This window comes from Streptomyces sp. NPDC005435, assembly GCF_040703155.1.
Taxonomy (GTDB): Bacteria; Actinomycetota; Actinomycetes; order Streptomycetales; family Streptomycetaceae; genus Streptomyces.
On the sequence record NZ_JBEXEQ010000019.1, the window covers coordinates 1 to 112,336 of the forward strand.

Here is a 112,336-nt window from a genome sequence, read left to right on the forward strand (position 1 = left end):
GGAGTCGATGCGGAGCATCGGCGACCGACGACAACGCGGCGAGGTGCGGTGCCAGGCGTCGCGAGCCCGGCCTGATCGACGAGACACCCCCTAGGGGCCCGGGGTCACGTCCACAGCACGGCGATGAAGATGTTCGCCGTGGTCAGCGCGCCGACCAGCGCGAAGGAGCCCTTGTCGACCTTCTCCTCCTCGCGCTTCACGTAGACCAGGCCGAGGATCACGATCAGCAGGGCCAGCTTGATGCCGATCTTGATGGAGTTGACGTGGTGGCCCTGCGCCTCGTTGAGGCCGACCAGGACCACGCCGGTGACCAGCATGGTGAACGCGCCGTGCAGCATGCCCGGGACGAAGCGGGCGGTGCCCCGGCCCATCGCCTTCATCTGGGTGAGGAAACCGCCGAGCAGCGCGGCGATGCCGATGATGTGCAGGCCGACGAAGAGATGGATGAGTACGTCCATGCTCCGGAGCCTAGCGGGGATGTGCCGTAGCACCTCTCCCGCCCCATGTGTCCGCAATGCGCTCATCGGTCACCAGGCCGCGCGAAGGTGACGTCTCCGCTTCGGCGTACCGGTCGTAATTGATCCCGATCCCGCCCGTCACGGACAATTCCGTACACCCGTTACCAAGCTGTCACACACCCGCCTAGCGTCCTCCCCCAGGTGACCGGCTCCCCACGCCGCCCGGACCAGGGGCGGCAGCCGGACACCACCGCCGAGGAACGTCCGGCGGCGGCCCGTCTCCCCTGTGCGGGCGGCCGTCGGACACCGGCCGCACGAGTCGTACGGGTCCTCGGCCGTACGAGTCCAGGAAGGGACGTGACGGTCCAGGTGGCAACGCACCGGAGGCCCCGACATCGCTCGCTGGGCGGCAACACCGCCCGCACGGCCGCGACCCTCGCCCTCGCGGGGGCGGCGACCGCGACAGCCTTCGAGGGAGTCGGCCACGCCGAGCCCCAGCCCACCCCGGCGCAGGTCAGGACCAGAGTGGACACGCTGTACCGGGAGGCGGAGAGCGCCACCGAGAAGTACAACGGCGCCAAGGAGAAGGCGGACGCGGCGCAGCGGCGGCTGAACACGCTGCACGACGAGACCGCCCGCAGGCAGGACCGGCTGAACACCGCCCGCGACGCCCTCGGCACCTACGCGGCCGCGCAGTACCGCGACGGCACCATCGCCCCGACCTGGCAGCTCGCCCTCTCCGGCGACCCCGACCGCTATCTGGACGGCGCCGCCCTCGCCGAGCGCGTCGGCGACCAGCAGGCCGGCGCCGTCTCCCGGGTACGGGCCCAGCTGCGCGAGATCGAGCAGCTGCGCGGCGCCGCCCGCGTCGAGCTGAAGTCGCTGCGCGCCCGCCAGGCGGAGCTGAAGCGGCAGAAGAAGACCGTCACCACGAAACTGCACGAGGCCCAGCGGCTCCTGAACCGGCTCACCCCCAAGGAACGCAAGAAGGTCACCGGCACCGCACCCGCCCACGCCGGCCGCACCGGCCACACCGCCAAGACCGCCCGGCCCGTCCGCGCGCACGCACCCGGCAACGGCACCGCCGGAAGCGGCACGGCGAAGGCGACCGGCACCCCGGCCGCCTCCAGCTCCCGCGCCGCCGCGGCCGTCGCCTACGCCTACCGCAAGCTCGGCAGCCCCTACGTCTGGGGCGCCACCGGCCCCAACGCCTTCGACTGCTCGGGCCTGGTCCAGGCCGCCTACCGCTCCGCGGGCATCTCCCTGCCCCGCACCACCTACGCCCAGATCAACGCCGGACGGCGTGTCTCTCGCTCCCAGCTCCGCCCGGGTGACCTGGTGTTCTTCTACTCCGGCGTCAGCCATGTGGGGCTCTACATCGGCAACGGCAAGATGATCCACGCCCCGAACCCCTCGGCCCCGGTCCGCGTCGCGCCGATCAGCCAGATGCCGTTCGCGGGGGCGACGCGGGTCGCGTGAGGCCACCGCCGCGCGCCCGGGACAGCCCGAGGCCCGCCGCGGCCGTCGTGACCGCGCTCAGTACGGCGGTCACGGCGAAGCCGTACCCGATGCCCGCCCGGTCGGTGAGCTGCGCGGCCACCACCATCACGACGATCGTGGCGGCCAGTCCCCCGCCGTTGGCCACGCCGAACGCCCGGCCCGCCCGGTCCGGTCCCACCTCCGCCATCAGCAGGTTGCGCGAGGCGATCCGCGCCTGCCCGAAGACGAACGCGCCGGCCGGCACCAGGAGCATCACCCCCACCACACCGAACCGGGGCTGGAGCACGAACAGCACCGAGCACAGCAGGAACCCGGTCACCGCCGTCCCCAGGTCCCCGAGCCGCCGGCCCGACACCTTGTACGCGGCCGTGGCCAGCAGGAACCCGAGGCTGCCGAGCGCGTCGACGAGCCCGAACGTGCCCGCGCCCAGGTGCAGGTCCCCCAGGACGAACTTGGGCAGCAGTGCGTTGAACACCGTGACCACGACGCTGCCCTGTGCGAACAGCACGATCAGCCGGCCCATCGGCAGCGGGGCGGAACCCGTGCGGCCGGGGAGGGCGAGCGGTGTGTCCCCGGCCCGCGCATGGGCGCGGCCGCCGGTGCCGTCGCCGTTTCCTGCGGCCGGGAAGGCGTCCCTCTCCTGCCCCTGCCCCCGCCGCCCGACCGCGGCCACGCACACCGCCGACACGGCGAACGTCCCGGCGTTGACCAGCAGCAACGGAACCGCCCCCACCGCCTGGACGGCGAGCCCCCCGACCGTCGCGGAGAGCAGCATCCCCGCCTGCGTCGCCATCTCGTAGTGGGCGTTGAAGTGGCGCAGCCGCTCCGGGGGGATGCGCTCCTTGATCAGGGCGCTGCTGACCGGGAAGAACAGCGCGGCCAGCACGGCCAGGGCCAGGTTCGCCAGATAGACCGGCGCCCCGGCGTCGTCACCGGGGGCGAGCCACAGCCACAGGGGGAGCGCCAGCGCGGTGACCGTGCTCGCGAGGTCACTGAGAATCCACAGCGCGCGCCGGTCGACGCGGTCGGCCAGCCGCCCGAAGAACGGTGAGAGCACCGCCTGCGGGACCGCGACGGCGATGAACAGCCACCCCACCGACATCATCGTGTGTTCGGCCCTGATCACCAGCAGCGCGCCGGAGATCAGCTGGACGTTGTTCCCGAGCGAGGTGACGAAGGCGGCCGACACCAGGAGCCGTCCGGTGCGCCGCGCATGACTTTCCGTGATCATGCGCTCATTGAAGGGGGCTTCACTGCCACCTCGTGTCAGTGGAGTCGGCGAACATGGCGAACGTGGCCATGACAGCGAGCCGTCTGCTCTCCCTCGTCCTGCTCCTGCAGAACCGCGGCCGTATGACGGCCCGGCAGCTCGCCGCCGAGCTGGAGGTCTCGGTCCGCACGGTCTACCGGGACGTGGACGCCCTGTCCGCCGCGGGCGTCCCGGTCTACGGCGAGCCCGGCCACGCGGGCGGGTTCTCGCTGGTCGAGGGCTATCGCACCCGGCTGACCGGGCTGCACGGAGCCGAGGCGGACGCCCTCGCCCTGGCCGGTCTGCCCGGCCCCGCCGCCGAACTGGGCCTCGGCGCCGAGCTCGCGGCGGCCCAGCTGAAGCTCGACGCGGCCCTGCCGCCGGTGCTGCGCGAGCGGGCGGCACGGGTGCGCGAGCGGTTCCACCTGGACACCTCGCGCTGGTACCGCGAGGCCGAAGCGGTCCCCCGGCTCACCGCCGTCGCCGAGGCCGTGTGGAACCGGCGGACGCTGCGGGTGCTCTACCGCCGCTGGGCCGCGCCCCAGGAGGTGGAGCGCGAACTGTGCCCGCTCGGCATCGTGCTGAAGGCCGGGATCTGGTACGTGGTGGCGCAGTCGCCGGGCGGGGCGGGGAGTTCCCCGGGGCAGTCGGGGAGTTCTCCGGGCCGGGCGGGGGACGAGGTCAGGGGCGGCGCCGTCCGCACCTACCGGGTGTCCCAGATCCTGCGGCTGGCCGACGCGGGCGGCGCCCCCTTCGAACGGCCCACCGGCTTCGACCTGGCCGAGTACTGGCGCGCCTGGATCGCCGGCTTCGACGAGCACCGTTTCCGGGGCCGGGCGGTGCTCCGCCTGTCGGCGCAGGCGTGGCGGCGCTTCCCGGAACAGGTGGACACCGTGGTCCTGGACTCCGCCGAGGCCCATGCGGGGCAGCCCGACCCGCAGGGCCGCGTGCGTACGGTCATCCCGATCGAGTCCGTCGAGCACGCCACCGGCGAGGTGCTGCGGCTCGGACCGGGCATCGAAGTCCTCGCACCCCCGGAGCTGCGGCACGCGGTGGCCGACGCCGCCCGCGCGCTGCTGCGGCTCCACGAGGCACCGGACCCGGCCTGACGGTCCGGTGAGCCCGGCGGGTCCGGCGAGCCCGACGGGTCCGGTACGAGTCAGGGTCCCGTCGGGGTCGCCCCCTGCGGGTCGGGTCAGACCAGCCGGCGCGCCGTCGCCCAGCGGGTCAGCTCGTGGCGGTTGGAGAGCTGAAGCTTGCGCAGGACCGCCGAGACATGGGACTCGACCGTCTTCACCGAGATGTACAGCTGCTTGGCGATCTCCTTGTAGGCGTACCCCCGGGCGATCAGGCGCAGCACCTCCCGCTCCCGCTGGGTGAGGCGGTCCATGTCCTCGTCGACCGGCGGGGCATCGGTGGACGCGAAGGCGTCCAGGACGAACCCGGCCAGGCGCGGGGAGAAGACCGCGTCGCCCTCCTGCACCCGGAAGATCGAGTCGATGAGGTCGCTGCCGGTGATGGTCTTGGTGACATAGCCCCGGGCACCGCCCCGGATGACCCCGATGACGTCCTCCGCCGCGTCCGACACGGACAGCGCGAGGAACCGCACCGGCCGCTCGGGGTCCGCCATCATCGAGGCGCTGCGGCGCAGCACCTCCACCCCGCCGCCGCCGGGCAGATGAACGTCCAGCAGCACCACCTCCGGCCGCGTCGCGGTGATCACCGTGACCGCCTGGTCGACGTCCGCGGCCTCGCCGACCACCTCGACCCCGGTCCGCTCGGTCCGCCCGATCTCCGCCTGGACACCCGTGCGGAACATCCGGTGGTCGTCCACGAGCACCACCCGCACCCGGCGGCCGGCCGCACCGCCCTCCGCGTCGCCGCCGGCACCGGCCACCTCCGCCGCCCCCGTCGTGCCGTTCGCCTCGGTCGCGTCGCTCATGCCGTCTTCTCCGCCCTCTCCATCTCCAGCTCGACCTCGGTGCCGCCGCCCGGCACCGACCGCAGCCGGGCCGTGCCGCCGTTGCGCTCCATACGGCCGATGATCGATTCTCTGACGCCCATGCGGTCCGCGGGTATCGAGTCGAGGTCGAAACCGGGACCGCGGTCGCGGACGGACACGAACACCGTCCTCCCCTCGACCTCCGCGTACACCTGCACGGGACCGCCGTCGCCACCGTACTTGGCGGCGTTCACCATCGCCTCGCGCGCGGCCTGCATCTGCGCTCCCGTCCTGTCGTCCAGCGGGCAGTCGCCCACCACGACCACCTCTATGGGCACACCGTGCTTGTCCTCGACCTCGGCGGCGCTGCGCCGGACCGCCTCCGCGACCGTGTCCGGCTCGTCGGCCTCGTCCTTGCCGGTGCCCCCGGGTTTGTACAGCCAGGTGCGCAGGTCGCGCTCCTGGGCGCGGGCCAGGCGGCGCACCTCGCCCGCGTTGTCGGCGTTGCGCTGGATCAGGGTCAGGGTGTGCAGCACGGAGTCGTGGACGTGGGCGGCGACCTCGGCGCGCTCCTGGGCCCGGATGCGCATCAGGCGCTCCGCGGAGAGGTCCTGGGTGACCCGGACGAGATAGGGGCCGGCGAGCAGCGTGATGCCGACGAGGACGGCGAGCGCGGCCTGGAACACCGCGCCGAGGTGGGCGGCCGAGCCCTGCATGACGAAGATGGCGGACACCCCGGCCGTGACCAGCAGCACGCCCACACCCGCGCGGAGCAGGGTGAGGGTGCGCCGTCGGCTGCCGACCTCGACCCAGCGGGCCCGGCGGGCGTTGTCCGCCTGCCGCCAGACCAGGGCGACACCGGCCGCCACCAGGACGGTCGGCAGGAGATACGCCTTCGCCGTGCTGGTCACGTTGACGCTGCCGACGAAGACCATCGACACGATGACCATGAGCAGCAGGGCGACCATCTGCCCCTTGTCCGGCTTGCGCGCCACGAGTCTGCGGCGGCCGTCCGGGGAGGTCTCGGTGCCGACGAGCGAGGTCGGCCGGTGGTCGCCCACGCCCCCGACACCGAGCGGCACGAAGAACCAGAACGCGGCGTACAGCAGCGCGCCCAGACCGTTGGCCATGAACAGGCCGACGAAGGCGAGCCGCACCCACACCACGGGCAGCCCGAGGTGCCCGGCGAGGCCCCGCGCCACTCCGCCGAGCCAGCGGCCGTCACCGCTGCGGTAGAGCTTGCGCGGCGGCCGCGGGTCTTCGAGGGGCGGTGCTGCGGCTTCCGGCATGCCATTGATGGTCACACGGCCGTGGCGGCGGGTCATCAGGGTCGGCCCCCGAGACTCCCCTGATCTTCGCCAGGGGTGTCCCCGATGCCGGTCCCCCGGCCCCGGCCGGCGGCGGAGCCCCCGATTCGAACATGCCCCCGGTTCCGTCTCAGGGCCGATTTCAGGGTTCGGCCAGGGTTGATCCGACTGCCGGGCGGGCGGCCGAGCCGTCACGATGGACGCATGACGGATCACGAGCACGCAGCGACGGGTCCGGGACCTGGCTCCGGGCCGCGCCCGGGCTCGGGAACCGGTACGACGGACACGACCGGCGGGGCCGGTGCGAAGGGCGCTCCCGGCACCTCGGGCGCGGCCGGAGCATCGGACACGACCGCCACCCCCGGCGCTCCCGGCACTCCCGGGGCGGACGGAGCGCCTCCCGCCGACACGGCCTCCCACCCCCTCCGGCGCGACCGCAGACACAAGATGATCGCGGGCGTGTGCGCGGGGCTGGGCCGGCAGACGGACATGGACCCGGTGATCTACCGCATCACCCTGGCGGTGCTGGCCGCGACCGGCGGCATCGGCCTGATCTTCTACGGCTTCGCCTGGCTCCTCGTGCCACAGGACGACGAGGAGGAGAACGAGGTCCGCAAGCTGCTCACCGGCCGGGTGGACGGCCAGGCGCTGGCCGCCGTGCTGTTCGCCCTGGTCGGCTGCGGGGTGGTCCTGACCACGCTGAGGAACGCCGGGGCACTGACCTTCGCGGTGGTCCTCTCCCTGCTCCTCGCCGGTGCCGGGTACTGGTCCCGCCACCGGGCCACCCCGGCCCCCGAACCCTCCCCCAGCTCCCCCAGCGCGCGTCCGCGCTCCAGCCCCATAGCCGCCCAGGCCGCCGCCGACGCCCCGCCGGAGGCACAGGCGCCGCCGGTCGTGATGCACTTCCCCTCCTGGTGGCGCGACCCGATAGTCAAGGACGGCACCCATGTCGGCGGCACCGGCTATCTGTGGGGGCCCGGCGACACCCAGCCGCCGGACGTGACCTCGGTCCTCGACGTGCGCGTGGCCGCCCCCTGGCCGCACGGCACCGCCACGCCCCCCGCAGGCCCCGGCACCGGAACGGCCCCCCGCCCCCCGAGACCGCGCGGGCCCCGTCGGATCGGCGGCTGGGTCTTCCTGCTGGCCCTGCTGACGGGCGGCCTCGTCGCCGGACTGACCTGGCACACCCGGCAGCCGGGCACGTGCCTCCAGCTCGGTCTGGCCAGTGCGCTCGCGGTGCTAGGCCTGGGCATGGCCCTCGGCTCGTTCCTCGGGCGCACGGGAGCCGGTACGACGTTCCTGGCGATCCTCACGGCGGCCCTGCTCGCCGGAGTCGCGGCCCTCCCGGCGGATGTCACCACCCAGTGGAGACAGACCTCCTGGCAGCCGGCCACCGCGACGGACGTCCGCCCCTCGTACGACCTCGGGACCGGGGCGGCCACCCTCGACCTGAGCGCGGTGCACCCCGGCAAGGGGCAGACCGTCACCACGCACGCCGAGGTGGGCGCGGGGCGGCTCAGGGTGATCATCCCGGCGGGCGCGACCGCAGAGCTCCGCATCGACCTCGGCGTGGGCGACATCCGGTTGCCCGGCGACAACGGAAAGGACATCGACGTGCAGCCGGACAGGCACACGCGGCTGACGCTGGCCCCGGCCACGAACGCGAAGAACACCGGAACCCTGACGGTCGGCCTCGAAGTGGGCGTAGGACAGGTGGTGATCACCCGTGCCACGCCGTGAATTCCAACCGGGCCGCCTCCTCGCCGGCCTCGCCTTCGCCACCGTGGCCGCCCTCTACCTCGGAGACGCCCAGAACCTCTGGCACATCCCCTGGTTCACCGCCCTCCCGGTGACCACGGGCGCCCTGTTCCTGGCCGGCATCGCGAACGCGGTGGCCCGAGCGATACGCAGACAGCGTGGAACGACGGAGGACGGCTAGGCCCTCTCTCCGGGATCTTCCGGGGCGCGGGGCGCGGGGCGCGAGGCGCGGGGCACCGAGCACCGAGCACCGAGCACCGAGCACCGGCAAGATCCAAAAGAGAGGACCCGGGGGCCTCAGCCGACCTCGTCGAGGACGGCCACCAGCGCGGCGCGCAGCTCTTCGTCCTCGCGGATCATCGTGTCCGCGAACCCGGAGACGACCAGGCGGCGGTCCCCGGTGGCGAGCGCGGTCAGCCGGCGATGCTGCTCCGGCGTCAGGGTGGCGGCGAGCGCCCGCAGGGCGTCGCAGGCGCCCTTGAGGTCGGCGCGGGTCTCGGCCGAGTGGAGTGCCGCCTCGGCGAGCCGGGTGCGGTCGAGGCCGGCCGGATCGGCGACGGCGAGCAGTCCGAGGACGGCCGAGGGCGCCTGGGCCGGGTCGTCGAGGAGAGCGTGGAGCCGGGTGGTCAGCGGGCGGCCGGCCAGGCCGAGCACGGCGATCTCGCGGGCGGCGCGGGTGGTCGTCCAGCGGAACCACCGCTCTCCCCCGCAGCGGTCGAACACCGAGGCAAGCACCGGGACGACCTCGGCCGCGTCACCGGCGATCCGCCACAGGGCAAACGCCAGGGCGAGGTCGGTGTCCACCTCCGGAGTGGTGTCGCGGTCGATGGTGCGGCCGAGCACGGTCCGCAGGACCGGGAGGATGCGGGCGGCCTCCGGGCCGAGGCCGGCCAGGGCGCGGGCGCCCTCGACGCCCTCGCGCCCACCGGTGGCGAGTGCCGCCTCGGCGGCGGCGAGCAGCGGCCCGGTCTCGCCGGTCAGCTCGTGCAGTGCCCGCGCCACGGACAGCTTCCCGGCGTCGGCCCGCAGGACGGTGGCCGCCTGCTCGCGCTGCTGCGGCCCGAGGCCGGCGGCGACGGCGGTGATCGCGGTGGCGGCGTACTGGAACCGGGGCAGGACGGCGCACAGTTCGGGCAGTGCCCCGGCGGCCTGTGGGCCCCACTGCCGCAGCAGATGGACCAGTTGGGCGGTGTCGTTGTGGTCCTCGGTCGTCGTGCAGCCGCAGTCCTCGCGGCCCTCGGGGCGCTCCCGCGCCTTGGCGGCCAGGCGGGCACGGACCGCGGCGAACAGTTCGGGATCGAACGGGAAGGGGGTGTCGGCCGGGGCGTGGGACCCCGCGGCGTGCCGCATGGCGCGCGGGCGCCGGCCGAAGGACCGGGCCAGCAGCGGGGCGGCGGTCCGCGGCGCCACCAGGACGAGCGCGGCGAGGGCCTGGTCGGCCGCCTCGTCGTCCGGCCCCGCGGCGAGCCCGGCGAGGACGGGTGCGGCCTCGGCGGCCGCCGGGCCGAGCTTGCCCAGCAACTGGGTGGCCGCCCGGTCGGCGGCGAGCGGGGCCATCGCGGGGATCAGCCGCCGCGGGGCGCCGCGGGACACGGTGCAGGCGTGGTCGGCCGCCCACAGGGCCTCGGCCCGTACCTCGGGGCGCTCGTCACGCAGCGCGGTGTCGAGCAGCGCGAGGGCGCTCTCGCGGTCGGCGTCGGTGTCCCGCTCCAGCAGGGTCCCGACGATGGCGCGCAGTGGCTCGCGGTGCTCGTCCGCGTAGCCGGACCTGCCCGTCTCGCGCGCGGGCAGGAGGCCGAGGACGGCGTCGTGGTGCGCGGCGAGCCACGGCTCCCCGGCGTCCAGCGCGGCGAACACGGCGGCCAGGCGCAGCGGCGCGGGTGTGTCCGGGCCGAGCAGGGAGCGGGCCTCGGCGAGGGCGCCCGCGCGGTCCAGCCGGCCGTACGCGGTGAGGAGTTCGGCCCGGACGACGGGCTCGGTCTCGGCGGCCAGGCGGGCCCGGACGGCGGGCAGGGCGGTGCGGGTGTCCCGGGTGTGACCGGCCGTCCAGCAGGCCGCCTGCCGGACGGCGGCGTCCTCGTCGGCCAGCAGCGGTATGAGCAGCGGCAGCTGGGCGGTGACGGCGGCCCGGACGGCGCCCGGCTCGACGCCGTGTTCGTCCTCGCTCTCGGCGAGACAGCCGAGCAGCCGGAGCGCGTCGACGGTCTGCCGGCCGGAGGCGGCGATCCGGGCGAGATACGGGGCGGCGTCGACGCTGGCCGCGTACACGGTGCCCTGGTGCACGATCGAGCCGTACAGCTCGTCCAGTGCCTCCTCGGCGTCCTCACCGCCCTCGGCGAAGGCGCGCAACAGTCCGGGCAGGTCCTCGGCGGGGCCGTAGGCGTGGTGGACGGTGGTCCAGGGGTGGGCGTCGAGCCCGGCGAGGGCGGTGGAGAGCTCCATGGCCGTGATCTTCGCAGGGACCTCCGACAACAGGGCCGAGCACGTCGGCGCCCGGCGAACCGCCCACCGTGCCCGGTCAGCCTCGCCGAAGCCCCGGAGGAGCCCGGCAGAAGCCCCGGAGGAGCCCCGGGATCACACGGCCGCCGCTTCGGCCCTACCGGTACCCGCCCATGCCCCGCCTCCGCCGCCCCTGCCACACCGCGTCCAGCGACAGATAGGGGGTGCCCGCCAGGATCAGCGGCAGCCAGGCCATCAGGTAGGGGAGGTCGTTGCCGTAGTAGTACGGCGTCGAGCCCCAGCTCACGGTCAGCCAGAGGCTGAGGGAGATCAGGGCGCCGCCGAGGGCGGCCAGGCGGCCGAAGAGGCCGAGGAGGATGCCGATGCCGACGGCGAGTTCGCCGAAGGCGATGGCGTAGCCGAAGCCGACGGGGTTGTGCAGGGCCAGGTCGATCAGGGCCGGGACGCCGGCGGAGTCGCGGGCCGAGCGCATCGTGTCGCCGACGGAGCCCGCGCCGCCGGACTTCAGGAAGGCGTTGTCGGTGAGCTTGTCCAGCCCGGCGTAGAGGAAGGTGACGCCGAGGAAGACGCGGAGTGGGAGGAGGGAGTAGCGGGTGGCGGTCTCCCGCAGGGTGTGTCCGCCGTCCAGTCGGGAGGTGTGCGTTTCCATACGCATACCGTGAGTCATCACTGCCAGCCGCCTCTCGCTCGCCGTGCCGGACCCCTCAACAGGACGATACGTATGACGAACGGGGCCGGTTCAATCCTCCCCCGGCGGTTTTTCCGGTTTTCGGGGGGCACCGGCACACCGCACGGGCGACCGGAGGCGGCGACGGACGGCGGACTCAGTCGACGACCTCGACCGGGTACCGGTTCGTGCCCACCCCGGCCGCCGTCACCACCTGGACCTCCACCGGGCCGGGTTCGACCTCGGCCGGTACGGGGACGGTGAGGACGCTGTCCGTCGGGTTGCGGAAGCCGCCCGGGACCGGGACGAGGGGGACGTGGACGTCGACCACGCCGATGCGCACGACCAGACGGGCGAGGCTGTCGGCACCCTGGGCGCCGGGCGGGACGAAGCCGCTGCCGCGGATCTCGATGTCGTCCCCGGTGCGGATCGGGCCGTCCAGGTCGCCTGGCTCACGGGCGCGGACCACGGAGAGGACCACCGGGCGCCCGCCCTCGGCGTACTTCCCGGCGAGATAGGTGGCGGCGGAGATCAGCACCACGACCGCGAGCCCCCAGGGCAGGTCCGGCAGCTGGTCGGGGCGCCGGCCGAGGCGTACGGCGGCGAAGAGGAGGGCGACGGCGCTGATGACGACGTACTGGATGTCGGCGAAGGCACCCCGCCCCGCGTCGTCGGTCAGCAGGTCGGCGGCGCGCGGGCGGTGCGCGGAGACCTTCTGGAGCCGCTGGCCGAGCACACGCAGTCCGACCACCCGGCGGACCAAGACGGCGATGCCGCAGACCACAGCGAGGACGGTCACCACTCCCGCGCCGCGCGCGAGGTCGAGGCCCGCGATCAGGGCGTCGCGCTCGGCGGGGTCGGAGGCGGCGGCCAGCCGGCCGGCGAGGAGCAGGACGGCGTAGGCGACGAAGAGCACCCAGGAGGCGGCGACCGTACGGGAGGTGGACATGCGGTTGTCCTCGCCGATCACCGGGGCGAGGACCCCGCCACGCCTGCGGTGGAACCACGAGGCGGCGGTCAGCGCGCCCGCGACGGTCACGGCGGCGAGCAGCCCGGCGCTGCGGGCGTTGCTCCAGCCCGCGCCGATCGCGGTGAGCGCCTGCGCGAGAAGCAGGACGACGACCGCGCCCCACGCCACGCACGCGGTCCGCGGCCACAGCCCGGCCAGCCACGCCTCGCCCTCCGCGCGGCCGCGCTCGGCGATGGTCTCCGCGCGCTGGGTCAGCTCGGCGGACACCCACTGCCGGGACGCGGAGGCCGAGTGGGCCACCGCCTGGGGCAGGCCGTGCCCGGCCGCGAACTCGTCACGGCGGCGCAGGAACGCGGCGACCGCGCGCCGGTGTCCCTCGCGCGCGCCGTGCGGGCAGTCGCCGCATGTGCAGCCGCCCGTGTGGACGCCGTCGGCATCCGCCGACACGCCCCGTCTCGCCTCCTGTACCGCCACAACCCCCGACCGCCTTCCCCGCGAAAACGCGGATCGGCCGAAGCGCCCGCGGCGCGCACTTCGGCTCCGACACAACTCCCCTGTGATCAAAGCGAATTGTGCCCTACGTCGGGCCGCCGCTCGCAGCCGGTCCGGGTCGTGGCGGGTGAAGCGCGCGTCACCGTGTTGACGCCGAGCGGCCCCGGACGGCGCCCCCTCGGCTCAGGAGGCCCCCCGCCCCGACGCAGGAGGCCCCCCGTCCCGACCCGGGCGTCCGCCCCCTCAGCTCAGCAGATCCGGCTCGCTCCGGCTGATGTCCTGCCACAGCGGCTGGTAGTTGATCCACGCGACCAGGTCGCCGCCGAGCTGTTCCCGGGTGGCGACGGCGAGTTTGTGGTCGATCAGGACGGGACGGCCGGCGGCGCGGGCGGTCAGCTGGACCTGGCAGGAGCGCTCCAGGGACATGAACCACCAGGCGGCGGCGTCGACGGAGTCCCCGACGGTGAGCAGCCCGTGGTTGCGCAGGACCAGCGCCTTGCCGGAGCCGAGCGCGGCCGCGATACGGCGGCCCTCCTCGGCGTCGACGGTGACGCCGGTGTAGGCGTCGTAGAGCGCCATGTCCTCGTAGAAGGCGCAGCTCTCCTGGGTGAGCGGGTCGATGAGGTCGCCGAGGGCGGCCAGCGCGCGGCCGTGCACGGAGTGGCAGTGGGCGACGGCGACCACGTCGGGCCGGGCGGCGTGCACCTGGGCGTGGACGGTGAAGGCGGCCTGGTTGACGTGGTAGCGGCCCTCGACGACCTGGCCGTCCTGGTTGGTCAGGACGAGATCGCTCACGGTGACGTGCTTGAAGGGCATCCCGAACGGGTTGACCCAGAAGCAGTCGCTGAATTCGGGGTCGCGCGCGGTGATGTGCCCGGACACCCCGTCCTCGAAGCCCGCCCGCCCGAAGAGCCGCAGGGCGCCCGCGAGCCGTTCCTTGCGGTGGCGGCGTTCGTCCTCGACCGACTCGTGCATGGGCGGCATGGCGAACCGCAGCCGGTCGGTGGGCATGGGCGGGGGTGGGGTGGGCCGGTGCATGGGTCCTCCAGCACAGGGGGCGCTTTACGGACCGGAAGGTACCGTCGCGCGGCGGGTACCAAAAGAGGTGGAGCGGCCGGAGCCGTTCCACCTCTTCGCGGGACCGGTCAGCGCACCGGTGCCGGGGTCACTCCCACTCGATGGTGCCCGGCGGCTTCGAGGTCACGTCGACGACGACGCGGTTGACGTCGCGGACCTCGTTGGTGATCCGGGTGGAGATCTTCGCCAGCACGTCGTAGGGCAGGCGCGACCAGTCGGCGGTCATGGCGTCCTCGGAGGAGACCGGGCGCAGGACGATCGGGTGGCCGTAGGTGCGGCCGTCGCCCTGGACGCCGACCGAGCGGACGTCGGCGAGCAGGACCACCGGGCACTGCCAGATCTCGCGGTCGAGACCGGCGGCGGTCAGCTCCTCGCGGGCGATGGCGTCGGCGTCGCGGAGCAGGTCGAGCCGCTCCTTGGTCACCTCGCCGACGATACGGATGCCCAGGCCGGGGCCCGGGAAGGGCTGGCGCTGGACGATCTCCTCCGGCAGGCCCAGCTCCTGGCCCACCATGCGGACCTCGTCCTTGAACAGCTTGCGCAGCGGCTCGATCAGCTGGAACTCGAGGTCCTCGGGGAGGCCGCCGACGTTGTGGTGCGACTTGATGTTGGCGGTGCCGGTGCCGCCGCCGGACTCGACCACGTCCGGGTACAGGGTGCCCTGGACCAGGAACTCCACGGCCGGGCCCGCGTCCGCGATGATCTCGGCCTGGGCCTGCTCGAAGACGCGGATGAACTCGCGGCCGATGATCTTCCGCTTCTCCTCGGGGTCGGAGACCCCCTTGAGCGCGGTGAGGAAGCGCTCCTCGGCGTCGACGACGACCAGCTTGACGCCGGTCGCGGCCACGAAGTCCTTCTCGACCTGCTCCGTCTCGCCCTTGCGCATCAGGCCGTGGTCGACGTAGACGCAGGTCAGCTGGTCGCCGATGGCGCGCGCGACGAGGGCGGCGGCGACGGCGGAGTCCACACCGCCGGACAGGCCGCAGATGGCGCGCTTGTCGCCGACCTGCTCGCGGATCGCGGCGACCTGCTCCTCGATCACGTTGCCCGTGGTCCAGGACGGGGTCAGGCCCGCGCCCCGGTACAGGAAGTGCTCCAGGACCTGCTGGCCGTGCGTGGAGTGCATGACCTCGGGGTGGTACTGGACGCCGTAGAGCCGCTTCTCGTCGTTCTCGAAGGCGGCGACCGGGACCACGTCCGTGGAGGCGGTCACGGAGAAGCCCTCGGGGGCGGCGGAGCAGGCGTCGCCGTGCGACATCCACACGTGCTGCTCGTCCGGGGTGCCCTCGAAGAGGGTGGAGCCGGAGCGGGAGACGTGCAGGTCGGTACGGCCGTACTCGCGGGCGCCGGTGTTGTCGACGGTGCCGCCGAGGGTCTGCGCCATCAGCTGGAAGCCGTAGCACATGCCGAAGACGGGGACGCCGGCCTCGAACAGGGCGCGGTCGAGCTGCGGGGCGTTCTCCTCGTAGACCGAGGAGGGGCCTCCGGAGAGGATGATCGCCGCCGGGTTCTTGGCGAGCATCTCGGCGACCGGCATGGTGCTGGGCACGATCTCGCTGTAGACCCGCGCCTCGCGGACGCGACGGGCGATGAGCTGGGCGTACTGCGCGCCGAAGTCGACGACCAGAACGGTGTCGGGGGCGGCGGCAGACTGGGTCGCTGATGACACGGGGTGCCTTCCGGCGGTGGGGCGGGGGTCTGTACGACCGATTCTAACGGGGCGGGCCGGGGCACCCTCCCGGCCGCGGAACGGGCGGACCGAATCCAGGACCGAATCCACGATCGAATCCCCGGCCGGGCCCCGCACCGCCGTGGCATACTGGCCGCATGTTCACGCAGACGACCTACGTCTTTACCTATGGCAACCGGCCCGCCGGCTGCCATGGTCGTGCTGCTTGAGCCAACGCCAAGCACTTACCAGGCGCCCCGGGCCGACAAGGCCCGGGGCGCCTGTCGTTTTCCGGGTTCTGTCACCGCCGGGCCGCCCCCCTTCTCCGAGGAGCCCCGAACATGACCACCGTCACCGCCGAAGAGACCATCGCCGGCGCCCGTGAGCGCATCGACGCCCTGGACGACCGCATCCTCGGCCTCGTCCAGGAGCGCATGGCCGTCTCCGCCGTCGTCCAGGAGGCGCGCATCTCCTCCGGCGGCCGCCGGGTGAGCCTGTCGCGCGAGATGGAGATCCTCGGCCGCTACCGCGACGCCCTCGGCAAGCCCGGCACCACGCTCGCGATGACTCTGCTGGAGCTGTGCCGGGGCCGTGTCTGAGCCCGGGCGCCGGGCGGGACGACGGGCCGGGTACGGGCCGCCGGCGCGCGGGGGTCAAGGGCCGCAACTGAGTTCGGTGCCGCTCTCACCCGTACGGCGCGTGACCGCCGCGCGCGCCGCTTCGTTGATCCCGGTGTCCGTGCCAGCCAGGGGCGGGCCCGACGGAACCACGCGTGGAAAGCCGGAGCGATGAGGCGTACGGGTCGTGCCGTGCGCCGTGGGACCTCGTTCCGGAAGTGATCGGACGGCAGGGGACAGCAGCCCGGTCACCCTTGAGAAACGGCCGGCTCCGGGGACGCCCGGGGCCGTCCGGCGGAAAACCGCACATAGCGCACCACCCCCTCCCGATGTGACCGACGCCACACAGGAAATACCTGGGCCGTGGCGCAACCCTTCCGTGCCCTCACCGATCGAACCTGCTGCCGGATCAAGAAAACGGTAAGCGTCGAGGGACCTGCGTTCGGAGGGGGACACAGGTCCCTCGTGGCATGTCCGGGTCCAAAAGCTCAACCGGAGAAGTCCGGCCGGAAAGCTCAGTCCCGCTTCGGCACCACCGGCACCTTCAGCAGCGGCAGCCTCAGCGCCCCGAACGCCTCCGCCGGGACCGCCGGACTGCGCGGCGCCACCGGCGCCAGCCGCTCGTACGCCACCCCCTGCGCCGGGCGCGGGTCCGCCTCCCCCTTGTTCGGCCAGTACGACATGGCCCGCTCGGCCTGCGCGGTGATCGTCAGCGACGGGTTGACGCCGAGGTTCGCGGAGACGGCGGCGCCGTCGACCACCGAGATGCCGGGGTGCCCGTAGAGCCGGTGGTAGGGGTCGATGACACCGGTCTCCGGGGAGTCCCCGATGGGGCAGCCGCCGAGGAAGTGCGCGGTGAGCGGGGTGCCCATCAGCTCGCCCACGTTGCTGCCCGGGAAGCCGTTGATCTCGGCGGCGAGCGCGGAGGCGGCCTCGGTGGCGGCCCTGATCTGGGTCGGGTTCGGGGCGCCGTGCCCCTGCCGGGCGGTGAGCAGGCCCTTGCCGACGCCGCCGGGCTTCAGATACGTGGTGAGCGAGTTGTCCAGCGACTGCATCACCAGCCCGATGATGGTCCGCTCCGACCAGCGCCGGTTGGAGACCGAGCGGGCCAGCTGCACCGGGTGCCGCACCGCGTGCGCGAGCCAGCCGAGGACGCGCGAGGAGCCCTCGGCGTAGGGCACCTGGAGGATGGTGAGGCCGCCCATCGAGTTGGAGCCCTTGCCGTAGCGCACCGGCTCGATGTGGGTGTTGTCGTCCGGGTGGACGGAGGACGTGATGGCCACCCCGCGCGTGAAGTCGACCTTGTCCGCGCCATGCGCCCTGCGGTAGCGCCGGTCGTCGGTCTGGGCGCCGACCAGGGCCTCGGAGTTGGTGCGGGTGAGGTCGCCGAGCCGCTGCGAAAGGTAGGGAAGTTGACGCCCTGCCTTCATGCGGTGCAGCAGGGTCTGGGTGCCGTAGGTCCCGGCCGCGAGGACGACGCGGCGGGCGGTGAACAGGCGCCCCTCGCCGGTGCGTTTGCGGTCGGTGGGCAGGGTGGCGACGGCGTAGCCGCCGCGCGAGTCGTCCGTGACCGAGACGACCGTGGTGAGCGGGTGGACGACCGCGCCGGCCTTCTCCGCGAGGTACAGATAGTTCTCGTTCAGGGTGTTCTTGGCACCGTGCCGGCAGCCGGTCATGCACTCGCCGCACTCGGTGCAGGCCCGGCGCTCGGGACCCGCGCCGCCGAAGTACGGGTCGGCGACCTGCTCCCCCGGCCGCGCCTTGGCGCTGCCGTCGGCGTCCTCGCCATCGCCGAAGAACACGCCGACCGGCGCCATGTGGAAGGTGTCGCCCACGCCCATCCGCGCGGCGGCGGCCCGCAGATGCGTGTCGGAGGGGGTGACGGTCGGGTTGAGCCGGACGCCGAGCATGCGCTTCGCCTGGTCGTAGTACGGCTTCAGCTCCTCCTGCCAGTCGGTGATGTCCCGCCACTGGGGGTCGTCGAAGAACGCCTTCGGCGGCACGTAGAGGGTGTTGGCGTAGTTCAGCGAGCCGCCGCCGACGCCCGCGCCGGCCAGGACCATGACGTTGCCGAGCAGATGGATGCGCTGGATGCCGTAGAGGCCGAGCCTCGGGGCCCAGAGGTAGTTGCGCAGATCCCAGGAGTTCTTGGGGAGGGTGTCGCGGGTGAAACGGCGGCCGGCTTCGAGGACGCCGACGCGGTACCCCTTCTCGGTCAGGCGCAGGGCGGTCACCGAGCCGCCGAAGCCGGAGCCGACCACGAGCACGTCGTAGTCGTCACCGTCGTCGCGACCGTCGTCGCGCCCTTCCTCGTTCCGGGTCTGGACAGTCTTCTCCTGCGACACGTGCTCTCCTCGTCGAGAACGGTGGTGGTACGGCGGGGCGGGGTGCGGTCAACGGAAGCGGAAGGCCTTCATCAGCCGGAGACTGCGGCTCATGAAGGCGGCGTAGGCGGCGTCGTCCATGCCGAGCGAGGGGGCCATGGGGAGGAGGCGCTGCTGGGCGACCGTCTGGGCCTCGGTGTACTTGAGGATCCCCTCGGAGCCGTGGCGGCGCCCGAGCCCCGAATCCTTCATGCCGCCCATCGGGGACTGGACGCTGCCGTAGGCGGGGGCGTACCCCTCGTTGACGTTGACGGTGCCGGTGCGCAGCCGGGCGGCGACGGTACGGCCGCGCCGGGCGTTCTCGGTCCACACCGAGGCGTTGAGGCCGTACGGCGTGGCGTTGGCGCGCTCGATCGCCTCGTCGTCGGTGCGGAAGCGGTAGACGGAGACGACCGGGCCGAAGGTCTCCTCCTCGCAGACGGCCATGGTGTCCTCGACGCCGTCGAGCACGGTGGGCTCGAAGAAGTACGGCCCGGCGTCGGGGCGCGCGACCCCGCCCGCGAGCACCTTGGCGCCCTTGGCGACGGCGTCCTGGACATGGCGTTCGACGGCCTTGAGCTGGCGTTCCCCGGCGAGCGAGCCCATGTCGGCGCCGTAGGCGAGGGAGTTGCCGAGGCGCAGGGCGCGGGTGCGGGCGGCGAAGCGGTCCAGGAAGGCGTCGGCGACGGACTCGTGGACGTACAACCGCTCGATGGAGATGCAGAGTTGGCCCGCCGAGGAGAAGCAGGCGCGGACGGCCCCCGCGGCGGCCTTCTCGATGTCGGCGTCCTCCAGGACCAACATCGCGTTCTTGCCGCCGAGTTCGAGCGAGACACCGACCAGGCGGGCGGCGGCGCCCTGGGCGACCTCGCGGCCGGTGCGGGTGGAGCCGGTGAAGGAGACGTAGTCGGCGTGCTTGACCAACTCGGGCCCCACTACCGGGCCTTCGCCGAGCACGACCTGGAAGACGTCGGCGGGAAGACCGGCCTCGACGAGCAGGTCGCGGGCCCACAGGGCGGTCAGACAGGTCTCGGTGTCCGGCTTCATCACGACCGCGTTGCCGGCGACGAAGGCGGGCAGCGCGTCGCCGACCGACAGCTCCAGGGGGTAGTTCCAGGGCGCGATCTGGCCCACCACCCCACGCGGCTGGCGGAGTTCGGTGACCTTGGTCAGCGTGGGGATGGCGCCGGTGTGCCGCTTGGGGCGCAGGTACGCGGGGGCCTTGCGGCCGTAGTGGCGGGCCGCGACGGCGACGGCCTGCACCTCCTCGTGCGCATGCAGCCGGGCCTTGCCTGTCTCCAGCTGGACGAGGTCGAGCACCTCGGACTGGCGCTCCAGGAGCAGATCGTGGAAGCGGAGCAGCACGGCCGCGCGCTCACGCACCGGGACCCGCTCCCAGACGGCCTGTGCCGCGCGGGCCGCCTGGAACGCCTTGAGCACGTCCTCGGGCGTGGACTCGGGCAGGTCGGCCAGCTTCTCGCCGGTGAAGGGGGTGTGGTTGGCGGTACGGCCCGAGCCGGTCACGCCCTTGGTCAGCTGGGCGACCAGCTCCGGGGTGACGACGTCGGCGGCGGTGCGGACGCCTTCGGGGGCCGGGGCGAGCGGGTTGGTGCCGGTGGTTTCCGGGGCCTGCGAGTCCGTCATGAGGCGCAGGGTATGCCGGGCCGGACGCTTTGTGTACCCGTCGGTAATGCCCTTTCACCGGCCGCACACATCGCGCCAGTGTTCACTGGCGACAAACCCGCTGATCAGCGCGTTGTCAGCCCGGATCAGCGGGCCGCCTCGGAAACGAGGGCGGGCGCGGATTCGGGCGGCGCGGGGGCGGCGGCGCGGCTCTTCGGCACGGAACCGTCGGCATCATCGGCAACCTCGGACTCGACAGCCCCACCGGCGGTCCCGGACCCGCCCGCCCGGCACGCCTCCAGCGCCGCCGCCACCTCGTCCGCCGTCGGACGCGCCGCCGGGGACGCGGCGCGCAGGCGGTCCAGGAGCGGGGCCAGCGGGCCGGGGTCGCCGCCCTCGACGGCCAGCGCGAGGAGGGCGCCGAGGGACCACAGGTCGGAGGCGGGGCCGGTGCCGGGGCGGCCCGAGGCGCGTTCCGGGGCCACGAAACCGGCCGGGGCCGCCTCGGTGTGCCCGTCCCCGATGCCGAAGTCGGTGACGAGGACGCGCCCGGTGCCGGACTCCACGAGCACGTTGGCGGGCTTGATGTCCCGGTGCACGATGCCGACCGCGTGCGCGGCCCGCAGCGCGGCGAGGACGGCGAGCCCGATCCGCGCGGCCTCGGCGGCCGGCAGCGGACCGCGCCGTACGACCTCGCTCAGCGGCTCGCCCTCGACCAACTCCATGACGATCCAGGGCAGTCCGTCCTCGGTGACCACCTCGCGGGGTGTCAGCGCGCCGGGGTGCCGCACCCGGGCGGCGGCGCGCGCCTCGCGGTGGAGCCGGTGCGCGATCCGGGCGCTCTCCTCGTCGTCGGCCGGACTCCCGGGCAGCGAGGGCTCCTTGACGGCGGCCTCGCCCCCGTCCCGCTCGTCCCGGGCCCGCCAGACGGTGCCGGTCGGACCGGAGCCGATGCGTGCGACGAGCCGGTAGCGTCCGCCGATCAGCCGTCCACCGGACGTGAGTTCACCGTCTCCACTCATGCCCCATGAGTACCGCGCGCACCCCGCCCTTGTCGAAGGGTCAGGCGTTGCGGAAGACGAACTCGCCGCCCTTCTTCGCCACGCGCACCGCACCACTTCCCCCGAAGTGCGCGGGAATCACCAACTCGCGTTCCTCCACGGCCTGTTCGAGCACCCTGATTCGGGTCGCGGCCGCCTGCCGGGGGTCCAGGCAGAAGCGGCTCCCGCACTCGGGGTGCGGGATCTGGACCGGGCTGTGCAGCAGGTCACCGACGAACACCCCACGCTCGCCCCGGGATTGGAGGCGCAGCACGGAGGAGCCCGGCGTGTGTCCGGGGGCGGACTCCAGGACGAGACCGCCGTCGAGCCGGTGGGTGCCGTCCCACAGCACGGCCTGCCCGGCCCGGTGCACGGGCGCGACGCTGTCCTCGTACATCAGCCGGTCGTCGGGGCGCGTCCCGCCCGCGTAACCGCCCTCGGGGCCGAAGTGGCGGTCGTCGGCGGCGGGCAGCAGATAGCGGGCGTTCGGGAAGGCGGGCACCCAATTCCCGTCCACCTCATGGGTGTTCCAGCCAATGTGGTCGCCGTGGATGTGGGTGTTGACGACGACGTCCACGTCCTCGGGGCGCACCCCGGCCCGCTCCAGCCGCTCCGGGAAGTCGCCCTGGCGCCGATGGAAGAGCTGGTTGCCGGGCCGCTCCCGCCCGTTGCCCACACCGGTGTCCACCAGGACCGTACGGCCGCCGCCGCGCACCACCCAGGTCCGGAGCGCCACCACGGCCCGCCCGCCTTGGAGGTGGTCCGGGACCAGCAGGTCCTCGTCCTCGCGCCACGCCTCGGGGGGCAGGTCCGGGACGAGGGCGTCGAGGGGCACGTACGGCCCCGCCCACTCGACGACGGGGAACACCTCGACGTCTCCGATCACGAAACCCTGTGCGTTGTCATCAGCCATGTATCCGATGATAGGGATCACAGGTGATCCTTTCGATGCTCACCCGGCTCGATTCAATACGCGAACGTCTCACTCGCGCGTGCCTCGCTAGAATCGGCCCCATGGACGTGGTGAGCGACGCGATCTCGGCGGTGCGGGTGGGCCGCCCCTCCTCCAACCGGCTCCGGGTCGGCGGCGAGTGGAGCGTGCGGCTGCCGTCGTACGAGGGGGCGGGCTTCCATGTGGTGCTGAGCGGCGGTTGCCGTCTGCTCCCGGACGACGGCGAGCCGGTGACCCTGGGCACCGGGGACGTGGTGCTGCTGCCGCACGGCGCGGGGCATGTGCTGGCGGACCGTACGGCGGGGCCGGACGCGACGCGGCGCGCGGTGCCGCTGGAGGAGGCGCGGAACACCGGCGGGCCGGGGCCCGGGGTGGAGCTGCTGTGCGGCAAGTACCGCCTCGACCGCAGCCGTACGCATCCGCTGCTGGCCGAGCTGCCGCAGGTGGCACACCTCCCGCACCGGGTCGGGGCGCATCCCGAACTGCGTTCGGCGGTGGACCTGTTGTCCCGGGAGCTGGACGAGAAGCGCCCCGGTTCGTGCCTCGCCCTGCCGAGCCTGCTCGACCTGCTCCTCGTCTACATGGTCCGCGCCTGCCTCGACGACGCCGGGTCCGGCGTGTGGCCGGCCGTGCTGAACGACCCGGTGACCACGGCCGCGCTGCGCGCCCTGCACTCCGATCCCGCCGCGCCCTGGACCATGGAGCGGCTCGCCGCCGAGGCCGGTGTCTCCCGCGCCACCCTGGCCCGCCGCTTCACCGCGCTGGTCGGGCGGCCGCCGATGGCGTACCTCACCTGGTGGCGGCTGACGCTGGCCGCCACCGCCCTGCGCGCCTCGGACGCGCCGCTGGCGACGGTGGCCCGGGAGAGCGGGTACGGCAGCCCGTACGCCCTCTCGCACGCGTTCAGCCGGGAGTTCGGGGTGACGCCGGGGAGGTACCGGGACGCGGCGCGGGCGGCGTGAGGCGGATGGCGGCGTGAGGCTCCCGGCGGCGCCGAGAGGGCTCAGCGCGCCGTCACCGTGAACGTCCCGACCGCCACGTCGAAGTACTCCCGCGCCTCGCGCACCTTGCCGACCGGCGCCGACACCCACACGTCGTACATCCGGCCGTCCTCCTCCCAGCACAGGTCGTAGGTGTGCCGGGCGCCCTCGCCGGCGCTGAAGCCGTTCCAGGTGAACTCCCAGAGCGCGGCGGGGTGTCCGGCGCGGGTGGTCTCGGTGACCCGGCCGTCGCGGTAGCCGGGGTTGGTGTCGGCGCCCTCGGCGGCGGCGCGGTCCAGGACGGCGGCGGGACCGCCGGTCTCGGGGCGGGCGACCTTCACGCCGAGCCGGAAGGTGTCGCCGGCGAAAAAGTAGAAGACCCGCTCGCCCTGCCGTTCGCGGGTGAAGGCCAGCGGCACGGCGAGGGAGAAACCGGCCGGGTCGCGGGCGGTGCGGTAACCGGAGGGGGCGACGGGACTGGCGGGAGTGGTGGGTGTGGCCGGGGTGCGCGAGGGGCTGAAGGTGTCCGGGGAGCGGGACGCCGTGGTGCCGGGGGTGCCGCCGCGTTCGCCGCCGTTCTGGTGCGTCAGCAGGACCGCCGCCGACGCGGCCGCCCCGGCCACCGCCGCCACGAGCAGCGCGGCCACCAGGGCACCCCGGCTCGGCCACCGGGAGGCGGTGGCGCCCTCGGCGGGGGCGGGGGCGGCCGCCGCGTGCTCGGTCGGCGGGTGCGGGGTGTCGGCCGTACGGTCCGGGTGGGCCGTACGGTCCGGATGCGCGGCGGATCTGACGGCGCGGGCCGCGTTCAGCAGCCGGGGTGCGCGGACCGGAGTGCCGGGCGGGGGCGGCGTACGGCCCGTCTCCAGATAGGCGCGCAGCATCGCTTCGGCGTCCGCCGCGCCGAGCCGCCGCTCGGGGTCGCGCTCCAGCAGGCCCCGGATGACCGGCAGCAGCGGCTCGGCCTCGGCGGGCGGCCGGATCTCGTCGCTGACGACGGCGTGCAGGATGCCGCCGAGCGAGTCCCGGCGGAACGGCGACTCGCCGCTGAGCGCCGTGCACAGCAGCGCGCCCAGCGACCACAGGTCGGCCGCCGGACCGCTGCGCAGCCCCGACATCCGCTCGGGCGCGGTGTATTCGGGCGAGCCGACGAAGGAGCCGGTCTCGGTGAGCGTGGTGGCGCCCGCGACCCGCGCGATGCCGAAGTCGGTGAGCACGGCCCGGTCGGTGCCCGCCTCGACGAGCACGTTGGCGGGCTTGATGTCCCGGTGCAGCACCCCGGCGTCGTGCGCGGTGCTGAGCGCGCTCAGCAGGTCGGCGCCGATCCGCGCGGCCTCCTGCGGGGTGAGCGGGCCGTCCGCGGCGATCCGGTCGGCGAGCGAGCCGCCGTCGATCAACTCCATGACGATGTACGGCCGTTCGTCCTGCTCGACCACGTCGTGCACGACGATGATGTGCGGATGGTGCAGCTGCGCCACCGCCCGCGCCTCGCGGAAGGTCCGCTCGCGCCGCAGCCGGGCGTCCGCGTCCGGCGCCGAGTCGTCCTGGACGATCTCCTTGACCGCCACCAGGCGGCCCAGCACCTGGTCCTCGGCCCGCCAGACGACGCCCATCCCGCCGCGTCCGATGCGCGCCCGGAGGCGGTAACGGCCCGCGATCACACGGAAGTCGTGCCCCTCGGTCCCCATGGACCCCATCATGCCGTACCGGACGCACACCCTCCGTGACGGTGACCGGCCAAGACGAGCCGGCTCCGCGGGGGCCGGCAGCGCCTCAGCCCTGCCGGAAGCTGCGCAGGATCCAGGCGAACTGCTTGCCGGTGGCGGGCCAGTCGTCGGCCGGCGACGCCTCGTAGATGGCGTATTCCGTACCGTCGTCGTCCATGTAGCCGACGTCGATGGCGCGATACGGCCCCGGGAAGTAGTGCGGGGCGTCCTTGGCCAGCGCGTTCCACGTGTACTCCCAGTGGGCGCCCGGCTGGTCGCGGAAGACCTCCTCCTTGAGGCTCAGCCGCTTGTAGTCCTGGAACCGCAGCCGCCGCGAGACCTGCTGGTCCAGGTTGCTCAGGTGGTCGTACGAGGTGGGGAAGTCCGGCGCGGTGTCGACGGCGATCCGCACGAGGTGCTTGCCGTTGTCGGGCGAGTAGTCGACCTGCCGGAGGCCGTCCTGGTCGATGGAGACGGTCCGCTTCCAGCCCTTGGGCAGCGAGAGGCTGAATCCCAGGTCGTCGTCGTAGCGCTGCCAGTCGGCCGGAACGCCCCCGGTCCCCTTGGTCCCCTTGGTGCCGTTCGTGGCCGTACCGGTCGGCTCCGGCGCGTGCGGGGAGCCCCCCGTGCTCGCCTCGTGCCTCGACGCGCCCCATTTCTGGTAGCCGACGGCGGCGGCCGCGCCGAGCACGACCGCGAGGACGACGACGAGCGCGACCGTGCGATTGCGGTGCCTGCGCCGCACCAGGCCCGTACGGGTCGTGGCGGCCTGCACGGCCGCCGGGCCCGGCGCCCCCGGGGTGCCGGGAAGACCCGTGACGGCGGTGGGCGTCGGGGCCACACCCTGCGCGGGCACCCGGGCCGGATGGGTCGCGCGGCCCTCGGCCACGTCGGCGAGCATCCGCTCCGCGTCCTCGGCGCCCGGACGCATCGCCGGTTCCTTCTGGAGCAGCGCGGAGATGACCGGACCGAGCGGGCCCGCGTGCTCCGGGCGCTCCTCGCGCTCCTCCACGACCGCCTGCATGGTGGTCAGCGGCGAGGTGCGGCGGAAGGGCGAGCGGCCCTCGACCGCCGTGTACAGCGTGGCGCCGAGCGCCCACAGGTCGGACGCCGGGCCGGGGTCGTGGCCGCGCACCCGCTCCGGGGCGAGGTAGTCGACCGAGCCGACGACCTCTCCGGTGCGGGTGATGGTGGCGTCGCCCTCGATCTGGGCGATGCCGAAGTCGGTGAGCAGCACCCGGCGGTCGCGGCCGAGCAGGACGTTGCCCGGCTTGATGTCGCGGTGCAGCACGCCCGCCGCGTGCGCGGCGCGCAGGGCCCGCAGCACCCACAGCCCGATGCGCGCGGCCTCGCGCGGCTCGATGCGGCCGCGTTCCTTCACCACGTCGGCCAGCGACTGGCCCTCGACCAGCTCCATCACGATCCAGGGCCGGCCGTCGTGTTCGAGGACGTCGTGCACGGTGACGACGGCGGAGTGGTTGATGCGCGCGGCGGCGCGGGCCTCGGCCCGGGTACGGGCCAGCAGGACGCTCTGCTCGCTGTCGGAGACGTAGAGCGCGGCGGTCAGCTCCTTGACGGCGACCTTCCGGTGCAGCACCTCGTCGTGGGCACGCCACACCCGGCCCATGCCGCCGCTGCCGATGGAATCGGCCAGCCGGTAGCGGCCCGCTACGAGCAGACCCTGCATCTGATTCACGTTGCCCCGCAATGCTCTTGACAGGGTCAGACTAAGGACCGGCCGCCCCGCAGGGAACCGGCGGGGTCGTACAAAGACACCACTGTGACGGTTGTCGCTTCCTCGCTACGACCGGAACCCAACCCCCGCTCCCCCCAAGGGTTCAGACGCTCCGCGCACGCCGTGACGGTGCGTCGGCACACCGTCGCGCCGGCAGTCCGCTCAGCCGGTGTAGCGGTACGTCGACGTGGCCTGGTCGTACAGCCGTGTCACCTCGTCGCGCTCCGCCTCCGGGCCCCGGACCTGGACGACGTGGTAGCGGCCGTTCAGCAGCATCGCCATGTTGCGCACGTACAGGTCGCGTCCGCTCGCGTCGGTCCAGGTGAACTGCCCCTCGGCCATGGTGCGTCCGCCCACCTCGATGGTCCTCAGCCCGGTCGCGGTGGCCCAGCTGGAGGAGCGGTAGGGCTGCAACTCGCGCTCCTTGTCCCGCTGGTACGCCATCGGGTCGCCGCCGTAGGAGCCGGTGCCGTCCCGGCCGGGTACGACGAGCAGCTCGAAGTTACCGTGGCTGTAGACGACTTGGCCGCTGTTGTTGCGCGGGGTGCGGTCCCAGCCCTTGGCGACGGCGATGCGGAAACCGTCCGGGTCGGTGCGCAGCGTGAAACCGTCGGCCACCGTGGCACCGCCGGTCTGGGTCTCGGCAGCCGGGGCGGACTCCGTCGGCTCGCCATCTCCCTTGCTCTGAGCGGGACTTGGGTGCTGCTCGTGGGAGGGAACAGGGCTCGCCCGCCCCGCCGTACCGGCGTGGTCGCGGCCCGACGCGCCGTCCTCGCCGCGCTTGGGCAGGAACAGCATCGCGTAGGCGACCGCCCCGGCCAGCAGAAGCAGCACGAGCAGCAGCAGGAGACGGCCGAGGCTGCGCGGTGAGCCCTGCGGCCGCTGCCGGTCCCGCCTGTGCCGGTCCCGCTTGTGCCGGGCGTGCGGGTTGCGGGCGGGCGCGCGGTTGCGGCGCCGCCGCACCAGCTCGCCGCGCCGCCGCACTATCGGCAGCCTGCGCGGGTCGGCGGGCGGCACCGGCACCACGTGCGCGCCCGCGTCCGGCTCCGGCGCGGAGCGCACCAACGAGCGCAGCCAACCGGCGAGTTCCTCCACGTCCGGCCGCTCGGTGGGGTCCTGCCGCAGCAGCGACTCCACGACCGGGCGCAGCGCCCCGCACTCCTCCGCGAAGGCGGGCGGCTCGGCGCACACCAGCTGCACCAGCTCGGCCGTGGCCTCCTCGGGATACGGCGCGTGGCCCTGCACGGCCCGGAACAGCAGCGCGCCCAGCGCCCACAGATCGGTGGCGGGCCCGACCGGCGCCGCCAGCTGCCAGTTCTCGTGCACCGGCCCGGCCTGCTCCGGCGCCCACCGCTCGGTGACCGCCCCCACGACACTCATCCGCATCTGCCGCGCCCGCTCGGCGGCGATGGCGTTGCCGGGCCCGCGCGGCACGGCTCCGGCGGAACCGGCCTGGTCCCACCGGGAGACTCCGCCCGTCTGCGCGGGGATGGGGGGCTGCGGCTGAACATGCCCGCCGCCCGCCGCCCGCGCCCCGTTCCGGACCTCACCGCCGAGCGCCCTCGCCGGCGCGGACGGCTGCACGACTCCACTCCGGGGCGCGGCTCCGTGCCAGGGCCGGCCCGCCACCCCGTAGGGGTCGGCGATGGTGCCCGGCGGCGTGGACTCCCGCCCGTCAGCGGCGTACGGCCGCTCACCGTGGGCCCCGCCAGCGGGCAGCCCCGGACGGCGCGGCTCGCCGGGGTACGGCCCGGCGGCGGGCTCGGCACCCTGCGACCCGGCAGCGGACGGTCTTGAGGGGCGCGGCTCCGCGTACGGGGCGGCACCCTGCCGCTCGGCGCCGTACGGCCCGACAACCGGCTCGGCGCCCTGCGAACCGGCAGCGGACGGCCCCGCAGGGCGCGGTTCCGGGTACGGGGACCGGGCCCTGCCCTCGGCGGCGTACGTCTCGGCGTCCGTCTCGCCCGGCTCCGGCGTACGGGCCCCCGGCAGGGCGGCGCGGTGGCCGTCCTGGGACTCCTGCACGCGGGCCGCCGCACGCGCTCCCGCGCGGTACGCGGCGATGGCACCGGCGCGGGCGGCCCTGATGTCCTCCCCGCTCTCCAGCGCGCGCCGCCCGGACGCCCCGGACTCTCCGCCGGCGGCGGCGGCCCGCGCCTGGATCGCGGCGCGCCGCGCGGCCTCGGGGTCGGCGGCGGTGTCGGCCCCGGCCTCGGCGCCGGCGCCGGGGCGGACGGGCAACGCACCCGCGTCCGTGGCCCGTTGACCGCCGGGCACGCCGTGCGCACCGGCCCGCTGCGGCGGTCCGGACCGGCCGGCGCCCCCCGGTCCGCCCGCCGGGGCGTCCGTCGAGGCACCCGCCGGCGCGCCCTGCTGAACCTGATGAATCCGGCCGGTCTCACCCAGCAACGCGTCCCCGCCCTCCGCCGGCACCGGGTCGTACCCGCACAGCGCCTCCTCCGCCGCCCCGGACGCGAGGCCGGTCAGCAGGATGCGGCCGTCGTCGCAGACGAGGACCGTGCGGGCGGTGATGTTGCGGTGGGTCCAGCCGTGGGCGTGCAGGACGCGCAGCGCCATCAGCACGTCGGAGGCGACCTCGGCCGCGCGGTACGGGTTGAGCGGCTGCTCGGCGAGGAGCGCCGACAGGGGCTGTGCGGACACCAGTTCGCTGACGATCCAGAGCGAACCGCCCTCCGCGAACACGTCGAAGACCTGGTCCAGGCGGGGGTGGTCCGGTATCCGGGCGGCCGCCTGCGCGGCTTCCAGCGCGCGGCGCACGGCGGGGTCGGCCGGCCTGCGGGTGGCACCCCGGGCGGCCGAGTGGCGCCGCCCGCGCTCACGCGCGGTGAACCCGTCGGGCAGCCCCTCCGCGTCGATGACCTCGGCCTCGACGACCTCGGGCAACGGCACCTGGCGGACCATCACCTCCTGGCCGCTGTAGGTGTCGAAGGCCCGCGTCTCCGTCAGCTCGTACTCGTCGGAGGGGGGCAGCGGCAGACGGTAGCGGTCGGCGAGCACTCGGCCCGCGTATTCGTCCACGTCGCCACCCCCTGCCGTACGGTCGCCCAGGCGTCTTCCCCTGGCGGTCCGTTCGCGCGTACACCCCGCTGCGTACGGTCCGCGACCCCTCACGATACGTGCCGGAGGCAACCCGCATTGAGGGGATGACGGATTCTCGCGCTCCCGAACCGGGCTCGTTCAGGTCACGAGTTGGGCTCGAAGGACTCCGTGAGGGTCTTCCAGGTGGCCTTGCGCAGCGCGCTGTCCCAGTGGTCCGCCTTCGCGGTGTACATCAGCGCCTGCCCGAGGTGGTCGTTCACCACGAAACCCCGGTCCACGGAACGGTACTTGGTGCCGTCCTCGACATAGGTGAACTCCCAGTCGGCCGTGTTCCAGCCCCGGTAACGCACCTTGGCTATACGGACCCGCTGGTACTGCGAACGCACCATGGCGCGCTCCTGGTTCTGCCAGTCCGCCACCGGGTCGTCCTTGGGCGTGCTGGTCCAGCCGACGAGCAGCTTCTGCCCGTCCGGGCCGGTGTAACGGTCACCGGCGCCGGACGACGACTCGTACGACCAGCCCTTGGGCAGCCCGATGGAGTAGCCCTGGGCGGCCTTGTGGGTCGAGGCGACCGGCGCGCCGCCGCCCTTCCCGGAGTCCGAGGAGTCGTCGCCCGAACCGGACGAGCCGGAGCCGGACTCGGACGACGCCGTCTCCGCGCTCGCCGAGGAGCCGTTCGCGGTGCTCGCCGAGGAGCCGCCGTCGGGCCCCGCGGCACCGCCCTTGTCCTTGCCGTCGTGGTCGTCCCGCTTGACGGAGGCGGAGGACGAGGGGGCCGCCTTGGAGCCGCCGCCGTCGCCTTCCCCGTCGTCACTGCCGAGGGCGACGGCGAGCACGACACCGATCACCGCGAGGGCGACCACCACCGCGATGATCACCAGCGTGCGCTTGGGCACCACATCGGTGAGCGGCGCCTTCGGCACCGGGCGCGGCGGCAGGTCGAGGTCCGGCGGCGGCATGACGGGCCAGCCCGAACTTGGCTTGTTGCCGACGGAGTCGGACGCCCCCGGGGTGTTCTGGGCGGCAGGTCCGGCGGCCGTCGTGGTCCTCGGCGCACCCGCGCCGGACGCACCGCCCTGACCAGCGGCCTTGGCACCCGTGGCACCGGCCGCGCCCGCGCCGCCCGCCTTGCGGACCGAACGCAGCGCCCCGCGCAGCTTCTCCGACGCCTCCTCACCCCGCTTGCCCTCGGGACCGGGCTGCACCGGGAGCGGCACGACCCGCGTGGGCTCCAAAACCTGCGGTTCCGGCGCGCTGATCACGTCGTTGAGCAGCGCGCGGGCACCGGCGTCGTCGAGCCGCTGGGCCGGGTCCTTGGTGAGCAGGCCGTAGATGACGTCCCGCAGCGGGCCCGCGTTCTTGGGCTCGTCCAGGGTCTCGGTCATCACGGCGGTGAGGGTGGCGATGGCCGAACCCTTGTCGTACGGCGGGCTGCCCTCGACCGCCGCGTACAGCAGGCCGCCCAGCGACCACAGGTCCGCCGCCGGGCCGGGCTTGTGACCCCGGGCGCGCTCCGGCGAGATGTAGGAGGGGGCGCCGACGAGCATGCCGGTGGAGGTGATGGACGGGTCGCCCTCGACCTGCGCGATGCCGAAGTCGGTGAGCACCACCCGGCCGTCGTCGGCGATCAGCACGTTGGACGGCTTCACGTCCCGGTGCAGGATGCCCTCGCGGTGCGCCGAGCGCAGCACGTCCAGGACGGCGAGGCCGACCTCGGCCGCGCGCCGGGGCTCCAGCACGCCGTCCTCACGGATGACCTCGGCCAGGGACTTGCCCTCGACCAACTCCATGACGATCCACGGCCGGTCGTCCTCGTCGACCACGTCGAAGACCGTCACCGCGCTGTTGTTGCGGATACGGGCGATCGCCTTGGCCTCGCGCAGGGTGCGCGTGATCAGGCGCCGCTTCTCCTCCTCGTCGATGTTCGACGGGAACCGCAGCTCCTTGACGGCGACCGTCCTGCCCAGGGTCTCGTCCTCGGCCCGCCACACCGTGCCCATGCCGCCCCGGCCGAGTACGTCCCCCAGCCGGTACCGCCCGGCGAGAAGACGACGCTCGTTCTTGCCCTGACGAGTCTCCTGACGGGATGACCCCGCCCGCTCCGCCTCCGACATGCGTCCCCTCATGCAACCCGCCCTGACAGAGCCTCCATTGTCCCTCACCCGACAAGTGGCCGATGCCCTGGGGCCCCTGTTCGCGCCCCCCGGTCCCCCGTATCCGAAGGCCCCCCGAACCAGATGTTCCAGTTGCCGGGATGATGTCCCCGGCGAGGGAGGAGACGCACATGCCGACGCTTCGGACAGTCCTGTCCATACCGGTCCTCGTGGCGGCCCTGCTCCTTTCTCCCACCTTGTCGCCCCACACGTCCGGCACCACCGCCACGGCCGGCTCGACGGACGCGGCACTGCCCCGCCTGGTCACCGAGGGCGGCGCCCCGGCCGCCGCCCTGCTGAACCAGATCCGCACCGGGCCCGGGCGTGTCTCCCGCTACGCCGACACCGGCCGGGGCATCGCCCGCACCGACCACTTCCGCGCCGGGAGCATCACCAAGACGTTCGTCGCGGTGGTCGTGCTGCGCCTGGCCGCCCGGCACCGGCTGTCGCTGTCCGACACCGTGGACCGGTATCTGCCCGGCCTGGTGCGGCCGCCCCGCACCGCCGGACCCCGCTCCGGCTCCCTGCCGGACGGCCGCCGCATCACCCTGCGCCAGCTGCTCACCCACACCAGCGGGCTCCCCGATTTCACCCGGATCACCGGTGGCACCGTGCCTTTGACGCCGCCTCAGGCCGTCGGTCTCGCCCTCACCCTCCCTCCGGGCCGCCGGGGCCACTACTCCTACTCCAGCACCAACTACGTCCTGCTCGGCATGGTGATACGCCAGGTCACCGGCCACTCCTACGCCGCCGAGGCGCAGCGCTGGATCATCGCCCCGCTGGGTCTGGCGGGCACCTCCTTCCCCGGCTCGCGCCGGTCGCTTCCGCCGCCGCACGGCCACGCCTTCGCGGCCGACGGCTCCGACGTCACCGAACTGGACCCGCGCGTGGCCGGCGCGGCGGGCGAGCTGGTGACCACGCTCGACGACCTGGACCGCTTCTACGCGGCCCTGCTGGGCGGCGAGCTGCTCACCCCGCGCTGGCTGCGCGAGATGAGGAACACCCGCGCCGCACAGGGGGAGTACGGCATGGGCCTGTATCCGTTCCGCCTTCCGTGCGGGGTCGTCGTCTGGGGACACAACGGCCGGATCAGCGGGAGCTATGTGCGCACGGCCGCCACGGCCGACGGCGGCCATGTGCTCACCTTCCGCGTGAACACGGACGCGATGACAGACACCCGGCTCGAACCGGCCCTGCTCGCCGCCGAGTTCTGCCCCCGCACCTGGTAGAACGTCCGGGTTCCGGCAGGAGATCCCGGATTCGGTCACTCGTTCGAGTGAACCCGGAGTCCGGCGCGGGAACCCGGCTCCGGCGCCGGGCCCCCACGGCACGCTCCCGTACCTACAGCGGCACGATGTCCGGCGCCCCCAGCCGCGCCGCGTCCGCCGTCAGGTCGTCCGGCTGGCGCTGGGACTCGCGCTCGGCCTCGACCCGCTTCTCGTAGTGCTCGACCTCGCGGTCGATCTGGTCCTGGTCCCAGCCGAGCACCGGCGCCATCAGCTCGGCGGCCTCGCGGGCGCTGCGGGTGCCCCGGTCGAAGGTCTCGATGGAGATGCGGGTGCGCCGGGTGAGCACATCGTCCAGGTGCCGGGCGCCCTCGTGCGAGGCGGCGTAGACGATCTCGGCGCGCAGATAGTCGTCCGCGTACCGCAGCGGCTCGCCGAGGCCCGGGTCGGCCGCGATGAGGTCGAGCAGCTGGTCCGTCAGGGAGCCGTACCGGTTGAGCAGGTGCTCGACGCGGGCCACGTGCAGTCCGGAGCGGGCGGCTATGCGTTCGCGGGCGTTCCACATCGCCGGGTAGCCCTCGGCGCCGAGCAGCGGAATCTCCTCCGTCACCGAGTCGGCCACCCGCCGGTCCAGACCGTGCACGGCGGCGTCCACGGCGTCCTCGGCCATCACCCGGTACGTCGTGTACTTGCCGCCCGCGACGACCACCAGCCCCGGCACCGGATGCGCCACGGTGTGCTCGCGCGACAGCTTGCTGGTGGCCTCGGACTCGCCGGCCAGCAGCGGCCGCAGCCCGGCGTAGACGCCCTCGACGTCGTCCCGGGTGAGCGGCACCGCGAGCACCGAGTTGACGTGCTCCAGGACGTAGTCGATGTCGGCGCTGGAGGCCGCCGGGTGGGCCTTGTCGAGATCCCACGCGGTGTCGGTGGTGCCGACGATCCAGTGCCTGCCCCAGGGGATGACGAACAGGACGGACTTCTCGGTGCGCAGGATCAGACCGGTGCTGGAGTGGATGCGGTCCCGGGGCACGACCAGATGGACGCCCTTGGACGCCTTGACGTGGAACTGGCCGCGCTCCCCCACCAGCGCCTGCGTGTCGTCGGTCCACACCCCGGTGGCGTTGACCACCTGCCGGGCGCGGATCTCGTACTCCCCGCCGCCCTCCACGTCCTCCACCGTGACCCCGACGACCCGCTCGCCCTCGCGCAGGAACCCGGTCACCCGCGCACGGTTGGCCGCCTTCGCGCCGTAGGACACCGCCGTGCGCACCAGGGTGGCCACGAAGCGGGCGTCGTCCACCTCCGCGTCGTAGTACTGCAGGGCGCCGACCAGGGCGTCCTTGCGCAGACACGGGGCCACGCGCAGGGCGCGGGTGCGGCTGAGGTGACGGTGCAGGGGCAGACCCCGGCCGTGCCCCCGGGCCATCGACATCACGTCGTAGAGCGCGACGCCCGTGCCCGCGTACAGCCGCTCCCAGCCGCGGTGCTGGAGCGGGTAGAGGAACGGCACCGGCTTGACCAGGTGCGGGGCGAGCCGCTCCAGCAGCAGGCCGCGTTCCTTGAGGGCCTCGCGGACGAGGGGGAAGTCGAGCATCTCCAGATAGCGCAGTCCGCCGTGTATCAGCTTGCTGGACCTGCTGGAGGTGCCGGAGGCCCAGTCCCGGGCCTCGACTATGCCGGTGGACAGCCCGCGTGTGGCCGCGTCCAGCGCGGTCCCGGCGCCCACGATGCCGCCGCCGACGACCAGCACGTCGAGTTCGCGCTCCGCCATCTCCGCCAGTGCCTCGGCGCGCTGCGCCGGATCAAGACTCGCTGTCCTCACCGCTGCCTCCCGCTCCTCGCAAAACCGCTCGCGTCGGCCGCGCCCGGTGGACGAAGCCCGGCTCACCCCCTCCTCATGCCCAAATTCTGACCGCCTCGCGCGGCTTCAGCCACCACGGACTTCCGCCCTGTGGACAACTCCCCCGTCTCCCCCGCCCGACCTCATATGACACGGAAGACACACGAACACAATCACACATAACGGTCATATTTGTACCTAGTCTGACCGTGCGCTCGCTCAGCCGGTCCACACCGCTTGCGCACCTGTCCCACTTCGGCTAACGGGAAGGACGGCCCACGCCATGCCCGCAGACCTCGCCGTCATCGGACTCGGTCCCTACGGCCTGCCGCTGGCCCAGGCCGCCGTCACCGCGGGAATCCCGACCATCGGGTACGCCACCGGCCCCGAGGCCGGCTCGCTCAGCCCCGCCGAACTGCGCCGGATGCGCTCCACCGGCTTCCGCCCCGGCACCGACCCGGCCCACCTCGGCCGCGTCCGCACCGCCGTCATCTGCGCGCCCACCCCGCGCGGCGCCGACGGCTCCCCCGACCTCGGCCAGGTCGAGGCCGCCGCCCGCACCCTGGCCGGGCAGCTGCGCCCGCACACCACGGTCGTCCTGGAGTCGCCCGTCCTGCCCGGAACCACCGGGGACTTCCTGCGCCCCCTGCTGGAACAGGGCTCCGGGCTCCGCGCCGGGCGCGACTTCCACCTCGCCTATTCACCCAGCCGGGTGGATCCCGGCAACCGCGACCGCACCCCCGCCGGCACCCCCCGGGTCATCGGCGGCCTCACCCCCGCCTGCACCGAATCGGCCGCCGCCTTCTACGGCCGGCTCACCGACAAGGTCGTCCGCGCGCGCGGACTGCGCGAGGCGGAGACCGTCCAGCTCCTGGAGACCAACTTCCGGCACGTCAACATCGCGCTCGTCAACGAGATGGCCGTCCTCTGCCACGAGCTGGGCATCGACCTGTGGGACGTCGTGCGCTGCGCGGAGACCAAGCCGTTCGGCTTCCAGGCGTTCCGGCCCGGCCCCGGCGTCGGCGGCCACTCCGTCCCGCAGGACCTCACCGGCCACACGAGCCGGGGCCTGCGCATGGTGGAACTCGCCCAGCAGGTCAACAGCCGCATGCCCGGCTACGTCGTCCAGCGCGCCGCCGCCCTCCTCAACGAGCACGGCAAGTCCGCCCGGGGCGCGCGCGTGCTCCTGCTCGGCGTCACCTACAAGGCCGACCTCGCCGACCAGCAGAACACCCCCGCGCACGAGATCGCCCTGCGCCTGATGGAACTCGGCGCGTCCGTCAGCTACCACGACCCGCTGGTCCCCTCCTGGAGCGTCCTGGACCACCCCGTCCCCCGCGCCGACTCCCTCTACGAAGCCACCTCCACCGCCGACCTCACGATCCTCCTCCAGCCCCACCGCACCTACGACCTCCAGGGCCTCTCGGTGAAGGCCCAGCTCCTCCTGGACACGAGAGGCGTCACTCCGACGGGGGCGGCGCACCGGTTGTGAACGGGGGCGCGCGGAAGCGGAGACCCCCAAGACTGCTGGCAGGCCACGGCCCGCGCCGCTACGGTAGAACCCAGGTGGAGCCCACCGCAGCGGACACTGCGGCAGGCTCCTGGATGGTTCACGGAGTGTCCGCCCCTAGTTGTCGTGGGGGCGGCCGCTCACCATCCGAAAATCCGCAAGATCCACCTCCTCCGGCACTTCACCATCCACAGACGGGTCCGTTCCCAGCGAGTGGGCTTGCGGTGACGTACCAACCACTGGGTACGCGAAAGGGCCCGGCCTCCACAGGCCGGACCCTTTCCGCAGCTCAGGGGAGCGTGTCAGCGGCGGTGCTGGCTGTCCGCCACCGTGACCTCGACGCGCTGGAACTCCTTCAGTTCGCTGTAGCCGGTGGTGGCCATGGCGCGGCGCAGGGCGCCGAAGAAGTTCATCGAGCCGTCGGGGGTGTGGGAGGGGCCGGTGAGGACCTCCTCCAGGGTGCCGACGGTGCCGAGGTCGACCTTCTTGCCGCGCGGCAGCTCCTCGTTCACCGCCTCCATGCCCCAGTGGTGGCCACGGCCGGGCGCGTCGGTGGCGCGGGCCAGCGGGGAGCCCATCATGACCGCGTCGGCGCCGCAGGCGATCGCCTTCGGCAGATCGCCGGACCAGCCGACACCGCCGTCCGCGATCACGTGCACGTACCGGCCGCCGGACTCGTCCATGTAGTCACGGCGGGCCGCCGCCACGTCGGCGACCGCCGTCGCCATGGGCACCTGGATACCGAGCACGTTGCGCGTGGTGTGCGCGGCGCCGCCGCCGAAGCCGACCAGCACGCCGGCCGCACCGGTGCGCATCAGGTGCAGCGCGGCGGTGTACGTCGCACAGCCGCCCACGATCACCGGAACGTCCAGCTCGTAGATGAACTGCTTCAGGTTCAGCGGCTCGTGCGAGGACGACACATGCTCCGCGGAGACCGTCGTACCCCGGATGACGAAGATGTCCACACCCGCGTCGACGACCGCCTTGGAGAACTGCGCCGTGCGCTGCGGGGAGAGCGCCGCCGCCGTGACCACACCGGAGTCGCGCACCTCCTTGATGCGCCGGCCGATCAGCTCCTCCTTGATGGGAGCCGCGTAGATCTCCTGGAGGCGGCGGGTGGCCAGCTCGTCGGGCAGCCCGGTGATCTCGTCGAGCAGCGCCTGCGGGTCCTCGTGGCGGGTCCACAGACCCTCCAGGTTGAGGACGCCGAGGCCGCCCAGCTCACCGATGCGGATCGCGGTGGCCGGGGAGACGACCGAGTCCATGGGAGCGGCCAGGAACGGCAGCTCGAAGCGGTAGGCGTCGATCTGCCACGCGATCGAGACCTCCTTCGGGTCTCGCGTGCGGCGGCTGGGGACGACGGCGATGTCGTCGAAGGCGTACGCCCGGCGGCCGCGCTTGCCGCGCCCGATCTCGATCTCAGTCACGTCATGCCTTTCCTCTTGCGTTTCGGCTCTTCCAGTATCCCCGACACCCACGACGAGGGCGGCCCCGGTCAAACCGGGACCGCCCTCGTGAGGTGCTCCGCGCGCGGAAGGTCAGGCGCGGTTGCTGTAGTTCGGCGCCTCGACCGTCATCTGGATGTCGTGCGGGTGGCTCTCCTTGAGACCCGCGGAGGTGATCCGCACGAAGCGGCCCTTGGACTCCATCTCCCCGATGGTGGCGGCGCCCACGTAGCCCATGGTCTGGCGCAGACCGCCGACCAGCTGGTGCAGCACGTTGGCCAGCGGGCCGCGGTAGGGCACCTGGCCCTCGATGCCCTCGGGCACGAGCTTGTCGTCGGAGGCCACCTCGGCCTGGAAGTAACGGTCCTTGGAGTACGACCGGCCCTGGCCACGGGACTGCATGGCGCCGAGCGAGCCCATGCCGCGGTACGACTTGAACTGCTTGCCGTTGATGAACAGCAGCTCGCCCGGGGACTCCTCACAGCCCGCCAGCAGGCTGCCCAGCATCACCGTGTCGGCGCCGGCGGCCAGCGCCTTGCCGATGTCGCCGGAGTACTGCAGACCGCCGTCACCGATGAGGGGGACGCCGGCTGGACCGGCCGCGAGGGACGCCTCGTAGATGGCCGTGACCTGGGGGACGCCGATGCCGGCGACCACGCGGGTGGTGCAGATCGAACCGGGGCCCACGCCGACCTTGATGCCGTCCACACCGGCGTCGATCAGCGCCTGGGCGCCGTCGCGCGTGGCGACGTTGCCGCCGATCACGTCGACGTTCACGCTGGACTTGATCTTCGACATCCAGCTGAGGGCGTTGCTGTTGTGGCCGTGCGAGGTGTCGACGACCAGGAAGTCCACCCCGGCCTCGGCGAGCGCCTGGGCGCGCTCCAGCGCCTCGGGGCTGGCACCGACGGCGGCACCGACGAGCAGGCGGCCCTCGGCGTCCTTGGCGGCGTTCGGGTACTGCTCGGCCTTGACGAAGTCCTTGACCGTGATCAGGCCCTTGAGGATGCCCTCGCCGTCGACCAGCGGCAGCTTCTCGATCTTGTGCTTGCGCAGCAGCTGCATGGCGTCGGGCCCGGAGATGCCGACCTTGCCGGTGACCAGCGGCATCGGGGTCATGACCTCGTGCACCTGGCGCGAGCGGTCGCTCTCGAAGGCCATGTCACGGTTGGTGACGATGCCGAGCAGCCGGCCCGCCGGGTCGGTGACCGGGACACCGCTGATGCGGAACTTGGCGCACAGCGCGTCGGCCTCCGCGAGCGTGGCCTCCGGGTGCACCGTGATCGGGTCGGTGACCATGCCCGACTCGGACCGCTTCACCAGGTCCACCTGGTTGACCTGGTCCTCGACGGACAGGTTGCGGTGCAGCACGCCCACGCCGCCGAGCCGCGCCATGGCGATCGCCATGCGGGACTCCGTCACCTTGTCCATCGCCGCGGACAGCAGCGGGATGTTGACACGGACGTTGCGGGAGATGCGGGACGAGGTGTCGACCGCGTTGGGGAGCACTTCGGATGCGCCCGGCAGCAGCAGCACGTCGTCGTAGGTCAGCCCGAGTGTCGCGAATTTACCGGGCACTCCGTCGACGTTGGCAGTCATGACACCTTCCCCAAATGGCCTTGATCGGTGCGGATGTCCATGCTAACGGGAAGCGTCGCCAGCAAATTCCACGCTGTGGGGGCACCGCGGGCTTCATATTTTCCTACGGAAACGCTGGTACGGGCGTTCACGCGCAGGCTGGCGCCCGCTCCGCCCGGGCGGCCGTTCCGGCCGTCCCACCACCGCTTTTCGCTCCGCACCGGCCGGTCGAGCCGGCGTCGGCGGACCGCCAGGGGACGGTGTACGGGGTACCGCCTACTGCTCGGCCAGCGCCCGCAGCCTGCTCAGCGCGCGGTGCTGCGCCACCCGTACCGCTCCTGGTGACATTCCCAACATCTGCCCCGTCTCCTCCGCGGTCAAGCCGACGGCGATACGCAGCAGCAACAGTTCCCGCTGGTTCTCGGGGAGGTTGGCCAGCAGTTTCTTCGCCCAGGCCGCGTCGCTGTTGAGCAGGGCGCGCTCCTCGGGACCGAGGGAGTCGTCGGGGCGCTCGGGCATCTCGTCCGAGGGGACGGCCGTGGACCCCGGGTGCCGCATCGCGGCGCGCTGGAGGTCGGCGACCTTGTGCGAGGCGATGGCGAAGACGAACGCCTCGAAGGGGCGGCCGGTGTCGCGGTAGCGCGGCAGCGCGAGCAGCACCGCGACGCAGACCTCCTGGGCGAGGTCCTCGACGAAGTGCCGCGCGTCGCCGGGCAGCCGGGACAGGCGCGTACGGCAGTAGCGCAGGGCGAGGGGGTGGACGTGCGCGAGCAGGTCGTGCGTGGCCTGCTCGTCCCCGTCGACGGCACGGTGCACCAGGGCGCCGATCGCCCCGTGAGCCGTGCTCGCCTCCTCGTCGCGCATCGGTCCATGGTGCCTTGCGGCCGTCCGGTCCGTCGCATCGCGTTCGTGGTTGTGCACCGAAGCGTTATGAGCAGGTGCGCCCGCAGCAGTCATCCGCCGCACCCTCCCCTTCCGCTTGACCGACTCCCCGAGAGACTCCACACCTCAAGGATGCGGCATCCCCACGGAAACGAGCAGCGGGCACCTTCGGGGGCGGGTGGAGGGGGAGTACGGGTGGGGGGTTCGGGGTGTGTGGCTGGGGTCCGTATGGCGAGCCAACGTGGGCCTGGGCGCCGTGTGGTGGGGCACCGTGGGGGCGGGCTCCGTGTGGGCTGCCCCTATGTGTCGAGGCCCCATGTGGCCCGAGCCCATGTGGCCAAGCACCATGTGGTGAGCCACCCTGCGCCCGCACTCCGTGCGGCCCGACCCCATGTGGCGAGGCTCCGTGTGGTGGGGCCCCATGTGACCAGGCGCCACGTGCCGAGCTCCCTTGCGCCCCGAGCCCACGCGGCCAGACTCCCTGTGCCGAGGCCCTGTGTGCCCAGACCCCATGCGGCCACGCTCCGTGTGCCGAGCTCCCTTGCACTCCGAGCCCACGCGGCCAGACTCCATGTGCCCAGACCCCATGTGGCGAGTCACCCTGCGCCCGGACTCGGTGTGCCCCGACCCCGTGCGCCGAGACCCTATGGAGCCCGAGCCCACGTGGCGCGGCTCCATGCGCCGAGGCCCCGTGTGCCGCGAGCCCATGTGGCCACGCTCCATGTGGCGACGCCCCATGTGCCCCGACCTCATGTGGCCAGACTGCGCGTGGCGAGGCAGCCTCGTGTGCCGCAGCCCCATGTGACCAGACTCCGTGTGGCGAGGCCCCATGTGGCCAAGGCCCGTGTAGCCCGACTCCGTGTGCCGCAGCCTCATGTGGCAACCCACCATGCAGCCCGGCCCCACCTGCCGAAAACCCACGTAGCCGAACCCCACGTGGCCCGCCCCCATGTGCCGAGCCCCCACGTGGCCCGACCCCACGTGCCGAAACCCCCCACACCCCAGCCCCGCACCTCACCCCCGAGCACCAAGACCGCGCACCGTCACGCGCACGCCCAAGCTCCTCGGCGGCAGTCACCCGCCACGGCTCACCACCAGGTGACCGCATCACAGCCCACCTCCGGACGCCGTCCCCATGACCGGCCGCACAGCGAAAGCCCCTCGGACAGCCCCCGTGCGTCACCGACACCGCGCGGCGGAGTGCGCCGCGTCGCAGGCGTGGGTGAGAAGAACGCGAAGACAGCCGGGGGCGCGAGCCCCTGTCCACCCGGTCCGCCCCGCCCACCGGCCGGCGGGCGGGGAATGACGGGTGGCGGGCCGGGGCACCGCCGCCGCGCATGTCCTAGCGGACCAGACCCCAGCGGAAGCCGAGCGCCACCGCGTGGGCGCGGTCCGAGGCGCCGAGCTTCTTGAACAGGCGCCGGGCGTGGGTCTTGACCGTGTCCTCGGAGAGGAACAGCTCGCGGCCGATCTCGGCGTTGGAGCGGCCGTGACTCATGCCCTCGAGCACCTGGATCTCCCGCGCCGTGAGCGTGGGCGCCGCCCCCATCTCGGCCGAGCGCAACCGGCGCGGGGCCAGTCGCCAGGTCGGGTCGGCGAGGGCCTGCGTCACCGTGGCCCGCAGTTCGGCGCGCGAGGCGTCCTTGTGCAGATAGCCCCGCGCGCCGGCCGCGACGGCCAGTGCCACGCCGTCGAGGTCCTCGGCGACGGTGAGCATGATGATCCGCGCGCCCGGGTCGGCGGACAGCAGCCGACGTACGGTCTCGACACCGCCCAGGCCGGGCATGCGGACATCCATGAGAATGAGGTCGGAGCGGTCGGCGCCCCAGCGGCGGAGGACTTCCTCGCCGTTGGCAGCCGTCGTCACGCGCTCGACGCCGGGCACGGTCGCGACCGCGCGGCGGAGCGCCTCTCGGGCAAGCGGGGAGTCGTCGCAGACGAGGACGGATGTCATGACCGCCCTCCGCAGCTGATGCGCGTCACCTTGAGCCTCCAGGCTGGTACGGAATCGTCACCTGTGCGGTCGACCGTCTCGGACGCCTGCCCGAGCACTTGTGTTTTCAACCGCCTCCGCACTCTCAACGACGGTCACTCGAAAGAGTTACGGGGCCACACGCTGTCTTCGGCACTCTACGTGAGGGGGCCGACACGGTGGAGACATGGCCGACGGACCCGCGCCGTTTCATCACAACCCATGCCCCATTTAGACCTTTTTGCTCCCATTTCACGGTGTCTAGAGCTAGATTCGCAATGAGTCATATTTTCATCTCCTTAGACCGGAGATGTACGGTCGAAGGCACCGTATCCGCCCAGAACGGCTACAAGGGGTCACGTAATGGCAGATTTCTCCCGCCTTCCCGGACCGAACGCGGACCTGTGGGACTGGCAGCTGCTGGCAGCCTGCCGCGGGGTGGACAGCTCGCTCTTCTTCCACCCGGAGGGCGAGCGCGGGGCGGCTCGGAGCGCTCGTGAGAACTCGGCCAAGGAGGTCTGCATGAGGTGCCCGGTCCGGGCCGAATGTGCGGCACACGCCCTGGCGGTACGGGAGCCGTACGGCGTGTGGGGCGGCCTCACCGAGGACGAGCGCGAGGAGCTGATGGGGCGGGCACGCAACCGCCTGGTGTCGGCGTCGACCACCGGCGGGGGTGCCGCTCCCAACACCTGAAGGAACGTTTCTTCATACATCTCCCACCGGGCGCGCCCAGGCGTGCCCGGGACCCCCGGTGCCGTAGAGCCCCGCCCCCTTGGTGCCACAGACCAGCCGTGACCAGCGCCTTCGATTCCGCGCGCCTACCCCCGTCGCCCCAGCCCCTCGGCCGCCCGCCCCAGTTGCTCCAGAGTCGCCGCCACCGCCGGGACCTGGGCCAGGTCGGGGAGGGTGAGGGCGACGATCTCGCGTCGTACCGCCGGTTCCAGGCGGACCACGCGCACGCCCCGGGGCCGTACCGAGTCCACCGCGAGCTGCGGGAGGACCGCGACGCCGAGACCGGCGCCGACGAGGCCGATCACCGCCGGATAGTCGTCGGTGGCGAAGTCGATGCGCGGGGTGAAGCCCGCGCCCTCGCAGACCTGGACCAGCTGGCCCCGGCAGCGCGGGCAGCCGGCGATCCAGGGCTCGTCGGCCAGTTCCCCGATGGCGACGGTCTCGGCGCGGGCGAGCCGGTGGCGCTCGGGGACCAGGGCGACGAGACGGTCCGTCAGCAGCCGCCGTACGACCAGGTCGTCCCACTCCTCGGCGGCCGCGCCCGCGTAGCGGAAGGCGAGGGCCAGGTCGCAGTCGCCCTCGCGCAGCAGTTCGACGGACTTCGGGGGTTCGGCCTCCTCCAGGGAGACGCGGGTGCCGGGGTGGGCGGCGCGCAGGGCGGCCAGGGCGGTGGGGACCAGGGTGGAGCTGCCGCTCGGGAAGGAGACGAGCCGGACCCGCCCCGCCCGCAGCCCCGCGATGGCGGCGACCTCCTCCTCGGCGGCGGTGAGCCCGGCGAGGATGCCGGAAGCATGCCTGACCAGGGCTTCTCCGGCCTGGGTCAGCCGCATCTCGCGGCCGCCGCGGACTAGGAGCGGGGTGCCGACCGAGGCTTCGAGCGCCTTCATCTGCTGGCTGACGGCGGGCTGGGTGCAGCCCAGTTCGCGGCCGGCCGCCGAGAAGGAGCCGGTCGTGGCGACGGCGCGCAGGACGCGGAGATGACGGGCCTCGATCACCCTTCGAGCATAAGCCGCGCTTGGGAGAGGTGCCCCATATCGCGTCGACGCTTTGGGAGACGGTCACGTACCGTGCGCTCATGAAGCTTCTTTCCGTCAATCTCGGGCACCCCAGGGCGGTGCCGTACACGGATCAGCCGCAGGGCCTGACGGGCATCGACAAGCGGCCCGTCGACGGACCGGTGCGGGTCACGGCGCCGGGCCCGAAGGGGGTCGGCGGCAGCGGTCTGGCCGGGGACACGGTGTGCGACCTGCGCCATCACGGCGGGGACGACCAGGCGGTGTACGCCTTCGCGCGCGAGGACCTGGACGAGTGGGAGCGGGAGCTGGGCCGGCCCTTGGCCAACGGCTGTTTCGGGGAAAACTTGACCATGGACGGCGTAGAGGTGTCCGGGGCGGTCATCGGCGAGCGGTGGCGGATCGGTCCGGAGCTGGTTCTGGAGGTCACCTCGGGCCGGATCCCGTGCCGTACGTTCCAGGGCCATCTGGACGAACGGGGCTGGGTGAAGAGGTTCACCCGGAAGGCCGCGACCGGTGCCTACCTCCGGGTGATCGAGCCGGGCGAGGTCCGGGCGGGCGACGCGGTGGAGATCCTGCACCGGCCGGAGCACGGGGTGACGGCGGCGCTGCAGTTCCGCGCGGTCACCACGGAGCGCGAGCTGCTGCCCCGGCTGCTCCCGGCGATCGACACGGTGCACGCGGAGGTGCGGGAGCGGCTGCGCAAGTACGTGGCGGAACAGGCGGACTGAGGGGACGTCACCGACGACGTGCGGCCCGGCCGGGGTCACTACCCTTGGGCCATGACAACGGCTCTGATTACGGGATCGACCGCGGGTATCGGCGCCGCGTTCGCGCGGCGGCTGGCGGCTGACGGGCATGACCTCGTCCTGGTGGCGCGCGACACCGCGCGGCTGCGGGAACAGGCGACCGAGCTGCACGACCGGCACGGCATCGAGGCGGAGGTGCTCACCGCCGACCTGGCGGACGACAAGGGCATCGAGACCGTCGCCGAGCGCCTCGGCGACCGCCGCAGCCCCGTCGACCTGCTGGTCAACAACGCCGGCTTCGGCAACAAGGGCCGTTTTCTCGACGTCTCCATGGACGACGAGCTGCGGATGCTCAAGGTGCACTGCGAGGCGGTGCTGCGGCTGACCTCGGCCGCGACGGAGGCGATGCGCGAGCGTGGGCGGGGCGGCGTGGTGAACGTCGCCTCGGTGGCGGCCTTCGTGCCGCGTGGCACGTACGGCGCCTCGAAGGCGTGGGTCGTGCAGTTCACCCAGGGCGCGGCGAAGGACCTCGCGGGCACCGGCGTACGGCTGATGGCGCTGTGCCCGGGCTTCGTCCGCACCGAGTTCCATCAGCGCGCGGGCATGGGCACCGACAACATCCCCGGCTGGATGTGGCTCGACGCCGACAAGGTCGTCGCCGAGGCCCTCGAAGACCTCTCGCGCGGCAAGACCCTCTCCATCCCGGACCCCCGCTACAAGACCCTGATGGGCCTGGCGAAGGTCGCGCCACGCGGCCTGCTGGGGACGCTCAGCGCGCGGACGGGGCGCAAGTACGGGCCGCAGTGACGCGGGGTGTCGTCCGACGGCACCGCACGTGAAGCCGCTTCGAGGGGCAACCGGGACAGCGCGATGAGCCTGTGACGGGTGGAACCGCCGAGGACGTCGCGAGGAAGCCGGGCATGCGCGCATCTGTACGGGCACGGTCGGCCGGGCTCACCGTCGCGGCGGCCCTGCTCGGCCTGGTCACCGTTTCCTGCGGCGGCGGCGCGCCGCCGGCCTCGCACACCCCCGTCGCACGCGCTTACCAGGTGGCGTACGACGCGGGAGGTCAAGCGGATCTTCCGGGACGGCGGCAAGGGGGCCGCGATCCGCGAGGTGGTGTGGGGTGGCTGCGTACGCCGGTCTCTGACGGCCCGGCCGCGCGACGTCGTGGACGGGGACCGCGGCGCCTGGGTACGGGGCTGTCGGCACGGCGTGACCAGCGGCTCGGACCGCCGTCCGCCCACCGGCCCCGTCACCCACCGCGAACCGGCGCCGGCCTCTCCCGCGACTTCCGGTCCTGGGCCTCCGCACACGGCCACCGACAGCGGGCGCGGCACACCGCCCACGTGGTCCTCGTCCACCTCGGCCCACACGACTACGACGTCGAACTCACCGTCACCCACACCCCCAAGACCGCGAAACCCGCCGTACGAAGCCTGGCCGACACCTTCGCCACCCGGTGGTCCGGCGACGGCGGCGCCGGCACGGCCTGGAACCTCATCGTCACCGCCGGGGCCGGCCGGCGGGTGCTGGGCTGAGCGGGACGCGTCGTCGCGGATCGGTCCGCGGTGTCCGGCGTGCGCGGGTTCGTCATGTCACCAAGGCAGCGGTTCGGGGCGGCGGTCCCACCACCAGCCGTGAGCGGGGGCGGCGCTTTCGGCACCGGCCGGCTCGCCGCGGAGCAGGCCGACGGGGCCGGCGACGGTCGCTTCGGCGAAGAGGGCGTCCAGGGGCTCCAGCGAGGCATGCAGCAACGCGGCCGCTTCCAGCGGGAGTTGAGCGCTCATGCCTTCCAGCTTGTCCCGGGCTTCCAGGCGCTCTCGGCAGAGGTCCAGCGGGTACCACCCGGAAGGAGCCCAGTCGGCTCCCATCTGACGTACGAGCTTCTCCCGGGCGCACAGGCGGTTGCCCGCCTGCCACAGCGGCGTTCCCGGAGAGCCGGCCTCCTCCGAGTGCGAGCTCCGCACCCGCGCGACGAAGGCGTCCCCCAGCGGAGTGGCGGTCTTCGCCTCGCGGACCACTTCGGGGATACGGGCGACGGTGACCTGGGGAAGCCGGGCGACGGGCGCTTCCACCCTGTCGATCGTGAAACGGGGCTCTTCCTCGTCGGACTCGTACAGACGGGCCCGCGTCACGAGCCCGTCCTCCGTGGCGAGCCAGTACGCGCTCGGCGGCATCTCCTCGGCGGGAAAGAGGACGACGACATCCGCCGCCCGGGCGAAGGCCACGCCCAAGTCGCGCTCGCCGGCATGCGGTTGGACCGCCTCCTGGACGTAGATGTCCAGAGACGTGTTCATATCCCCCAGAACCGTCGCCTTCTCGCACAGCACCAGCGCGTCCCAGTTCCGCAGATCCTGGTCGGTGTCCTCGTCGGCGACATCCACGTCCTCCACACTCAGCCCCAGCCACCGCGCCAGAGCAGTCGCGACGGCCCCGCTCGTCAAAGGCTCCACGGTGAGGAAGTTGTACGTCATGGCTCCCATGACTGGGTTCCCCCCTCCATCGACCGCACGAAGAAAGAGCTCGGCGACAGTCGCGCAACGCCGAGGCCCGGCGCCCCTCGTGGGGTGCCGGGCCTCGGTGCCGGGGTGTCGGCCTCAGTGCGAGTGACCGTGGCCGTGGCTGTGACCGGCGGTGGCCTCTTCCTCTTCCTTCTTCTCGACGACCAGGGTCTCGGTCGTCAGGAGGAGGGCGGCGATGGAGGCGGCGTTCTCCAGGGCGGAGCGGGTGACCTTGACCGGGTCGATGACGCCGGCCTTGATCAGGTCGCCGTACTCGCCGGTGGCGGCGTTGTAGCCCTGGCCCTTCTCCATGTCCTTGACCTTGGAGACGATGACGTAGCCCTCCTGGCCGGCGTTCTCGCCGATCCAGCGCAGGGGCTCGACCACGGCGTTGCGGACGACCGAGACACCGGTGGCCTCGTCGCCGGTCTTGCCGAGGTTGCCGTCGAGGACCTTGGAGGCGTGCACCAGAGCGGAGCCACCACCGGAGACGATGCCCTCCTCGACCGCGGCGCGGGTCGCGGAGATGGCGTCCTCCAGACGGTGCTTCTTCTCCTTCAGCTCCACCTCGGTGGCGGCGCCGACCTTGATCACGCACACGCCGCCGGCCAGCTTCGCGAGGCGCTCCTGGAGCTTCTCGCGGTCCCAGTCGGAGTCCGTGTTCTCGATCTCGGCCTTGATCTGGTTGACGCGGCCCTGGACGTCCTCGGACTTGCCGGCGCCCTCGACGATCGTCGTGTCGTCCTTGGTGACCGTCACGCGGCGGGCGGAGCCCAGCACGTCCAGGCCGGCCTGGTCGAGCTTGAGGCCGACCTCCTCGGAGATGACGGTGGCGCCGGTGAGGACGGCCATGTCCTGCAGCATCGCCTTGCGGCGGTCGCCGAAGCCGGGGGCCTTCACCGCGACGGCGTTGAAGGTGCCGCGGATCTTGTTGACGACCAGGGTCGACAGGGCCTCGCCCTCGACGTCCTCGGCGATGATCAGCAGCGGCCGGGAGGCGTTGGTCTGGATGATCTTCTCAAGCAGCGGGAGCAGCTCGGTGATGGAGGAGATCTTGCCCTGGTTGATCAGGATGTACGGGTCGTCGAGGACGGCCTCCATACGCTCCTGGTCGGTGACGAAGTACGGGGACAGGTAGCCCTTGTCGAAGGCCATGCCCTCGGTGAAGTCCAGCTCCAGACCGAAGGTGTTGGACTCCTCGACGGTGATGACACCGTCCTTGCCGACCTTGTCCATGGCCTCGGCGATCAGCTCGCCGACCTGGTCGTCCTGCGCGGAGAGCGCGGCGACGGCGGCGATGTCCGACTTCTCGTCGATCGGGCGGGCCGCGGCGTGCAGGTCCTCGGAGACGGCCTTGACGGCGGCGTCGATGCCCTTCTTCAGGGAGGCCGGGGAGGCGCCGGCGGCGACGTTCTTCAGGCCCTCGCGCACCAGCGCCTGGGCGAGCACGGTGGCGGTGGTGGTGCCGTCACCCGCGATGTCGTTGGTCTTGGTCGCCACCTCCTTCACCAGCTGGGCGCCGAGGTTCTCGAACGGGTCCTCGATCTCGACCTCACGGGCGATCGTGACACCGTCGTTGGTGATGGTGGGCGCGCCGAACTTCTTGTCGATGACGACGTTGCGGCCGCGGGGGCCGATCGTCACCTTCACCGTGTCGGCCAGCTTGTTGACGCCGCGCTCAAGGGCGCGACGGGCGTCCTCGTCGAACTTCAGAGTCTTCGCCATGACAGCGGTAGCCCTCTCGGAAATCTGGGTGGATGTGACCGCGCCCCCGGCCGCCCGGCTTCCTCTCGGTCGCGGGGGGCCAGGGGCGCAGTGGAAGCAGAGACTGCTTCGGGTGAACTACTTCTCGATGATCGCGAGAACGTCGCGGGCCGAGAGGACGAGGTACTCGTCGCCGTTGTACTTCACCTCGGTGCCGCCGTACTTGCTGTACAGCACGATGTCGCCGACCTTGACGTCGAGCGGCAGGCGCTCGCCGTTCTCGAAGCGGCCCGGACCGACGGCGAGGACGGCGCCCTCCTGGGGCTTCTCCTTCGCGGTGTCCGGGATGACCAGGCCAGAGGCCGTGGTCTGCTCGGCATCCAGCGGCTGGACCACGATGCGGTCCTCAAGCGGCTTGATGGCAACCTTGGAGCTGGCGGTCGTCACGATCCGACCTCCCCCTTCTGAGATCACACGGGGTTGACTGTCTGAGGTGGCGACCAGGTGGTCCGTCGTCGCGGGTGCCGGACCTGCCCGTCGCTTTGTTGGCACTCTCTGCTGCCGAGTGCCAGAGCCGAGACTATGACCGGGGTTAGCACTCGGTCAAGCGGAGTGCCAATTGCCGTGCGGCGCGTCGGGGATGTCGGTGCGGGGAGTTGCGTCCACCGTTGCGGGGGCCGCGCCCCCGGACCCCCGCTTTCGGCCCCGAAAGGGCCTCGTCCTCAAACGCCGGACGGGCTTGACAGTGGCCGCCGTTACGGGCCTCGCCTGCGCCGTGCGGATCGAAGTGCCTACAGGTAGTCCTCCAAGTGGCCCACCGTCAGCCCCCGCTCCTGCACCCTCCGCAGGAGTCTCGCCGTCCGTTCCCCCAGTGCCGTCGCCGGGCCGCGGGCCGGGCCGACTCGGACGATGTCGCCCGGGAGGAGGGTGTGGGTGCCGCGGGTGTAGGTGAGGCCCGTCGAGGTGACCGTTGCGCGCCAGAGGACCAGCGCCGTGATGCCGCAGCGGGCGGCGGCGCGGAGGGTGGTGTGGTCGTACGTGGCGTGGCGGGGGCGCAGGAGGCGGGGGGTGGGGTGGGCGCAGATGGCGGCGCGCTGGCGGGCGTAGGGGAGGCCGGGGAGGGTGCCCCGGCGGGGGGCGCGGCGTTCGACGGTCGCGCCCGGGGCGCGCAGGGTGGTGCCGGGGGTGGCGAAGACCGTGACGGGGAGGCGGAGTTCGCGGATCAGGGTGGCGAGGCGGGGGTCCTGGCCGGCGCCGTCGTCGTAGGTGAGGAAGACGACCTTGTCGGTGGTGGGGACGCGGTCGACGACGGGGGGCAGGTGGGTGCTCGTACGGGCGGGCACCGCGTGGTGCGGGGCCGCGGCGAGGGGGGCGGGCAGGCCCCAGTGGCGGTAGGCGCGGTCGGCGCGTACGACGGGGCGGTGGACCCGCTCGGCGGCCTTCTTGCCGAGGCGTTCGATGGGGTCGACGGACTGGGCGCAGCCCGTCAGGAGGGCGGACGCGGCGAGGACGGCGCACAGCGCGGCGCGCACGCCCCCGGCCCTCACCGGGCGCCCCCGCCCGAGAACGAGAACCCGTACCCGCCCCCCATGGCTCACAGGTAGTCCTCCAGGCGGGCGACCGCGTAGCCCTCGGCGGTGACCTTGTTCAGGAAGCGGCGCATGTCGTCGACCATGGTGCCGTTCCACTCGTCGGGGCCGCGGAAGTGGGTGAGCACGATGTCGCCCCGGCGCAGTTTCCGGTCGTCCTCGCGGTACTCCCAGTGGTCGACGTAGACCTCTTCGTTCCAGATCGGCGCGTACTTGATGCCGCAGGACTTGGCGGCGCGCAGGGTGTCCTGGTTGTAGTCGCCGTAGGGCGGGCGCAGGAGGGTGGGGCGCTTGCCGAACTGCTTCTCCATGATGTCCTGCATCCCGCAGATCTCGTGGCGCTGCTGCTCGTAGGAGAGCCCGGGGAGGTAGGGGTGGGTCAGGGTGTGGTTGGCGAGGGGGGCGCCGTACGACTGCGCCTTGCGGAAGTAGCCGTAGTCGTCCTTGACGAGGTAGTCGCTGAGGAAGGCGGTGTACGGGATCTTCAGCTCCCGCATCATCTCCAGGAACTTGGGGTCCTTCTCGGCGCCGTCGTCGATGGTGAGGAAGACGACCTTCTGCTGCGTGGGGATGGTGGTGAAGACCGGGGGGAGGTCCCAGTCGTCCTGGTGGTCGACCTCGAAGCCGGCGCGGGCGGTGATCTCCGGCTTGACGCGGGGCGGGGCGGGCGGGGCGAGGGGGACCTCGGCGAGGCCCCACTTGCGGGCGGCGGCCGCCATGCGCTGCTGCTCGGCGAGGCGCGCGGCGGCCGCGTCCTGGGGCTTGGCGGGGCCGGCCTGTCCGGCGGGGGCCTTGTGCGGGGCGGCGCTGTCGCCGGGGCCCGCGCAGCCGGTGAGGACGGCGGCGGTGGTCAGTGCGGCGGCGCCGCAGCGCAGGGCGGTCGAGCGCCAACGCGCCCGAATTTTATCGTTTTGTACGACGGCTCGCATGGTGCCGGATCTTCGCAGGCCGGAGCCCCGTGACCGGCCCGACACCGCCGCCGGAGGCGCACGGTCCACCGACTGGCCCACAATGAGCCGGTGAACGACCAGCTCTCCTCCTTCCACGCTCTCGGCACCGACGAGGGCCGGGCCCTGCTCGACGAGGTGCGCGGCACCGCACCGGCCGACGAACTCGCCGTCGCGACGCGGCTGCGCCGTACCCACCCCGTCGAGCTGGTGTCGGCCGCGCTGGGGCAGGCCCGGCTGCGGCAGCGGGCGGCGGCCAAGTTCGGGGCCGAGGACGCGGAGCGGATGTTCTTCACGCCCAACGGGGTCGAGCAGTCGACGCGGACGAGCGTGGCGGCCTACCGCGCGGAGCGGATGCGGGCGCTCGGGGTGACCTCGGTGGCGGACCTGTGCTGCGGGATCGGCGGCGACGCGATCGCGCTGGCCCGCGCGGGCATCCGGGTCCTCGCCGTGGACCGCGACCCGCTGACGGCGGCGGTGGCGCGGGCGAACGCGGCGGCACTGGGCCTCGCGGACCTGATCGAGGTGCGCGAGGCGGATGTCACCGAGGTGGACACGGCCGGGTACGACGCGGTGTTCGTGGACCCGGCGCGGCGGGGCGGCCGGGGCCGCATCTTCGACCCCGAGGCGTACTCACCGCCGCTGTCCTGGGCGGTCGCGGCGGCCCGTACGGCCCCGCGCGCCGCGCTGAAGATCGCCCCCGGCGTCCCGCACGAGGCGGTGCCCCCGGAGGCCGAGGCCGAGTGGATCTCGGACGGCGGGGACGTGAAGGAGGCGGTGCTGTGGTTCGGCACCGGCACCCCGGGCGGCGTCCGCGCCACCCTGCTCCCGGGCCCCCGCACCCTGCTCGGCCGCGGCCTGCCCGACCCGGCGGTCCGCCCGGTCGGCCGCTACCTCTACGAGCCCGACGGCGCCGTCATCCGCGCCCACCTGGTCGCCGAGGTCGCCGAGGACCTGGATGGCGGCCTCCTGGACGAGACCATCGCCTACATCACCTCCGACACCCTCCACCCCACCCCCTACGCCACCGCCTACGAGATCACCGACCAACTCCCCTTCAACCTCAAGAAATTGAAAGCCCTCCTCCGCGAACGCCAGGTCGGCACCCTCACCGTCAAGAAGCGCGGCTCAGCCGTCGAACCGGAAGAACTCCGCCGCAAGGTCAAGCCGCAAGGCCCCCACTCGGCGACGGTGTTCCTGACCCGGGTGGCGGGCGCCCCGACGATGCTGATCGGGCATCCGGCGGCGTAACGGCTTCAGACGCAAGGACTTCAGGCGCGAGGGCTTCAGAGGCCCTCACGCCGGCGCCGCCCCCGTACTCGCCCGCACCACCAGGCTCGTCGCCAGTTCCACGCGGGTGGAGGACGAGGTGGTGGGGGTGGGGGCGAGGGCGAGGACCAGGCGGGCTGCGGCTTCGGCCATTTCGGTCAGGGGCTGGCGGATCGTGGTGAGCGGGGGGCCTACCCAGCGGGCCACGGGGAGGTCGTCGAAGCCGACGACGCTGAGGTCCTCGGGGATGCGGAGGCCGAGTTCGCGGGCGGCTTCGTAGAGGCCGAGGGCCTGGAGGTCGTTGCCGGCGAAGACGGCGGTGGGGCGGTCGGGGGAGCGCAGGAGTTCCAGGCCGAGGCGGCGGCCGGAGTCGTGGTGGAAGTCGCCGGCCTTGATGAGGGCGGGGTCGACGGGCAGGCCCGCCGTCTCCAGCGCGGCGCGGTAGCCGTCGAGGCGGGCGCGGCTGCACATCATGCGGGAGGGTCCGCTGATGGCGCCGATCCGGGTGTGGCCGAGGTCGATCAGGTGCCGGGTCGCGGCGAGGCCGCCCTGCCAGTTGGTGGCGCCGATGGAGGGCACGTCGGCCCCCGGGTCGCCCGCCGGATCGAGGACCACGAAGGGGATGCGGCGGCTGGTCAGCAGGGCGCGCTGGGCGTCGTCGAGGTCCGACAGGACCAGGATCACGCCGTGCGGGCGGCGGCCCGCCACCTGGTCGGCCCAGGTGCGCCCCGGGGTGAGCCGCCCGGCGCTCTCGGAGAGCACCACGCTCAGCCCCGCCTCCCGGGCCACGTTCTCCACGCCCCGGATGACCTCCATCGCCCAGGCGCTCTCCAGCTCGTGGAAGACGAGGTCGATCAGCGGCGAGCGCGTGGCCTCGGCCCGTCTGCGGCGGTAGCCGTGGGCGCGCAGCAGCTCCTCGACCCGGGCGCGGGTGGCGGCGGCGACGTCGGCACGCCCGTTGAGCACCTTCGAAACAGTCGGAGCCGACACCCCCGCCTCCCGGGCGATCTCGGCGAGCGTGGCGCTCTGCGCCGTTCCGTTCTTCGTCGGCTTCATGGCCGCGATCGTATCTCTGCGCGACCTCTTGACGGGCTCCGTCCGGCGTCTTACGTTCCCGGAACATTCGAGTTGACTTTCGAAACATTCGAAGAGGCGCGCGGAGCCATCCGCGAACGATCCGTGAGGGGTGCCCGTTCATGGAGACCTACAGCAGACGCTGGCTGCTCGGCGCCGGCGGCGCCACCGCTCTCGCCGCCGGGCTCACCGCCTGCGGTTCCGGCGGCGGCTCCGGCGCGGACGGCACGCTCACGGCGTTCGTGTACGGCGACGACGCCGCGAAGGTGCAGGCCGCGGCGGTGTCGCGGTTCAACTCCTCGGCCGCGGCCCGCGAGACCAAGGGCCGGGTCCGTCTGGAGAAGGTGCCGAGCGCGGAGTACCCCGCCAAGCTGCGCACCGCGATGGGCTCGCCCAACGCCCCCGACGTGTTCTTCAACTGGGGCGGCGGCTCCATCAAGGCGTACGAGGAGGCCCACCAGCTCCTCGACCTGACCGGCACCATCGCCTCCGACCCGGTGCTCAAGAACGGCTTCCTGCCCTCCGTCCTCGCCGCGGGCGCGCTCGGCGGCCGCGAGTACGGCATCCCGATGCGCGGCATGCAGCCGGTGATCCTCTTCTACAACAAGAGCCTGTTCACCGAGCACAAGCTGAAGCCGCCCACCACCTGGGACCAACTCCTCGACAACAACGCCAAGTTGAAGAAGGCCGGGATCACCCCCTTCGCCCTCGGCGGCGCCGACATCTGGCCCGAACTCATGTGGCTGGAGTACCTGGTGGACCGCATCGGCGGCCCGAAGGTCTTCGACCGGATCAAGAACGGCGACGCGGCCGCGTGGGGCGACCCCGCCGTCCTCAAGGCCGCCCGGACCGTGCGCGCACTCATCGACGACGGCGCCTTCGGCAAGGGCTACAGCTCGGTGGCGTACACCAACGGCGGTGCCCCCGCCGCCTTCGCCAAGGGCAAGGCGGCGATGCATCTGATGGGCTCGTGGGAGTACTCCACCCAGCTCGGCAAGTTCCCCGACTTCGCCAAGAAGGACCTCGGCTGGTGCCCCTTCCCGGAGTTCGAGGGCGGCGCGGGCGACATCCGCAACGTGGTCGGCAACCCCACCAACTACTGGTCGGTGAACGCCCGTACAGGCAACAAGGACGCGGCCCTCGCCTTCCTCCGCGACTGCGCCTCCGAGCGCTACGCCAAGGCCCTGATCGCCAACGGCGACATCCCGGCCACCTCCAACGCCGCCGACCTCCTGGACGCCTCCCCCAACCCGGAGTTCGCCCGCTTCCAGTACCAACTGGTCCAGAACGCACCCGCCTTCACCCTCAGCTGGGACCAGGCGGTCGACCCGAACGCGGCCACCCCGATGCTCACCGAGGTCAACAAGCTCTTCGTGGGCAAGTCCTCGCCGGAGCGGTTCGTGTCGGCGCTCAAGGAGCTGAAGTGAGCGCCACGGCAGACCCATCGAAAGCCGTACGCGCCGGACGTCCCCACCCCTCCTGGGCCCTGCCCGCCGTACTGTTCTTCGGCTTCTTCGCCCTCCTCCCCATGGTCCTCGCCCTCTGTCTGTCCTTCACCACCTGGAACGGCCTGGGCGACCCCCGCCCGGCCGGCCTGGCCAACTGGCACAAGCTCATCGACGACGACCGGCTGACCCAGTCCCTGACCGCCACCGTCCTGCTGACGGTGGCCAGTTGGGCCTTCCAGACGGTCGCGTCCCTGCTGCTCGGCGTCTGGGCGGCGGGACGGCAGCGCAACCGGGCGATCCTGTCGGCCGTCTTCTTCGTGCCGTTCCTGCTGTCCTCGACGGCGATCTCGCTGCTCTTCTACGCGCTGCTCGACCCCAACTTCGGCATCGTGCGCGGCGATACGCTCGGCACGACCTCGGGCGCGTTCCTCGCGCTGGTCTTCGTCGGCGGCTGGCAGTTCATCCCGTTCCACACGATGATCTACCAGGGCGGCGCACGGCAGATCCCCGACGTGCTCTACCAGGCGGCCGCGATCGACGGCGCCGGCCGGCTGCGCCGGTTCGTCTCCATCACCCTGCCCCAGCTGCGCAACACCGCGACGACTTCCAGCGTGTTGATGATCGTCGGCTCGCTGACGTACTTCGAGACCGTCCTCATCCTCACCCAGGGCGGCCCCGGCACGGACACCGCGATCCTGCCGTACCTGATGTACGAAGCGGGCTTCAAGAGCTACGACTTCGGCTACGCCAGCGCCGTCGCGACCTTCCTCGTGGTGGCCGCCACCGCGCTGTCCCTGCTGCTGATCCGGCTGTCCGGCTTCGGCGCGATGCGCAGCACCCGGGAAGGGATGTGACGCCGTGGCCCCTGACACCCTCACCCCGCCGGCGAAGTCCCCCGCGCCTGCGAACCCCCTTCCTCCGCGCCGCCGTTGGACCCGGCGCGCCGACCCGCTGGCCGGCCTCGGCTCGCTGATCTGGCTGGCCGTCGTCATCGTCCCGGTCTACGCGATGATCTCGCTGTCCCTGACCGGCCAGGACGAGGCCCTCGGCCACAACGCCCTGCGCCCGCCCGGCCGTCCGACCCTGGCCAACTACGACACCGTCCTGCACAACGGCTTCGGCCACTTCCTCGCCAACACCGTGCTGGTGGCGGCGGCCGTCGTGGGCATCGTCGTGGTCCTGTGCGTGCCGCTGGCGTACGTCGCCGTCCGCACCCGGGGCTTCTGGTCGGGCGCCGCCTTCCGGCTGTTCCTGCTCGGCGTGGCCATCCCCGCGCAGGCCGTGGTGGTCCCGCTCTATCTGATGATCACCAAGCTGAACCTGTACGACAGCCTGCTCGCGGTGATCCTGCCCACCGCCGCCTTCGCGATGCCGGTCTCGGTGCTGGTCCTCACCGGCACCCTGCGCGACATCTCCGAGGAGCTGTACGAGGCGATGGCCCTGGACGGCGCCTCCCCGGCGCGGATGCTCTTCCAGCTGGTCATCCCGCTGGCCAGGGGCGGCATCGGCACCGTCGTCGTCTACGCGGCGCTCCAGGCCTGGAACGGCCTCCTCTTCCCCCTGATCTTCACCCAGTCCGACGGCCCCCGCGTCCTCACCCTGGGCCTGTTCACCTACGTCGGCCAGTTCGGCGTGAACATCCCCGCGCTGCTCGCCTCCGTCGTCCTCTCCGGCATCCCGGTGTTCGCCGTCTACCTGGTGGCCCGGCGCGCGCTGGTCGGCGGCCTGATGGGCGTGGGCGGCAAGTGATCCCGCCCGCCCCGCCTCCGCCCGCCCCGCCTGTCCCGCCTTCGCTCCTCCCGCCTCCGCCCGCCCCGCCTCCGCTCTCGTACGACACCCCCGACAGGAGCTCCATGACCACCGCCCCCTGGCGCGACCCCGCCCTGCCCGCCGCCGACCGCGTCGCCGACCTGCTGTCCCGGATGACCCTGGAGGAGAAGACGGCCCAGCTGTACGGCGTCTGGGTGGGCGCGGAAGGCGGTGAAGTCGCGCCGCTGCAGGGCGAGATGAGCGAGGTGACGGACTGGGACGGGCTGATCGCGCACGGCCTCGGCCAGCTGACGCGCTCCTTCGGCACCGCCCCCGTGGACGCGGCGGCGGGTGCCCGTGCGCTCGCCGCCGCTCAGCGCCGTATCGCCGCCGCGGGCCGCTTCGGCATCCCCGCCCTGGCCCACGAGGAGTGCCTGGCCGGCTTCACCGCCTGGGGCGCGACCGCGTACCCCGTGCCGCCCGCCTGGGGTGCCTCCTTCGACCCGGAGCTGGTCGAGGAGATGGGCCGCCGGATCGGCGCCGACCTGCGCTCGGTCGGCGTCCACCAGGGGCTCGCCCCGGTCCTGGACGTGGCGCGCGATCTGCGCTGGGGCCGGGTGGAGGAGACCATCGGGGAGGACCCGTACCTGGTCGGCACGGTCGGCGCGGCCTATGTACGGGGCCTGGAGTCGGCCGGGGTGGTCGCCACCCTGAAGCACTTCGCCGGGTACGCGGGCTCGGCGGGCGCCCGCAATCTGGCGCCGGTGCGGGCGGGCGTCCGCGAGCTGGCGGATGTCGTACTGCCCCCGTTCGAGATGGCGCTGCGCGAGGGCGGAGCGCGTTCGGTGATGGCCGCGTACACCGAGACGGACGGCGTCCCGGCCTCGGCCGACCCGGAGCTGCTCACCCGGCTGCTGCGCGAGGAGTGGGGCTTCACCGGCACGGTGGTCGCGGACTACTTCGCCGTCGGCTTCCTGCGCACCCTGCACCGGGTGGCCGCCACGAAGACCCAGGCGGCCCAACTCGCGCTCGCCGCCGGGATCGACGTCGAGCTGCCCACCGTGGACTGCTACGGCACGGACCTGGTCGCGGCGGTACGGTCCGGGGAGGTCCCCGAGTCCCTGGTGGACCGCGCCGCCCGCCGCGTGCTGCTCCAGAAGTGCGAACTGGGCCTGCTGGACGAGGACTTCACCCCGGAACCCGAGGGCCCGGTGGACCTGGACCCGCCCGGGAACCGCGCCTTGGCCCGCCGTCTCGCGGAGGAGTCGGTGATCCTGCTCGCCAACCCGGACGGGCTGCTCCCCCTCTCCCCCGCCGCCCGGATCGCGGTGGTGGGCCCCCGCGCCGCCGACCCGCTCGCGATGCTCGGCTGCTACTCCTTCCCCTCCCACGTCCTCCCCCACCACCCGGACGTGCCACTGGGCATCGAGATCCCGACCGTGCTGGACTCCCTGCGCGCCGAACTCCCGGACGCGGCGGTCAAGTTCGCCGAGGGCTGCGGGGTCTCGGACCCGGACACCTCCGGCTTCGCGGAAGCGGTCGCCCTCGCGGCGGACGCCGACGTGTGCGTGGCGGTGCTCGGCGACCGGGCGGGCCTGTTCGGGCGGGGCACCTCGGGCGAGGGGTGCGATGTGGCCGGCCTGGAACTCCCGGGCGTACAGGCCGGGTTGCTGGACGCGCTGGTCGCCACCGGCACCCCGGTCGTCCTGGTCCTGCTCACCGGACGCCCGTACGCCCTGGGCCGCTGGGACGGTCGACTCGGGGCGGTGGTGCAGGCGTTCTTCCCCGGCAAGGAGGGCGGCCCGGCGGTCGCCGGAGTGCTCTCGGGCCGGGTCGACCCCTCCGGGCGCCTCCCGCTGAGCGTCCCGCGCGACCCCGGCGGCCAGCCCTGGACCTACCTCCAGCCACCGCTGGGCCTGGCCGGCGAGGTCAGCGCCCTGGACCCCACACCCCTCTTCCCGTTCGGGCACGGACTGTCGTACACCTCGTTCTCCTGGGGGGAGTTCGGCGGAACCGGGCCCGTCGAGACCGGCACCGACGGCTCGTACGACCTCTCGCTGACCGTGCGCAACACCGGGGAGCGGGCGGGCGCGGAGGTGGTGCAGCTCTATCTGCACGACCCGGTGGCCTCGGTGACCCGGCCGGATGTGCGGCTGATCGGGTACCGGCGGCTGGAGTTGGGGCCGGGCGAGGCGGCCCGGGTGAGCTTCCGGTTCCACGCCGACCTGGCGTCCTTCACCGGCCGCGCGGGTGTCCGGATCGTCGAACCCGGGGCGCTGGAGCTGCGGTTGGGCCCGTCGAGCACCGAGGTACGGCACACCGCGCACCTGACACTGACCGGGCCGGTGCGCGAGGTGGGCCCGGAGCGGGTCCTGCGCTGCGAGACGGCGGTGACACCCGCCGGGTGAGCCGGGAACGGCGAAGGCGCCCCGGTCGAAACCGGGGCGCCTTCTGATCTGAGCGCCGGGCAGGCCTTGCACCTGCATTTCCCCGCAGGAAGCGGGGCGTCTTTCCTTGGACCACCAACGCCTGGCGTTCTGACCGGAGTTGTTGTTCCGGCCCGTTCGCTCTGTGATGATCATAGCCAAAGATCACCGCCGAGCGCCAGCCCCGACCGCACCCTCGGCGAGATCAGTTCCCGACCGGCTCGAACCGCCACCGGTGCACAGGGCGTGAGATCAACCCCGCCTCCGGTTCGGGCAGTTCCGGCACGTCCGCGTCGAAGTCCGCGTCCCACCACGTGATGACCAGCACCCGCTCCCCCGGCGCCCGGAACGTCTCCCGGCGCAGCGGCGCGGCGGGCAGCTCCTGGGCGCGGGCCCAGGCGAGCAGGTCGGCGCCCCGGCCCCCGGCGGCCTTCGCCTCCCACATCAGGGCGACGCTCACGAGTACAGGTTCTCCTTGCTGACCTCGTGGACGTGGTCGTGGTCATGGCTGTGCCCGGTACCCGGCACGTGCGGGTCGGTCACCGGCAGGGAGGAGTCGGCGGACAGGTCCCAGTCGGAGGCGGCCCGGTTGCGGGCGACCATCTCGGCGCCGAGCGCGGCGACCATCGCGCCGTTGTCCGTGCACAGCTTGGGACGCGGCACGCGCAGCCGGATGCCGGCCGCCTCGCAGCGCTCCTGGGCCAGCGCCCGCAGCCGGGAGTTGGCCGCGACACCGCCGCCGATCATGAGGTGGTCGACGCCCTCGTCCTTGCAGGCGCGCACGGCCTTGCGGGTCAGCACGTCCACCACGGCCTCCTGGAAGGAGGCGGCCACGTCACGGACGGGCACCTCCTCGCCGGCCGCGCGCTTGGCCTCGATCCAGCGGGCCACGGCGGTCTTCAGGCCGGAGAAGGAGAAGTCGTAGGCGGGGTCGCGCGGACCGGTCAGGCCGCGCGGGAAGGCGATGGCCGTCGGGTCGCCCTCGCGGGCGTAGCGGTCGATGACCGGGCCGCCGGGGAAGCCCAGGTTCAGCACGCGGGCGATCTTGTCGAAGGCCTCGCCGGCCGCGTCGTCGATGGTGGCGCCCATCGGCCGGACGTCGGAGGTGATGTCCGAGGACAGCAGCAGCGAGGAGTGGCCGCCGGAGACCAGCAGCGCCATGGTCGGCTCGGGCAGCGGGCCGTGCTCCAGCTGGTCCACGCAGATGTGCGAGGCGAGGTGGTTGACGCCGTACAGCGGCTTGCCGAGGGCGTAGGCGTACGCCTTGGCGGCCGAGACGCCGACCAGGAGGGCGCCCGCGAGGCCGGGCCCTGCGGTGACCGCGATGCCGTCGAGGTCGCGGGCGGTGATGCCCGCCTCCTTCAGCGCGCGGTCGATGGTCGGGACCATCGCCTCCAGGTGGGCGCGCGAGGCGACCTCGGGGACGACACCGCCGAAGCGGGCGTGCTCGTCGACGCTGGAGGCGACGGCGTCCGCGAGCAGGGTCGTGCCGCGGACGATGCCGACGCCGGTCTCGTCGCAGGAGGTCTCGATGCCGAGGACGAGCGGTTCGTCAGCCATTGATCTCGGTTCCTTGCTCGGTTCCTTGTACGTCTTCCAGGGAGGAAGAGGGGTCGGTCAGGCGCATCACCAGGGCGTCCACGTTGCCCGGCTGGTAGTAGCCGCGCCGGAAGCCGATCGGGGCGAAGCCGAAGCGCTCGTAGAGCTTCTGGGCACGGGTGTTGTCCACCCGGCACTCCAGCATCACCTCGGCGCACTCGAAGGTGGTCGCGGCCCGCAGCAGCTCGGTCAGCAGCCGGGCGCCGAGGCCGGTGCCCTGCTGGTCGCGGGCGACGGCGATGGTCTGCACGTCACCGAGGTCACCGGAGGCGGCGAGGCCCGCGTACCCGACGATCCGGCCGTCCGGCGCGACGGCGACCAGATAGCGCCGGGTCGCCTCCGGGCCCCGGGAGTGGGCCAGCTCGGACCAGAACATGCCCCGCGACCAGGCGTCCTCGGGGAAGAGGTCCTTCTCCAGCTCCAGGACCCGGTCGATGTCCCACCAGCGCATCTCGCGCAGCTCAGCGGTCACTTCGGGGTGACCACCTTGTAGTTCTTCGGCACCTGCGCGTCGGGCCGGCGCAGATACAGCGGCCGGGGCTCCTCCAGCTCCTCGCCCCTGGCCAGCTTCTCGGCGGCCAGGGAGGCGAGCGCGGCGGCGGAGACGTGCTCCGGCTCGTGGGCCTGGGGGAAGGTGTCCGGGTAGAGCAGCGCGCCGGCGCCGACGGCGGGCAGGCCCGCGACCCGCTCCGCGATGTCGGCCGGGCGGTCCACGGCGGGGCCGGTGAGCCGGGTGCGCGAGTCGGCGTACGTCGCCCAGTACACCTCTTTGCGCCGGGCGTCGGTGGCCACCACGAAGGGGCCCTTCTCGATGTCGGCGGCGTAGGCGAGGCCGTCCAGGGTGCAGACGCCGTACACGGGGACGCCGAGCGCGAGACCGAAGGTGTCGGCGGTCATCAGACCGACGCGCAGGCCCGTGTACGGGCCGGGTCCGGTGCCGACGACGATGCCGGTGACGGCGTCGAGCTTGACCCCGGCGGCGGCGAGCACGCGGTCGACGGCGGGCAGCAGCAGCTCCCCGTGGCGGCGCGCGTCCACCTGGCCGGACGAGGCGACGACGTCCGTGCCGTCGTGCAGCGCGACGGTGACGGCGGGGGTGGCGGTATCCAGAGCGAGCAAGAGCACGCGAACAGCCTACGGCGCCCACGGCTCGCGCACGCCCGCCCGGGACGGACGGTCACCGGCTGCTACGGTCTGTATGAAGTACGACATATGGGCACGAAGCGAAGGTGGTCCCACGTGGCAGGCACCAGCTCGGGAATCGTGGCCGGTCTCACCGCGGCCGCTCTCGGCACCGTCGCCCTCCTCGCCTGGCAGGCGCAGGCCACCGTCCCGCCGGGCCTGGCCCGCGTCAAGGCGAGCACCTCCCCCGCCCCCGCCGCCAAGGCCCCGCGCGACAGCCGCCACCCGACCGCCCTGCCACGCGACTCGGGCAAGGGCGAGCGGGTCGTGTACTCGGTGGACGACGACCGGGTCTGGCTGGTGGACGACCACGGCCGCGTACAGCGCACCTTCAAGGTGCGCCCCGGCCAGGTGGACCCGCGCCTCGGCGCCTACTGGGTCACCTCGCGCTCCAAGCAGATCACCGGCACCGACGGCGTACTCGTCGAGCACGTGGTCCGCTTCGCCACGCGCAACGGCGTGACGATCGGCTTCAGCGCCGCCACCGACGACGATCCGGCGGACACGGCCACGGACACCGGCTCGGTGAGGACCGGCGGCATCCGCGAGACCCGGCCGGACGGCGACGCCATGTGGCGGTTCGCCACGATCGGCGTGCCGGTGATGGTGATCCGCTGACGTCCGCGGGTTTACGCCGCCTCGCGCACGTCCGCGGGTTTACGCCGCCTCGCGGTGGTCCGGGGTGTGCTCGGCCGGGTCCGGGGCGGGAGGCGGGGTGGAGACCGCTTTCGCCGCCGCGCACGAGGCCAGCAGGTCGCGCATCGACACCTGCGGGGTCACCTGGGCGCGCCCCGGCCGCTCGGGCCGGGCCGTGGGACGTGGAGCGGACATGGCGCCTCCTGAGCTGCGGGGGCGGGTGTGGTTAGGTATGCCTAACCACGGGCTGGATACCATGTGACCACGCCCGGTACGTCCCGCGCAATACGATCCCGACAGCATGTCGGGATGTGGACGCGGGCCCGCGCCTCTCCCCGCGCACGCGCCCCGTCGGCACCCCCGGCCCCTCAGCCCTCCAGCGCCCCCAGTACCCCCAGGTCCGTCTCCGTCCACCGCTTGCCGAGCCCGCTCACCCTCACGTGCCGTACCTCGTCGGTGGTGTCCCCGGTCGCGCGGTCGATCAGGACCTCCAGGCGGTCGTCGGTCAGCTCCTCGACCTTGCCCTCGCCCCACTCCACGACGATCACCGACTCGGGCAGCGACACGTCGAGGTCGAGGTCCTCCATCTCGTCGAGCCCGCCGGAGAGCCGGTAGGCGTCGACGTGGACCAGCGGCGGGCCGTCCACCAGGGAGGGGTGGACCCGCGCGATGACGAAGGTCGGCGAGGTGACCGCGCCGCGCACCCCGAGCCCCTCGCCGAGCCCCCGGGTCAGCGTCGTCTTGCCCGCGCCCAGCTCGCCGGAGAGCATCACGAGGTCGCCCGCGCGCAGCAGCCCGGCCAGGCGGAGGCCGAGCCGGCGCATCTGCTCGGGGGAGGTGACGGTGAGCCGGATCTCAGCCGGGCTGTGCGGTGCTGCTGATTCTTCCATCATCACTCACTTGCAGTAGTACACTGGCCACGTCCCGTGAGGGATCGGTCCGGGCTGGACCGCAGCCGGAAGGCTGGAAGCCACCTCTCAGGAGGAGGCGGAGTCACAGCCGACAACGGTAGCCGTAGTCGGTACCACCCCAACGCGGGCGAGCAAATCCCCGAGGCGGTCCATGACCGCCTCGGGGTGCTCCAGCATCACCAGGTGCCCGGCGTCCGGCACGAGCACCAGCTCGGCCTCCGGCAGCAGGTCCGCTATCGCCTCGCTGTGCTCGCTCGGCGTCACCAGGTCGCGTACCCCGGCGAGCACGAGCACCGGCAGGTCCCGGAAGGCGGCCAGCGCCTCGGTCTTGTCGTGGTCGGTGAAGGCCGGGTAGAACTCCGCGACCACGTCGATGGGCGTGGACTCGATCATCCGCTCCGCGAACCGCGCGATGGCCGGGTCGATGTCCCGCCCCGCGAAGGAGTACCGCTTGATCACCCCGGCGAACAGCTCGGCGGTGGCCCGGCGCCCCTTCTCCACCAGCTCCGCCTGCTGCCCGAGCGCCTTGAGCACGCCCGGCAGGACGCGGCGCACGGCGTTGACGCCGGCCAGCGGGAGGCCGAAGTTGACCTCACCGAGCCGCCCGGAGGAGGTGCCGACGAACGCGGTGGCGACGACACGGTCCCGGATCAGCTCGGGGAACTGGGCGGCCAGCGCCATCACCGTCATGCCGCCCATGGAGTGGCCGACGAGCACGATGGGGCCCTCGGGCACGGCCGCGTCGAGGACCGCCTTCAGATCACGGCCGAGCTGGTCGATGGTGACGGGCACGCCGTCGCGGGTCTGGGCCACGCCCCGCCCGGAGCGGCCGTGGCTGCGCTGGTCCCAGTGGACGGTGCGCACGACGCCGCGCAGGGCGGCCCGCTGGAAGTGCCAGGAGTCCTGGCCGAGGCAGTAGCCGTGGCAGAAGACGACGGTCACGGGCGCGGGCGCCTTGCGGCCGAAGAGCCGGCGGCGGCGCGGGGAGACGTTCGGGCCCGGGTCGGGGTCGATGTCGTCGACCTCGTAGTACAGCTCGGTGCCGTCGTCGGCGACCGCCTTGCCGGGGGTGCCGCGCAGGGTGCCGTAGGGGCCGGCCGAGTCCAGGGCGAGCTGGGCCTTGCGGCGCATCCCGCGCCCGACGGTCATGCGCTCGATGGCCACTCCGGCGGCCGCGCCGGCGGCCAGGACGCCTATCGCGGCCCCGGCGAGACCGGTCGCCCGGCGCCAGCCCGCTCCCTCCCCGGCGGCGGCGACCGCGGCGACGGCCCCGGCCACGCGCTCCGCACTGCTCTCGCTCACGTACCGCTCCTCCTCGCCGTACCGCCGTGCTCAGACCTTCGCCGTACTCATGTTCGTAAAAACGCAGAAAACGGGGACATGACTCACCCAGGGGGCCACGGGCCTCAACTGCCCGGCCCGCCGGGGTGGTTACCCCTCTTCTTCCCCGTTCAGATGGACGCGGGGCACGCGGGTGCCGATGCGGGTGACGATCTCGTACGCGATCGTCCCGCACGCCTGTGCCCAGTCCTCGGCGGTGGGCTCGCCCGCGTCGCCGGGGCCGAACAGCACCGCGCCCGTGCCCGGCGCGGGCTCGTCGCCGCCGAGGTCGACCACGAACTGGTCCATCGCGACCCGGCCCGCGACCGTGCGCCACTTGCCGTCCACCAGCACGGGTCCGGTGCCCGAGGCGTGCCGGGGGATGCCGTCCGCGTAGCCGACCGGGACGAGGCCGAGGGTGGTCTCGCCGGGGGTGGTGTAGTGGTGGCCGTAGCTGACGCCGTGGCCGCCGGGCACCCGCTTGACCAGGGCGAGGGAGGCGCGCAGCGTCATCACCGGGCGCAGTCCGAAGTCGGCCGGGGTGCCCAGTTCGGGGCTCGGCGAGACGCCGTACATCGCGATGCCGGTGCGCACCAGGTCGAAGTGGGTCTCCGGAAGGGTCAGCGTGGCCGGGGAGTTGGCGATGTGCCGCACCTCGGGGCGCAGGCCCCGCTCCTCGGCGTAGGCGGTCATCTCGCGGAAGCGGTCGAGCTGGGCGGTGATGGAGGGGTGGCCCGGCTCGTCGGCGCAGGCGAAGTGGGACCACAGCCCGGTGACCTCGATCAGCCCCTCCGACTCGGCCTTCAGCGCCTCGGCGACCAGCTCGGGCCAGTCGCCGGGCTGGCAGCCGTTGCGGCCGAGGCCGGTGTCGGCCTTGAGCTGTACGCGCGCCCTGCGGCCCGCCGCGCGGGCGGCGTCGGTGACCTCGCGCAGCGCCCACATGCCGCTGACGGAGACGTCGAGGCCGGCCTCGATGGCCTCGCGCCAGGGGCCGCCGGGCACCCAGAGCCAGCACATGATCCGGCCCGGCAGCCCGGCCGCGCGCAGTGCGAGGGCCTCCTCGGGCGTGGCGGTGCCGAGCCAGGTGGCCCCGGCGTCGAGGGCGGCGCGGGCGCAGGGGACCGCGCCGTGGCCGTAGGCGTCCGACTTGACGACGGCCATCAGGGCGGCGCCGCCCTTCAACCGGGCGCGCAACGCCCGTACGTTGGCGCGCAGGGCACCCAGGTCGATCTCGGCGCGGGCGCGCAGGGGCGCCGTCGGCACAGCTGCTGTCTCGTTCATGGCGCCCCCAGTCTCTCAGAGGCCCCGCCCGGCCCCCGGAAGCACTCCTCGGCGGTCCCGTCCCGGGCGCGCGAGTCCGCTGGTCCGGGGCCCGTACGGTCTGTCGGCGGGCTCAGTCCCAGTCCAGCTCCCGCCGTACGTCCCGCCATGCCTCCGGCAGCCGGTCGGAGATGTCCATGGCGACGATCGGGGCGCCCCGGGAGGCGAACCGTCCGGCCAGGCCGTGCAGATACGCGCCCACGCTGCCCGCGTCCAGCGGGGTGAGCCCGGAGGCGAGCAGCGAGCCGGTGAGGCCGGAGAGCACGTCGCCGCTGCCGGCCGTGGCGAGCCAGGCGGTGCCGGTGGGGTTGACCCGTACGGGGCCGCCGTCGGGGGCGGCGATCAGCGTGGTGGAGCCCTTGAGCAGCACCGTCGCCCGGTAGACGGCCGCCAGCTCGCGCACCGAGGCGAGACGGTTCGCCTCGACCTCCTCGCGGCGTACGCCCAGCAGGGCGGCGGCCTCGCCCGCGTGAGGGGTCATCAGGGTCGGTGCGGTGCGCCCGCGTACGGTGTCGCGGTCGGCGAGCCGGAGCCCGTCGGCGTCGAGCAGGACCGGTACGTCCGTGCCGAGCACCTTGGCGACGGTGGCCGCGTCGTCCCCGGCGCCGGGTCCGGTCACCCAGGCCTGGACGCGGCCCGCGTGGTCGGGGCCCTGGTCGGAGACGAGCGTCTCGGGGAACCGGGCGATCACCGCGTCCCCGGCCGGACCGACGTACCGTACGGCCCCCGCACCGCCGCGCAGCGCGCCGGAGACGGCGAGCACGGCCGCGCCCGGGTAGCGCGCGGAGCCGGCGGCGACGCCGAGCACCCCGCGCCGGTACTTGTCGCTCTCCGCCGAGGGCACCGGCAGCAGCCGGGCCACGTCCGCGTGCTGGAGGGCCTCCACGGCGGGGTCCGGCGGCAGTTCGAGCCCGATCCCGACGAGGCGGACCGCTCCGGCGTACTCGTGCCCGGGGTCGATCAGCAGGCCGGGCTTGTACGCGCCGAAGGTGACCGTCAGATCGGCCCGCACCGCAGCGCCGCGCACCTCGCCGGTGTCCGCGTCCACCCCGCTGGGCAGGTCGACGGCGACGATCCCGGCCCGCGAGCGCTCGGCGGCCTCGGCCAGCCGGGCCGCGTCGGGGCGCAGTCCGCCCTTGCCGCCGATCCCGACGATGCCGTCCAGGACGAGCCCGGCGCGCTCGACTGCCCTGACGGCGTCCCCGGGGTCGGTGACGGCGGTGCCGCCCGCCCTGCGCAGCGCCTGGAGTCCGCCCGCGTGCGCCCGCTCGGGTGAGAGGAGGACGGCGGTGACGCCCGCGCCGCGCCGGGCCAGCCGGGCCCCGGCGTACAGCGCGTCGCCGCCGTTGTCGCCGCTGCCGACGAGCAGCACGACCCGGCTGCCGTGCACCCGCCCCAGGAACTCCGCCGAGGCCGTGGCGAGCCCGGCCGCGGCCCGCCGCATGAGCGTGCCCTCCGGCAGCCGTGCCATCAGGGCCCGCTCGGCCGCCCGTACCGTCTCCACGCTGTACGCCGTACGCATGTCTTCGAGTCTGCCCCGCGCACGCCCACCCGCGCACCCGCGTGGCTCAGTTCTCGGCGATCACCACGGCCGAGGCGACGCCCGCGTCATGGCTGAGGGAGACGTGCCAGGACTTCACCCCCAGCTCGGCCGCGCGGGCGGCCACCGTCCCCCGCACCCGCAGCCGGGGCTGCCCGCTGTCCTCGACGTACACCTCGGCGTCCACCCACAGCAGCCCCGACGGCGCCCCCAACGCCTTGGCCAACGCCTCCTTGGCCGCGAACCGCGCCGCCAGCGACGCGATCCCCCGCCGCTCCCCACTGGGCAGCGACAACTCCCCCACCACGAACAGCCGATCAGCCAGCCCCGGCGTCCGCTCCAGCGCCACCCGAAACCGCTCGATCTCGGCCACATCGATCCCGACCCCGACAATGCCCATGCGGGGAGCCTACGGGTCACTCCCCGTCGAACAGATCCTCCACCCGCTCGACGGCGACGGAGCGGTCGAGCCAGCTGTCGATCACCTCGGAGTCGGCGCAGGCGCCGACCCGCTCACGCACGTCGTCGGAGACGGCCAGCCCACGCGCCTCCAGCACCCGCAGCACGGCCTGCTTCTTGCCGGCCAGCTCGCCCTCGGCCTCGCCCCTGGCCTTCCCCTCGGCCTCTCCCTTGGCCTTCCCGTCCAGGTACGCCTCCTCGAAGACCGTCCCCCGGCCGGGAAAGAACGTGACCACCATCTTCTCCAACTCCCTCCACGTGTCCCGGGCCGGAGTGTTCTCCAGCCCGATTTCCAGAAGTTCCGACCAGTACAGGGCGGTGGCTTTGTCGAACGAACGCATTCCGCGAGCCATCAGATTCAGTATGGCGTCGCTCTGCTCGCTCTGGCTGTGAACAATGGCGGAAAACGTGGCCAGCGCGGGCTCACGCGCCACCATCGCCTCGTCGGTGATCCGGGGCACCGTGTCGGGCCCCAGTACGAAGGGGCGCGTGACCTGGGTCGCCCAGGGGCCGACCCGGCACTCGAAGGGGCCCGCGGCCCAGGTCGCGGTGGAACGGTGCCGGCAGACGGCGACGAGCAGCACCGGCAGTTCGAACTTGGCGTGCAGATAGCTGACGTAGTACGCCCAGTTGACACCCTTGTCCGGCGCCCGCTTCGTCTGGGCCTCGATGGCGAGCAGAAACGCGTCACCGTCGGACGGCACGACCTTCAGCACCGTGTCGACGCGACGCTCCAGCGGCTTGAGCTCCGTCGCATCCGGAGTGATCGCCTCAATCTCCGCCTTGGCGGGCGGCTCCAGCCCCAGCGCCTGGAAGACGGGGGCGAGTACCTCGGGATGATCCTGGAAGATCCGGTGCGAGGTCTCGTGGGTGGATGTGACCATGTGCGCGATCGTGCGGGAGTGGGAGCGGCAACGTCCCGGTTACAAGGCCGCATTCATCCTTTCGGGGACCGGAAAAACGTTCCCCTTTTCCCTGTGTTGCCGAGCCCTGTTGCCGAGCCGGATTCGGGAGACCGGCCCGGCATCGCGTATCCGCTATTCCACCGTCACCGACTTCGCCAGGTTCCTCGGCTGGTCGACCTCGTTGCCGCGGGCGGCGGCCAGTTCGCAGGCGAAGACCTGGAGGGGGACCGTGGCGACGAGGGGCTGGAGGAGGGTGGGGGTGGCGGGGATGCGGATGAGGTGGTCGGCGTAGGGGGTCACCGTGTCGTCGTCCTCGTCGGCGATGACGATGGTGCGGGCGCCGCGGGCGCGGATCTCCTGGATGTTGGAGACGATCTTGTCGTGCAGGACGGAGCGGCCGCGCGGTGAGGGGACGACCACGACGACCGGGAGGTCCTTCTCGATGAGCGCGATCGGACCGTGCTTCAGCTCGCCCGCCGCGAAGCCCTCGGCGTGCATGTAGGCGAGTTCCTTGAGCTTGAGGGCGCCTTCGAGGGCGACCGGGTAGCCCACGTGACGGCCGAGGAAGAGCACCGTGTCGTGGCCGGCCAGGGAGCGGGCCAGCTCCCGTACCGGCTCCATGGTCTCCAGCACCCGCTCGACCTCGCCGGAGATCCGGGACAGGTCCCGTACGACGGCGCGGATCTCGTCGCCCCACTTGGTGCCGCGCACCTGGCCGAGATAGAGCGCGACGAGATAGCAGGCGACGAGCTGGGTCAGGAACGCCTTGGTGGAGGCGACGGCGACCTCGGGTCCCGCGTGGGTGTAGAGCACCGCGTCCGACTCGCGCGGAATCGTGGAGCCGTTGGTGTTGCAGATGGCCAGCACCTTGGAGCCCTGCTCGCGGGCGTGCCGGAGCGCCATCAGGGTGTCCATGGTCTCGCCGGACTGCGAGATGGCGATGACCAGGGAGCGCCCGTCCAGGATCGGGTCGCGGTAGCGGAACTCGCTCGCGAGCTCCACCTCGCAGGGGATGCGGGTCCAGTGCTCGATGGCGTACTTGGCGATGAGCCCCGCGTGGAAGGCCGTACCGCAGGCGACGATGACGACCTTGTCCACCTCGCGCAGCTCGGCCGCGCCGATGCGCACCTCGTCCAGGGTGAGCGAGCCGGAGGGGTCCACGCGGCCGAGGAGGGTGTCGGCGACGGCCTTCGGCTGCTCGGCGATCTCCTTGAGCATGAAGTAGTCGTAGCCGTCCTTCTCGGCGGCGGAGGCGTCCCAGTCGACGTGGTACGCGCGGACCTCGGCCGGGGAGCCGTCGAAGTCCGTCACCGTCACGCCCTCGCGGCGCAGCTCGACCACCTGGTCCTGGCCCAGCTCGATCGCGTCCCGGGTGTGCGCGATGAACGCGGCGACGTCGGAGGCGAGGAACGCCTCGCCCTCGCCGACGCCCACCACCAGCGGGGAGTTGCGGCGCGCGCCGACGACCACGTCCGGGGCGTCCGCGTGCACGGCGACCAGCGTGAAGGCGCCCTCCAGACGGCGGCACACCAGCCGCATCGCCTCGGCGAGGTCGGCCGTCGTGGAGAACTCCTCCGCGAGCAGGTGCGCGACGACCTCGGTGTCCGTCTCGGACGCCAACGCGTGTCCGCGCTCGGCGAGTTCGGCGCGCAGCACCGCGAAGTTCTCGATGATGCCGTTGTGCACGACCGCGACCCGGCCCGCGTTGTCGAGGTGCGGGTGGGCGTTGGCGTCGGTCGGGCCGCCGTGCGTGGCCCACCGGGTGTGCCCGATCCCGGTCGTCCCGGCGGGCAGCGGCCGCTCGGCCAGCTCCTTCTCCAGATTGACCAGCTTCCCGGCCCGCTTGGCCGACGCCAGCCCCCCGTCCGCGAGCACCGCGACCCCGGCGGAGTCGTACCCCCGGTACTCCAGCCGCTTCAGCCCCGCCATCACGACTTCGAGCGCCGACCGCGCTCCCACGTATCCCACGATTCCGCACATGCGCGGCAGCCTACGGTCAGAACCGGGCCCAAAAGAGGCGCAGCGTGCCCGAATTCGGAAATTCCCACGGTCATACGAAGGTTGGAGCGCGGCGGTGCGCCGCACGCACGGGGCGAAATCCGGTCAACATCACCGGGGGCGCCGAACACCCGCCCCACCGGGCCGTTTCACAGGAAACACACAGCTCCGGCCGCCTCCCCGGGCCCCACCGGTCACATCCGTCACGAAGCCGGTCAAGACGAGTTCACGCCGCACCCGCCCGTTCCGGCTTCGTATGTCCGTACGATTTCCGGCCCTCCGTGCGTAGGGTGTCGCCGTGCCCGGGCGGAACGGCCGAATCCGTCGACGGGCGCACGATCCAGCGACCTCAGGGGGGAAGGCGGCGGTGCTCGGCGAGCACCCCGCCACGTCGCCGGAAAGGCCGGACCGGGTACGGCACCGCGCGCGTTCGGACGACGTCGCGCGCGGAACACACACCCGCCTCCGGCACGGCCCCGCCCCGCGCGGGCGGCTCCTTCCCGCGGTCCGCTCCGACGTCCTGGGAGGGACCCTTGCGCTTCAGACCGCGCGGCAGATCACGTACGAGACCGGGCCCCGTCAAAAGAACCGGACCGCTCGCCCGCGTCCCCTTCGGACGGCCCGTCCTCCTCGTGAGCGTGCTGGCCGCCCTCGCCACCCTCGGCGTACAGCCCGACCTCGCGCCCAGGCTGGCCGGCACCCACGCCAGCGACCGCCCGGACGACTGGTACGAGACCACGGACGACGAGCAACTGCGCCTCGACCAGTGCCTCATGGGCGACGCGCTGCGGCTCGGCGGACCGGGCATGTACACCTTCGCGCAGAACGCCCTCGCCCAGACCCCGGAGAAGCTGCGCCAACTCGCCGACCTGGACTCGTCCGACGGCCCGCTGCGCCAGGTGTACGAACAGGACCGCACGAAGTACGAGGCCAACTGGGACCGCCTGATCGCCCACGAGGCCGACTGGGAGAAGCCGCTGAGCGGCCTCAACACCCCCGCGGGCTTCACCGAGACCGGCTTCCACTGGGTCCCCGGCGTCCACGAGGGCGACGACTTCTACGACCAGACGGGCCTCGGCAAGTGGGCGGGCGGCCCCGACTGGACCGAGAAGTTCGACTTCTACGACCCCACCCCCGAGGCCGACGCCAAGACGCTCCAGGCCGTCGACGCCATCGGCACCCCGCTCTACGGCCAGGACCCCGACCCGAGCCTGCCCGGCAGCGAGTGGAACCGCGCCCTGAACGAACGCGACGCGTTCCAGTGGCTGCACGGCTTCGCCCTGGAGGACGCGGGTGCCGACAACGCCCGTCTCTTCCTCGCCTCGGGCGGCTGGCCGCGCACCGCGCCGGAGCCGGGCAGCGTGGAGTACCGGCTCGCGGTCGAGGACCTGAAGACCCGCTCCTCCACCTGCGCGTGGCGCGACCCGATCGACCCGAACAAGACACTCCGTCAGGCGGAGGACGTGGCCGCCCGGGAGTGGCAGCAGGAGATCACCTCCCAGGCCGCCCAGCGCGACCAGATCCTCAACGCCAACCGGACCGCCACGACGGCCCTCACCAAGAGCGCCGAGACCATGGCCGACCTGCTCGGCCAGTCGTGGATCGCCGACCGCCTCACCCGCTGGCAGGACTACTGGAGCTCGGGCGGCCTCGGCTGGATCGGTGACGGGCGCCTGGAGATCCAGATCCCCGGCGCGTCGGGCAAGTGCCTGGACGTCCAGGGCGCCGCGAAGACCAACGGCACGCCCGTGGAGGTCGCCGCCTGCAACGGCGCCGCCTCCCAGCAGTGGCAGGTGCTGGGCACCTACGACGGCGGCAGCACCCTCGTCAACGTCAACGCCTTCAAGTGCCTCGAAGTGCTGAACGGCGCCAGTGCCGACGGCACGAAGCTCCAGATCAAGGACTGCGGCAGCGGCAAGGCCCAGCAGTGGACGTTCGACGTCCGCAGCACCGGCCCGCTGCGCAACGCGGCGACCGGCAAGTGCCTGCACCTGCCCACGTTCGACAACGGCAAGGACGCCGTGCTGTCGGCGTGCAACGGCTCCAGCGCGCAGAAGCTGAAGATCGTCCCCAAGACGCACACCGGGGACACCGCCGCCACCTACCCGCCCAAGGCGCAGTTCGACAAGGCCAAGGCCGGGGTCACCGCCGCGCAGACCGCCGCGAAGAAGCAGCTGGGCGTACTCCAGGCCCAGCTCACCACCGCCCAGCAGGCCGCCACCACTTCCGACACCGCCCTGCAGTCCGCCTACGCCGTGGCCGACGCCGCCGGCGCCCCCCGCGGCCGCGGTCTGCTCGTCGGGCAGCAGAAGGACCAGGTGACCAAGGGCGCGGTGGCCGCACTGACCGCGCTGGAGAAGGCCGGGGAGACGGCGGAGGCCGCCACCCGCGCCTCCGCCGGGGACAGCGCCACCATCACGCAGCGGGCGCTCGCGCAGGCCGCGCAGTCGAAGGCCGAGTTCCGCAAGGAGGCCGCCGCCCGCGCCGAGTGGCAGGCCAAGGCCGCCGCCGACGCGGCCAAGGTCCACCGCGACAACGCCAAGAAGGACAAGGAGACCGCCGAGGCCAAGCTCACCGTCGCGCTCAAGGCGGAGGGCGACGCCAAGAGCGCCGCCGCCGACGCCCACGCCAAGCGGCTCACCGCCGAGGCCCAGGAGAAGACGGCCAAGGCGGAGAAGGAGAAGGCCGACGCCAAGCGCGCCGAGGCCGCCCAGCACCGTAAGAACGCCGAGTCGGAGGCGTCCAGGGCGAAGGACGCCAAGGACCGGGCCGAGGCGGCGGAGCACACCGCCCAGGACCGGCGCGACGACGCGGTGAAGGCCCGCGACCACGCCAAGGAGATGCGCGACGACGCCTGGGACGCCGAGCAGAAGGCGGACGCGGCCCGCGCCAAGGCCGACGCCAAGGACGCCTACGCCGACTCCCTGGACGCCGGGGACGCGGCGGACGCCGCCCGCGCCGCCGCGAACGACGCGGACAGGGCCGCCGGCGACGCCGAGGCCGCGGCCACCAGGGCCCGTTCGGAGGCGGACGCCGCCACCCGGGCCGCCGCGGACGCGGACGCCGCCGCCACGCGCGCCGAAGCCGCCGCCAAGCGCGCCCGCGCGGCCTCCGACGCCGCCCAGGCCGACAAGCTGAAGGCCGACGCGGCGGTCAGGACCGCCACCAGCGCGGTGGCCGACGCCATCAAGGCGTCCAAGGACGCCTCCGCCGAGGCCCGCAGCGCGGTCAAGCTCGCCGACGAGGCCGGCCGGCACGCCAAGGACGCGAAGACCGAGGCGGACGGCGCCGCCGCCGAGGCGAAGACGGCGCTCGCGGCCTCCGCCAAGTCGGCCGGCTACGCCCATGTCACCGCCCAGGCCGCCGTCGACGCCGGAAAGGCCGCCGAACAGGTCGCCGACCCCGCCAACGACGCGATCCAGCTGGGCTCCCCGTACGTCGACACCGACTCCGCCGCCGCCCTGGTCGTCCTGACCGGGCAGGGCTCGAAGACCATCGCCGAGCAGCAGCGGGCCGTCGCCGACGCCCACGCCAAGAACGCCGCCGCCGAGGCCCAGGCCGCGAAGAACATCGCGGACCAGGCCTCCGGCGACGCCAAGGAGGCCTACCAGCACGCGGCCAACGCGGCCCAGTACGCCGCCGACGCCCGCGGCTACGCCAAGGACGCCCTCGGCTACGCGGCCGACGCCGCGAAGGCGGCCGCCGCTGCCGCCGCGTCACTGTCGCGCACCATCGACTACGACGAACAGGCCACCGCCGACGCCGCCGCCGCCGACAAGGCCGCGGGCGGTGCCGAGGGCTGGGCCAAGGACGCCCGCGACGCCGCCGACGCCGCCGAACTCGACGCCGACGCCGCGCGCTCCGCGGCCGCCGCGGCCGAACAGGACGCCAAGGACGCCCGCGCCGCCGCCGACCGCGCCGACGCGGCCGCCACCGAGGCCGAACAGGCGGCCAAGGACGCCGAGAAGTACGCCAAGGAGGCCCAGGACGCCGCCGAGCGCGCCGAGGCGGCGGGCAAGGCCGGGCAGATCCAGTCCGGAACCGTCGTCGACGAGAACGGTGCCTCGATCGGCGACATGTTCTACGTCGTCCAGCGGACGGACCGGATCGGCGACCCGGAGATCGTCAAGAAGGACAACTGCAACCCCATCGTCCACGTCGGGGACTGCAAGATCACCGCGAAGATCCGCTTCAAGGCGGTACTCGACCTCTACCTGTGCACCGCCGAGGACCTGGACCTGTCCGCGTACAAGTGCCCGGCCAGTGCCACGCTCTACCTGGGCGAGTTCCCCACCAAGGAACTGTCGACCCAGGTCACCGACACCATCTCGATGACCGAGTTCAACTCCGGCATCGACCCGGTGGACATCCTCGTCGGCCACTGGATCAAGTGCGTCCAGAAAATAGCCCCCGGCGGCGCCTCCGGCTCCTGGACCGGCTGCGCCTGGGCCACCCTGGACGTCGCCACCCTCTTCGCCGGCAAGATCCTCCGCCCGATCGTGGACGCGGTGAAGGCCGCGGACGCCGCGGCCCGGACCGGTATCGGCTTCGAGGAAGCGTGGCAGGGGCTGCGCGCCGCCGGACTCTCCGAGGTCGCGGTCGAGGGAATCGGCGCGCGCGTCCTGAGCCGCGTGGTGGAGATGTGCACCGTCAAGAAACCGCTCCGCACAGCGATCGCACAGAGCGGTGGTCTCCCCTGCGAGGGAATGATCGCCTACGGCAGCACCGATCTCGCCCTCATGGCCTACAAGGCCAGGAAGGCCGCCGGAATCACCACCGGCCGCAATGTCGCGGTCGCCAGGGTCCCCGGGTGGAACGACCCGAAGACCGGTGACCTCGTCGTCGGCTTCAGCAAGGGCTCCGGCTACCACTCCGAGAACCACATCCTGGACCAGCTCGAAGCGCGGAACTTCAAGCCCGACCAGATCACGGAGCTGTACAGCGAACGCACCCCGTGCGGCGTGTGCGGGCCGATGCTGGAGGACAAGCTCAGACCGGGAACACCGATCTACTGGTCCCTGCCGGACGGACCCGGCTCCGGAGACCTCCTCTGGGCGCTGATCAGCAAGTTCGAGGGAAGGACGCTGAAGCGGTCCGCGGCGGGTCCCGCCGGACAGCAGGTGAGTCCGGCTGAGCAGTAACTGACATCCCGGGGTGCGGCGGGCACTCGCACGGTGCCCGCCGCACCCCGCCGCACGAAGAGAAGAGGCCCATGTCCGAGTTCGGTTTCACCCGCGCCTCCGACGACGTTCTCGCCGCCCGCGGCCGGCTGGCCGACGACGTGGTCCAGTCCCTCGTGGACGCGGGGCTGCCCGCGTTCCGTGACGATCCGGAGGCCGCCGTGGAGCGGTCCGGGGCGCTGGTGAGCGTCGAGCCCGACGCCGAGACCGCCTCCGCCGCCGTGTCCGTCGGTTGGCGGTGCAGCCCCGACCTGCTCCAGGCGGCCGCCGAACGACTCCTCACCGGCGACGCCGACGCGCCCGCCGTCCGGTATCCCGGGGTGATCGGCCGTCACATGCAGAGCGCGCTGATCCAGGTCCTGCTCACCGCGGGCATCATCGCGACGCCGGAGAACGACGCCATGAACCCCGCACGCGTTCTCGTCTTCGGCAGGATGTCCGACCTGCCCCCGGCGCTGAGGCCCACGTTCGTTCCGCCGGGCACTCGGTCCCGCTGAGGCACGGCGTGACCTACCCCACCCCCCATCCCCGTTCGTACTCCGTTAACAATGGAATGTGATCTCACCGGTCTCCGAGTTCCCGAGGAGCGCCCACCGGCACCGGCCGGAGGCGACTCCCTACGTCGACCTCACCCGCGCGGAGTGGAGCGCCCTGCGCCACAAGACTCCGCTGCCGCTCACCGCCGAGGAGGTGGAGAAGCTGCGCGGGCTCGGCGATGTGATCGACCTCGACGAGGTGCGGGACATCTATCTGCCGCTCTCCCGCCTGCTGAACCTCTACGTCGGCGCCACCGACGGCCTCAGAGGGGCGCTGAACACCTTCCTCGGCGAGAAGGGCTCCCAGTCGGGCACGCCCTTCGTGATAGGCGTCGCCGGCTCCGTCGCGGTCGGCAAGTCCACCGTCGCCCGCCTGCTCCAGGCCCTGCTGTCCCGCTGGCCCGAGCACCCCCGCGTGGAGCTGGTCACGACGGACGGCTTCCTGCTGCCCACCAAGGAGCTCCAGGCGCGCGGCCTGATGTCCAGGAAGGGCTTCCCGGAGTCCTACGACCGCCGCGCCCTCACCCGCTTCGTCGCCGACATCAAGGCCGGCAAGGACGAGGTGACCGCCCCCGTCTACTCCCACCTGATCTACGACATCGTCCCCGGCGAGAAGCTCACCGTCCGCCGCCCGGACATCCTGATCGTGGAGGGCCTGAACGTCCTCCAGCCCGCCCTCCCCGGCAAGGACGGCCGCACCCGCGTCGGCCTCGCGGACTACTTCGACTTCAGCGTGTACGTCGACGCGAGCGCCGAGGACATCGAGCGCTGGTACCTCGACCGCTTCAAGAAGCTGCGCCAGACCGCCTTCCAGGACCCGGACTCGTACTTCCGCAAGTACACCCAGGTCTCCGAGGAGGAGGCCCTCGACTACGCCCGCGGCCTGTGGCGCACGATCAACAAGCCCAACCTGACCGAGAACATCGCCCCCACCCGGGGCCGCGCGGGCCTGGTCCTGCGCAAGGGCCCCGACCACACGGTCCAGCGCCTGCGCCTGCGCAAGCTGTAGGACCGGAAAAACACGGCAGCGCCCGGGGAGGCACCATCAGCCTCCCCGGGCGCTCACGCGTACAGCCCGGCGGACTACCCCAGCGCCGACTTCACCGCGTCCGCCAGCCGCCCCGCCACCGACCGGGCCTGGTCGATGTCGGCGGCCTCGACCATCACGCGGACCAGCGGCTCGGTGCCGGAGGGGCGCAGCAGGACGCGGCCGGTCTGGCCCAGCTCGCGCTCGGCCTCGCCCACGGCGGCGGCGAGGTCGGCGGAGGTCTGGACGCGGGACTTGTCGACGTCCGGCACGTTGATCAGGATCTGCGGCAGCCGCTCCATGACGGAGGCCAGCTCACGCAGGGTCCGCCCGGTCTCCGCGACCCGCGCGGCAAGGAGCAGACCGGTCAGCGTGCCGTCGCCGGTGGTCGCGTGGTCCAGGACGATGACGTGCCCGGACTGCTCGCCGCCCAGCGCGTAGCCGTGCTGCTTCATCTCCTCCAGGACGTAGCGGTCGCCGACCGCCGTCTGGACGAGACGGATGCCCGCGCGCTCCATGGCCAGCTTGAAGCCCAGGTTGGACATGACAGTCGCGACAACGGTGTCCGAGCGCAGCTCCGAACGCTCGCGCAGCGCCAGCGCGAGGACGGACAGGATCTGGTCGCCGTCCACCTCCTCACCGGTGTGGTCCACGGCCAGGCAGCGGTCGGCGTCGCCGTCGTGCGCGATGCCGAAGTCGGCGCCGTGCTCGATCACGGCCGCCTTCAGCGGGCCCAGGTGGGTCGAGCCGCAGCCGTCGTTGATGTTCAGGCCGTCCGGCTCGGCGCCGATCGTGATGATCGTGGCACCGGCCCGCGTGAACACGGCCGGGGAGACACCGGCGGCCGCGCCGTGCGCCTCGTCCAGGACGATCTTCAGCCCGTCCAGGCGGTTCGGCAGCACCGACAGCAGGTGCGCGACGTAGGTCTCGAAGCCCTCGTCGTACGTCCGCACCCGGCCGACCCCGGCGCCGGTGGGCCGCTCCCAGGGCTCACCGTGGCGGTGGGACTCGTAGACCGCCTCGATACGGTCCTCCAGCTCGTCGGCGAGCTTGTGACCGCCGCGCGCGAAGAACTTGACGCCGTTGTCCGGCATGGCGTTGTGGCTCGCGGAGAGCATCACGCCGAGGTCCGCGCCGAGCGCGCCGGTCAGATGCGCCACGGCCGGCGTCGGCAGCACGCCCACGCAGAGCACGTCCACGCCCGCGCTGGCCAGGCCCGCGACCACGGCCGCCTCCAGGAACTCCCCGGACGCCCGCGGGTCGCGGCCGACCACCGCCTTCGGCCGGTGGCCCGCGAAAGTACCCGCCTCGGCCAGCACATGCGCCGCCGCGACGGACAGGCCGAGCGCCATCTCGGCCGTCAGGTCCGCGTTGGCGACGCCACGCACGCCGTCGGTGCCGAAGAGTCGTCCCACTTGTCCTCCTGAAGAAGCGCAACTGCTGCGAGGAATCATGGCATGTGCCAGAGCATCCAATCGCACAAGCCTTTGAGCGTCTTGTGTCGTTATACGCCCTTGACGGAGATAAACGAACGCCCCGGCGGCACACAGGGCGTGCCGTCGGGGCGTTCGGAGTACGCGCGAAGCGCCGCTGTTTAGCGCTTGCTGTACTGCGGAGCCTTACGGGCCTTCTTCAGACCGGCCTTCTTGCGCTCGACCGCACGGTCGTCGCGCTTGAGGAAGCCGGCCTTCTTGAGGGCGCCGCGGTTGTTGTCCACGTCGGCCTCGTTCAGCGCACGGGCGACACCGAGACGGAGCGCACCGGCCTGACCGGAGACACCGCCACCCGAGATACGGGCGATGACGTCGTAGCGGCCCTCGAGCTCGAGCACCTTGAAGGGCTCGTTGACTTCCTGCTGGTGCACCTTGTTGGGGAAGTAGTCCTCAAGGGTGCGACCGTTGATCTTCCACTTGCCGGTGCCCGGAACGATCCGGACGCGGGCGATGGCGTTCTTGCGACGGCCCAGGCCGGCGGCCGGCTGGGGCTCGCCGAAGCGGGACGCCATGGACTCCGAGGTGTACTCACCCTCGACGGGGAGCTCGCTCTCGGTGGTGTAGCTCTCGATGTCGACGAGCTCGGTCTCTTCGAGCGGCTGCTCGGCAGTGGTCTCGGCCACGATTCTCCTCAGATTCTCTGTCAGTTAAAGGGCGGCCGGAATTACTGCGCGACCTGGGTGATCTCGAACGGCACCGGCTGCTGGGCAGCGTGCGGGTGCTGGTCGCCCTTGTAGACCTTCAGCTTCGAGAGCATCTGACGGCCGAGGGTGTTCTTGGGGAGCATGCCCTTGACGGCCTTCTCGACGGCCTTCTCGGGGTTCTTGTCGAGCAGCTCGTCGTAACGGACCGAGCGCAGACCACCCGGGTAACCGGAGTGGCGGTACGCCATCTTCTGGGTCCGCTTGTTGCCGGACAGGTGCACCTTGTCGGCGTTGATGATGACGACGAAGTCGCCAGCGTCGACGTGCGGCGCGTAGATCGGCTTGTGCTTGCCGCGCAGCAGGGTGGCGGCAGTGGTGGCCAGACGGCCCAGGACGACGTCCTGAGCGTCGATGACGTGCCACTGGCGCGTCACATCGCCGGGCTTGGGGCTGTACGTACGCACGGTTCGTAGCCTTCGCTTCGAGTGAATGGTCCTGAACAGGTCACCGAAACGATCACGACAGCCTGGATCGCACTGCGGTGACGCATACCGCGTGCGGATCGCTGGTCATCGGCCCGGTGGACCGGTGTAAGGGCCCGTCCCGTGAGAATGAGCAAGCCAATACACAACGAGGAGCCAGCCTACCGGGGCACCCCCGGACGGGTCAAAACACGCCCCGACCGAAACCCGGCGCGCCGAGATGTTCCCCCCTGCGCGGAAGGTCCCCCTATCGTCTCCCGGCCCCGTGCCCTCGGGCGTACGGGCATGTGCGGGGCCCCTCTAAGATGCGCCCCATGAGTTACGGGCAGGGGGGCTCCCAGAACCAGTGGGATCCCTGGACACCTCAATCCGAGCAGCCGTGGAGCGCCAAGGGCGACGACGGGACTCCCGACTGGGCCGCGCTCGCGGACCAGTCCGAGAACCGCAGCAAGCGCCGCAAGGTGCTGCTGATCGTCGGCGGTGCCCTGGCCACGGCCGCGATAGGCACGGCCGTCGCGATGGCCGTCGTCAACGCGGGCAGCGACGACGACACCGCCGGCGGCCCCTCGGCCCTGCCTCCCAGCGCCTCGCTGCCGGGCGGCACCGCCACCGCGCCGTCCTTCGCGCCGACCAGCGCGCCGCCTCCGCTGGATCCGAAGGACTTCATCTCCAGCGCCAAGAAGGACACCGCCCCGCTCAGCCCGGAGACCCTGTTCCCGGGCACGCAGCTGACCATGGGCGAGACGGTGTACAAGAAGGGCGCCACCGCCGACACGAAGAACTGCGCCTCCGGCGCGCGCGGCACCCTGCCGAAGCTCCTCACCGCGAACAAGTGCACCCGGCTGATGCGGGTCAGCTACGTCAAGGACGGCGTGGCCGTCACCGCGGGCGTGGCCGTCTTCGACAGCGCGGCCGAGGCGACCGAGTTCAAGGGCCAGACGGACACGAAGAGCATCATCTCCTCGCTGTCCGGCAAGGGCGTGAAGCCCTTCTGCGAGTCGGCGATCTGCCGCACCACCACCAACACCCTCGGCCGGTACGCCTACTTCACCACCGCGGGCTTCACCAGCGGCAAGGACGTCACCCTCAAGGACAACAAGGTGTTCTCGGCGGGCAACGACCTGGCGCAGTTCACCTTCCGCCAGCTGCTGCGCCGGGGCGAGGCCCAGGCGTCGGCGGCCGCGAAGTAACCGCGCGGGGGCTCCTCCGGGCCCCCGCCGCACCTCCGTCCGGTCCCCGCCGCACCCCGTCCGGCCCCCGCGTCCCCTCCGCTCAGCAGCAGCCCGCCGAGGGCAGCGAGCGCCGGTTGCGGGCCTCCTTGTTCCGGGCGGCCAGCAGCTCGTCGGCCGGGTAGCCGACCTCCTCCAGGGTCAGCCCGTGCGGCCGTACGACGTGCACGGCCGAGTCCCGCACGCCGGCGGCCAGCACCTTGCCCGGCCACTCGGGGCCCCGGTGCCCGTCGCCGACGAACAGCAGCGCGCCGATCAGCGAGCGGACCATGTTGTGGCAGAACGCGTCCGCGCGCACGGTGGCCGTGATCACGCCGTCCGCCCCGCGTTCCAGGCTCAGGTCCTGGAGGGTGCGGATGGTGGTCGCGCCCTCGCGCCGCTTGCAGTACGCGGCGAAGTCGTGCTCGCCGAGCAGCACGCGCGCCGCCTCGTTCATGGCGTCCACGTCGAGCGGCCAGTCGTGCCAGAGCACGTGGCCCCGCAGCAGCGGGTCGACCCCGCCGGGGTTGTCGGTGACGCGGTAGGCGTAGCGCCGCCAGACGGCCGAGAAGCGCGCGTTGAACCCGGGGGGCGCCTCGGCCAGGCTCCACACCCGTACGTCCTTGGACAGCCGCCCGGCGAGCCGCTTCAGCAGCTTCTCCCGGTGCTCCGCCCACACGTCCTCGGGCAGGTCGACGTGCGCGACCTGGCCGCGCGCGTGCACCCCGGCGTCCGTGCGCCCGGCCACGGTCAGCTCGTACGTCTCCTTGGACCGCGTGACCGTCCTGAGGGCGTCCTCGATCTCCCCCTGCACGGTCCGCCGCCCGCCGGCCTGCTTGGCCCAGCCGTGGAAGTCGGTGCCGTCGTACGACAGGTCGAGGCGGATACGGACATGGCCGGGCTGTGCTTCGTCACTCACGCGGAAATCCTCTCAGAACACGAAAGGCGGGCCCGCCCCCACAGGGACGGACCCGCCTCTCAGGCGTCAGGCAGTGCCTCAGGCGTCCTTGGACTCCTCGGCGGGAGCCTCGACGGCCTCGGTCTGCTCGACCTTGGCCTCCTCGGACTCCTTGACCGCACGCTTGGTGGCGGCCTCGGCCTCACCGGTCGCCTGCTGGGCGACGGTCAGGGCCTCGACCAGCTCGATGACGGCCATGGGCGCGTTGTCGCCACGGCGGTTACCGATCTTGGTGATGCGGGTGTAACCACCGGGGCGGTTCTCGTACCGCGGGCCGATCTCGGTGAAGAGCGTGTGGACGATGCCCTTGTCCGTGATGACCTGGAGCACCTGGCGGCGGTTGTGAAGGTCACCCTTCTTCGCCTTGGTGACCAGACGCTCGGCGTACGGGCGCAGGCGGCGGGCCTTGGCCTCGGTGGTGGTGATGCGGCCGTGCTCGAAGAGGCTCTTCGCGAGGTTCGCGAGCAGCAGCTTCTCGTGCGCGGCACTGCCGCCCAGACGGGCGCCCTTGGCAGGCTTCGGCATGGTGTTTCTCCTAGGTGTCTGCCCCGGCCGTGTCAGGTACCGAAGTCAGTATCCGAGCAGGCGGTCGCCTGTCGGAGATCCGAGCAGGTCCCCGAAGGGGCCTGCTCGGAAGGGGCGCGGGGAACTGCGCGATCAAGCACAGCGCACCCGCACCCGAGTACGGACCGGAAGGCCCGAGCTCTTAGTACTGCTCGGTCTCGACGAAACCGGCGTCCGCGTCGTCGTCCGCGCCAAAGGCGTCGGCGGCGGCGGTCGGGTCGAAGCCGGGAGGCGAGTCCTTGAGCGCGAGACCCATGCCGGCCAGCTTCGCCTTGACCTCGTCGATGGACTTCGCACCGAAGTTGCGAATGTCGAGGAGGTCCGCCTCGGAGCGGGCGACGAGCTCACCCACGGAGTGGATGCCCTCACGCTTGAGGCAGTTGTACGACCGAACGGTCAGCTCAAGCTCCTCGATGGGAAGAGCCAGGTCCGCGGCCAGCGCGGCGTCCGTCGGGGACGGACCCATGTCGATGCCCTCGGCGTCGATGTTCAGCTCGCGGGCGAGACCGAACAGCTCGACCAGCGTCTTGCCCGCGGAGGCCATGGCGTCACGCGGACGCATCGCCTGCTTGGTCTCGACGTCGACGATCAGCTTGTCGAAGTCGGTGCGCTGCTCGACACGCGTGGCCTCGACCTTGTACGTGACCTTGAGAACCGGCGAGTAGATGGAGTCGACCGGGATACGGCCGATCTCCTGGCCCACCTGCTTGTTCTGCACGGCGGAGACGTAGCCGCGACCGCGCTCGACGGTCAGCTCCATCTCCAGCTTGCCCTTGCCGTTGAGCGTGGCGAGGACGAGGTCGGGGTTGTGCACCTCGACACCGGCCGGGGGCGCGATGTCGGCGGCGGTGACCAGACCCGGGCCCTGCTTGCGCAGGTACATCACGACCGGCTCGTCGTGCTCCGAGGAGACGACCAGCTGCTTGATGTTGAGGATGAGGTCGGTCACGTCCTCCTTGACGCCCGGCACGGTGGTGAACTCGTGCAGGACACCGTCGATGCGGATGCTGGTGACAGCAGCGCCGGGGATCGACGACAGGAGGGTGCGGCGGAGGGAGTTGCCGAGGGTGTAACCGAAGCCCGGCTCCAGCGGCTCGATCACGAACCGGGAGCGGAACTCGTCGACAACCTCTTCGGTCAGCGACGGACGCTGAGCGATCAGCATGGTGTGAGTCCTTCAGTCAGGGGCGCCCACTATTTGACGCCCGACTCGTACTGCAAGGGTACGGGCGGCACGGCCCCGTGAGGAGCCGTACCGCCCGGAACCAGCCGGTGAAGGCCGTGCGTCAGACGCGACGACGCTTCGGCGGGCGGCAGCCGTTGTGCGGGGTCGGGGTGACGTCCTGGATGGAGCCGACCTCGAGGCCCGTGGCCTGGAGCGAACGGATCGCGGTCTCGCGACCGGAGCCCGGGCCCTTCACGAACACGTCGACCTTGCGCATGCCGTGCTCCTGAGCGCGGCGGGCAGCCGACTCGGCGGCCATCTGCGCGGCGAACGGCGTGGACTTCCGGGAGCCCTTGAAGCCGACGTGGCCGGCGGAGGCCCAGGAGATCACGTTGCCCGACGGGTCCGTGATGGAGACGATCGTGTTGTTGAACGTGCTCTTGATGTGCGCGTGGCCGTGAGCGACGTTCTTCTTTTCCTTGCGGCGCACCTTCTTGGCAGCGCCCTGACGACCCTTGGGGGGCATCTACAAACTCCTACGGGGAGGTGGTCGGTCCTACAGCGAAGACCGCTAGATGAAGCGTTGTCCGCTGAGGACTACTTCTTGCCCGGCTTCTTCTTGCCGGCGATGGCGCGACGCGGGCCCTTGCGGGTGCGGGCGTTGGTGCTGGTGCGCTGACCGCGGACGGGCAGACCACGACGGTGACGGAGACCCTGGTAGCAACCGATCTCGACCTTGCGGCGGATGTCGGCCTGGATCTCGCGACGGAGGTCACCCTCGGTCTTGATGTTGGCGTCCACGTACTCGCGGATCGCGACGAGCTGCTCTTCGCTCAGGTCGCGGACGCGGGTGTTCGGGTCGACGCCGGTCGCAGCCAGCGTCTCCTGGGACAGGGTCCGGCCAATGCCGAACACGTAGGTGAGGGCGACCTCCACGCGCTTTTCGCGCGGGATGTCAACACCGGAAACGCGTGCCATTCAATGGCTCCTGGTGATCTTCGGAGGTCTTCCGCAGAACCGGGTCCCGGCCGCCGTACCAGGTACGAACCGGGTCCTCGGCCTCCGAACCGAGGGTGTCGAGCTGGATGGCTCGGGCTCTGCGTATGAACATATTCAGCTATGCGTCGCGCGAATCTCTGCGGGTGCAGAGGGATCGGTCGTGCGTCAGCCCTGGCGCTGCTTGTGGCGCGGGTTCTCGCAGATGACCATGACCCGGCCGTGACGGCGGATCACCCTGCACTTGTCGCAGATCTTCTTGACGCTCGGCTTGACCTTCATGGGTGAGGTTCTCCGGGTCAGTGCCATCACCCCGGCGGCAGCCGGGATGCGGGCAAGATCTACTTGTAGCGGTAGACGATCCGGCCACGCGTCAGGTCGTACGGAGAAAGCTCCACCACGACCCGGTCGTCAGGGAGAATGCGGATGTAGTGCATACGCATCTTGCCGCTGATGTGTGCCAGAACCTGGTGGCCGTTCTGGAGCTCGACCCTGAACATGGCGTTCGGAAGAGACTCGACGACAGTGCCCTCGATCTCGATGGCACCTTGCTTCTTGGCCACGCTTCGCCCTTCGAATCGACTACCTTGATCGACTCTCTCACCCACCCCGAGGGGCGAGCTGCGAGCGCATGCGGACATGCGGGTGCACGAGAGCCGACGAGTCAGTCTACGTCAGCGCACCCGGAAACACGAATCGCAGAAGTCTGCCCTGCCCAACAGATCATCATGCATTCAGGGGCCCACCACTGTGCACACGGGGGTGCGCCCGCCGCCCCTACGCCAGCGGATCCGGCGCCGCGGTGACCCCGAACTCCGCCAGCTTCGCCTTGCCCCCGTCGGGCGCGGTCAGCACCAGCGGCCCCTGCTCCGTGAGGGCGACGGAGTGCTCCCAGTGCGAGGACCAGGTCCCATCGGTCGTGATGACGGTCCAGTCGTCGGAGAGCACCTCCGTACGAGGCGTACCCAGCGAGACCATCGGCTCGATGGCCAGGCAGAACCCGGGCACCAGCTTCGGCCCCTTCCCCCGCCGGCGCTCGACGTAGTTCAGCAGATGCGGGTCCATGTGCATCTCGGTCCCGATGCCGTGACCGCCGTAGTCCTCGATGATCCCGTACCGCCCGCCCCCCGGCTTCGGCTGACGCCGGATGTACGTCTCGATCGCGCGCGAGATGTCCACCAGCCGGTTGCCGAGCTTCATCGCCGCGATGCCGGCCCACATCGACTCCTCGGTCACCCGGGAGAGCTCGATCAGCTCGGGCGCGTGCCCGGAGCCGACGAAGGCGGTGTACGCGGCGTCGCCGTGCCAGCCGTCCACGATCGCGCCGCAGTCGATGGAGATGATGTCGCCGTCCTTGAGGACGACGTCGTCGGAGGGGATGCCGTGGACGACGACCTCGTTGGCCGAGGTGCAGATCGTCGCGGGGAAGCCGCCGTACCCCAGGAAGTTGGACTTGGCGCCGTGCTCGTCGAGCACCTTGCGGGCGACCTGGTCCAGGTCGCGCGTGGTCGCGCCGGGCACCGCCGCCTCACGGGTGGCCGCGTGGATCGCGGCGACGACCAGCCCCGCCGCACGCATCTTGGCGATCTGCTCGGGGGTCTTGATCTGCACCATGGGGGGCCTGCGCTCTCCGTCACTCATCGACTGGGGTAGGGACACAACACTACGGCCGCGGCGCCCCTGAGGGACACCGCGGCCGGAGGTACCGCTTGTTACTCGTTCTCGCTCTGCTCGCTCTTGAGCGCCGCCAGCGCCCGCTCGGTGATCTCGTCCACCGGACCGAGCGAGGAGATCGTCACGACCAGGCCCTGGGACCGGTAGTAGTCGATGATCGGCTCAGTCTGCGTGTGGTAGACCTCGAGGCGCTTGCGGACGGTGTCCTCGGAGTCGTCGTCACGCTGGTACAGCTCGCCGCCGCAGACGTCGCAGACGCCCTCCTGCTTCGGCTTGCTGTACGTCACGTGGAAGACGTGCGAGGAGTCGTTGCGGCAGATGCGCCGGCCGGCGATCCGCTTGACGACCTCGTCCTCCGGGACCTCCAGGTCCAGCACCGCGTCGAGCTTGATGCCCTCGCCGCGCAGCAGCTCGTCCAGCGCCTCGGCCTGCGAGACGTTGCGCGGGAAGCCGTCGAGCAGGAAACCGCCCTCGGCGTCCGGCTGCTCCATGCGGTCCTTGGCCATCGCGATGGTCACCTCGTCGGGGACGAGGTTTCCGGCGTCCATGAAGGACTTCGCGAGTTTGCCCAGCTCCGTCTGCCGGCTGATGTTGGCCCGGAACAGGTCGCCCGTGGAGATGTGCGGGACCGACAGAGTCTCGGCCAGGCGGACGGCTTGCGTTCCCTTACCGGCACCGGGCGGCCCGACGAGGACGATACGCATCAGCGGAGGAACCCTTCGTAATTGCGCTGCTGGAGCTGGCTCTCGATCTGCTTCACGGTCTCCAGGCCGACACCCACGATGATGAGGATGCTGGTCCCGCCGAACGGGAAGTTCTGGCTTGCCCCGAAGCCGGCCAACGCCATCGTCGGCACAAGAGCGATCAGACCCAGATACAGCGAACCCGGCCAGGTGATCCGGTTGAGCACGTAACTGAGGTACTCAGCGGTCGGTCGGCCAGCCCGGATGCCCGGGATGAAGCCACCATACTTCTTCATGTTGTCCGCGACTTCCTCGGGGTTGAACGAGATCGCCACGTAGAAGAACGCGAAGAACACGATCAGCAGGAAGTACAGCGTGATGTAGACCGGGTGGGTGCCCTTGGTGAGGTTCGCCGTGACCCAGCGCTTCCACTCCGAGTCCCCGCCGGCGAACTGCGCGACCAGGGCCGGGATGTAGAGCAGCGACGAGGCGAAGATGACCGGGATGACACCGGCCTGGTTCACCTTGAGCGGGATGTAGGTGGAGGTGCCGCCGTAGGACCGGCGGCCGATCATGCGCTTGGCGTACTGCACGGGGATACGGCGCTGGGCCTGCTCCACGAAGACGACGAGCGCGACCATGACCAGGCCGACCAGGATGACGGTGCCGAACTCGATCCAGCCGTCCGCCAGGGTGCCCGACTTCTTGATGGCCCACAGCGCGGACGGGAAGGTCGCGGCGATCGAGATGAACATCAGGATCGACATGCCGTTGCCGATACCGCGGTCGGTGATCAGCTCACCGAGCCACATGACGACACAGGTGCCGGCGGTCATGCAGATCACCATGGTGATCGTGGTGAAGATCGACTGGTCCGGCACGATGCTGGGAGCGGCGGTGCAGCCGTTGAACAGCGCGCCGGTACGGGCGGTGGCGACCAGGCCGGTGCCCTGGAGGATGGCCAGCGCCACGGTCAGATAACGCGTGTACTGCGTGATCTTCGCCGTGCCGGACTGTCCCTCCTTCTTGAGGGCCTCGAGGCGCGGGATGACCACGGTCAGCAGCTGAAGAATGATGCTGGCCGTGATGTACGGCATGATGCCGAGGGCGAAGATCGTGATCTGCAGCAGCGCGCCGCCGCTGAACATGTTGACCAGTCCGAAGAGGCCCTGATTGCCGGACGCCTCGGTCACGCAGGTCTGGACGGCCTTGTAATTGACGCCGGGGATCGGGATGTGGGTACCGACCCGGTAGACCACGATGATGCCCAGCGTGAAGAGCAGCTTCTTGCGCAGGTCGGGCGTCCTGAACGCCCGGGCGAACGCGGTGAGCACGGTGCCTCCTGCGACCCCCGCGCAACTGCGTCAAGGGTGACGGTCTAGAGGTTCGACGAATACGAAAAAGAACAGTGCAGGCCACCTTACCGGCGACACTGCCCCCCTAGGAACGACCAACCGGGGATACCTCATTGTGAGGTATCCCCGGTCGGGATCGTCTATGTCATCGAGAGACCTGAGGGACTCAGACCAGCTCGGTGACCGTACCGCCGGCGGCGGTGATCTTCTCCTTGGCGGAGTCGGAGACGGCGTCCACCGTCACCTGCAGCGCCACGGAGATCTCGCCCTGGCCGAGGACCTTGACGAGGCTGTTCTTGCGAACGGCACCCTTGTCCACGAGGTCCTGGACGGTGACCTCTCCACCCTGCGGGTAGAGGGAGGCCAGCTTGTCCAGGTTCACGACCTGGTACTCGGTCTTGAACGGGTTCTTGAAGCCCTTGAGCTTCGGGAGACGCATGTGGAGGGGCATCTGGCCACCCTCGAAGCGCTCCGGAACCTGGTAACGGGCCTTCGTGCCCTTGGTACCACGACCGGCCGTCTTACCCTTCGACGCCTCACCACGACCCACACGGGTCTTGGCGGTCTTGGCGCCCGGGGCGGGACGGAGGTTGTGGATCTTGAGCGGGTTCTGCTCCGCCATGATCAGTCGACCTCCTCGACCGTCACGAGGTGGCGGACGGTGTGCACCATGCCGCGGAACTCGGGGCGGTCCTCCTTGACGACCTGCGTGTTGATGCCCTTGAGACCAAGGGAACGCAGGGTGTCACGGTGGTTCTGCTTGCTGCCGATGTAGGACTTCACCTGCGTGATCTTGAGCTGTGCCATTACGCACCAGCCCCGGCACGCGCACGCAGCAGGGCCGCGGGGGCGACGTCCTCGAGCGGCAGACCGCGGCGGGCCGCGACCTCCTCGGGACGCTGCAGGCCCTTGAGGGCCGCCACGGTGGCGTGCACGATGTTGATCGCGTTGTCGGAGCCCAGGGACTTCGACAGGATGTCGTGGATACCGGCGCACTCGAGCACGGCACGCACCGGGCCACCGGCGATAACACCGGTACCGGGGGACGCGGGCTTGAGCAGGACGACGCCGGCAGCCTTCTCACCCTGGATGGGGTGGGGGATGGTGCCCTGGATACGGGGGACCTTGAAGAAGTGCTTCTTGGCCTCCTCAACACCCTTGGCGATGGCGGCCGGCACCTCCTTGGCCTTGCCGTAACCGACACCCACGGTGCCGTCACCGTCGCCCACCACGACCAGCGCGGTGAAGCTGAAGCGACGACCACCCTTCACAACCTTGGCGACGCGGTTGATCGCGACAACGCGCTCAACGTACGCGGTCTTCTCGGCGGCAGCTGCGCCGCCGTCACGGCCCTTCCGGTCCCGCCGCTCGCCGCCACCGGCACCGCCACCGCGGCGCTGGGGTCCAGCCATTGGAATTACCTCTCTCTTTATCCGCTAGCTACGCAGCGACCGAAAGTCACTGCGCGACGGGCGACTCAGAACTTGAGTCCGGCTTCGCGGGCGGCGTCCGCCAGGGCGGCGATGCGCCCGGCGTACTGGTTGCCACCACGGTCGAATACGACAGCCTCGACACCGGCGGCCTTGGCGCGCTCGGCGACCAGGGCGCCGACGGACTTGGCCTGCGTCGACTTGTCGCTCTCGCCGCCGCGGATCGAGGCGTCCAGGGTCGACGCCGACGCCAGGGTGTGACCCTTGATGTCGTCGATGACCTGGGCCACGATGTGGCGGTTCGAGCGCGTCACGACGAGACGCGGGCGCTCAGCCGTACCCGAGATGTGCTTACGGATCCGGATGTGACGGCGCTTGATCGCGGCGCGCTTGTAGGCGTCGCCCTTGAGGATCTTCTGTCCGTATGCCATGGCTTACTTACCCGCCTTTCCGACCTTGCGGCGGATGACTTCGCCCTCGTACTTGACGCCCTTGGCCTTGTACGGGTCGGGCTTGCGCAGCTTGCGGATGTTCGCCGCAACCTCGCCGACCTTCTGCTTGTCGATGCCCTCGACCTGGAAGCGGGTCGGGGTCTCCACCTTGAAGGTGATGCCCTCGGGGGCCTCGACGACGATCGGGTGGCTGTAGCCGAGCGCGAACTCGAGGTTCGCACCCTTGGCAGTCACTCGGTAACCGACACCGCTGATTTCGAGCTTCTTCACGTAACCCTGGGTCACGCCGGTGATCATGTTCGCCACCAGCGTGCGGGACAGGCCGTGCAGGGCCTTGTTCTGACGCTCGTCGTTGGGGCGGGTGACGTTCAGAACGCCGTCCTCACCCTTGGCGATGTCGATCGGCGCCACGACGGTGTGGGACAGGGTGCCCTTGGGGCCCTTGACCGAGACCGTACGGCCGTCGATGGTGACGTCCACGCCGGCGGGAACCGTGATGGGGAGCTTGCCAATACGCGACATAGCTGTTTCCTCCGTTCCCTTCCGTTACCAGACGTAGGCGAGAACTTCTCCGCCTACGCCCTTCTTGCCGGCCTGCTTGTCGGTGAGGAGCCCGTGGGACGTGGAGATGATCGCCACGCCGAGGCCACCCAGCACCTTGGGCAGGTTGGTGGACTTCGCGTAGACCCGGAGACCGGGCTTCGAGATCCGCTTGATGCCCGCGATGGAGCGCTCACGGTTCGGACCGAACTTCAGCTCGAGAACGAGGTTCTTGCCGACCTCGGCGTCCTCGGTCTTCCAGCCGGTGATGAAGCCCTCCTGCTGGAGGATCTCCGCGATGTGAGACTTGATCTTCGACGCCGGCATCGTCACGGAGTCGTGGTATGCCGAGTTCGCGTTACGCAGACGCGTAAGCATGTCTGCGATCGGATCAGTCATGGTCATGAATTGGCCTTCGGCCTCTCTCGCCGGGGTTTCCTGGTGCGCCATCCCTCTCCCCGATCCGGGACGGGGCGGGTGCGGCGCGGTGGACCTACGGCGTAGTAAGTCGTACGGGCGACAGACGCCCAACCCCGCAAGCCTACGGCATGTGGGGAAGGGCCTCTGTCGACCCAGTTGCTTACCGAGAGCTTCAGGAATCCCGAATTAGGGGATTACCAGGAGCTCTTGGTCACGCCCGGCAGCTCGCCACGGTGAGCCATCTCACGAAGGCACACGCGGCAGAGGCCGAACTTGCGGTACACGGAGTGCGGACGGCCGCAGCGCTGGCAGCGCGTGTAGCCACGCACACCGAACTTGGGCTTGCGAGCAGCCTTAGCGATAAGAGCCTTCTTCGCCATCTCGCTCACGCCTCCTTGAACGGGAAGCCGAGGTGACGAAGGAGCGCGCGGCCCTCAGCGTCGTTGGTCGCCGTGGTGACCACGGTGATGTCCATACCCCGGACGCGGTCGATCTTGTCCTGGTCGATCTCGTGGAACATGACCTGCTCCGTGAGACCGAAGGTGTAGTTGCCACGGCCGTCGAACTGCTTGGGGGACAGACCACGGAAGTCGCGGATGCGCGGGAGCGCGAGCGACAGGGTGCGGTCCAGGAACTCCCACATGCGGTCGCCACGGAGCGTGACGTGGGCACCGATCGGCTGACCCTCGCGCAGCTTGAACTGCGCGATGGACTTGCGGGCCTTGGTGATGGCCGGCTTCTGACCGGTGATGGTGGTCAGGTCACGGACGGCACCGTCCATGAGCTTCGAGTCACGGGCGGCGTCGCCGACACCCATGTTGACCACGATCTTGACGAGACCGGGGATCTGCATGACGTTCTCGTACTTGAACTCGTCACGCAGCTTGCCCGCGATCTCCTCGCGGTACTTCTGCTTCAGACGCGGAGTGGTGGTAGTCATCAGATGTCCTCACCCGTCCGCTTGGCAACGCGGATCTTGTTGCCCTCGTCGTCGAAGCGGTATCCGACACGCGTGACGACCTTGTTGCCGTCCTTCTCAACGACCAGCTGGACGTTGGAGACGTGGATCGGCGCCTCGGTCGTGACGATGCCGCCGGCCTGCGAACCGCTGGCGGTCGGGCCGGCCTTGGTGTGCTTCTTGACCCGGTTGACACCCTCGACCAGGACACGCTCGTCGCGCGGGTAAGCGGCAATGACCTTGCCCTGCTTGCCCTTGTCCTTACCGGTGATGACCTGGACCAGGTCGCCCTTCTTGATCTTCATGCTTACAGCACCTCCGGCGCGAGCGAGATGATCTTCATGAACTTCTTCTCGCGCAGCTCACGGCCGACAGGGCCGAAGATACGGGTGCCGCGAGGGTCGCCGTCGTTCTTCAGAATGACGGCGGCGTTCTCGTCGAAGCGGATGTACGAGCCGTCCGGACGACGGCGCTCCTTGACGGTGCGAACGATGACCGCCTTGACGACGTCACCCTTCTTCACGTTGCCGCCGGGGATCGCGTCCTTGACGGTGGCGACGATGACGTCACCGATGCCCGCGTAGCGGCGACCGGAGCCACCGAGCACACGGATGCAAAGGATCTCCTTCGCACCAGTGTTGTCGGCGACACGCAGTCGCGACTCCTGCTGGATCACGTCTATCTCCTGTTTGTCTGCCGGTTCCCGGCCGGGGTCCGGTGAAGGACCCCGGCCGAGCCTGGCGGAACGACCTGCGGATTTACCCCGCAGGAATACCTTGCTTCAGCAACTCCCTCGCGGGAATTACTTGGCCTTCTCGAGGATCTCGACGACGCGCCAGCGCTTCGTCGCGGACAGCGGCCGGGTCTCCATGAGGAGGACACGGTCGCCGACACCCGCGGCGTTCTGCTCGTCGTGCGCCTTGAGCTTGTTCGTACGGCGGATGACCTTGCCGTACAGCGCGTGCTTCACGCGGTCCTCGACGGCGACGACGACGGTCTTGTCCATCTTGTCGCTGACGACGAGACCCTCGCGGGTCTTGCGGAAGCCGCGGGCCTCTGCGTTCTCAGTCACGTTCTTCTCGCTCATCAGGCGTTCTCCACCGTTTCGATGCCCAGCTCACGCTCGCGCATCAGGGTGTAGATCCGCGCGATGTCCTTGCGGACCGCCTTCAGACGGCCGTGGTTCTCGAGCTGACCAGTCGCCGCCTGGAAGCGGAGGTTGAACAGCTCTTCCTTGGCCTCGCGGAGCTTCGCAAGAAGCTCCTCGTTGCCCAGCTCGCGCAGCTCGGACGCCTTGGTACCGGCCGACATCACGCTTCACCTGCCTCGCGCTTGACGATCCGGCACTTCATCGGCAGCTTGTGGGCCGCACGAGTGAGGGCCTCACGCGCAATCTTCTCGTTGGGGTAGGACAGCTCGAACATGACCCGGCCCGGGTGCACGTTCGCGATCCACCACTCCGGAGAACCCTTACCGGAACCCATGCGGGTCTCGGCAGGCTTCTTCGTCAGCGGGCGGTCCGGGTAGATGTTGATCCAGACCTTGCCGCCACGCTTGATGTGGCGGGTCATCGCGATACGGGCCGCCTCGATCTGGCGGTTGGTCACGTACGCCGGCGTGAGGGCCTGAATGCCGTACTCGCCGAACGCGACCTGGGTACCGCCCTTGGCCTGACCACGGCGCTTCGGGTGGTGCTGCTTGCGGTGCTTGACCCTACGGGGGATCAGCATGACGGTCAGGCCTCCGTTCCGGTGCTCTCAGCCGGAGCGGCGGCGGCGGGAGCCTCGGCCTTGGGGGCCTCGGCGCCGGCAGCCTGCTGCGGCTTGCGACCGCGCCCACCACGCTCGCCACCACGGCCACCACGGGCCGGGCGGTCGGCGCCGCCACGGGCCGGGCGGTTACCCGCACGGGCCGCAGCGTTCTCGGCGCGGACCTCGGCGATGTTCTTGACGTCGCCCTTGTAGATCCAGACCTTCACGCCGATGCGGCCGAAGGTCGTCTTGGCCTCGAAGAAGCCGTAGTCCACGTTCGCACGGAGCGTGTGCAGGGGCACGCGGCCCTCGCGGTAGAACTCCGAGCGGGACATCTCGGCGCCACCGAGGCGGCCGCCGCACTGGATCTTGATGCCCTTGGCGCCGGCCTTCATGGCGGACTGCATGCTCTTACGCATGGCCCGACGGAAGGAGACGCGGGAGGAGAGCTGCTCGGCGACGGCCTGGGCAACCAGCTGAGCGTCGGTCTCGGGGTTCTTGACCTCGAGGATGTTCAGCTGGACCTGCTTGCCCGTGAGCTTCTCGAGGTCGCCGCGGATGCGGTCGGCCTCGGCGCCACGGCGGCCGATGACGATGCCCGGACGAGCGGTGTGGATGTCCACACGCACGCGGTCACGGGTGCGCTCGATCTCAACCTTCGAGATGCCGGCGCGCTCCATGCCGGACGTCATCATCCGACGGATGGCGACGTCTTCCTTGACGTAGTCCTTGTACAGCTTGTCGGCGTACCAACGCGACTTGAAGTCGGTCGTGACACCGAGCCGGAACCCATGCGGGTTAACCTTCTGGCCCATTACCGGGTTCCTTCCTTGCTGCTGACGACCACGGTGATGTGGCTGGTCCGCTTGCGGATCCGGTAGGCACGGCCCTGGGCACGCGGCCGGAACCGCTTCAGGGTCGGGCCCTCGTCGACGTACGCCTCGGAGATGTAGAGGCTGTCGGCGTCGGTGTGGTCGTAGTTGTGCGCGGCGTTGGCGATGGCGCTGTCGAGCACCTTGCCGACCGGCACGGAGGCTGCCTGCGGAGCGAATCGCAGAACAGCCTGAGCCTCCGTGGCATCCATGCCACGGATAAGGTCCACCACGCGGCGGGCCTTCATGGGCGTAACGCGGATGTACCGCGCCTGGGCCCTGGCTTCCATGGTTGTCCCTCTCAGTTACTTACGTGTCTGAATGCGATCCGCTACTAGCGGCGCTTCGACTTCCGGTCGTCCTTGACGTGGCCCCGGAAGGTGCGCGTCGGCGAGAACTCGCCGAGCTTGTGGCCGACCATCGACTCGGTGACGAACACCGGGATGTGGGTCTTGCCGTTGTGCACCGCGAGGGTGTGGCCCAGCATGGCCGGGACGATCATCGAGCGGCGGGACCAGGTCTTGATGACGTTCTTGGTGCCGGCTTCGTTCTGGGCGTCCACCTTCTTGATGAGGTGGTCGTCGACGAAGGGCCCCTTCTTCAGGCTACGAGGCATCTCAACCCGTCCTTAGCGCTTCTTGTTCGTCTTGCGGCGGCGGACGATGTACTTGTTCGACGCCTTCTTGGGCGAACGAGTACGGCCTTCCTTCTTGCCCCACGGGGACACGGGGTGACGGCCACCGGAGGTCCGGCCTTCACCACCACCGTGCGGGTGGTCCACCGGGTTCATGACCACACCACGGACGGTCGGGCGAACGCCCAGCCACCGCTTACGGCCGGCCTTACCCCAGTTGATGTTGCTCTGCTCGGCGTTGCCGACCTCGCCGACGGTGGCGCGGCAGCGCACGTCGACCAGGCGGATTTCACCGGAGGGCATGCGGAGGTGGGCCATCGAGCCCTCCTTCGCGAGCAGCTGCACGGAGGCACCGGCGGAGCGGGCGAACTTGGCACCGCCACCGGGACGGAGCTCGATCGCGTGGATCGTGGTACCGACCGGGATGTTGCGGATGGCCAGGTTGTTGCCCGGCTTGATGTCGGCCCCGGGACCGTTCTCGACGCGGTCACCCTGCTGCAGGTTGCGCGGGGCGAGGATGTAGCGCTTCTCGCCGTCGGCGTAGTGCAGCAGCGCGATGCGCGCGGTGCGGTTGGGGTCGTACTCGATGTGCGCGACCTTCGCCGGCACGCCGTCCTTGTCGTGACGACGGAAGTCGATCACTCGGTAGGCGCGCTTGTGTCCGCCACCCTGGTGGCGAACGGTCACACGACCGGCGTTGTTACGGCCGCCCTTGCTGTGCAGCGGGCGGACCAGCGACTTCTCCGGCGTGGACCGCGTGACCTCGACGAAGTCGGCGACGCTGGCGCCACGACGGCCCGGCGTAGTCGGCTTGTACTTGCGGATTCCCATTTCTCAGTCCTCGTCCGATATCGGACGATCCAGACCGCCCTTAGGCGGTCGGACCGCCGAAGATGTCGATACGGTCGCCCTCGGCGAGGGTCACGATCGCGCGCTTGGTGGCGGCACGCTGACCGAAACCGGTCTTCGTGCGCTTGCGCTTGCCCTGGCGGTTGATCGTGTTGACCCCGGTGACCTTGACGTCGAAGACCGCCTGGACGGCCTGCTTGATCTGGGTCTTGTTGGCGTTCGGGTCGACGATGAACGTGTACTTGTTCTCGTCGATGAGCGAGTAGCTCTTCTCCGAGACGACCGGCTTCAGCAGGACGTCACGGGGGTCCGTGTACGACTTGCTCAGCGGGGTCTCGACGGTGTTCTTGCCCTCGGTGGCGTGGCGCTTCGCCTTGGCGACGCGCGCGGCCTTGGCGACCTTGGCGGCCTTCGAGGCGATGCTCGGGTGACGCGTAGCCATCAGGCTTCGCTCCCTTCGGTGTCAGCGGCCTTGGGGCCAGACACGAAGGACTCGAACGCGGCCTGGGTGAAGACCACGTCGTCCGAGACGAGAACGTCGTACGTGTTCAGCTGGCCCGGCTCCAGGATGTGGACCTGGGGCAGGTTGCGGGCGGAGAGCCACGCGGCCTCGTCGGCACGGTCGACGACCAGGAGCAGGTTCTTGCGCTCCGAGATCTTGCCGAACAGGACCTTGGCGGCCTTCGTGGACGGGTTCGCACCCTCGACCACGCCGGAGACGACGTGGATGCGGTTGTGACGCGCCCGGTCGGTGAGGGCGTGGCGCAGGGCCGCGGCCTTCATCTTCTTCGGGGTGCGCTGCGAGTAGTCACGCGGCGTGGGGCCGTGGACGACGCCACCGCCGGCGAACTGCGGCGCACGGGTCGAACCCTGGCGCGCGCGGCCGGTGCCCTTCTGCCGGTAGGGCTTCCTACCGCCACCACGGACCTCGCCACGGCTCTTGACCTTGTGCGTGCCCTGACGGGCGGCGGCCAGCTGCGCGACGACGACCTGGTGAATCAGCGGGATGCTGATCTTCTCAACGTCGAAGATCTCGGCCGGGAGCTCGACGGTCCCGGCGGTGTCGCCGGAGGGCGACAGGATGTCAATGGTGCTCATAGTCCTCAGGCCCCCTTGGCCGCGGTGCGGACCAGGACGAGGCCGCCGTTCGGACCAGGAACCGCGCCCTTGATGAGGAGCAGGCCCTTCTCCGCGTCAACGGCGTGAACGGTCAGGTTCTGGGTGGTGACCCGCTCGTTGCCCATGCGACCCGCCATGCGCATGCCCTTGAAGACACGGCCGGGGGTGGCACAGCCACCGATGGAACCGGGCATGCGGTGCACACGGTGGGCACCGTGGGACGCCTTGCCACCCTTGAAGTTGTGGCGCTTCATGACACCGGCGAAGCCCTTGCCCTTGCTCTTCGCGGTGACGTCGACCTTGACGCCCGACTCGAAGACCTCGGCCGTGATCTCCTGGCCCAGCGTGTACTCGCTGGCGTCGGAGGTACGGAGCTCCACCAGGTGGCGGCGCGGAGTTACGTCGGCCTTGGCGAAGTGGCCCTTGAGGGGCTTGTTCACCTTGCGCGGGTCGATCTCGCCGAAGGCGATCTGGACCGACTCGTAGCCGTCGACGTCGTTCGTGCGGACCTGGGTCACGACGTTCGGACCGGCCTTGACGACGGTGACCGGAACAACACGGTTGTTCTCGTCCCACACCTGCGTCATGCCGAGCTTCTCGCCCAGGATGCCCTTGATCTGCTTAGCCATTCTCAGATCACCGACCCTCAGAGCTTGATCTCGATGTCGACACCGGCCGGGAGGTCGAGTCGCATCAGGGAGTCAACGGTCTTGGGCGTCGGGTCGAGGATGTCGATCAGGCGCTTGTGCGTGCGCATCTCGAAGTGCTCGCGCGAGTCCTTGTACTTGTGCGGCGACTTGATGACGCAGTACACGTTCTTCTCAGTGGGCAGCGGCACCGGGCCCGCGACCGACGCACCAGTGCGCGTCACCGTCTCGACGATCTTCTTGGCCGAAGAGTCGATGACCTCGTGGTCGTAGGCCTTGAGCCGAATGCGGATCTTCTGTCCCGCCATGGCTACTCAGTAGTCCTGTCTCTCAACGCTCTGGAACTCGATGGTTTCCGATTGCCTTCTCTCCGGCCCACGCGGTCGGGCGTGTCGCGCTCCCGCCAACAAGAATGTCCCTATATGGAACATCCCTAGGGGGAATGCACACGGCCCGTCCGGAACCGCGGACCGGGGGCGGAAGGCCCACCGAGTGCCTGGCCGGTGCCGCACCCACGCTTCCCGGAAGATTCCCGTACGTCCAACCCGCAGGGGGTTGACGAGTACTGTGGGACTCGCTTCCGGTCCTCCCGGCGGGAGGCGCGCAGCATCAACACTCGACCGAGCAACTCGGACAGTCTGCCATATGGGGCAGCCCTCTGGCCAATCGAGCCGAAGAGATTACCCCGAGAGTGACGCAGGTCAAACACACCGGGCCCGGCGCCCACCCATGGTGACGCGTACACACCAGCCTGACGCGCCACGGGGCGGACCGGGAACGGCCGGCTTCCGCGAGGCGGAGTACGCCGACAGCATGCGGTCCGCGATGCGGCAGCCGAAGGGCCCGGGCTCCGCCGAACCGGAGGGCGCCTGCGACGACTTGCCGGACAAGCGGGGCCACGGCATCAAGCTGATCGCCGACACCGCGGGCGGTGTCACGAAGAAGGCCGCACAGCCGGAACGCCTCCTCCAGCACCTGGAGGACGAGGCCGCCCCCGAGTTCCACGAGCTCCCCCTCGGCCTCGTCTCCCCCATCGGCGGCAGCGCGGGCATCTCCGAGGTCCTGGCCCAGGGCGGCGGGGCCGCCGGGCGCATGGGCACGCCCCTCGGCCGCATCCCGGCGCTGGCGGACTCCGCCAAGCCGATCGTGGACGGCGCGGGGAACACCGTCCGGCGGTACCAGGGGGTCGTCGGGGCCAAGGGGTTGTACACGGAAGGTGCGCGGCTGGTCAACGAGCATGTCGAGTACGCCCCGGAGAAGGTGCACGAGGAGATCGACAGCGCGCGTGACACGGCCGGCGACGTCCTCGGCAGCATCAGGCAGGCGCTCAAATGACCATGAACCAGGCCGACTTCTCGATGAGCGCGCTCCTCGCCGACCCACGGATGGGCCCCTGTCCGCCGAAACCGCTCGTAATCGCACGTGTCCGGTACGTGCTGCAGTGGCTGTGGTTCCCGGCCCTGTGGGCGCTGTGGCTGGTGCCCTACCTGGTGCTCGTGTTCCTGTACTTCACGGTCTTCTTTCCCTTCGCCTTCGTCTGGGACGTGGACCTCCCCGGCCCACCCGGCACGGGCCGCCGCCTCCGCGCCCTGTTCGATGGCCGGGCCCCGGTATTCATGGGAGGGCAGAGCGGCGGCACGACATGGCGGCACCGCGACGGCCGCGTGGAGATCGACGACAGCTACTTCCGCCGGCTGGGCGTGGCCCGAGGTACGCACGGCTGGCGCACAAACGAACGGGGCCTCTCCTCCGCCCCCCCCGCTGGATCGTGTTCCACACACCCTGAACCGATCAGCAACCGAGCGACTTGAGAGTGGCGGGAAAGTAGGCCCGCATGAACTTCTCGATGTCGTCTCGGTGGGTCTGGTCGGTGAGCTTGATCTGGGGGAGCTGGAGGGTGAGGGTGAAGTAGTTCCCGGTTCTGGACTTGCAGGGGGCTTGGGAAATGGCGCCGTCGGTTCCACCCAGCATCTCGTGTGGGTTTTCTGCCAAATATCGAGGAGAGCTGACTCGGGAAATATCCCCTGTATCGTTCGCCAGATGCATCAGGTCCGCCGCGCTGTCATCCCATGAGAAGCGCAGCCGCATGGCGACCTGATGTTGAGCGAGAACTAGGCAAGGCGCCGTGATCGCTTCTGCACGGACAACACGGTTGTATTCACTCCACTCATTACTGGGTGCGAGGAGTGGCCGTGAAAGACTCGGATCGACGCGCGTTCCGCAGATTGTCCCGGGGATGCGCCCACTGCCAGGGCTGCAGGAAGCGACCGTGGCGGCCAGGGTCGCGATCACCAACGAGAGAGTTCCGCACAGGCGTCGATTCATCGGGGCTGCGCCCCTGAAACTCCGCCAGCATGAATCATGCCGTCTTGAGCAGCCCTACTGACTTCTGCCTTGGTGTCGAAATCTGTTACGCCGCCCGATTTCTGAACCCTGGCCCACTCCGCAGCAAGACCCATCAACTGACCGTTCCTCGCATCGAATGCCTTGATGTTCTCCTCGGACTGCTTGTCATCCAACCTCTCCTGCTCATCCTCCAACCACTTCCCCGTAACATAATCAAACCCCTCCTGCACATCCTCACTCGCAACAGGGATATAACTGATCACCTTGTCGAACAGCGGCTTCGTTTCGAAAGTGGCTGTTTGGGGGGTGCCCTGGGATTGGAGGCGGGCTTCTTCCAAGAAGCCGACTGTGCGGCCGGCGCGGAGGAGGGGTTCGGGGGAGGAGGGGTGGGGGGTGTGGAGGGTGGAGACCATCGCCTGGTTGAGGCCGCCGTTCAGGGCGCCGTAGGCACCCCGGTCCTTGGAGACCTGTTTCGTGACCTCGAAGAGTTCGTCCTGTTTCAGGGGAGAGCGGGAGATGTCGACTTCGCTCATGGCGGCGTGGACGGTGGAGCCGTGGTTCACCAGGATGTTCGCCAGGGGGCGTCTCAGGGACGGGGGGAAGTCGTCGCCCTGGGCGGAGAGGTGGTGGAGGGCGGAACGCAGGACCGTCTCGTTCGCGGCGCCATGCCGGACGTAGTGGCCGCCCGGCGAGACCCCCGTCGCCCCCGCCTGCAGCGCCGCCCCGAACCCCACCCGGTCGTCCCCGTCCAGGCCCGCCGTATAGGTGCCGCTCCGCCCCTCCCGGAGGGTGACCGCCCAGTCCCGCTCCTTCACCAGGTACCGCATATGGGCGTCGGAGGAGAGATAGTGGGCCGCCGTGGCCGGGTCCCGGCTCATGAGGCCCAGCGCGCCGTCCACGGGGTCGTTCGCGAACCAGCCGCCGCGCGCACCCGCGTACGCCCCCTTCGTCCGCCAGATCCCGGGACGCTCCCGCTCGGTGGCGATCAGGTCGTCGGTGAGGTTCTCCAGCATGCGCGGTGAGTACCCGTGCCCCGAGCGCATCAGGGTCACCAGCGACTGATAGCCGAGCGCCTTGTCCAGCCGCTCCCCCTGCGCCCCCGTGGACCACCGCTGGACGCCGGCCCGGCGCATACCCGCGCGCCAGCGCCGGTACCAGGCAGAGCCGGTGTCCCGCGTGGCCGTGGCCAGGCTGTTCGCGAGACCGGATGCGAGGGCGCCGTACGAAGCGGAGAGCCCCGGACCGCTCCGGGGACCGTGCAGGAGGTCGTTCAGTTCGTTCGTGAGGCGGACGGTGCCGGCGGGCCCCAGATCGTCCAGGACCGTACGGGCGAAGACCTCGTCGCCCGCGTTGTCGCGGAACGCCCGCCGCAGCTCGGCGAGTTCACGGCCCGACAGCCGCCCGCCCCGGCTCAGCCGCTCCAGCGGCCCCTCCGCCGCCAGCGCCTCGTACTTCTCGACGTCCCCCAGCGCCGCGCCGTTGAAGCCCCGGCCCTCGCCGTCCACCGCAGCGGCCAGCGCCAGCCGCACCCCCTCGTCCGCGTCGGACACCGCCCGTACGGCGTGGTCGATGCGGTCCTGCCAGGACCGTACGGCCGGCTCGCCGGCGCCGTCCGCCGTCACCCGCCCCTGGCCGGAGACCCGCAGCCCCGCCGCCAGCGCCTCCCGGCGGGCCGCGGTCAGCCGCCCCCGCAGCTCGGTGAACCGCGCGTGCGCGTCCCGCAGCAAGGAGGCCATCGCCTTCGCCTCCCGCTGCGCGGACTCGAACTCCCGCAGGGTGACGCCGAAACGGCCGTGCGCCGCCTCCGCGCTCATGCCGGACCAGGCGGGGGTGAGCGTGATGCCGTGGACATGGCGCCGGTACGCCTTCTCCTGCCGGGCGAACTCCCCCGCCATGCCGTCCCAGCGCTCGGCCGCGCCGGTGAGCGCGGTGAGGTCGGCGGTCATGATCTCGTGGTACGTCGGCATCCCGGCCCGCCCCCGCTCAGTACCGGTCCAGCGCCGACACGCGCCGTACGCCCGCGCCGACGTCCAGGTCCGCCGCCGTCAGCACGGTGATCGTGCCGCCCAGCGCGTCCTTCTCGGCGCCGAGGCGGTCCAGCAGGTTCCGCACCTGCGCGTTCCAGGCCGCGTGGGCCGTGCGCAGGGCCGTCGCGGTGAGCCAGCCGTCGCCGTCCCGGGCGCCGAACGCCTGCACGGCGGCGCCGGTCTCGTCGTCCGCGTACGCCCCGGCCGCCCGGGTGTCCGGCTCCAGAGAGTCCTGCAACGCCCGGGCCGCCGCCCGCTGCTCCGCGGGCGAGGAGGCCAGCAGCCCGCCCCCGCCCGACGGTCCGGCAGCACCAGCAGTACCGGCACCGCCGGGTGCGAGAGAAACACCAGGTCCGTCCACCGTCCACCCTCCGCTCCGCCGTCCCACTCCCCCAACCGGCCGGGGCCGATCTTCGTCACGGTGGGTTTCCGGGCAGCCGGTTGACGCGACGCACGCACCGCACCCCGCGCCGCCCCGCCCCCGGACAACGCGAAGAGGCCCGTACGACCGAAGTCGTACGGGCCTCTCGAAGGTCAGTCAGTGACCTCGAAGCAAGGGAACTTACTTCGTGATCTTGGTGACCTGGCCGGCGCCCACCGTGCGGCCACCCTCACGGATGGCGAACTTCAGGCCCTCTTCCATGGCGACGGGCTGGATGAGCTCCACCTTCATCTCGGTGTTGTCACCCGGCATGACCATCTCGGTGCCCTCGGGGAGGGTCACCACGCCGGTCACGTCCGTCGTGCGGAAGTAGAACTGCGGACGGTAGTTGTTGAAGAACGGCGTGTGGCGGCCACCCTCGTCCTTGGACAGGATGTAGGCCTGGGCCTCGAACTCGGTGTGCGGGGTGACCGAACCGGGCTTGATGATGACCTGGCCGCGCTCGACGTCCTCGCGCTTGATGCCGCGGAGCAGCAGACCGACGTTCTCACCGGCCTGGCCCTCGTCGAGCAGCTTGCGGAACATCTCGATGCCGGTGACCGTGGTGGTGGTCTTCTCGGTCTTGATGCCGATGATGTCGACGGTCTCGTTGACCTTGAGGACACCACGCTCGATACGACCGGTGACGACGGTGCCACGACCGGTGATCGTGAAGACGTCCTCGATCGGCATCAGGAACGGCTTGTCGACGTCACGCTCGGGCTGCGGGATGGCCTCGTCGACGGCCTTCATCAGCTCGAGAACCGACTCGGTCCACTCCGGGTCACCCTCAAGGGCCTTGAGCGCGGAGACCTTGACGACCGGAACGTCGTCGCCCGGGAACTCGTACTCGGAGAGGAGCTCACGGACCTCGAGCTCGACGAGCTCCAGGATCTCCTCGTCGTCCACCATGTCGGCCTTGTTCAGGGCGACGACGATGTACGGAACGCCGACCTGGCGGGCCAGGAGCACGTGCTCCTTGGTCTGCGGCATCGGGCCGTCGGTGGCGGCGACCACGAGAATCGCGCCGTCCATCTGCGCGGCACCGGTGATCATGTTCTTGATGTAGTCCGCGTGACCCGGGCAGTCGACGTGGGCGTAGTGACGCGCATCGGTCTGGTACTCGACGTGCGCGATGGAGATGGTGATACCGCGCTGACGCTCTTCGGGCGCCTTGTCGATGTTGTCGAACGCGGTGGCCTCGTTGAGGTCCGGGTACGCGTCGTGCAGCACCTTGGTAATGGCGGCCGTGAGGGTCGTCTTACCGTGGTCGATGTGACCGATGGTGCCGATGTTGACGTGCGGCTTAGTCCGCTCGAACTTCGCCTTCGCCACTGGGTCCTCCTGTGGAGTGGTTCTGGTACGCCTTACTCATCGGCGCCAGGTGATCTTTGCTGGGATGCCGCCCGCCGGGGTGTTTTCCGAGTGGTCCAACCCCGGCGGTCGGTGTCAAGCCTAAAGCGTGTAAACGGGGTGCGTTACTCGCCCTTGGCCTTCGCGATGATCTCCTCGGCGACGTTCCGCGGAACCTCGGCGTAGGAGTCGAACTGCATCGAGTAGCTTGCGCGACCCGAGGTCTTGCTGCGGAGGTCTCCGACGTAGCCGAACATCTCCGAGAGGGGCACGAGGCCCTTCACGACGCGGGCACCGGCCCGCTCCTCCATGGCCTGGATCTGGCCACGGCGGGAGTTGATGTCGCCGATGACCTCACCCATGTAGTCCTCGGGCGTGGTGACCTCGACGGCCATCATCGGCTCGAGGAGCACGGGCGAAGCCTTGCGCGCGGCCTCCTTGAAGGCCTGCGAACCGGCGATCTTGAAGGCGAGCTCGGAGGAGTCGACCTCGTGGTAGGCACCGTCGAGAAGAATGACGCGGACGCCCGTCATCTCGTAGCCGGCGAGGATGCCGAACTGCATGGCCTCCTGCGCACCGGCGTCCACCGAAGGGATGTACTCCTTCGGGATACGGCCACCGGTGACCTTGTTCACGAACTCGTACGACGCGTCGCCGCCCTCGATGGGCTCGATCGCGATCTGCACCTTCGCGAACTGACCGGTACCACCGGTCTGCTTCTTGTGGGTGTAGTCCACGCGCTCGACGGCCTTGCGGATCGTCTCGCGGTAGGCGACCTGCGGCTTGCCGACGTTGGCCTCGACCTTGAACTCACGGCGCATACGGTCGACCAGCACCTCAAGGTGCAGCTCGCCCATACCACCGATGATGGTCTGGCCGGTCTCCTCGTCCGAGTGAACCTGGAAGGAGGGGTCCTCCTCCGCGAGACGCTGGATGGCGACACCCAGCTTCTCCTGGTCACCCTTGGACTTGGGCTCGATGGCGACCTGAATGACCGGCGCCGGGAAGTCCATGGACTCCAGGATGACCGGGTTCTTGTCGTCGGACAGCGTCTCACCGGTAGTGGTCTGCTTCAGGCCCATGACGGCGACGATGTCGCCGGCGCCCACCGACTCGATCTCCTCACGCTTGTTGGCGTGCATGCGGTAGATCTTGCCGATGCGCTCCTTCTTGCCCTTGACGGAGTTCAGCACCGAGGTGCCGGACTCCAGGCGGCCCGAGTAGACCCGGACGAAGGTGAGCTTGCCCAGGTGCGGGTCGCTCATGATCTTGAACGCGAGCGCGGACAGCGGCTCGTCCTCGGACGGCTTGCGCTTGATGACGACCTCGGGGTCCTTGACGTCGTGGCCCTCGATGGCCTCGACGTCGAGCGGGGTCGGCAGGTAGCGCACGACCGCGTCGAGCAGGGGCTGGACGCCCTTGTTCTTGAACGCGGTACCGCAGAACACCGGGGTGACGGTGGTGCCGTCGGACTTGCCGGACGCGATGGTGATGCGACGGATCGCGGCGTACAGCTGCTCCTCGGTGGGCTCCTGGCCCTCCAGGAACAGCTCCATGATCTCGTCGTCGTTCTCCGCGACGGTCTCGACCAGCTTGCCGCGCCACTCCTCGGCGGCCTCGACGTGCGTGGCCGGGATGTCGACGACGTCGTACATCTCGCCCTTGGCCGCCTCGGCGGACCACACGAGCGCCTTCATGCGGACGAGGTCCACAACGCCCTGGAAGTCCATCTCGGCACCGATCGGGAGCTGCATGACGATCGGGACGGCGCCGAGGCGGTCCTTGATCATGTCCACGCAGCGGTGGAACTCGGCGCCGGTACGGTCCAGCTTGTTCACGAAGCAGATGCGCGGCACGCCGTAACGGTCGGCCTGACGCCACACCGTCTCGGACTGCGGCTCCACACCGGCGACACCGTCGAACACCGTGACGGCACCGTCGAGCACGCGCAGCGAGCGCTCCACCTCGACGGTGAAGTCGACGTGACCCGGGGTGTCGATGATGTTGATGGTGTAGTCACTGCCCTCGAGAGGCCAGTGGCAGGTCGTGGCAGCAGACGTGATCGTGATGCCACGCTCCTGCTCCTGCTCCATCCAGTCCATCGTGGCGGCGCCGTCGTGAACCTCACCGATCTTGTACGACACGCCGGTGTAGAACAGGATCCGCTCGGTGGTGGTCGTCTTGCCCGCGTCGATGTGGGCCATGATCCCGATGTTGCGGACCTTGGCCAGGTCAAGTGAAGTGGTAGCCATAAGGCTTCAGTCTTCTCTCGGTCTCGATGTGGGTAGCGACTACCAGCGGTAGTGCGCGAAGGCCTTGTTGGACTCGGCCATCTTGTGCGTGTCCTCGCGCTTCTTGACGGCCGCACCGAGGCCGTTCGAAGCGTCGAGAAGCTCGTTGAGCAGACGCTCGGTCATCGTCTTCTCGCGACGGGCGCGGGAGTAACCGACGAGCCAGCGCAGCGCGAGCGTGTTGGCGCGACCGGGCTTGACCTCGATCGGCACCTGGTACGTCGCACCGCCGACGCGGCGGGACTTGACTTCAAGCGTCGGCTTGATGTTCTCCAGCGCGCGCTTCAGCGTGATGACCGGGTCGTTGCCCGTCTTCTCACGCAGACCCTCCATGGCGCCGTAGACGATGCGCTCGGCGGTGGAGCGCTTGCCGTTCAGCAGCACCTTGTTGATGAGGGAGGTCACCAGAGGAGAACCGTAGACCGGGTCGATGATGACCGGGCGCTTCGGGGCGGGGCCCTTACGAGGCATTCTTACTTCTCCTTCTTGGCGCCGTAGCGGCTGCGGGCCTGCTTGCGGTTCTTGACACCCTGGGTGTCGAGCGAACCGCGGATGATCTTGTAGCGAACACCCGGCAGGTCCTTCACACGGCCGCCGCGCACGAGCACGATGGAGTGCTCCTGCAGGTTGTGTCCCTCACCCGGAATGTAGGCCGTGACCTCGATGCCGCTGGTCAGACGCACACGCGCGACCTTACGCAGGGCCGAGTTCGGCTTCTTCGGGGTGGTCGTGAACACACGCGTGCAGACGCCACGACGCTGGGGCGAACCCTCGAGTGCGGGCGTCTTGTTCTTCTCGACCTTGTCCTGCCGGCCCTTACGGACCAGCTGCTGGATCGTAGGCACTACTTCTCCGGTTTCTGTGTGCCGAATGGTGAAGCTAACCTGGAACTTCGCCGACCCACGCGGTCGGGTGTGTCGAATCGGCAGACTCCCGCCACCACGAAGGGGAAGGGCGCTGATTGCGATGGCCGGTGACGGCTCGCCGCGCGGTCGAAGGCACGCACGAGAGCCAGGGCACACCCCAGGCACAAGGTATGAGCGTACCTACCGCATTCGCTGCGGTCAAAACAAATAGGCGGGACCAGGCGGCCCGCCCGGATCGCGCCGAATGCCCCGGTGCGGTAGGGAGCGGGTTCACCCGCGCGTGACGGCGTCCTCGCGCGAGGGGTCGGGCGCCGCCGAGGGGTCGGTCCCGGGCCGCGCCGAGTCGTGCCCGACGAAGTACGCGGGCCGGTTCTGCACCGCCGTGAAGATGCGCGCGACGTACTCGCCGAGCAGCCCCAGACAGAGCAGCTGGACCGCCCCGATGAACAGCACACCGGTGAACAGCGAGGTCCAGCCGGGGACCGTCAGGCCGAGGGCGTAGGCGCCGAGGGTGTAGCCGAGCAGCGCCACGCAGACCAGGAAGGCGCCGGCGCCCAGCCAGGTGGCGAGCCGGAGGGGCGCTGCGGAGAAGCCGGTGACGCTGTCGGCGGTGAGCCGGACCATGCGGCTCAGCGGGTACTTGGTGGTGCCCGCGGCGCGCGGGGCGCGCTCGTAGGTCACCTCGCCGCTCGGGAAGCCCAGCCAGGGCACGAGCAGCCGGTAGACCCGCTGCTGGTCCGGCAGGCGCTTCAGGGCGTCCACGGCGGCCCGGCTGAGCAGCCGGAAGTCGCCGGCCTGCGCGGGCACCGGGTGACCCGCGAGCCGGCCCATGAGCCGGTAGTACAGGCCCGCGGTCCAGCGCTTGAACAGGGTGTCGCTGCTGCGGTCGGCGCGGACGCCGTAGACGATGTCGAGGCCCTCGGCACGGGCCAGCGCCAGCATCTCCGGGATCTTCTCGGGCGGGTCCTGGAGGTCGGCGTCCAGGGTCACGACGTAGGCGCCGGTGGCCCGGTCCAGGCCCGCGGTGAGGGCGGCCTGGTGGCCGCAGTTGCGGCGCAGCGCGATCACGCGCAGTTCGGGCCAGCCCGTCCGGAAGGCGGCGAGCAGCTCGGCCGTGCGGTCGCCGCTGCCGTCGTCCACCGCGACGAGCTCGTAGGGCACGTCCAGGGCCGCCAGGACCGGCCGCAGCCGGCAGACGAGGGCGGGCAGGGCCGCCTCCTCGTCGTACATGGGTACGACGACCGACAAGACGGCCGTCGGTTCCGCGACCTCGCCCACGTTGCCCTCCCCAGGCCCCCCGGCCTCGCACAGATATGCGACTCTGGTGCGATCGTATGACAGAAAGCTCACAGCCCCTCCCCATGCGTGACGGGCGGCGGAGGCTGGGGAGCCGTGGGGGGAACGGGGGGCGCCCGCCGATGAGCGCGACTGCCAGAGAGACCGGCACCGGACCCGGGGCGACGCCGCCGGACGTGGTCCCCGGGGAGCCGGAGGAGGTGGTCCCCGGGGAGCCGGAGGACGGCCCGCGCCCCGGCCGGCTCCCCCGCCGGCTCCCGACGCTCCCGCCCGCCGCCCGGGCGCATGCACGGGCGTATCTGCCCCCGCTCGCGCTGTACGGCGTCACCAAGCTCGTCGGGCTCTCGGTCTTCGCCGTCCTGCTGGAGGCCGCCGGTGACTACCGCCACCGCCCGCCGCGCTTCGGCGGCGGCGCCCACTGGTGGGACGTGCTCGGCACCTGGGACGGCTGGTGGTACCTCCAGGTCGCCCAGAACGGCTACGAGCCGCGGCTGGCGGCCCTCCCCCCGGGCGGTGTGTTCACGGTCCAGCAGAACTCGGTGGCCTACTTCCCGCTGTACCCGGCGCTGATCCGGCTCGTCTCCCGGCTGACCGGCCTCGGCCCGTACGGCTCCGCGATGACCGTCTCCGTCGTCGCCTCGTTCGTCGCGGCCGCCGGGATCTTCGCCGTGGTCCGGCTGCTCGCGGGCGCCCGCGCGGGCACCGTCGCCGCCGGACTGTGGGCCGTGGCGCCCGGCGCCGGCGTCGAGTGGGCGGTGTACTCGGAGTCCCTGTACGTCGCGCTCGCCGCCTGGACCTGCTACCTGGTGATGACCCGGAGGTGGGCCGCCGCCGGCGTCGTCGCCCTCCTCGCCGGGCTCAACCGCCCCACCTCGGCGGCCCTCATCGGCGCCGTCGGACTCGCCGCCCTGGTCACGCTCGCGCGGCCGCGCGCCCGACGGGAGCACGGCATCCGGGGGCCCGTGCTCGCCATGGTCCTCGCGCCGCTCGGCCTGCTCGGCTACATCGCCTGGGTCGGGCTGAGCACGGGTGAGCCGGGCGCGTACTTCATCCTCCAGCGCGAGGGCTGGGCGCACTACTTCGACTTCGGCTCCTACACCCTGCACGTGCTGGGCAACCTGGCCGTCGGCCGGCACGACTACCTCTTCGCCTTCGGCTTCCCGGACGTGCTCTCGGTCCAGCTGGTTCTGGCGCTGCCGTTCCTGATCACGCTGATGCTGCGCAGACGGCCCCCGCTGGTGCTGGTCGCCTACACCCTGGCGAGCGTCGTCGCGGTGCTCGGCACCCAGCAGATGTTCGGCAACACCATGCGCTATCTCCTGCCCGTCTTCCCGCTGCTGCTGGCCCCGGCGGCGGCGCTGGGCCGCCTCAAGTGGCCCTCCCTCGCCGTGTTCTTCACCACGGCCGCCGTCGCCTCGGGCTGGTACGCGCACTACGTCATCTTCGAGCTGGGCATCCCGTAGCAGCCGGGCGCGTGGCGCACGACGCGTGATGCGTGATGCGTGATACGCACCGGAGAACGCCGAAGGGCGGCACCCCCCGGAGAGGGTGCCGCCCTTCAGACTGCTCGCTTACTGGTTGTACGGACCGTAGTCGTAGTCCTCCAGCGGCACGGCCTGGCCGGAGCCGGCGCCGAACGGCGAGTAGTCGATGTCGTCGTAGCCGACGGCCGAGTACATCGCGGCCTTGGCCTCCTCGGTCGGCTCGACCCGGATGTTGCGGTAGCGGGACAGACCCGTACCGGCCGGGATGAGCTTACCGATGATGACGTTCTCCTTGAGGCCGATGAGGCTGTCGGACTTGGCGTTGATCGCCGCGTCCGTCAGCACTCGGGTCGTCTCCTGGAAGGAGGCGGCCGACAGCCAGGACTCCGTCGCCAGCGAGGCCTTGGTGATACCCATCAGCTGCGGACGACCGGAGGCCGGGTGACCGCCCTCCTGGACCACACGACGGTTCTCGGTCTCGAACTTCGACCGCTCGACCAGCTCGCCGGGCAGCAGCTCGGCGTCGCCCGACTCGATGATCGTCACGCGGCGGAGCATCTGCCGGATGATGATCTCGATGTGCTTGTCGTGGATCGACACGCCCTGCGAGTTGTAGACCTTCTGGACCTCGCCGACCAGGTGGACCTGGACGGCACGCTGACCCAGGATGCGCAGCACGTCGTGCGGGTTGGTGGCACCCATGGTGAGCTGCTGGCCCACCTCGACGTGCTCGCCCTCGGTCACCAGGACCTTGGCACGCTTCGAGATCGGGAACGCCGTCTCGTCGCTGCCGTCGTCCGGGGTGACGACGAGCTTCTTGGTCTTCTCGGTCTCCTCGATCCGCACGCGGCCGGAGGCCTCGGAGATCGGGGCGACACCCTTCGGCGTACGGGCCTCGAAGAGCTCGACGACACGGGGCAGACCCTGGGTGATGTCGTCACCGGCCACACCACCGGTGTGGAAGGTACGCATCGTCAGCTGGGTACCGGGCTCACCGATGGACTGGGCGGCGATGATGCCGACCGCCTCACCGATGTCGACCAGCTTGCCGGTGGCCAGCGAACGGCCGTAGCACATCGCGCAGGTGCCGACGGCGGACTCGCAGGTCAGCACCGAACGGGTCTTGACCTCCTCGATGCCGTTCTTGACCAGCTCGTCGATGAGCACGTCGCCCAGGTCGGTGCCGGCCGGGGCCAGCACCTTGCCGTCGACGACGATGTCCTCGGCGAGGCAGCGCGCGTACACGGACGTCTCGACGTTGTCCGCCTTGCGCAGCACACCGTCGGCGCCGCGCTCGGCGATCGACAGCTTGA

At 71.4% G+C, this 112,336-nt stretch carries 109 protein-coding genes (1 of these 109 cut by a window edge); 25 read left to right on the forward strand and 84 right to left on the reverse strand.

What is annotated here, in order from left to right:
* Window positions 1-104 precede the first annotated feature (104 nt).
* Window positions 105-458 (reverse strand): hypothetical protein, encoded by a 354-nt coding sequence (locus AB0898_RS23470; protein WP_366804934.1) that lies wholly within the window; start codon window positions 456-458, stop codon window positions 105-107.
* Between the two features lie 369 nt (window positions 459-827).
* On the opposite strand from AB0898_RS23470, the gene AB0898_RS23475 reads away from it, so the two are divergent.
* Window positions 828-1,937, forward strand: a complete 1,110-nt coding sequence (locus tag AB0898_RS23475; RefSeq protein ID WP_366805030.1) for an NlpC/P60 family protein — start codon at window positions 828-830, stop codon at window positions 1,935-1,937.
* Here AB0898_RS23475 and AB0898_RS23480 read toward each other — a convergent pair.
* On the reverse strand, window positions 1,897-3,189 hold the full coding sequence (locus AB0898_RS23480) for an MFS transporter (protein ID WP_366804935.1): 1,293 nt from the start codon (window positions 3,187-3,189) through the stop codon (window positions 1,897-1,899). The two genes, AB0898_RS23475 and AB0898_RS23480, sit on opposite strands and share 41 nt — an antisense overlap.
* 53 nt (window positions 3,190-3,242) lie before the next feature.
* Between AB0898_RS23480 and AB0898_RS23485 the strand changes: the two genes are divergently transcribed.
* Window positions 3,243-4,316, forward strand: coding sequence for a WYL domain-containing protein (locus AB0898_RS23485; RefSeq protein ID WP_366804936.1), 1,074 nt, complete (start codon window positions 3,243-3,245; stop codon window positions 4,314-4,316).
* An 86-nt stretch (window positions 4,317-4,402) separates the two neighbouring features.
* Here the strand turns inward: AB0898_RS23485 and AB0898_RS23490 are convergent, their stop codons facing one another.
* Both AB0898_RS23490 and AB0898_RS23495 read right to left on the reverse strand, forming a co-directional pair.
* Entirely contained in the window at window positions 4,403-5,149 is a 747-nt protein-coding gene (locus tag AB0898_RS23490; protein WP_366804937.1) for a response regulator transcription factor, read from the reverse strand.
* A complete protein-coding gene (locus AB0898_RS23495) occupies window positions 5,146-6,438 on the reverse strand; it encodes a PspC domain-containing protein (protein WP_366804938.1) in 1,293 nt (430 codons plus the stop codon). The genes AB0898_RS23490 and AB0898_RS23495 overlap by 4 nt, the downstream gene beginning before the upstream one ends.
* Window positions 6,439-6,660: 222 nt before the next feature.
* Between AB0898_RS23495 and AB0898_RS23500 the strand changes: the two genes are divergently transcribed.
* Complete coding sequence (locus AB0898_RS23500) at window positions 6,661-8,196, forward strand: PspC domain-containing protein (protein ID WP_366804939.1); 1,536 nt, start codon at window positions 6,661-6,663, stop codon at window positions 8,194-8,196.
* On the forward strand, window positions 8,183-8,395 hold the full coding sequence (locus AB0898_RS23505; RefSeq protein WP_366804940.1) for a hypothetical protein: 213 nt from the start codon (window positions 8,183-8,185) through the stop codon (window positions 8,393-8,395). The genes AB0898_RS23500 and AB0898_RS23505 overlap by 14 nt, the downstream gene beginning before the upstream one ends.
* Window positions 8,396-8,511: 116 nt before the next feature.
* Here the strand turns inward: AB0898_RS23505 and AB0898_RS23510 are convergent, their stop codons facing one another.
* The 5 genes from AB0898_RS23510 to guaA all read right to left on the reverse strand — a co-directional run bounded on the left by AB0898_RS23510 (window position 8,512) and on the right by guaA (window position 15,549).
* A complete protein-coding gene (locus AB0898_RS23510) occupies window positions 8,512-10,656 on the reverse strand; it encodes a HEAT repeat domain-containing protein (RefSeq protein ID WP_366804941.1) in 2,145 nt (714 codons plus the stop codon).
* Window positions 10,657-10,810: 154 nt separating this feature from the next.
* Window positions 10,811-11,341, reverse strand: a complete 531-nt coding sequence (locus tag AB0898_RS23515; RefSeq protein ID WP_366804942.1) for a DoxX family protein — start codon at window positions 11,339-11,341, stop codon at window positions 10,811-10,813.
* Window positions 11,342-11,498: 157 nt separating this feature from the next.
* Window positions 11,499-12,785 (reverse strand): IPT/TIG domain-containing protein, encoded by a 1,287-nt coding sequence (locus AB0898_RS23520; protein ID WP_366804943.1) that lies wholly within the window; start codon window positions 12,783-12,785, stop codon window positions 11,499-11,501.
* 261 nt (window positions 12,786-13,046) lie between these two features.
* Window positions 13,047-13,841: a class II aldolase/adducin family protein gene (locus AB0898_RS23525; protein WP_366804944.1), complete on the reverse strand. Its 795-nt coding sequence runs from the start codon at window positions 13,839-13,841 to the stop codon at window positions 13,047-13,049.
* Window positions 13,842-13,968: 127 nt separating this feature from the next.
* Complete coding sequence (gene guaA, locus AB0898_RS23530; protein ID WP_366804945.1) at window positions 13,969-15,549, reverse strand: glutamine-hydrolyzing GMP synthase; 1,581 nt, start codon at window positions 15,547-15,549, stop codon at window positions 13,969-13,971.
* A 341-nt stretch (window positions 15,550-15,890) separates the two neighbouring features.
* Between guaA and AB0898_RS23535 the strand changes: the two genes are divergently transcribed.
* A complete protein-coding gene (locus AB0898_RS23535; protein ID WP_366804946.1) occupies window positions 15,891-16,148 on the forward strand; it encodes a chorismate mutase in 258 nt (85 codons plus the stop codon).
* 533 nt (window positions 16,149-16,681) lie between these two features.
* Here AB0898_RS23535 and AB0898_RS23540 read toward each other — a convergent pair.
* From AB0898_RS23540 to AB0898_RS23555, 4 genes are all read right to left on the reverse strand, one after another.
* A complete protein-coding gene (locus AB0898_RS23540) occupies window positions 16,682-18,511 on the reverse strand; it encodes a GMC family oxidoreductase (protein ID WP_366804947.1) in 1,830 nt (609 codons plus the stop codon).
* Between the two features lie 48 nt (window positions 18,512-18,559).
* The gene (locus AB0898_RS23545) at window positions 18,560-20,173 is read right to left on the reverse strand and encodes a succinic semialdehyde dehydrogenase (protein WP_366804948.1); all 1,614 of its coding nucleotides are present in this window, start codon (window positions 20,171-20,173) and stop codon (window positions 18,560-18,562) included.
* A 125-nt stretch (window positions 20,174-20,298) separates the two neighbouring features.
* On the reverse strand, window positions 20,299-21,174 hold the full coding sequence (locus tag AB0898_RS23550; RefSeq protein ID WP_366804949.1) for a serine/threonine-protein kinase: 876 nt from the start codon (window positions 21,172-21,174) through the stop codon (window positions 20,299-20,301).
* A gap of 40 nt (window positions 21,175-21,214) precedes the next feature.
* Window positions 21,215-22,105, reverse strand: a complete 891-nt coding sequence (locus AB0898_RS23555) for an MBL fold metallo-hydrolase (protein ID WP_366804950.1) — start codon at window positions 22,103-22,105, stop codon at window positions 21,215-21,217.
* A 101-nt stretch (window positions 22,106-22,206) separates the two neighbouring features.
* On the opposite strand from AB0898_RS23555, the gene AB0898_RS23560 reads away from it, so the two are divergent.
* Window positions 22,207-23,106, forward strand: a complete 900-nt coding sequence (locus AB0898_RS23560; RefSeq protein WP_366804951.1) for an AraC family transcriptional regulator — start codon at window positions 22,207-22,209, stop codon at window positions 23,104-23,106.
* A 41-nt stretch (window positions 23,107-23,147) separates the two neighbouring features.
* On the opposite strand, the gene AB0898_RS23565 is transcribed toward AB0898_RS23560, so the two are convergent.
* The 4 genes from AB0898_RS23565 to AB0898_RS23580 all read right to left on the reverse strand — a co-directional run bounded on the left by AB0898_RS23565 (window position 23,148) and on the right by AB0898_RS23580 (window position 31,736).
* Complete coding sequence (locus AB0898_RS23565; RefSeq protein WP_366804952.1) at window positions 23,148-24,809, reverse strand: serine/threonine-protein kinase; 1,662 nt, start codon at window positions 24,807-24,809, stop codon at window positions 23,148-23,150.
* Between the two features lie 85 nt (window positions 24,810-24,894).
* Window positions 24,895-26,514, reverse strand: coding sequence for a serine/threonine-protein kinase (locus AB0898_RS23570; RefSeq protein WP_366805031.1), 1,620 nt, complete (start codon window positions 26,512-26,514; stop codon window positions 24,895-24,897).
* A 210-nt stretch (window positions 26,515-26,724) separates the two neighbouring features.
* Complete coding sequence (locus AB0898_RS23575) at window positions 26,725-29,601, reverse strand: protein kinase (RefSeq protein ID WP_366804953.1); 2,877 nt, start codon at window positions 29,599-29,601, stop codon at window positions 26,725-26,727.
* A gap of 164 nt (window positions 29,602-29,765) precedes the next feature.
* On the reverse strand, window positions 29,766-31,736 hold the full coding sequence (locus tag AB0898_RS23580; RefSeq protein WP_366805032.1) for a serine/threonine-protein kinase: 1,971 nt from the start codon (window positions 31,734-31,736) through the stop codon (window positions 29,766-29,768).
* Window positions 31,737-31,906: 170 nt separating this feature from the next.
* Between AB0898_RS23580 and AB0898_RS23585 the strand changes: the two genes are divergently transcribed.
* Window positions 31,907-33,004, forward strand: coding sequence for a serine hydrolase domain-containing protein (locus AB0898_RS23585; RefSeq protein WP_366804954.1), 1,098 nt, complete (start codon window positions 31,907-31,909; stop codon window positions 33,002-33,004).
* A 112-nt stretch (window positions 33,005-33,116) separates the two neighbouring features.
* On the opposite strand, the gene AB0898_RS23590 is transcribed toward AB0898_RS23585, so the two are convergent.
* Window positions 33,117-34,823: a glycerol-3-phosphate dehydrogenase/oxidase gene (locus AB0898_RS23590; RefSeq protein ID WP_366804955.1), complete on the reverse strand. Its 1,707-nt coding sequence runs from the start codon at window positions 34,821-34,823 to the stop codon at window positions 33,117-33,119.
* A gap of 301 nt (window positions 34,824-35,124) precedes the next feature.
* Between AB0898_RS23590 and AB0898_RS23595 the strand changes: the two genes are divergently transcribed.
* Window positions 35,125-36,333 (forward strand): nucleotide sugar dehydrogenase, encoded by a 1,209-nt coding sequence (locus AB0898_RS23595; RefSeq protein WP_366804956.1) that lies wholly within the window; start codon window positions 35,125-35,127, stop codon window positions 36,331-36,333.
* 320 nt (window positions 36,334-36,653) lie between these two features.
* Here the strand turns inward: AB0898_RS23595 and AB0898_RS23600 are convergent, their stop codons facing one another.
* From AB0898_RS23600 to AB0898_RS23615, 4 genes are all read right to left on the reverse strand, one after another.
* Window positions 36,654-37,778 carry a GuaB3 family IMP dehydrogenase-related protein gene (locus AB0898_RS23600; protein WP_366804957.1) on the reverse strand — a complete coding sequence of 375 codons (1,125 nt, stop codon included), beginning with the start codon at window positions 37,776-37,778 and terminating at the stop codon, window positions 36,654-36,656.
* 111 nt (window positions 37,779-37,889) lie between these two features.
* Window positions 37,890-39,395 carry an IMP dehydrogenase gene (guaB, locus tag AB0898_RS23605; protein WP_366804958.1) on the reverse strand — a complete coding sequence of 502 codons (1,506 nt, stop codon included), beginning with the start codon at window positions 39,393-39,395 and terminating at the stop codon, window positions 37,890-37,892.
* A 255-nt stretch (window positions 39,396-39,650) separates the two neighbouring features.
* Entirely contained in the window at window positions 39,651-40,238 is a 588-nt protein-coding gene (locus tag AB0898_RS23610; RefSeq protein ID WP_161182054.1) for a sigma-70 family RNA polymerase sigma factor, read from the reverse strand.
* Window positions 40,239-41,598: 1,360 nt separating this feature from the next.
* Entirely contained in the window at window positions 41,599-42,210 is a 612-nt protein-coding gene (locus AB0898_RS23615; protein ID WP_003948568.1) for a response regulator transcription factor, read from the reverse strand.
* A 381-nt stretch (window positions 42,211-42,591) separates the two neighbouring features.
* Here AB0898_RS23615 and AB0898_RS23620 point away from each other — a divergent pair, with 381 nt between their 5' ends.
* A complete protein-coding gene (locus AB0898_RS23620; protein WP_199586195.1) occupies window positions 42,592-42,921 on the forward strand; it encodes a WhiB family transcriptional regulator in 330 nt (109 codons plus the stop codon).
* A gap of 125 nt (window positions 42,922-43,046) precedes the next feature.
* On the opposite strand, the gene AB0898_RS23625 is transcribed toward AB0898_RS23620, so the two are convergent.
* Window positions 43,047-43,955 (reverse strand): LysR family transcriptional regulator, encoded by a 909-nt coding sequence (locus AB0898_RS23625; RefSeq protein ID WP_366804959.1) that lies wholly within the window; start codon window positions 43,953-43,955, stop codon window positions 43,047-43,049.
* Between the two features lie 80 nt (window positions 43,956-44,035).
* Between AB0898_RS23625 and AB0898_RS23630 the strand changes: the two genes are divergently transcribed.
* From AB0898_RS23630 to AB0898_RS23640, 3 genes are all read left to right on the forward strand, one after another.
* Window positions 44,036-44,704: an MOSC domain-containing protein gene (locus AB0898_RS23630; RefSeq protein WP_366804960.1), complete on the forward strand. Its 669-nt coding sequence runs from the start codon at window positions 44,036-44,038 to the stop codon at window positions 44,702-44,704.
* A gap of 51 nt (window positions 44,705-44,755) precedes the next feature.
* Complete coding sequence (locus AB0898_RS23635) at window positions 44,756-45,529, forward strand: SDR family oxidoreductase (RefSeq protein ID WP_366804961.1); 774 nt, start codon at window positions 44,756-44,758, stop codon at window positions 45,527-45,529.
* Between the two features lie 542 nt (window positions 45,530-46,071).
* The gene (locus tag AB0898_RS23640; RefSeq protein ID WP_366804962.1) at window positions 46,072-46,263 is read left to right on the forward strand and encodes a hypothetical protein; all 192 of its coding nucleotides are present in this window, start codon (window positions 46,072-46,074) and stop codon (window positions 46,261-46,263) included.
* Between the two features lie 57 nt (window positions 46,264-46,320).
* Here AB0898_RS23640 and AB0898_RS23645 read toward each other — a convergent pair whose 3' ends face one another.
* From AB0898_RS23645 to AB0898_RS23665, 5 genes are all read right to left on the reverse strand, one after another.
* Window positions 46,321-47,208 carry a hypothetical protein gene (locus AB0898_RS23645; RefSeq protein ID WP_366804963.1) on the reverse strand — a complete coding sequence of 296 codons (888 nt, stop codon included), beginning with the start codon at window positions 47,206-47,208 and terminating at the stop codon, window positions 46,321-46,323.
* A gap of 114 nt (window positions 47,209-47,322) precedes the next feature.
* Window positions 47,323-48,951: a chaperonin GroEL gene (groL, locus tag AB0898_RS23650; RefSeq protein WP_366804964.1), complete on the reverse strand. Its 1,629-nt coding sequence runs from the start codon at window positions 48,949-48,951 to the stop codon at window positions 47,323-47,325.
* A 117-nt stretch (window positions 48,952-49,068) separates the two neighbouring features.
* A complete protein-coding gene (gene groES, locus AB0898_RS23655; RefSeq protein ID WP_018543953.1) occupies window positions 49,069-49,377 on the reverse strand; it encodes a co-chaperone GroES in 309 nt (102 codons plus the stop codon).
* 344 nt (window positions 49,378-49,721) lie between these two features.
* Window positions 49,722-50,462 carry a hypothetical protein gene (locus tag AB0898_RS23660; protein ID WP_366804965.1) on the reverse strand — a complete coding sequence of 247 codons (741 nt, stop codon included), beginning with the start codon at window positions 50,460-50,462 and terminating at the stop codon, window positions 49,722-49,724.
* A gap of 62 nt (window positions 50,463-50,524) precedes the next feature.
* Window positions 50,525-51,448, reverse strand: a complete 924-nt coding sequence (locus tag AB0898_RS23665) for a polysaccharide deacetylase family protein (RefSeq protein WP_366804966.1) — start codon at window positions 51,446-51,448, stop codon at window positions 50,525-50,527.
* Between the two features lie 90 nt (window positions 51,449-51,538).
* Between AB0898_RS23665 and AB0898_RS23670 the strand changes: the two genes are divergently transcribed.
* Window positions 51,539-52,717 carry a class I SAM-dependent methyltransferase gene (locus AB0898_RS23670; protein ID WP_366804967.1) on the forward strand — a complete coding sequence of 393 codons (1,179 nt, stop codon included), beginning with the start codon at window positions 51,539-51,541 and terminating at the stop codon, window positions 52,715-52,717.
* 45 nt (window positions 52,718-52,762) lie between these two features.
* Here the strand turns inward: AB0898_RS23670 and AB0898_RS23675 are convergent, their stop codons facing one another.
* Window positions 52,763-53,791, reverse strand: a complete 1,029-nt coding sequence (locus AB0898_RS23675; RefSeq protein WP_366804968.1) for a LacI family DNA-binding transcriptional regulator — start codon at window positions 53,789-53,791, stop codon at window positions 52,763-52,765.
* A 140-nt stretch (window positions 53,792-53,931) separates the two neighbouring features.
* Between AB0898_RS23675 and AB0898_RS23680 the strand changes: the two genes are divergently transcribed.
* The 4 genes from AB0898_RS23680 to AB0898_RS23695 all read left to right on the forward strand — a co-directional run bounded on the left by AB0898_RS23680 (window position 53,932) and on the right by AB0898_RS23695 (window position 59,414).
* Window positions 53,932-55,236, forward strand: coding sequence for an extracellular solute-binding protein (locus AB0898_RS23680; RefSeq protein ID WP_366804969.1), 1,305 nt, complete (start codon window positions 53,932-53,934; stop codon window positions 55,234-55,236).
* On the forward strand, window positions 55,233-56,111 hold the full coding sequence (locus AB0898_RS23685) for a sugar ABC transporter permease (RefSeq protein ID WP_366804970.1): 879 nt from the start codon (window positions 55,233-55,235) through the stop codon (window positions 56,109-56,111). The genes AB0898_RS23680 and AB0898_RS23685 overlap by 4 nt, the downstream gene beginning before the upstream one ends.
* Before the next feature lie 4 nt (window positions 56,112-56,115).
* A complete protein-coding gene (locus tag AB0898_RS23690) occupies window positions 56,116-57,006 on the forward strand; it encodes a carbohydrate ABC transporter permease (RefSeq protein WP_407078391.1) in 891 nt (296 codons plus the stop codon).
* A 104-nt stretch (window positions 57,007-57,110) separates the two neighbouring features.
* Window positions 57,111-59,414 (forward strand): glycoside hydrolase family 3 N-terminal domain-containing protein, encoded by a 2,304-nt coding sequence (locus tag AB0898_RS23695; RefSeq protein WP_366804971.1) that lies wholly within the window; start codon window positions 57,111-57,113, stop codon window positions 59,412-59,414.
* A 223-nt stretch (window positions 59,415-59,637) separates the two neighbouring features.
* On the opposite strand, the gene AB0898_RS23700 is transcribed toward AB0898_RS23695, so the two are convergent.
* Genes AB0898_RS23700 through tsaB form a run of 4 tightly spaced genes read right to left on the reverse strand, consistent with a single transcriptional unit; the run spans window position 59,638 to window position 62,156 of the window.
* Window positions 59,638-59,892: a hypothetical protein gene (locus AB0898_RS23700; protein WP_366804972.1), complete on the reverse strand. Its 255-nt coding sequence runs from the start codon at window positions 59,890-59,892 to the stop codon at window positions 59,638-59,640.
* Complete coding sequence (gene tsaD / locus AB0898_RS23705; protein WP_366804973.1) at window positions 59,889-60,992, reverse strand: tRNA (adenosine(37)-N6)-threonylcarbamoyltransferase complex transferase subunit TsaD; 1,104 nt, start codon at window positions 60,990-60,992, stop codon at window positions 59,889-59,891. Before tsaD ends, AB0898_RS23700 begins: the two co-directional genes overlap by 4 nt.
* The gene (gene rimI, locus AB0898_RS23710; RefSeq protein WP_366805034.1) at window positions 60,985-61,482 is read right to left on the reverse strand and encodes a ribosomal protein S18-alanine N-acetyltransferase; all 498 of its coding nucleotides are present in this window, start codon (window positions 61,480-61,482) and stop codon (window positions 60,985-60,987) included. Before rimI ends, tsaD begins: the two co-directional genes overlap by 8 nt.
* 17 nt (window positions 61,483-61,499) lie before the next feature.
* Window positions 61,500-62,156 carry a tRNA (adenosine(37)-N6)-threonylcarbamoyltransferase complex dimerization subunit type 1 TsaB gene (gene tsaB / locus AB0898_RS23715; RefSeq protein ID WP_366804974.1) on the reverse strand — a complete coding sequence of 219 codons (657 nt, stop codon included), beginning with the start codon at window positions 62,154-62,156 and terminating at the stop codon, window positions 61,500-61,502.
* A gap of 114 nt (window positions 62,157-62,270) precedes the next feature.
* Between tsaB and AB0898_RS23720 the strand changes: the two genes are divergently transcribed.
* Window positions 62,271-62,831 carry a hypothetical protein gene (locus tag AB0898_RS23720; protein ID WP_366804975.1) on the forward strand — a complete coding sequence of 187 codons (561 nt, stop codon included), beginning with the start codon at window positions 62,271-62,273 and terminating at the stop codon, window positions 62,829-62,831.
* Window positions 62,832-62,870: 39 nt separating this feature from the next.
* On the opposite strand, the gene AB0898_RS23725 is transcribed toward AB0898_RS23720, so the two are convergent.
* The 8 genes from AB0898_RS23725 to glmS all read right to left on the reverse strand — a co-directional run bounded on the left by AB0898_RS23725 (window position 62,871) and on the right by glmS (window position 71,284).
* Window positions 62,871-63,044 (reverse strand): hypothetical protein, encoded by a 174-nt coding sequence (locus AB0898_RS23725; protein ID WP_366804976.1) that lies wholly within the window; start codon window positions 63,042-63,044, stop codon window positions 62,871-62,873.
* Between the two features lie 173 nt (window positions 63,045-63,217).
* Complete coding sequence (gene tsaE, locus AB0898_RS23730; RefSeq protein ID WP_366804977.1) at window positions 63,218-63,739, reverse strand: tRNA (adenosine(37)-N6)-threonylcarbamoyltransferase complex ATPase subunit type 1 TsaE; 522 nt, start codon at window positions 63,737-63,739, stop codon at window positions 63,218-63,220.
* An 87-nt stretch (window positions 63,740-63,826) separates the two neighbouring features.
* On the reverse strand, window positions 63,827-65,062 hold the full coding sequence (locus AB0898_RS23735) for an alpha/beta hydrolase (RefSeq protein ID WP_366804978.1): 1,236 nt from the start codon (window positions 65,060-65,062) through the stop codon (window positions 63,827-63,829).
* 129 nt (window positions 65,063-65,191) lie between these two features.
* The gene (gene alr, locus AB0898_RS23740; protein WP_366804979.1) at window positions 65,192-66,361 is read right to left on the reverse strand and encodes an alanine racemase; all 1,170 of its coding nucleotides are present in this window, start codon (window positions 66,359-66,361) and stop codon (window positions 65,192-65,194) included.
* Between the two features lie 112 nt (window positions 66,362-66,473).
* Window positions 66,474-67,922 (reverse strand): NAD(P)H-hydrate dehydratase, encoded by a 1,449-nt coding sequence (locus tag AB0898_RS23745; protein ID WP_366804980.1) that lies wholly within the window; start codon window positions 67,920-67,922, stop codon window positions 66,474-66,476.
* A gap of 46 nt (window positions 67,923-67,968) precedes the next feature.
* Complete coding sequence (locus AB0898_RS23750; RefSeq protein WP_366804981.1) at window positions 67,969-68,340, reverse strand: holo-ACP synthase; 372 nt, start codon at window positions 68,338-68,340, stop codon at window positions 67,969-67,971.
* A 16-nt stretch (window positions 68,341-68,356) separates the two neighbouring features.
* Window positions 68,357-69,283: a hypothetical protein gene (locus AB0898_RS23755; RefSeq protein ID WP_366804982.1), complete on the reverse strand. Its 927-nt coding sequence runs from the start codon at window positions 69,281-69,283 to the stop codon at window positions 68,357-68,359.
* Between the two features lie 153 nt (window positions 69,284-69,436).
* Window positions 69,437-71,284: a glutamine--fructose-6-phosphate transaminase (isomerizing) gene (gene glmS, locus AB0898_RS23760; protein WP_366804983.1), complete on the reverse strand. Its 1,848-nt coding sequence runs from the start codon at window positions 71,282-71,284 to the stop codon at window positions 69,437-69,439.
* A gap of 650 nt (window positions 71,285-71,934) precedes the next feature.
* Between glmS and AB0898_RS23765 the strand changes: the two genes are divergently transcribed.
* The 3 genes from AB0898_RS23765 (at window position 71,935) to coaA (ending at window position 78,027) form a co-directional block, all read left to right on the forward strand.
* On the forward strand, window positions 71,935-76,443 hold the full coding sequence (locus tag AB0898_RS23765; protein WP_407078392.1) for a ricin-type beta-trefoil lectin domain protein: 4,509 nt from the start codon (window positions 71,935-71,937) through the stop codon (window positions 76,441-76,443).
* A 71-nt stretch (window positions 76,444-76,514) separates the two neighbouring features.
* Window positions 76,515-76,979 (forward strand): hypothetical protein, encoded by a 465-nt coding sequence (locus tag AB0898_RS23770; RefSeq protein WP_366804984.1) that lies wholly within the window; start codon window positions 76,515-76,517, stop codon window positions 76,977-76,979.
* Window positions 76,980-77,037: 58 nt separating this feature from the next.
* Window positions 77,038-78,027: a type I pantothenate kinase gene (coaA, locus tag AB0898_RS23775; RefSeq protein ID WP_366804985.1), complete on the forward strand. Its 990-nt coding sequence runs from the start codon at window positions 77,038-77,040 to the stop codon at window positions 78,025-78,027.
* A 74-nt stretch (window positions 78,028-78,101) separates the two neighbouring features.
* On the opposite strand, the gene glmM is transcribed toward coaA, so the two are convergent.
* The 3 genes from glmM to rplM all read right to left on the reverse strand — a co-directional run bounded on the left by glmM (window position 78,102) and on the right by rplM (window position 80,646).
* Window positions 78,102-79,460, reverse strand: a complete 1,359-nt coding sequence (gene glmM, locus AB0898_RS23780) for a phosphoglucosamine mutase (RefSeq protein ID WP_366804987.1) — start codon at window positions 79,458-79,460, stop codon at window positions 78,102-78,104.
* 179 nt (window positions 79,461-79,639) lie between these two features.
* Window positions 79,640-80,161 carry a 30S ribosomal protein S9 gene (rpsI, locus tag AB0898_RS23785; protein WP_366804988.1) on the reverse strand — a complete coding sequence of 174 codons (522 nt, stop codon included), beginning with the start codon at window positions 80,159-80,161 and terminating at the stop codon, window positions 79,640-79,642.
* A gap of 41 nt (window positions 80,162-80,202) precedes the next feature.
* Window positions 80,203-80,646, reverse strand: a complete 444-nt coding sequence (rplM, locus tag AB0898_RS23790) for a 50S ribosomal protein L13 (protein ID WP_366804989.1) — start codon at window positions 80,644-80,646, stop codon at window positions 80,203-80,205.
* A 332-nt stretch (window positions 80,647-80,978) separates the two neighbouring features.
* On the opposite strand from rplM, the gene AB0898_RS23795 reads away from it, so the two are divergent.
* Window positions 80,979-81,854, forward strand: a complete 876-nt coding sequence (locus AB0898_RS23795; protein WP_366804991.1) for a hypothetical protein — start codon at window positions 80,979-80,981, stop codon at window positions 81,852-81,854.
* An 82-nt stretch (window positions 81,855-81,936) separates the two neighbouring features.
* Here the strand turns inward: AB0898_RS23795 and truA are convergent, their stop codons facing one another.
* The 31 genes from truA to rpsJ all read right to left on the reverse strand — a co-directional run bounded on the left by truA (window position 81,937) and on the right by rpsJ (window position 99,247).
* Window positions 81,937-82,791 (reverse strand): tRNA pseudouridine(38-40) synthase TruA, encoded by an 855-nt coding sequence (truA, locus tag AB0898_RS23800; protein ID WP_366804992.1) that lies wholly within the window; start codon window positions 82,789-82,791, stop codon window positions 81,937-81,939.
* A gap of 78 nt (window positions 82,792-82,869) precedes the next feature.
* Window positions 82,870-83,355 carry a 50S ribosomal protein L17 gene (rplQ, locus tag AB0898_RS23805; protein WP_161178972.1) on the reverse strand — a complete coding sequence of 162 codons (486 nt, stop codon included), beginning with the start codon at window positions 83,353-83,355 and terminating at the stop codon, window positions 82,870-82,872.
* A 181-nt stretch (window positions 83,356-83,536) separates the two neighbouring features.
* Entirely contained in the window at window positions 83,537-84,559 is a 1,023-nt protein-coding gene (locus AB0898_RS23810; RefSeq protein WP_003966937.1) for a DNA-directed RNA polymerase subunit alpha, read from the reverse strand.
* Between the two features lie 121 nt (window positions 84,560-84,680).
* Window positions 84,681-85,085 (reverse strand): 30S ribosomal protein S11, encoded by a 405-nt coding sequence (gene rpsK, locus AB0898_RS23815; protein WP_003956432.1) that lies wholly within the window; start codon window positions 85,083-85,085, stop codon window positions 84,681-84,683.
* Window positions 85,086-85,156: 71 nt separating this feature from the next.
* Window positions 85,157-85,537 carry a 30S ribosomal protein S13 gene (gene rpsM / locus AB0898_RS23820; RefSeq protein ID WP_020132619.1) on the reverse strand — a complete coding sequence of 127 codons (381 nt, stop codon included), beginning with the start codon at window positions 85,535-85,537 and terminating at the stop codon, window positions 85,157-85,159.
* Window positions 85,538-85,723: 186 nt separating this feature from the next.
* Window positions 85,724-85,837: a 50S ribosomal protein L36 gene (gene rpmJ / locus AB0898_RS23825; protein WP_003998809.1), complete on the reverse strand. Its 114-nt coding sequence runs from the start codon at window positions 85,835-85,837 to the stop codon at window positions 85,724-85,726.
* Window positions 85,838-85,896: 59 nt separating this feature from the next.
* A complete protein-coding gene (gene infA / locus AB0898_RS23830) occupies window positions 85,897-86,118 on the reverse strand; it encodes a translation initiation factor IF-1 (RefSeq protein ID WP_004927214.1) in 222 nt (73 codons plus the stop codon).
* A gap of 214 nt (window positions 86,119-86,332) precedes the next feature.
* On the reverse strand, window positions 86,333-87,169 hold the full coding sequence (map, locus tag AB0898_RS23835) for a type I methionyl aminopeptidase (RefSeq protein WP_366804993.1): 837 nt from the start codon (window positions 87,167-87,169) through the stop codon (window positions 86,333-86,335).
* Window positions 87,170-87,267: 98 nt separating this feature from the next.
* Entirely contained in the window at window positions 87,268-87,933 is a 666-nt protein-coding gene (locus AB0898_RS23840) for an adenylate kinase (protein ID WP_366804994.1), read from the reverse strand.
* A complete protein-coding gene (secY, locus tag AB0898_RS23845) occupies window positions 87,933-89,246 on the reverse strand; it encodes a preprotein translocase subunit SecY (protein WP_366804995.1) in 1,314 nt (437 codons plus the stop codon). Before secY ends, AB0898_RS23840 begins: the two co-directional genes overlap by 1 nt.
* Window positions 89,247-89,433: 187 nt before the next feature.
* Window positions 89,434-89,889 (reverse strand): 50S ribosomal protein L15, encoded by a 456-nt coding sequence (gene rplO, locus AB0898_RS23850; RefSeq protein ID WP_366804996.1) that lies wholly within the window; start codon window positions 89,887-89,889, stop codon window positions 89,434-89,436.
* 2 nt (window positions 89,890-89,891) lie between these two features.
* Complete coding sequence (rpmD, locus tag AB0898_RS23855; protein ID WP_003974250.1) at window positions 89,892-90,074, reverse strand: 50S ribosomal protein L30; 183 nt, start codon at window positions 90,072-90,074, stop codon at window positions 89,892-89,894.
* The gene (gene rpsE, locus AB0898_RS23860) at window positions 90,074-90,679 is read right to left on the reverse strand and encodes a 30S ribosomal protein S5 (protein ID WP_007494753.1); all 606 of its coding nucleotides are present in this window, start codon (window positions 90,677-90,679) and stop codon (window positions 90,074-90,076) included. The genes rpmD and rpsE overlap by 1 nt, the downstream gene beginning before the upstream one ends.
* Before the next feature lie 65 nt (window positions 90,680-90,744).
* Entirely contained in the window at window positions 90,745-91,128 is a 384-nt protein-coding gene (rplR, locus tag AB0898_RS23865; RefSeq protein WP_199586236.1) for a 50S ribosomal protein L18, read from the reverse strand.
* Between the two features lie 3 nt (window positions 91,129-91,131).
* A complete protein-coding gene (gene rplF, locus AB0898_RS23870; RefSeq protein WP_366804997.1) occupies window positions 91,132-91,671 on the reverse strand; it encodes a 50S ribosomal protein L6 in 540 nt (179 codons plus the stop codon).
* A 24-nt stretch (window positions 91,672-91,695) separates the two neighbouring features.
* On the reverse strand, window positions 91,696-92,094 hold the full coding sequence (rpsH, locus tag AB0898_RS23875) for a 30S ribosomal protein S8 (protein WP_026248232.1): 399 nt from the start codon (window positions 92,092-92,094) through the stop codon (window positions 91,696-91,698).
* Between the two features lie 209 nt (window positions 92,095-92,303).
* A complete protein-coding gene (locus tag AB0898_RS23880) occupies window positions 92,304-92,489 on the reverse strand; it encodes a type Z 30S ribosomal protein S14 (RefSeq protein ID WP_003948630.1) in 186 nt (61 codons plus the stop codon).
* 5 nt (window positions 92,490-92,494) lie between these two features.
* Complete coding sequence (gene rplE, locus AB0898_RS23885; protein WP_026248231.1) at window positions 92,495-93,052, reverse strand: 50S ribosomal protein L5; 558 nt, start codon at window positions 93,050-93,052, stop codon at window positions 92,495-92,497.
* Window positions 93,049-93,372 carry a 50S ribosomal protein L24 gene (gene rplX / locus AB0898_RS23890; protein ID WP_018543913.1) on the reverse strand — a complete coding sequence of 108 codons (324 nt, stop codon included), beginning with the start codon at window positions 93,370-93,372 and terminating at the stop codon, window positions 93,049-93,051. The genes rplE and rplX overlap by 4 nt, the downstream gene beginning before the upstream one ends.
* Before the next feature lie 2 nt (window positions 93,373-93,374).
* Window positions 93,375-93,743 (reverse strand): 50S ribosomal protein L14, encoded by a 369-nt coding sequence (gene rplN, locus AB0898_RS23895; protein ID WP_003998823.1) that lies wholly within the window; start codon window positions 93,741-93,743, stop codon window positions 93,375-93,377.
* A 126-nt stretch (window positions 93,744-93,869) separates the two neighbouring features.
* Window positions 93,870-94,154 carry a 30S ribosomal protein S17 gene (gene rpsQ, locus AB0898_RS23900; protein ID WP_018543912.1) on the reverse strand — a complete coding sequence of 95 codons (285 nt, stop codon included), beginning with the start codon at window positions 94,152-94,154 and terminating at the stop codon, window positions 93,870-93,872.
* Complete coding sequence (gene rpmC, locus AB0898_RS23905; RefSeq protein ID WP_007494763.1) at window positions 94,154-94,378, reverse strand: 50S ribosomal protein L29; 225 nt, start codon at window positions 94,376-94,378, stop codon at window positions 94,154-94,156. Before rpmC ends, rpsQ begins: the two co-directional genes overlap by 1 nt.
* Window positions 94,378-94,797 carry a 50S ribosomal protein L16 gene (gene rplP, locus AB0898_RS23910; protein ID WP_161182738.1) on the reverse strand — a complete coding sequence of 140 codons (420 nt, stop codon included), beginning with the start codon at window positions 94,795-94,797 and terminating at the stop codon, window positions 94,378-94,380. The genes rpmC and rplP overlap by 1 nt, the downstream gene beginning before the upstream one ends.
* 5 nt (window positions 94,798-94,802) lie before the next feature.
* Window positions 94,803-95,633, reverse strand: a complete 831-nt coding sequence (gene rpsC / locus AB0898_RS23915; protein WP_030317320.1) for a 30S ribosomal protein S3 — start codon at window positions 95,631-95,633, stop codon at window positions 94,803-94,805.
* Window positions 95,633-95,980, reverse strand: a complete 348-nt coding sequence (gene rplV / locus AB0898_RS23920) for a 50S ribosomal protein L22 (RefSeq protein WP_019329637.1) — start codon at window positions 95,978-95,980, stop codon at window positions 95,633-95,635. The genes rpsC and rplV overlap by 1 nt, the downstream gene beginning before the upstream one ends.
* A 44-nt stretch (window positions 95,981-96,024) precedes the next feature.
* Window positions 96,025-96,306: a 30S ribosomal protein S19 gene (gene rpsS / locus AB0898_RS23925; protein ID WP_003992359.1), complete on the reverse strand. Its 282-nt coding sequence runs from the start codon at window positions 96,304-96,306 to the stop codon at window positions 96,025-96,027.
* A 12-nt stretch (window positions 96,307-96,318) separates the two neighbouring features.
* Entirely contained in the window at window positions 96,319-97,155 is an 837-nt protein-coding gene (rplB, locus tag AB0898_RS23930) for a 50S ribosomal protein L2 (protein ID WP_161182739.1), read from the reverse strand.
* 40 nt (window positions 97,156-97,195) lie between these two features.
* Entirely contained in the window at window positions 97,196-97,615 is a 420-nt protein-coding gene (gene rplW / locus AB0898_RS23935) for a 50S ribosomal protein L23 (RefSeq protein WP_366804998.1), read from the reverse strand.
* On the reverse strand, window positions 97,615-98,271 hold the full coding sequence (gene rplD / locus AB0898_RS23940) for a 50S ribosomal protein L4 (RefSeq protein WP_366804999.1): 657 nt from the start codon (window positions 98,269-98,271) through the stop codon (window positions 97,615-97,617). The genes rplW and rplD overlap by 1 nt, the downstream gene beginning before the upstream one ends.
* A 5-nt stretch (window positions 98,272-98,276) precedes the next feature.
* A complete protein-coding gene (rplC, locus tag AB0898_RS23945; RefSeq protein ID WP_018543906.1) occupies window positions 98,277-98,921 on the reverse strand; it encodes a 50S ribosomal protein L3 in 645 nt (214 codons plus the stop codon).
* A gap of 17 nt (window positions 98,922-98,938) precedes the next feature.
* Window positions 98,939-99,247, reverse strand: a complete 309-nt coding sequence (rpsJ, locus tag AB0898_RS23950) for a 30S ribosomal protein S10 (RefSeq protein ID WP_003948644.1) — start codon at window positions 99,245-99,247, stop codon at window positions 98,939-98,941.
* Between the two features lie 505 nt (window positions 99,248-99,752).
* Here rpsJ and AB0898_RS23955 point away from each other — a divergent pair.
* Window positions 99,753-100,274, forward strand: coding sequence for a hypothetical protein (locus AB0898_RS23955; RefSeq protein ID WP_366805000.1), 522 nt, complete (start codon window positions 99,753-99,755; stop codon window positions 100,272-100,274).
* Complete coding sequence (locus tag AB0898_RS23960) at window positions 100,271-100,750, forward strand: hypothetical protein (RefSeq protein ID WP_366805001.1); 480 nt, start codon at window positions 100,271-100,273, stop codon at window positions 100,748-100,750. The genes AB0898_RS23955 and AB0898_RS23960 overlap by 4 nt, the downstream gene beginning before the upstream one ends.
* Here AB0898_RS23960 and AB0898_RS23965 read toward each other — a convergent pair.
* The 8 genes from AB0898_RS23965 to AB0898_RS24000 all read right to left on the reverse strand — a co-directional run bounded on the left by AB0898_RS23965 (window position 100,731) and on the right by AB0898_RS24000 (window position 109,473).
* On the reverse strand, window positions 100,731-101,231 hold the full coding sequence (locus AB0898_RS23965) for a hypothetical protein (protein WP_366805002.1): 501 nt from the start codon (window positions 101,229-101,231) through the stop codon (window positions 100,731-100,733). The genes AB0898_RS23960 and AB0898_RS23965 overlap by 20 nt on opposite strands.
* Before the next feature lie 29 nt (window positions 101,232-101,260).
* On the reverse strand, window positions 101,261-103,252 hold the full coding sequence (locus AB0898_RS23970) for a hypothetical protein (RefSeq protein WP_366805003.1): 1,992 nt from the start codon (window positions 103,250-103,252) through the stop codon (window positions 101,261-101,263).
* Between the two features lie 16 nt (window positions 103,253-103,268).
* Complete coding sequence (locus tag AB0898_RS23975) at window positions 103,269-103,550, reverse strand: hypothetical protein (RefSeq protein ID WP_366805004.1); 282 nt, start codon at window positions 103,548-103,550, stop codon at window positions 103,269-103,271.
* 324 nt (window positions 103,551-103,874) lie between these two features.
* A complete protein-coding gene (gene tuf, locus AB0898_RS23980; RefSeq protein WP_366805005.1) occupies window positions 103,875-105,068 on the reverse strand; it encodes an elongation factor Tu in 1,194 nt (397 codons plus the stop codon).
* Window positions 105,069-105,211: 143 nt separating this feature from the next.
* Window positions 105,212-107,338, reverse strand: a complete 2,127-nt coding sequence (gene fusA, locus AB0898_RS23985; RefSeq protein WP_366805006.1) for an elongation factor G — start codon at window positions 107,336-107,338, stop codon at window positions 105,212-105,214.
* Window positions 107,339-107,377: 39 nt separating this feature from the next.
* Window positions 107,378-107,848: a 30S ribosomal protein S7 gene (rpsG, locus tag AB0898_RS23990; RefSeq protein ID WP_003974303.1), complete on the reverse strand. Its 471-nt coding sequence runs from the start codon at window positions 107,846-107,848 to the stop codon at window positions 107,378-107,380.
* 2 nt (window positions 107,849-107,850) lie between these two features.
* A complete protein-coding gene (gene rpsL, locus AB0898_RS23995; protein ID WP_003948652.1) occupies window positions 107,851-108,222 on the reverse strand; it encodes a 30S ribosomal protein S12 in 372 nt (123 codons plus the stop codon).
* A 291-nt stretch (window positions 108,223-108,513) separates the two neighbouring features.
* Window positions 108,514-109,473 carry a glycosyltransferase family 2 protein gene (locus AB0898_RS24000; protein ID WP_407078393.1) on the reverse strand — a complete coding sequence of 320 codons (960 nt, stop codon included), beginning with the start codon at window positions 109,471-109,473 and terminating at the stop codon, window positions 108,514-108,516.
* Between the two features lie 188 nt (window positions 109,474-109,661).
* Here AB0898_RS24000 and AB0898_RS24005 point away from each other — a divergent pair, with 188 nt between their 5' ends.
* Window positions 109,662-111,002, forward strand: coding sequence for a glycosyltransferase family 39 protein (locus AB0898_RS24005; protein ID WP_366805008.1), 1,341 nt, complete (start codon window positions 109,662-109,664; stop codon window positions 111,000-111,002).
* A 108-nt stretch (window positions 111,003-111,110) separates the two neighbouring features.
* On the opposite strand, the gene AB0898_RS24010 is transcribed toward AB0898_RS24005, so the two are convergent.
* On the reverse strand, window positions 111,111-112,336 hold the 3' portion of the coding sequence (locus AB0898_RS24010; RefSeq protein WP_366805009.1) for a DNA-directed RNA polymerase subunit beta'. It continues 2,674 nt past the right edge of the window; the window shows 1,226 of its 3,900 coding nt (coding positions 2,675-3,900); its start codon lies beyond the right edge, outside the window; it ends in the stop codon at window positions 111,111-111,113.

What these genes read in the sequence shown, in the direction of transcription:
- AB0898_RS23880 (WP_003948630.1), bottom strand. Translation starts at nt 92,489, where the DNA reads ATGGCGAAGAAGGCTCTTATCGCTAAGGCTGCTCGCAAGCCCAAGTTC.
- AB0898_RS23645 (WP_366804963.1), bottom strand. Translation starts at nt 47,208, where the DNA reads ATGGGAGCCATGACGTACAACTTCCTCACCGTGGAGCCTTTGACGAGC.
- AB0898_RS23630 (WP_366804960.1), top strand. Translation starts at nt 44,036, where the DNA reads ATGAAGCTTCTTTCCGTCAATCTCGGGCACCCCAGGGCGGTGCCGTAC.
- AB0898_RS23610 (WP_161182054.1), bottom strand. Translation starts at nt 40,238, where the DNA reads ATGCGCGACGAGGAGGCGAGCACGGCTCACGGGGCGATCGGCGCCCTG.
- rpsH (WP_026248232.1), bottom strand. Translation starts at nt 92,094, where the DNA reads ATGACCATGACTGATCCGATCGCAGACATGCTTACGCGTCTGCGTAAC.
- rimI (WP_366805034.1), bottom strand. Translation starts at nt 61,482, where the DNA reads ATGCGCTGGTGGGACATCGACCGGGTCCTGGAGCTGGAGAAGGACCTC.
- AB0898_RS23795 (WP_366804991.1), top strand. Translation starts at nt 80,979, where the DNA reads ATGAGTTACGGGCAGGGGGGCTCCCAGAACCAGTGGGATCCCTGGACA.
- AB0898_RS24005 (WP_366805008.1), top strand. Translation starts at nt 109,662, where the DNA reads ATGAGCGCGACTGCCAGAGAGACCGGCACCGGACCCGGGGCGACGCCG.
- AB0898_RS23490 (WP_366804937.1), bottom strand. Translation starts at nt 5,149, where the DNA reads ATGAGCGACGCGACCGAGGCGAACGGCACGACGGGGGCGGCGGAGGTG.
- AB0898_RS23470 (WP_366804934.1), bottom strand. Translation starts at nt 458, where the DNA reads ATGGACGTACTCATCCATCTCTTCGTCGGCCTGCACATCATCGGCATC.
- AB0898_RS23565 (WP_366804952.1), bottom strand. Translation starts at nt 24,809, where the DNA reads ATGGGGACCGAGGGGCACGACTTCCGTGTGATCGCGGGCCGTTACCGC.
- groL (WP_366804964.1), bottom strand. Translation starts at nt 48,951, where the DNA reads ATGGCGAAGACTCTGAAGTTCGACGAGGACGCCCGTCGCGCCCTTGAG.
- rpsC (WP_030317320.1), bottom strand. Translation starts at nt 95,633, where the DNA reads ATGGGCCAGAAGGTTAACCCGCATGGGTTCCGGCTCGGTGTCACGACC.
- map (WP_366804993.1), bottom strand. Translation starts at nt 87,169, where the DNA reads ATGGTGCAGATCAAGACCCCCGAGCAGATCGCCAAGATGCGTGCGGCG.
- AB0898_RS23770 (WP_366804984.1), top strand. Translation starts at nt 76,515, where the DNA reads ATGTCCGAGTTCGGTTTCACCCGCGCCTCCGACGACGTTCTCGCCGCC.
- AB0898_RS23635 (WP_366804961.1), top strand. Translation starts at nt 44,756, where the DNA reads ATGACAACGGCTCTGATTACGGGATCGACCGCGGGTATCGGCGCCGCG.
- AB0898_RS23810 (WP_003966937.1), bottom strand. Translation starts at nt 84,559, where the DNA reads ATGCTGATCGCTCAGCGTCCGTCGCTGACCGAAGAGGTTGTCGACGAG.
- AB0898_RS23510 (WP_366804941.1), bottom strand. Translation starts at nt 10,656, where the DNA reads ATGGAGCTCTCCACCGCCCTCGCCGGGCTCGACGCCCACCCCTGGACC.
- AB0898_RS23580 (WP_366805032.1), bottom strand. Translation starts at nt 31,736, where the DNA reads ATGTCGGAGGCGGAGCGGGCGGGGTCATCCCGTCAGGAGACTCGTCAG.
- AB0898_RS23560 (WP_366804951.1), top strand. Translation starts at nt 22,207, where the DNA reads ATGGACGTGGTGAGCGACGCGATCTCGGCGGTGCGGGTGGGCCGCCCC.
- AB0898_RS23755 (WP_366804982.1), bottom strand. Translation starts at nt 69,283, where the DNA reads ATGGTCACATCCACCCACGAGACCTCGCACCGGATCTTCCAGGATCAT.
- AB0898_RS23960 (WP_366805001.1), top strand. Translation starts at nt 100,271, where the DNA reads ATGACCATGAACCAGGCCGACTTCTCGATGAGCGCGCTCCTCGCCGAC.
- rplP (WP_161182738.1), bottom strand. Translation starts at nt 94,797, where the DNA reads ATGCTGATCCCCCGTAGGGTCAAGCACCGCAAGCAGCACCACCCGAAG.
- tsaE (WP_366804977.1), bottom strand. Translation starts at nt 63,739, where the DNA reads ATGGAAGAATCAGCAGCACCGCACAGCCCGGCTGAGATCCGGCTCACC.
- AB0898_RS23745 (WP_366804980.1), bottom strand. Translation starts at nt 67,922, where the DNA reads ATGCGTACGGCGTACAGCGTGGAGACGGTACGGGCGGCCGAGCGGGCC.
- AB0898_RS23550 (WP_366804949.1), bottom strand. Translation starts at nt 21,174, where the DNA reads ATGAGTGGAGACGGTGAACTCACGTCCGGTGGACGGCTGATCGGCGGA.
- AB0898_RS23615 (WP_003948568.1), bottom strand. Translation starts at nt 42,210, where the DNA reads ATGACATCCGTCCTCGTCTGCGACGACTCCCCGCTTGCCCGAGAGGCG.
- guaB (WP_366804958.1), bottom strand. Translation starts at nt 39,395, where the DNA reads ATGACTGCCAACGTCGACGGAGTGCCCGGTAAATTCGCGACACTCGGG.
- rpsJ (WP_003948644.1), bottom strand. Translation starts at nt 99,247, where the DNA reads ATGGCGGGACAGAAGATCCGCATTCGGCTCAAGGCCTACGACCACGAG.
- AB0898_RS23495 (WP_366804938.1), bottom strand. Translation starts at nt 6,438, where the DNA reads ATGCCGGAAGCCGCAGCACCGCCCCTCGAAGACCCGCGGCCGCCGCGC.
- rpsE (WP_007494753.1), bottom strand. Translation starts at nt 90,679, where the DNA reads ATGGCTGGACCCCAGCGCCGCGGTGGCGGTGCCGGTGGCGGCGAGCGG.
- AB0898_RS23970 (WP_366805003.1), bottom strand. Translation starts at nt 103,252, where the DNA reads ATGCCGACGTACCACGAGATCATGACCGCCGACCTCACCGCGCTCACC.
- fusA (WP_366805006.1), bottom strand. Translation starts at nt 107,338, where the DNA reads ATGGCTACCACTTCACTTGACCTGGCCAAGGTCCGCAACATCGGGATC.
- AB0898_RS23480 (WP_366804935.1), bottom strand. Translation starts at nt 3,189, where the DNA reads ATGATCACGGAAAGTCATGCGCGGCGCACCGGACGGCTCCTGGTGTCG.
- rpmD (WP_003974250.1), bottom strand. Translation starts at nt 90,074, where the DNA reads ATGGCACAGCTCAAGATCACGCAGGTGAAGTCCTACATCGGCAGCAAG.
- rplX (WP_018543913.1), bottom strand. Translation starts at nt 93,372, where the DNA reads ATGAAGATCAAGAAGGGCGACCTGGTCCAGGTCATCACCGGTAAGGAC.
- rplF (WP_366804997.1), bottom strand. Translation starts at nt 91,671, where the DNA reads ATGTCGCGTATTGGCAAGCTCCCCATCACGGTTCCCGCCGGCGTGGAC.
- AB0898_RS23725 (WP_366804976.1), bottom strand. Translation starts at nt 63,044, where the DNA reads ATGTCCGCTCCACGTCCCACGGCCCGGCCCGAGCGGCCGGGGCGCGCC.
- rplR (WP_199586236.1), bottom strand. Translation starts at nt 91,128, where the DNA reads ATGGCATACGGACAGAAGATCCTCAAGGGCGACGCCTACAAGCGCGCC.
- rplV (WP_019329637.1), bottom strand. Translation starts at nt 95,980, where the DNA reads ATGGAAGCCAGGGCCCAGGCGCGGTACATCCGCGTTACGCCCATGAAG.
- glmS (WP_366804983.1), bottom strand. Translation starts at nt 71,284, where the DNA reads ATGTGCGGAATCGTGGGATACGTGGGAGCGCGGTCGGCGCTCGAAGTC.
- AB0898_RS23750 (WP_366804981.1), bottom strand. Translation starts at nt 68,340, where the DNA reads ATGGGCATTGTCGGGGTCGGGATCGATGTGGCCGAGATCGAGCGGTTT.
- AB0898_RS23545 (WP_366804948.1), bottom strand. Translation starts at nt 20,173, where the DNA reads ATGACGGACTCGCAGGCCCCGGAAACCACCGGCACCAACCCGCTCGCC.
- rpsQ (WP_018543912.1), bottom strand. Translation starts at nt 94,154, where the DNA reads ATGAGCGAGAAGAACGTGACTGAGAACGCAGAGGCCCGCGGCTTCCGC.
- AB0898_RS23595 (WP_366804956.1), top strand. Translation starts at nt 35,125, where the DNA reads ATGCCCGCAGACCTCGCCGTCATCGGACTCGGTCCCTACGGCCTGCCG.
- AB0898_RS23585 (WP_366804954.1), top strand. Translation starts at nt 31,907, where the DNA reads ATGCCGACGCTTCGGACAGTCCTGTCCATACCGGTCCTCGTGGCGGCC.
- rplD (WP_366804999.1), bottom strand. Translation starts at nt 98,271, where the DNA reads ATGAGCACCATTGACATCCTGTCGCCCTCCGGCGACACCGCCGGGACC.
- rplC (WP_018543906.1), bottom strand. Translation starts at nt 98,921, where the DNA reads ATGGCTAAGCAGATCAAGGGCATCCTGGGCGAGAAGCTCGGCATGACG.
- rpsK (WP_003956432.1), bottom strand. Translation starts at nt 85,085, where the DNA reads ATGCCCCCCAAGGGTCGTCAGGGCGCTGCCAAGAAGGTGCGCCGCAAG.
- AB0898_RS23620 (WP_199586195.1), top strand. Translation starts at nt 42,592, where the DNA reads ATGGCAGATTTCTCCCGCCTTCCCGGACCGAACGCGGACCTGTGGGAC.
- AB0898_RS23695 (WP_366804971.1), top strand. Translation starts at nt 57,111, where the DNA reads ATGACCACCGCCCCCTGGCGCGACCCCGCCCTGCCCGCCGCCGACCGC.
- AB0898_RS23535 (WP_366804946.1), top strand. Translation starts at nt 15,891, where the DNA reads ATGACCACCGTCACCGCCGAAGAGACCATCGCCGGCGCCCGTGAGCGC.
- AB0898_RS23525 (WP_366804944.1), bottom strand. Translation starts at nt 13,841, where the DNA reads ATGCACCGGCCCACCCCACCCCCGCCCATGCCCACCGACCGGCTGCGG.
- rplW (WP_366804998.1), bottom strand. Translation starts at nt 97,615, where the DNA reads ATGGCTACGCGTCACCCGAGCATCGCCTCGAAGGCCGCCAAGGTCGCC.
- rpmJ (WP_003998809.1), bottom strand. Translation starts at nt 85,837, where the DNA reads ATGAAGGTCAAGCCGAGCGTCAAGAAGATCTGCGACAAGTGCAGGGTG.
- AB0898_RS23515 (WP_366804942.1), bottom strand. Translation starts at nt 11,341, where the DNA reads ATGACTCACGGTATGCGTATGGAAACGCACACCTCCCGACTGGACGGC.
- AB0898_RS23570 (WP_366805031.1), bottom strand. Translation starts at nt 26,514, where the DNA reads ATGCAGGGTCTGCTCGTAGCGGGCCGCTACCGGCTGGCCGATTCCATC.
- AB0898_RS23665 (WP_366804966.1), bottom strand. Translation starts at nt 51,448, where the DNA reads ATGCGAGCCGTCGTACAAAACGATAAAATTCGGGCGCGTTGGCGCTCG.
- AB0898_RS23840 (WP_366804994.1), bottom strand. Translation starts at nt 87,933, where the DNA reads ATGCGTATCGTCCTCGTCGGGCCGCCCGGTGCCGGTAAGGGAACGCAA.
- rpsG (WP_003974303.1), bottom strand. Translation starts at nt 107,848, where the DNA reads ATGCCTCGTAAGGGCCCCGCCCCGAAGCGCCCGGTCATCATCGACCCG.
- rpsM (WP_020132619.1), bottom strand. Translation starts at nt 85,537, where the DNA reads ATGGCACGCGTTTCCGGTGTTGACATCCCGCGCGAAAAGCGCGTGGAG.
- AB0898_RS23680 (WP_366804969.1), top strand. Translation starts at nt 53,932, where the DNA reads ATGGAGACCTACAGCAGACGCTGGCTGCTCGGCGCCGGCGGCGCCACC.
- AB0898_RS23500 (WP_366804939.1), top strand. Translation starts at nt 6,661, where the DNA reads ATGACGGATCACGAGCACGCAGCGACGGGTCCGGGACCTGGCTCCGGG.
- AB0898_RS23485 (WP_366804936.1), top strand. Translation starts at nt 3,243, where the DNA reads ATGGCGAACGTGGCCATGACAGCGAGCCGTCTGCTCTCCCTCGTCCTG.
- AB0898_RS23675 (WP_366804968.1), bottom strand. Translation starts at nt 53,791, where the DNA reads ATGAAGCCGACGAAGAACGGAACGGCGCAGAGCGCCACGCTCGCCGAG.
- rpsS (WP_003992359.1), bottom strand. Translation starts at nt 96,306, where the DNA reads ATGCCTCGTAGCCTGAAGAAGGGGCCCTTCGTCGACGACCACCTCATC.
- alr (WP_366804979.1), bottom strand. Translation starts at nt 66,361, where the DNA reads ATGAACGAGACAGCAGCTGTGCCGACGGCGCCCCTGCGCGCCCGCGCC.
- rpmC (WP_007494763.1), bottom strand. Translation starts at nt 94,378, where the DNA reads ATGTCGGCCGGTACCAAGGCGTCCGAGCTGCGCGAGCTGGGCAACGAG.
- tsaD (WP_366804973.1), bottom strand. Translation starts at nt 60,992, where the DNA reads ATGGCTGACGAACCGCTCGTCCTCGGCATCGAGACCTCCTGCGACGAG.
- AB0898_RS24000 (WP_407078393.1), bottom strand. Translation starts at nt 109,473, where the DNA reads ATGTACGACGAGGAGGCGGCCCTGCCCGCCCTCGTCTGCCGGCTGCGG.
- rplB (WP_161182739.1), bottom strand. Translation starts at nt 97,155, where the DNA reads ATGGGAATCCGCAAGTACAAGCCGACTACGCCGGGCCGTCGTGGCGCC.
- rplO (WP_366804996.1), bottom strand. Translation starts at nt 89,889, where the DNA reads ATGGCGGAGCAGAACCCGCTCAAGATCCACAACCTCCGTCCCGCCCCG.
- rplQ (WP_161178972.1), bottom strand. Translation starts at nt 83,355, where the DNA reads ATGCCGAAGCCTGCCAAGGGCGCCCGTCTGGGCGGCAGTGCCGCGCAC.
- AB0898_RS23955 (WP_366805000.1), top strand. Translation starts at nt 99,753, where the DNA reads ATGCGGTCCGCGATGCGGCAGCCGAAGGGCCCGGGCTCCGCCGAACCG.
- AB0898_RS23555 (WP_366804950.1), bottom strand. Translation starts at nt 22,105, where the DNA reads ATGGCTGATGACAACGCACAGGGTTTCGTGATCGGAGACGTCGAGGTG.